Below are 115343 nucleotides of genomic sequence, written 5' to 3'. Positions count from 1 at the left end.
CCAGCAGTCCAACGCTGTATCCTTCAGCGGCCAGCGCTACCGCGAGATTGGCCGAGACGGTGCTTTTGCCTACTCCGCCTTTTCCGGAGGCCACGGCGATGATATTTTTTACATCGGGAAGCAGCTTGTCAGGCTCCGGACGTTTTTCCTGCAGGGCCTTAACCGAGATATTTCCTTTGATGTCGATCTCCGGGGAGATGTAGGTGAGAATCGATGTTTCGGCCGCTTTTACAACGGATTGAATAAACGGATCGTTCGGTTTCTCAAAGATGAGTGTAAACGATACCTTGGAGCCTTCGATGCGTATGTTGTCTTCGACCATTCCGGCTTCGACCAAGTTCTTGCCGGTGCCCGGGTAGCGCACTTTTTCGAGCGCTTCCAAAATTAATTTCGGATAGAGTGTCATATGTTATCTTGTTTGTGTACTTGTGAGCCTCCGCGCCGGCTTCTGTTGTAGCTGCGGTAGGCGTCGGGTTCAATGTCTACGTCAGGTTCGATCCACGTTTCGCGCGGTTGGCAGACAAAGCGGAGATATTTGATATTCAACCCCCGTTCAATCCACTGTTGTTCGTAATATGTCCGGATGGACAGGATATCGTCGGCAGCACCCGAATGATATAGATCGTCCGTGCATGCCTGGACAGGTAAGTCATTAGACTTTATCATCTCAGTCGTGTAGGTGAACATAAAATGACTGTCCGTTTTGAGATGAATGAGGCCGTCCGTACGAAGTATTTCACTGTACATACGCATGAAACGCGTGCTTGTAAGCCGTTTGTTCACTTTCTTCATCTGTGGGTCGGGGAAGGTGAGCCATAGCTCGGCGACTTCGCCGGGGGTGAAGAAATGACTGATCCGTTCGATCTCGGTGCGCAAAAAGGCAACATTCTTCATTTCGGCATCGAAAGCTTCCTTGGCACCAGCCCACATGCGTGCACCTTTGATATCGATTCCGATAAAGTTTTTATCGGGGAAAAGGTGTCCCAGTCCAACCGTGTACTCACCGCGTCCGCACCCAAGTTCGAGAACGATGGGGCATTCGTTTTTAAATACTTCCGCATGCCAACGGCCTTTCAGCGGACAGCCTCCCTGGGCCTGCAACACTGCATACGGGTATTGGAAGACGTTCGGTAACGCTTCCATCTCCGCAAACTTTTGTAATTTGTTTTTTCCCATGAGGCACAAAGATACGGAAAAATATCGGATGTGTTTGGGAGGGAGATAAGCCTTTCGATAGACAACCCTACCCAAACACGTCGGCTATACAGTTTTGAACGCAATCCGTTTCCAAGGACTTTGAGGTTTTTCGGAAAGTTCTTTTGCATATAGATGAATCAGTGAACTAGCTTCGTCTACCCCGCCCCAGAAGTATCGACCTACGACATAACTATCACCTAAAGCCTTCCACGATCCGAGTGTTGCATGAGCGAGTTGGTCGGCTGCTTGTAAGTAACTCCATGCCGTTTCCTCATCAATATATCCGGCATCGTAACAAGCACGGGTAATGAATGACAATCGAGCCACATCCCAACCTGCCACACCGATTCGTGCCAGATCCTCCATATCCGTGATGGTCCCTTCTTTTTTCATAGTTTCCAGGGCCTCTTGTAAATTATTCAAAAAAAGAATGGCACGTTCCATTTCTTCGGATGTCTTGAAATGAGCAAGAAGTATATCTTTTTTTGCTTGATCACCGGCTTGTTTCATTGCTTCGACTACGGGAGGGAAGAAATAACGATGCCCCACGTCCCGCAGGCGGTCGAGCGTTTCCAATGCGTCATCCGTATTTTGAATTCCCCACCATTCTTTGAGGATTATATTGCGTCGATTGCTTTCGATATGAAGTTTAAGGGTGTCGAGACGTGCATGCTGTTGTGACGAATAGACGGCTCCAAGTAATATTGAACGTTGTTTATCAATACTCAGAGGATTGTTGGAGGTCACATTGAATTTTCCTGTGGCGGCACGGAAAATAAACTCAAACATACGCCGTTTAGTCACGATAAAATAACCCACGAAAATAATTCCGATCAGAATTAAGACATACGTTGTGTAATCTGGAGATGTTTGCTGCTCTAAGGGGAGGGTCTCATCAGCTCTAAACTGAATAGCATTGCTCTGAGCAAGCGCATGAATAAAAAAGAAAAAAGTTTTCATTTGATAATGTTTTAAGATTGATTTTATGTTTCTTGATTATTAACTGTTTATGTTCCCGATTTTAACTGATGGATGTAATTTTTTGCTTCAAATTTAAGAAAAAGATTTCTTTTGGGGGATAAAAATGGAACTTGTATTTTGACTTGTTGTTAATTTTATATTGTATTTCATTGATTTTTTTGTTATTGGGTTTGTTAAGATTTGCTTTTTGTGGGACGTGCTGTCTGATAAACTTGTTTGTGTTCTCGATCAGCCCTTTTTTCTAAGAAGCACAAGGAGGGGATGGGGAAATAAATGTGTATGTAGTAGTTCCTTGGCTAAATTTTGATAATCCGCAAACTCGCTACTGTTATCTACAGTGATGGTGTGCACATGTTTTTTGTATGGCAATAGCATACTGTAAACGATTTTAGAGAGTTCTTTTGTGTTTTTTCCTTTGTGTGGAGCTACTAAACTCTGGATAGCTCTTTTATTGTTCTTTTCGAGGGGGCTATTTTCCTATCTTCAATGTCCCGAAAAGAATCAGCTCCTTCCTACATCCTTAGAATAGTTGCATTGGCTATTTGAATTTACGGATTGATAAATTTTGTCGATTATTCTAGTGTTGTGTAAATTTTGATATGACGTATATTATTTGTAAGTTTGTTTCAAAAAGTCATGATACGATACACCATTAAATTAAGCAAGCAAGAAGTGGAAGAATTGGAAGCGATAGTCAACAAAGGCTCTCACAAGTCCCAAACCTATCGTGCCGCCTATATCCTGCTCAATACCGATGAAGGCGATTATTCCCGGAAGGTGACAAACGAGCGTATATGTGAGGTTTTACACATGTTTGGTCATCGATAGCTGCATCGGGAGTGTTCTTTTGTACCGATTTGATACCGTTATCACAAGAGGTTTCACTTTCGTACATTTGACTACTGCCAATTACTAGTCCGTTCGTAGCTTTCGGATTAAACCGAAATTCACTGTTCTTTCGGGTTGAAATTACAAATTTTCCTATTGTCATTGTTTAAATAAACTTAACCCAATTATCCCGGAGAGAGATTCCCCATGGCATCTATATGCGTACAGAGCAGAAGCAGCAGCGGAAAATAGTCTTTCAACTCATGGCGCAAGGTTTTCAGGGCTTTGCTCATACGGGCTTCGATGGTCTTCGGGGAGAGTTCGAGCCGTGTGGCGATCTCGCGATACGTCAGTCCGTTGAAGCGGTTCATTTCAAATACTTCGCGGACATCGCTTGATAACTTTTCCAATGCTTGGCGGAGGAGAGTTTCGAGTTCGCTTAACGTATAGAAGTCTTCCGGTGACATGGAGACAGAGGGCAATTCAACTTGATCGGTGGTATATTTGGTTGTAATCGATTCTTTGCGCAGATAATCCGTGCAACTGTTACGAACGCTGGTAAGCAGGAAATTGCGAAAAGAGAGCCGGATATCGATTGTTTTCCTATTTTTCCAGACTTTCAGAAATGTCTCTTGTACGATGTCTTCCGAAGTCTCCGGATCATTTACGTAACGTTGTGCAAAGATGCACAGAGCAGGATAAAATTCAAAAAACAGTTCCTTGAAAGCCTCGCGACTGTCATGAACGGCTATTTTTCTGAATAGATTTTCAATGTATGCATCGTCTCTCATGTTATTTGTTTATTTCCTTGATATGTTACGGATGATTCACTGCAAATATATAACATATCGGGCATATGTACAAACCGCTTGTAATGCTTTTATGCGGATTTACCATGGCATGGAATATGATCGACCGAGCATCATTCCTTATTTCGAGGGGGAACGGAGACGCATTTCGATGCGGAACGTTGTGCCTTTGCCGATTTCGGATGACTTTACGTAGATTTCGCTGCCGGGCGTTGTTTCTACGATCCGGCGAACGAGCGACAAGCCTAATCCCCAACCTCGTTTTTTAGTCGTATAACCGGGGTTGAAGATGGTCTGAAAGCGCGATTTTGGGATACCTTTACCCGTGTCGGTCACATCGATCCAGACACGTTGCTTGCGGCTGCCTGTGCAGATAGTGATCGTTCCTTGTCCTTCCATGGCATCGACGGCGTTCTTCGTCAGGTTTTCAATCACCCATGAGAAGAGAGACTCGTTCATCATGACGAACAGCGACTGATCGGACAATAGGGTCTTGATGCGTATCTTCGATGAGATACGTGTGCCCATATAGTCGCAGGCCGAGCGGATGGCTTCGTTCACGTTGAGCAGTTTAAGCGCAGGGTCAGATCCGATTTTCGAGAAGCGGTCGGCAATTACTTCGAGCCGTTTCACATCTTTTTCCATTTCATGCAGGTAGGCGCCGTCCACCTCTTTGGTTTTGAGGTATTCGATCCATGCGATCAAGGATGAGATAGGAGTGCCGAGCTGGTGCGCCGTTTCTTTCGAGAGGCCGACCCACACTTTGTTTTGTTCAGCTTTTTTCGTGCTGGCTAATGCCAGAAAAGCGATCAGGATAAAGATAAAGACGACCGAGAGCTGAACATAAGGATACATTAAGAGCCGTTTGAGGAGGATGGAATCGTCGTAATAGAGGTACTGGTATGAGTTTGGACCGATCTCGACGGCGAGGGGAGGATTTTTTGACTGAAATTCGGTGACTTTTCGTTTAAGAAAAGCGTCTTCGTCGTTGCCACGCACATCGATATTACGGTGACTGAGGATATTTCCGGCATCGTCGCACAAGATGACGGGGATGGAGGTGTTGCTTTCGATGATACGCAAGACGACCATCAGGTTTTGATCCGTATTTTCCGTGGTCAGTACGCGGTACGCTTCCGTCCATATTTCCATCCGTACGCGTTCTTCGCGCGCCAGTTTTCGAATCAGCATATCGGACACCACGACCGACACGATGGCAATAAGTATGGCTCCGATGATGAAAGCATATTTCAAATCCCGGCGCGACTCATATAAATTATTCATAGCTTATCGTCTGTATCACTACGTTAGTAAACGATGAAGGATATGGATTATTATATGCGTCGTACCGGAAGAGTAAAATGTTTAATAATTTTATTCATTGTTTGAGTGCTGTTTATCCTGTGATTATTTATAATGCTTATTCCGGTCACACGAAAGATAAAGATGATAGCCTTCTTTGCCCTGCACAGCTTCCTCGATGAAGGCGCGTACATATTGTGTGCCGTCAGCCGTCCGGAATGTGTAACGATAGTGGTAACGGATGCTTTCGTCGCTCACCTTGCTCGATACGCGTCTGAGGCGTTCGTGCAACATGCGGAAGAGCTTGCGGACCGTGCTGCCCGATGCCCTCCCGAACGGATCGATTCTGACCTGACTGATCTTGCCGTCTTCATATTCTACCATTGCACCGCTCGTGTTTCCATTGCGAGGTGTAAACAGACTGAAGGTCACTCGGCTCACCTCACCTTCGATATATTCGATACACGCCTTGTTGAAAAAGACGCCGTAAAGTTCTACCTCGTTTCCTTCATAAAAGACACGATGTCCTTTCGTGACTGTTTGCTTCATGCCGTTCGCTGCCATAACCTGTTCCGCTTCATTGTCCGTCATACCCAAACGTACCCCTCCGAGCGACTCGAAGTCATCTTGCGCCATGGCTTGACTGCAAACGAACGCACACATTAACATAATCCACTTCTTCATGTCATTCTGCATTTTATTTTTTTTATTTGTTGACCACAGGGTACAAATATATGGAACTTTTGTCTTGTGAGCAATAGCGAATGATTCTCCCGGCTACCCGCAGGTCTTTCCCCTGAAATACTTCTATGGAGAGAACGCCAATGCGCTACATATCCAGATTGGGATCACGCTCATTGCCAACCTATTTTTGATGCTGATGCAGCGTAGGTTGACACGATAGTCAGTCGTATGTCATAATTATCCCAGCACGTCGTGCATCTCTTCAAGAAAGCTTTTGTAGTCGTTGAGGCAGTGCCGAATGACCTCGCAGGCTTCCTCACGTCCGTAGGTATGTGTAATCTCGACCCTTCTTTTCTCGCCCGGCATGTCTTTATACGTCAGGAAGTAGTGTTTGAGCCGTTCCGTAACGACGTCGGGCAGTTCGTTGATGTCATTGTAATTGCTGTACGTTGCGTCATTTTTAAGTACAGCGATGATTTTGTCATCGGCTTCCGATCCGTCCAACATCCTCAGTCCGCCGATGGGGCGTGCCGAGGCGATGATATCGCCGTGTGCAATATTTTTCTCGGTCAGGATGCAGATGTCGAGCGGGTCGCGGTCGCCGGAGATATTTTCGCGTTTAATCTGTTCCATGCAGTGTTGGGCGAACGACTCGCCGCAATAACTCTGCGGGATAAACCCATAGAGCGCCGGGACTACGCTCGAATAGCGCTGTGGACGGTCGATGCAGAGAAACCCATTCACTTTGTCTAATTCATACTTGACGGTGTCGGTTGGTACCATTTCAATAAAAGCCGTGACAATTTGCGGCGCTTCTTTTCCCACTTCGATGCCGTGCCACGGATGTGACCGATAGCGTAGCCCCATCAAGCGTGTGATGGTGTCGTTCAGTTTATTATACATAGCATTTGAATGTTTGTTAACGCAAAGATAACGTTTTTTTTTATCCCTGCGTGTTTTTTTGTTTTTTTGTGGGGAAACGGCATAGTTTTTCAATGGTAGCCGCCTCCCTCACATGCAATGATTCACTACGTACGTTAGCGATCCGATATATCGCTACAGCCAGGCTCGCTTCTGTTTATCTGTAGAAGCATATTATTTTACAACTATTTTTTGTGATATACTTTTTCCTTCTGATCGGACAGTTATGATATATACACCGGAGGGAATCGCAGGTAGCGCAAGGGTTGTGGTATAAGGCGCGACAGTTTGCCGGAAAACTTCCGTTCCATGCATGGAATATACCCTCACCGAACGATTTGTTCCTTCGTCCCCGATATGTAGCGTACGCCCATCGGGCAATACGAATACCTGCGTATCATTCCTGATCAGTTTGTTTCCGACTGTTTCCCAGATAAATACATTGTCGTATTTCGGTGATTGATAAATCAGCTTATCGTCTTGATAGAAGGCCAACAGTTCCTCGCTGGGAGAGCCGGGCAAATACACGTATAGACTGAAAAGCCCATTTGTACTGCCGATTCCTTCTATCCATACGTTTTCAAATGATCGATGATACGAGCCTAATGGAGTGATAAGAGTTGATTCGAGGGTTATTCGCCGATGATCCTTATGACTGATTTTAACCGTATCCACCTTTTTTACAATGTGGCGGATGGAGTCGTAGTTCCAATCCACTGTATTAGGAGTTTCCAGTGAATAGAATATTCTTCCCATCGTATAAAAAGTATCTTTTTCGGCTACATCGAAATTGTACAGCAACCCATCCCGATCTCCCCATGCCGGGCGGTACCATACTTTTTTTTGTCCGATATCTTCGTACAAATATCCTCGTTTATGCCAATTTTTCGCTTGTTTATCAACTGTATGATAAAGTTTTCGGTATTTCCGTCCGTCAATAAGCGTATCGCCTTCCAATTGGTATATGTATGTCCACTTTCCTTCTTCGTGTCGTTCTTTCAAGTTGTTCCACCGGTTTGTTTCGTTCAGCAGTGGGAAATAGAATCCCTCTATCTCCGTCGGATCTTCGGGGATACGTGGAGTCCCTAATTTGGTAATCAGCGGTACGATCTTTTTAAAACGGGATGTAATCATTCGGTCGAATGGCATAGAGTATTTGTTTTTTTTCTGATTGTCAGAGTATAATCCGTCGCTTTCCATATAGATGCTATCGCATTCAATTTGGTAGACATCCCTCAGCCAGTCTGTTACTGCATTGGGGAAGGCTTGCTCGAAGGCCGTCGGATAATAGCGATTGATTGCTGTGGCAAAGTCCGGATGTTTGTCTGACTTTAGGATGAAGACGAAACCCAAAGCCGTTGGTACCGTAACGCCAACCGGAACATTCTGTTTATTGGGAATATACATATAGTATTTCGCATTGTGGGCATCTGCTGATATTCCATTCAGCATCAAGGTTGCCCATATAAATAAAATATTCCATTTCTTTTTCATTATTTTTCAATTTAGATTGTGTTTATACTGTGTATCTTTTTCTTTTTTCATTTCTTCTCCGAATTAAATCGTATTCGGAGGATTCTGTGCTTTGAATCCATTCGGGAGTTATTCTTTCTTTTCTGTCTTTCTTCATCCGTTTATTTTTTGATGGGTAAATCTGCGTAATGATAGCGGGGAAGACGGGTGAGCAGGCGTTTGATCCATACAACGAGAAGCGCGAAGACCATGCGTGTCAGCATGACCCATAGAAACGGGGCGCCGATTGCTGCGAAAATCAAGGTGTCTTCAAGCTGAGAATGTGAAATGGCCAAGTGGTAGTTCAATAGATTACCATCGCGGCGCGAAATCTTATTCGCCTCCAGCTGCTCCATCATAATAGCACTGCCGTAGCTTAACCCCACGATGTTGCCTACGAGCCACAGAAACGAACAGTTTCGTGGAAGTCCGAAAAGTATCATTACAGGCGCCATCGCTGTCGACAGGCTTTTCAACAACCTGAACTCTTCGAGGATGTAATGCAGAATCATCAGGGCCGAGACGATCACGAAAAATAACAGGGTAATCGACAACGAACTTTTGATCCAGAGAACGAATACGTCAGTCAATGAGGTGCATACACCGGTATCGGCAGCTGAGCCAACGATCGTGTCATATCCTTCATACGGCATGATACGATGTACAGCGAATGCGATTACAAAGCTCATCCCCACACGCAGCACAAACATCCCCGTGAACGATGAGCCGGTCTTACTTTGTACGGCGCATTCGACCAAAAGATTGTGTGAAACAAGGCACATCAGTGCAATCAGGGTAACTTCACGGACGGTCAAAGGCATGGAAGCAATCAGGGTCATCGGTGCGTATAACGGAGTGAAAACACTTGTCAGGAAGATGATGGCCGTTTCGCCCGGCAGACCGATGAAGGAAAAGGCCGGTTCAAGGAAGACCGATACTTGTGCCAGTATACCCGAATATTGGAGCAGTCGCACAAGCAGAGACACGGGCAGAATGATTTTCAGCAGCCAGAAGCAGGTTCGGCACGCTTTGGGCATGGCCGACCTGATGCACCTCCCTATTCTTTGCCCGACCGTTTCCATACATTACTTCATAAACACCCGGCTCATCTCGCGTTTATCGTCGCGCTCCTTGATGGATTGGCGCTTGTCGTATTCCTTTTTTCCCTTAGCAAGGGCGATGACCACCTTGGCCAGCCCCCGGTCGTTGATAAAGAGCCGGGTAGGGATGATCGTAAAGCCGTTATCTTTTGCGGCTGCTTGGAGCTTGCGAATCTCTTTCTTGTTCAGCAGCAGCTTGCGATCGCGACGAGCCGCGTGGTTATTGTACGTGCCGTAGAAGTATTCTGAGATATTCATGTTCTTGACCCATACTTCGCCTCGTTCGACGTAGCAGTACGTGTCGACTAAACTCGCTTTTCCCAAACGGAGAGATTTGATCTCCGTGCCGGTCAGTACGATGCCGGCCGTAAATGTTTCGAGCAGTTCGTAATCGAACGTTGCCCGTTTGTTTTTGATCAGTATGTTGTTATTTAACTTTTCCTTGGCCATGATATGTCATGTTTAAAACCGGAGTCCCGGCATAAGCAGAAACAGCAGTCGATCAATTAGAAACGGTGTTCCAACAATGATGACTGAAGCCAGTATTGTAAATTTCATTTGTTCTTCTTCTTTCACTTTCATATAGGGGTGTGCTCCCATCCACACGATATAGAAAGTGTAGAGGATAAACATCCACAAAAAGATAAACTCCGGCAAGAGTGCCAGTAGAATAAGGAGGACAAACATCAGCGAAGATGAGTAACCGACAAACCGCTGAATAAGTTTTATGTCGCGCGGATACTTGAATACCTTGTACCACAGTTCATTCAGCAGATGAGTGCCGAGGAAAAAGCCTCCCATGGAAGCAACCAGTATTTTAATCGATGATTTCAGGGCGATCTGGAAATCGAATTCTTTGCGTGTAAACAAGACGCCGAGAAAGGCTGAAAGCGCAATCAATCCGAACAAAGGATACACGAAGCGCGAGAGAAAAGTTTCGGTGTTCTCCTCTTTCCGGCGTAGCGACTCCCATGTTTCCGAAGGTCTGAAGATAACGGCGATCAGCTGACTGAATATTTCTTTAAACATACGGTCTCTTTTCGAAAGGGCAAAGGTAGGAAAAAATGACTATTCTCTTCGCGCTCGCCCCGATAAAAATACAAAAGGTGGGGTGTCATAACGGGCGAACTGCTTCGTTGCTTGCGGAATGTGAGCTCGGTCACCTACGTTAGTATGCTCCCTCGCTCTCATCCTTAGCCCCCCCCAATTTCCCCCTTTCTTATACACCTAAGGAGGGTGTGCCCAAAACATTGCGTTTTGACACACCCTCCTTTCTCAAAGTTACAAAAACAATATTGATCAGCTTTTCTGTTTATCCAGAAGCGATTTCACGTCAAACGGCCCTACTTTTTCACCTTTCGCCCATGTCAACTTACTGTCTTTGACAGACGACACATAGTTGAAACGAAGATAAAAGCGAGTGTTTCCTTTGCTCTGTTCATCACGCGCAGCCGTCTCCAGATAGTCTTTAATCTGGTAAGCATTGGCTACCATCATATCGGTTTCCGATTTGGTGCCGGGCGTCTTGACTTTGGCACGCACGAAAACGTCGTAAATTCGTTCACCGCCTTCTTCCTTTACCATGTTATCCGCATTGTATGTCAGGAACCAGTAGTCCTTTTGATCGGTGGGTTGCTTAAGCGCATGTCCGATAAACAGATATCCTTTTACATAACCGAGTATCTGATAGTTCGGGTTTACGAGCGCCACTTCTTTTTCCAGCATCTTGGCAGTGTCCGGTGCTCCGGTATCTGTAAATTTCATGATCGTGTATTGGTCCAGCTCGGCCTTTTCTCTGACGGTTACGGTATAGTATCCGTTTGTTTTAACGACATTCGATGCATTTTCCGGCGCATCATAATTCAGATTGAAATATGCAACGATACATGCTCCTTCTTTCACATTTTTAAAAGACGGCGAATAAAACGGCCCGATAGGCGTAGAGTTATCTAACACATGTTTCATCGTTTTCGTATCGATTCGCACAACGCCTACGGTCGTGCCCGACTGACTGTTACTTCCTCCATCCAGACAGGATGTTAACATTACCGTCGCTGTCAAAGCTACAGCGCACCAATTAAATTGTTTCATCTTTTTTCTTTTTTTTTATCTGATTAATAAATGTCATATTTTTTATGTTTATTCCTCTTTTTCTCTTTAAAATCCTATCCGAACTCCGGCTTGCAAAGATACGTAAAAAGGTTTCTCCGAACGAATCGTCTCTATCGCACTTCCGTTATCGAAGTAATAATTCGCATTGCCTTCGACGTAGGCGCTCAAGTAGCGGAACAACGGATAACTTGCTCCCGTGCGGGCATTGACCGACCATTGCCATTCCTTTATCCGAACCGAGGCATGTTGTGTATTGACCATCTCGTTTCCGTAATAATAATCGGTATCAATACTGCCGGCCACATTCCATTCGACCATGGTGCCGGCACCCGCATAAAAGCGTACACGCTGCCACTCGGCAATCTTGTAATTTACGCCCAGCGGCACCCCGATAAAATGTAGCCTTTGTTTAGCCTTGCCTTGCCGAATGGCTTCTGTGCGCCAAGTCGATGTCATGTATGTGTAGGTCACACCGCTTTGCAGAGCCCACCGGTCGGAGAGCCGGTAGCTGACTCCTATCCCAAACGAGAGCGGCCGCTTATGCGATACATCGATTTTGTTCATCTTCTCGCTGCGATCAAAGGATTTTAGTTCCGAATAAGCGGGCAGATCACGATTCATGATACTGTTTGCGAAAAGGTTTGCTCCGTCAGCGGTGGAATAACTACCGGTCGAAAGACTTCCGCCTCCCATCCCGAATCCCCAACGGCGTTTTACCGTTGTGCGATGTGATGGCCGGGGAGAAGCATCTGCAATGAACGGCCGTTCATTGTCACTCTGTCGGCTCTCAGAGGCAGTCTTCTGTGCTGGTATGTCGTCTGGCCGACGATCTTGCACGGCAATCGGTCGCTCCTCCTGCGCGTATTTTTCTACCGGTGTTGTTTCGGGGGATTTATCAGTTTCTTCAGGTGTGGGATAGAGGCTTTTTGGGGGGGCTTTCGGTGCAGTAAATGTTGCTTGTGCGGTCAGGTCTTTGTCTTTACGCATAAGTGATAGCCGGTGGGTGGCCGTCGACACCGGATTTTCATCCGTCCTCTCTGTCGCGGCCTGCGCACCGGCCTTGTCTGCTTGTGGTTTTATCGGAGATACGGATATTTCCCGACCGGTACTTTTCTGCACGTCTGCGATCACGGTGTCTTGCTCCTCCTGAAACCATAGTCGGTAGCCGCCGCCAAGTAGCAGCAGCAACACGATAGCTGCGGCTGCCCAATAAGCCCATCGTTGCGATTTCATCCTGATGACCGGTGTTTTATCCGATAGACGGTGGGCAATCGCCTCCCAGTCGCTCGGGTCCGGTGTTGATTCAAAGTGTTCCAGTTTTGCCCGAATCGCTTCTTCCCATTTATCCCGCTTTTCCATATACCTGTTTCTTCTTTTTACTATTTTATTCTGTTCTGTAACCAACGTCGTGCGCGCATATATTGTGAGCGCGACGTGCTCTCTTCAATGTGTAACATTCCGGCTATTTCTTTATGCGAATATCCTTCGATTGCAAAAAGGTTGAATACCGCACGCAGACTGTTCGGGAGGCTTTGGATCAAGTGCATCAGGTCGTCGGCCGAAAGTTTTGAAACAGCCGTTTCTTCGTTGGTCGAATAATCTGCAATGCTGTCAATGTCGACCGTGTTGCGGTAAACATTTGTTTTGCGCCGCAGATGTTCCAGCGATTCGTTAACGAATATTCGGCGTATCCATGCCCCCAAAGGGCCTTCTCCCTTATATCCCCCGAAAGATGAAAAGACTTTTACAAAGCCGTCTTGCAATACATCGCGTGCAGTTTCCCTGTCGCCGATGTAGCGCAGACAGACCCCCAGCATTCGGGGGGAATATAATTCATACAACTCTTTCTGAGCCGTCCGATCTCCTTTTCTACAACCTGTAATCAGTTGTTCTTCGTTCATCATTCTGTTCTCGGTACAACGTTTGCAACCGTTATCCATCTCCCATGATGCAATTTCCGATAGAAACGTTGCACGGTCGTCTTCTTTTTTCCGGCAAAAATAATATAAATCGTGAAACTCAGCTAAGTGGATGATACGATCATTTATGACTCCTTATTTGACGATTTGTTGAAAAATGTGTTGTCTTTGTTTCGGAATGTGCCGGAGCGGAGAGTTGTCTGTCGGTCTATATTCTATAATTCTATTCTATACGATTCTATAATTCTATTCTATACGTTCGATGTTGAAATATTAGGTAAGAGAAATTCGTATTCTAAAAAAATGACTACTTTTGTCGCAATAAAATGCTCATAAAATTCAAACAGTTATGTACGGAAAATTTCAATCTTTCCTGCAACAGGAATTGGCTGATATCGAATCGGCGGGATTATACAAGAAGGAACGGATTATCAAGACGCCCCAGAAGGCGGATATTCGCGTGAATGAAGGAGAAGAAGTGCTGAACTTCTGTGCGAACAATTATCTTGGCCTCTCGGATCATTCGCGCCTTATCGAAGCGGCTAAAAAGGCGATGGATCATCGTGGGTACGGCATGTCGTCCGTTCGTTTTATCTGCGGTACGCAAGATTTGCACAAGCAGCTCGAAGCTGAGGTATCCGAGTATTTCAGAACGGAAGATACGATTCTTTACAGCTCTTGTTTCGACGCGAACGGCGGGCTTTTCGAACCGTTGCTCGGCGAAGACGATGCGATTATATCGGATGCGCTGAACCATGCCTCGATTATCGACGGTGTGCGTCTTTGCAAAGCCAAACGTTATCGTTATGCCAATGCCGATATGGACGACCTTGAGCGTTGTCTGAAGGAAGCACAGGCACAGCGGTTCCGCATCATCGCCACCGACGGGGTCTTCTCGATGGACGGCAACGTGGCGCCGATGGATAAGATTTGCGATCTGGCAGAGAAATATGACGCGCTGGTGATGGTCGACGAGTCTCACTCGGCAGGAGTGGTCGGGCCGACGGGGCGCGGAGTGGCCGAACAGTTCGGAGCTTACGGCCGGATCGATATCTTCACCGGCACGCTTGGTAAGGCTTTCGGAGGTGCCATGGGCGGCTTTACGACCGGTCGGAAAGAAATTATAGACCTGTTGCGTCAGCGTTCGCGTCCGTATCTGTTCTCCAATTCGCTGGCGCCGGCTATCGTCGGGGCAAGCATCGAGATGTTTAAGATGCTCAAAGAAAGTGACGCGTTGCATACGAAGTTGGCCGAAAACGTGACTTACTTCCGCGACAGCATGCTGCAGGCGGGCTTCGATATCAAACCGACGCAATCGGCGATCTGCGCCGTGATGCTATACGATGCGAAGCTGTCGCAGGTGTTCGCACAACGTATGCAGGAGGAAGGCATTTACGTGACGGGATTTTATTATCCGGTCGTGCCGAAAGAGCAGGCGCGCATCCGTGTTCAACTGTCGGCCGGTCATGAAAAAGAACATCTCGACAAGGCGATCCGTGCATTTATTAAGGTCGGCAAAGCGCTCAACGTCGTTAAATAACAATAAGCTGCTTCGATTCCGATCAGGTCAGGAAAATGAGTGTTCGAAAGGAGCCGGAATGAATAGGACGAAGGACTGGCCGTATTGATGAACCGTAAATATTTTGTATGGTATTTAAACCGATCTGTATTGAGGACAAAGAGCTTATAACGTCTTTCACCTATCCTTCTGCGTTTCAGAATTGCGATTTTGCCTTTTCGAACATGTGCAGCTGGAGGTTTCTGTACGAAAGCGAATATGCTGTTTTCGAAGGATGTCTTCTTATACGTTTTTATATCGAAGAGAAAGATCCGAAGCGTATGGCCTATATGTTCCCTGTCGGGAACGGGGACTTAAGACAGGCTGTGGAAGCACTCGAAAAAGATTCTTACGAGATGATGGGAGAAGGACATCCGCTGCTCATCCTCGGGGTGACTTCCGAAGCCCGGAAAAAGTTGGAAGAACTGTTTCCGAACGAATTCGCATACGTTACCGAGCGAGACTATTTCGACTATATCTATTTGCGTGAAGACCTTCAGACGCTGAAAGGCAAGAAATGGCAGGCTAAACGTAATCATATCAACAAATTCAAGAAGCAGTATGAATATACGTATATCCCTATCACGCCCGAAATCGTTCCGCAATGTATGGAGCTTGAACGGAGGTGGGTACGGGCGAACGAGAATGGGGAGAATACGGACGAACTGTCGAACGAGCATCGTTCCATGACGTTTGCCATGCACCATTTCAAAGAGTTGGAGCTGCTCGGAGGTGCGATCATGGTTGAAGGGGAAATCGTGGCGTTTACGTATGGCTCGCCGATTAATTATCAGACATTCGGAGTGCATGTCGAAAAGGCCGATACGAACTACGAAGGCATTTTCAGCCTCATCAATCAGGAATTTGCGTTACATATTCCCGAACAATACGTTTATATCAACCGGGAGGAAGATTTGGGCATTCCGGGGCTGCGTCAGTCAAAGCTGTCGTATAATCCGGTGATCCTGCTCGAAAAGAACGGGGCAATCAAAAGGCGATGAATTTAACTGACAGGCGAAGGCAGTTGGAGATCCTCTGGCAAACGGTCTTTCATGATTCGGACGAATATGTGCGGATGTTCTTTGATCGGGTTTATCAGCCGGAAAATACATTCGTCATTGAACAGGAGGGTCGGGGAGTCGTCGCCATGTTGCAGGCCGTCCCGTATGGGGTAAAGATCAACTCTGCCATCCTGCCTTGTGCATATGTGTGCGGGGTCTGTACGCATCCTTCGGAACGGGGCAAAGGGTACATGAAAGTCTTGCTACGGGAAGCGATGCACGCGATGCGAAAGCGAGGGTTTGCCCTTTCGATGCTTATCCCCGCCGAGCCTTGGCTGTTTGAGGTTTACAGACGCTACGGATATACTGTGCCGATTAACGTGGGTGTAGAGTACTATGTGGCCGACCGGATGGAGCAGACGGATACCTGTCGAATCATACCTTGTCCCGAAAAAACGTATGACGCATATTTCGATCTTACCCAGCGGCGCCGCCGATGTGCTGTTCTTCACGATGCTGCCGATTTCGAAACGATCCGCCTCGACTGCCTTGCCGATGGCGGTCATGTTTGGGTAGCTCTCGATGGGGAGCGCCCTGTTGGCATGGCGTTCGAAGCTCCCGAATCCTCTACGGATGTTTTGATCAAAGAGATATTGTACGACGATCCGGCTGTTAAGGATGCGTTGATAAGGTATATCTTGATTCGTCATCATGCACAGACGGCCTTCGTTCGCGTACCGTATTTGACCGGACGGAATGCGCAGCCTTATGGCCTTGCTTGTCCGCTTGATGAAACGGTTGAGCCGTCCGATTTGCAGCGTGTTTTTATGTCGCTAATGCTGGATTGATGATATTATCTGTGGGGTTATCTGAAAGCTTCCACCTGTTTCCATAGACAATTCAATACGAAGGGGGGGAGAATTTTCTCTCCTCCCCCCAAAAAAAAATGGATACAAAGGTTCAGGGTTTTTACTCGGTTTCTTCTTTGTCATACCAGACTGTCCGTGCATTGTTTGATGGCACGGACAGCATGGCTGTCGTGCTTTTCGGTCATGAGATTAATCTTGTCCGGGGTTTTGTACCAGTTTGGTGTTTCGGTTTATTTCGTCTCGTTTGATGGGGGCGAAATACATCTTGTTATCCCATTTGCGTTTCTCGCGAAACGAGAGATCGCGCACATAATAATGGTAATCCCACGTACTTTCGTTGTAGATATACGGGCGTTTAGCCGTTTTGCCGTTCTTCAGACGCGCGAACACGATCATACCGCACAGTGTTTTATTGCCGCACTCTTCGCCGATCATCCAGCGGCGGATGTCATAGTACCGCGAATCTTCCATGAAAAGCTCCGTGCGTCGTTCATGGCGGAGAAACTCGCGCATCGCCGCTTGATCGAAGGATTTTTTACGTATGTTAAGCGTCGCTTTGGTGTCGGGGCGACCTGTACGGGCGCGGAGCACGTCGAGGAAGGCTGCCGCTTCATCCAATTGATTCAGCTCGGTGCAGGCCTCGGCGGCAATGAGATACATCTCTGCCAGACGAATGTACGGATAAGGACAGAGCTGCGGATAGTTGGCGGCATCGATCGAGGTATCGATCATCTTCTTTTCGTAATACGATGTCCATGAGCCGTTCCAGTCTTCGATCGGTCCCTGACGTGTGTCACAGCCATAAATCCCTTTGAATTTCACTTTTTCTCCGTCGGGCAGGTTGACCGTAACGTCTGTGCCGTCGTTCAGTTCATATGTTCCGCATTGCAGATTTCCCAGAGGGGTGGGATCGAGGGCGTATCCATCGGCCGCACGCTTTCGCCCCCAGACGGCGCCATCGTACCCGATGCAGGCATAGAAGCGCGGTTCGCGTCCGTTGTACGGATTGCCTACCTGATGGTCGCCCACCTTCGTCAGGGTATTATTAAGCGATCCGTCTTCCATCTCGAAATGCATCACGAAGTCCTGCGTCGGTGTAGTTCCCGACCAGTTATGATAACCGTTAGGACCGTGTTGTTTATTCACCTGATTCGTTATTTTCGACGAAGCGAATTGTTTGGTAAAAATCAACTCATTGTTATTCGTCGTCGTTATTTTATGATATTTGTCTGCAATTTCGGCTACAGTCGGGGCGTTACAGTCGATCAGCTTGAACGCCTTACTGTCGATCACCTCCTTCGCTGCTTCCAGCGCTTTCCGGTAGAGCGCTTCCCGATCGCCATGATACTGGTTCACATCAAGTTTGTTGATGATGCGGTCGGCGTAGAGTGGGCTGGCGATATGGAGGCAGATACGTGCTTTGAGGCTTACTGCCGCCCATTTCGTGGCGCGTCCGAGCGGAGCCGTAGTCGGTAACGACGCAATCGCTTCGTCCAAGTCTTTGAGGATAAAGTCGAGGCAATCGCCGATGCTGCTGCGGGCTATCTGCATCTCTTCCGTCTTCGTATAATCGCTGACGGTTTTATCGACAATCGGCACTCCGCCGATACCACGCACGAGGTTCGTATACATGTATGCGCGCAGAAAACGTGTCTCGCCTTTCATTTGCTTCAGATCGAAACCCGCCTTTTCCGGAACCTTATCGATATTCTCCAACACGAGGTTCGCGTAATAAATGCCCTTGTACGTCTGTGACCAGTTAAACGGACAGTCGCCTCTGCCATACCATTGCAAATCGCTGGCGGAGCACGTCGCTTCGTTTACAGCGATCTGCCCCTTATTATGCGTAAAATAAGCATCGTCCGTCAAACCGTTAGTCGTATGCTCTCTGGCTGCGTCGATCACGTAGTCATAAATCGTATTGATCAGCGACTGTGTCGTTGCCGCATCTTCAAATACCTGCTCTTTCAGATACTCCGTCGTTGGTTTGAGGTCCATAAAATCGGAGCATGAGGGCAGTGCGAATAACGCAGATGCAGCTATGATCATGATGATATTCTTTCTTGTCTTCATAAATAATCATGTTTTAAAAAGTTGCAGAAATGCCGCAGTTGAAATATTTCCGCTGCGGGTAGTAATCAAAACTCGACGCCGTATTTTCCGGGTCTCCGGGCAGTCCGTCGATGGTAAAAAGATTTTGTCCGTTGGCAAAGATGCGTATTTTCGAGATCCCGTAACGCCTCATATCCGTGGGAATGGTATATCCGATTTCCATGTTCTTCAGACGCAGATAATCGCTCGAACGAAGGAAATAATCGTTCGCGTTTGAAATCCAGTACTGTCGTTCGCGTTCATAAGTACGCGGATGTTCGGATGTCGGGTTTTCGGGTGTCCATCGTTGATCATAATACTCTTTAAGGAAATTCCCAACCGTTCCCGACCATGTTTGTACATAGGTCTCGGCTCCGAAAGCAGCCTGGAAAAGCATCGCCAGGTCGAAATGATTCCAACTCAGTCCGACGTTGAAACCTGTCACTAGGCGCGGCGTCTGATTCTTATCGGAACGGACGCGGTCGTCGGCATTGATTTTACCGTCGTTATTGTAATCGACGAATTTAATATCTCCCAGTCGCGCTCCCGTCCAGTGCGGATAATTATCCAGTTCTTCTTGCGTGTTGAATACGCCGTCGGTCTTGTAATACAACCCGGCACGATTGATCAGGTTCGCTAATGTTCCGCTTGTGGGTACAGGTTTTCCGGTCGATTTCTGATATTCGGGGATACCCGGTGTCTCGTCCCAGAAAAGAATTTTATTGCGGGCATACGACATATTCAGTCCCAGCTCGTATTCTACCTTACCGATTTTATCGTTCCAACTGATCAAAGCGTCGAATCCTTTGTTCTCCATTTCACCGAGATTCTCAAGCGGCAAGGTGATGCCGGCCGTTTCGGGCAGCGACGCGTTACGGGGAATCAACATATCGGTACGTTTGTGGTAGAATAAATCTCCCTCGATATTCAAACGGTTGTTCAGGAACTTCATTTCAGCTCCGATATCCCATGTCGTGCCCCGCTCCCAGGTGATGTTTTTGTTCGGTGTGCGGACAGGATAGAGCTGCCGCTCTTCACTTCCGTCGAAAATAACACCGTTCGTCTGAAATCCGAACGAGTTAAGGTATTGGATGGATCGGTCCGTATTACCGTCATTATCCGTCAGGACATCATTCCCTGTCTGCGAAACCGAAGTGCGGAGTTTGAGGTAATCTATCCATGTTACCTGTTCTTTCCACCATGGCTCTTCAGAGATGCGCCATGCCACCATGGCACCGGGGAAGAATCCGTAGCGTTTGTTTTTAGGGAAACGATATGAACCGTCATACCGCCAAACGAACTCAAACAAGTAACGTTCCAGATAATTATACGACGCACGTCCGAAATAATTCAGACGGGTCTCTTTCCACGAATAGCCTTCCGTCTCTTGATCCTTTACACTACCGTCATTGATTTCATCGAGCGAAGTGGACAGGAAGTACCTTCGGTAAGCCCGTAACTGATCCATCTCCTTGCTTTGTCCTTCCATGCCGACGGTCAGACCGATCGTATGGTCACCGAACGTACGGTTGTAACTTAACACTGCGTTCGTCAGCCAGTCGGTGTAATCTCGGTGAATCTGGTTGAGCTGCGGGTCGCTGATCCATGCGTCGTAAGGTTTGAGGCCTTCGCTGCTTCTGGTCACACCGTCCCATGAGTAGAGGCGTACAGGCTTCCGGAAATTCTTTTCGCCGTAGAAATGTTTGTCGTAAGCCCCGGAAGCCGTCAGTTTCAGCCCTTCGACCCACGGAAACTGAATGGTCAGCGTGGCATTGTTCTGGATGTAGTAATTTTTCTGTCGGTTATATCCGGCTGCATCGGTCGACGTCGCGGCAGGATTGTCACCATACTCGATATCGGGGCCAATCTCTCCGCTCGGCCAATAGGCGTTCAGTGTCGGTTTGCTCCGGCGGATAGCCGAGAAGATGCTCCCGGCCGACTTGGCGGGATATTGTGTATATTCGTAACGTGAAGTGTTGCCATACGTTAAGGAGACGTATTGACTCAGTTTAAAGTCAAGGTTGGCACGGATGCCAAACTGATCGTAACGGTTGGCCGAATGTTTATAGATACCGTCTTCGCCATTGGCAGCAAAGTTGACATAATACTTCACCTTGTCCGTGCCTCCGCTGATGCCCACATCACTTCGGTAGATCGGCGAAACGGACTTGATCACCGTCTTGTACCAGTCGGTATTCGGGAATCCCCACGGGTCGCTTCCGTCCTGAAATTTGCGCAGTTCGTCGTCGGAATACGTGCCAGCCGTAATTTCGTTCAGCATCGTAGCATATTCGAATGCGTTACACATTTGGGGGAGTTGCGTAGGGGAGGAGTAGCCGTAGCTTCCGTTGAATGTCACGATCGGTTTTCCTTCTTTGCCTCGTTTGGTCGTGATCAGGATGACTCCGTTGGCCGACCGCGAACCGTAAATCGCTCCTGCGGCGTCTTTCAATACCGACATGCTTTCGATCTCATCCGGATTGATGCGGTTCAGTCCTCCCGAACGGTCTGGGATACCGTCGATTACGACGAGCGGTTCTTTGTTCCCGATGGAATTGGTACCGCGGATGCGGATCGTCGTTGCCCCGCCTCCGGGTTCATCGGATCGCTGAAAGCCGATCACTCCGGGCATGCGTCCGATCATACCGTTGGAAAGGTTGGTTGTCGGCGAAGTCCGGAGCTCTTCGCCCGTCACACTGGCTACGGCACCGGTAACCGTCACCTTTTTCTGTGTACCGTATCCGACAACAACAACTTCTTCGAGCTTTTGCGTATCTTCAACGAGTTTAACACGGATAACGGACTGATTCCCGATCGTAATTTCCTGAGATCGAAAGCCGATAAAAGAAAATACGACCACCGAATTTTTGCCGGGCGCTTCCATCGTATAGTTACCTTCCGAGTCCGTGATATTCCCAATCGTCGTACCTTTGATGGAGACGTTGACGCCGATCAGCGGATTGTCATTGATATCCGTCACAGTTCCCCTGATCGCAACTTGTGCAAACACAGCCGTAGACGAACATAACATAATGAGTAGCCCGATCGCCCCAAAAGCGGCGAAACGCTTCCTTCGATAAAATTTCGTTTGTCTCTTAAAAATCTGCTTCATGTTTTTCTTCCTTATAAGGTTATAATTATTGTTCTGTTACGTTCAACTTTCAGGAATTTAATCCATTTTTCATTTCTGACATAAGCTACACAAAACGGGAAAAGAATACATCGTATTATTCATTTTTTTATCATATTCAGATAAATAATCATTATGATCTGTCCCGAAACAGAAGAGCAAATGAAAAAAACAAATAGAAACCCAACCTGTCAGGGCACGGAAACTTTTTGGATTATTTAGATGCTCTTTACAATTTATGCTGCAAATGTACACATATACACGATAGATAACAAATTTAATCTACATTAACACGATGATATTTCCTTAGGCAGATGCAAAACAGGCTGTATCCGGAGTCGTTGCTTCTACCTTCAATTATCCCATGTCGGATCATAAGAAATCATGGTCGTAGAAGTCGGAGAAAGACCGATGTAGATCAGATCGTTCATGACAAACATACAGTGAATACCTCTTGCTTGGGGAGGCAGCTGCGATTTCTTCGTCCATGTCATCGTAGACGGATTATATTCGATGATGTAATACGCTTCATCCACCATGTAAATTCTATTATGATGTGCCACACCGGCCAAAATACCGTTAGTCGAGATGGTACAAGTTGTTTCTCGTATCCATAAAGCGGCATTCGTTGTTTTCCACAACCCTTTATTGAAGACACCGCTTCCATTTTTACCGAGTCCGACATAAGCCGTATTCCCGATCGTTACGGCAATACCTCCGTATTGTTGAACAGGGAAATCGGGCTGTCGTTTCCATGTATTGGCTGAGACCTCGTACATCCATACCTCGTTCTTTACTGTGTCTTTGCGACCTCCTACGTAACAGATACTGTCGTTCAAAGCAAAGCCAACCGAGAGATAGGAGGAATCCGGTCTTATGGCCGTCGATCTGTCATACCATGTGTTACTCCATGAGTTATATTGATAAAAATCGTTTCTTGCTTTACGATCGGCAGCCATTCCTCCGAAAATGAAGGCTGATCTGTCATGCACGACAGCCGTCTGCCATTTGACCGGACCTTCCGGATGTGGCAGCATCGCTCTCCATTCGTCCGTAGTGGCATTATAGTAATGGAGTTCAGCCGTATATTGAGGGCCGATATCCCCTCCGAGAATATATCCCCAGTCTCTGATGGAGAAGTATGCCGGAGAATTTTGGATGCGGGGAGCGCCTTGAAACGTTTTTAGATTCCCCTTGAAAACGAGAGGCATTGTTTTCACTTTGATCTCCCCGTATGAAGTTCCTTCATTATTCGTTGCATAAGCTCGGAAATAATACGTTACACCTCCTTGCAGACCGGCAATCTGACTGCTGAAAACGCCTTCGGCATTCGGTTCAATTTCTAATACTTCGGCATTCGTGAGGGTAGGATTCGCGACGGTTGCAGACCAGCAGATTCCACACGCTTTCACGGCACTTTGTCCCGCCTCTTCGATCTTTCCGCCCACTGTAACTGCTCCTTTCAAGATGTTTTTTAACTCTGTCGTAGTGACAGTCGGGATATTGCTTTTTGTGATGAACGAATCTTGTCCGCTGTATGAAATACCGAATTCTTTATTTCGAGCAAACGCTCGTACATAATATTTCTGTCGCGAAATCAGGTTTTCGCATTCTATTTTAAAAGTGCCGATCCCCACGCCGCATTTGTCATCATACGTCGCATTTTCGATGGTGGGATTTTTCTTCGTGCTCCAGCAGAAACCGCGTTGAATAACGGAAGCATCTCCTTCCTTCACCACGGTAGCAGAGAAGGTGGCTGTCGTATAGCCTCTTTTTAGAATGGTTACAGATGAAACTGTCGGCAAACCATCTCCTGTCAGGAATGTTCGAAGAGGTCCGGACACAACATAATAACCGAATCGATTTCTTACAAATGCCTGAACGTAATATTTCGTAGATGCTCTCAGACCGCTGATTCGGCAGATGAATGAATCGGTATCCATCGTACTTAGAACAGAATCTTTCGGAAGCATCAATGATGATGTTGAATAATACACCCCGCGAGCAAGAACAGCCCCTTCGCCGTGCAATTCTATTTTTCCTCCGGATAGCGCCGTTTTAGCACGTACACTGTCTATGATTACAAACGTACGAACCGATCCCAATCCCGTGTTAGTCGAGACCTTACTCTCTTCTCCATAGGCGATGCCTTTCAGGTTTTTGGCATATGGACGGATATAATATGTTGTATTATTAGATAAATTTTCGATCGTGCCGCTAAATTCACCCAATCCCTTACCGAAGGCTTGAGCACTGTCAGGGCGAACGGTGGGACTGCTTTTTTTTGACCAGCATAATCCGCGCTCTTCCACTGCCGCACCGTTGGCCTTCTCGACCGAGGCTGTCAATGTGATGGAGGTAGCCGTGCGTTCTATTTTTACGGTTGTTCCCAATTGGGGAATTTTTGCGTTTTGTATTCCCGGTTCTACCTTCGGATCGTCAATGCATCCATAAAAAAAACCGCAGAAAAGGACAATCAGAAATATATAGTGTTTCGTCTGTCTCATTGTTTGTTCATTTTTTTAGAAAACCAAGCCAACTCCCGCATTCGGATAGAAGTACTTGAAATTAAAAGCGCTGCATCCGCCCGAAACATAGAAGCGTTTGTTTTTTAAGAAACAGGTGACATCCAAGTCTATTTTAATTCCTTTTTTCGAGGTGTATCGATCTTTTGCCCATTCTGTTGACTGCATGATGCCTTCATCGTTTACAATTTTGTATTCGCGCAATACATCTCGTTGCCAATACCCTGCTCCCAAAGATGTGTATAGATTCTCTACGGTCTTTAACATAAGACCCACTGATCCCGTCATCACATTGGCTTTCGTTGTTCCTGTCGGACCGTAATATTGTTCCATGCCCTCAATGACGAAGGTATGTCCATCGATACGACATTCTTCATTATACCCTTGAAAAGAAAGATTCGAATGTAATTTTACATACCAACCGATCCTACTGTTTATTCCACCGAACCGAATACCGTATGGAGCTAATAAAGAGAAATCGTATCCGGCAAAGAAACGCATAGGCTCTTTGGGTTTCTTCGGAGGGGTAGGGGGAAGAGTGTTTGAACGGCGTATATCTTCGAGCTGTTTGCGCCAGTAGCCGGCTGTTGTCCGATTCTCAGAGGTCCCGATCCCTTGGGTGTAATAGAGGATCAATTTCCGAATGGCTGATGTGTCTCGTTCCGTTGCGTATTCATTCAGACAGTTCAAGCATTTGCTCATCACCGTACGCATCGAAACATGCATCGTTTCATCTTTCAGCCATATTTCAGTAAGTTGATGAATGCTGTACTGATCGCAGTATGAAACGCCTTCTTCATACCACATTTTTGCATCCCGATAATCGTTACGTTTCATCGCTTCGTCTCCTCTACGGTTATATTCGGTCTGTCGCTGTGCTCCGGCGTAGGAGGATAGTAATAAACATCCGAATATAATCCACATCCATATTTTCATGTATCCTTTTCTTTGTTATTAGTAGGTCGTAAGTCCTTTCCCGACCAATACTCCGTTTGAGTTATAAATATCGTACAGATGGTCTTCACGCTCAAAAGCTCGTCCGCTCTCCGACCGTCCCACACTCAGATAAGTGCATTTGATTCGTTCGATCCCTTTGGCATCAATTGCCCCATAACGTCCGTTTTGTTTTTTCCGGACAATTGTGTAGTTGCCAAAAGTCATTCCCGATTCATACAATGCGATCCGAGCGGCAATATTTTTTTCTTCTATTTTCTCCTCACAAGCTAACGATAAACGAACGACATCTTCGGTAATTTTTATTTCTTTGGCTTTTGTAAAATCTTCTTTCGCCTCAACATAATGACCTTGATCCATTTTCGTTTTTCCGGATGTCAACAATGCCGCATAATTTGCGTTCATCCGTTCGGTCTCTTCTTCTGTTTTTTTTGCGTTTGATGCTTCTTCAGAGCCTTTCTTATCCGATTCTCTGCTTGTCGTTGTTTTCTCCGATTTCTCTTCTTTCTTTACCGGAGCGACGGTCTCGTTTCGTTCCTTTTTCTCCGTTTGCTCCGCTTTATGGATTTCATTCGTCACTTCGGAAAGAGATTGTTCCGTTAATGGTCTTTCTCCCTGAGGCTGGAGACCGGTCGGAATGATCGGTTCGTGCTGTTGTGTTGAGGCGTCTGCCACTAACTTGTTGTTGGTGAATGTTGTGCTTCTATCGTTCCAACGAAACAGGTAGGACACAGCCCACCCCATACCGGCAAACGCAAAGATTAACAAGGGCAATAAAATCCGTCGTTTACTTTTTGTACGCCGTTGTTTGGATTGCTTCGTTTTCGAAGGTATAAAAATCGTTTCTTCACGGTCTGTCCATCCGGGAGGCTTATGAGAAACAGTTACCAATTGTGTGCTTTCATTCTCCTCTACAGATTGTTCCGCTTTGTATTCTTTTTTTTTCGAGAGACTTACGCTTTCTTTACTTTCGATAAACGGTGGAATGTCCAGAGCGTCCATCATTTCTTTTATTGACTGATAGCGATCTTTCGGATTCACTTGCATCGCTTTCAGTACGACGGCCTCAGTTTTCGGAGAGATCTGTTTATTCAATTCCGATGGATGAACTAAAGGCTTTGTCGCTCTTAAAATCGATTCGACCGGAATCACGCCGGTCAGCAGATTATACATGGTGGCACCTAAGGAATAAACATCGGGACAGGGGGAGAAATTTACCGTGCCCTCATCGTCGTACTGCTCGATCGATGCAAATCCTTTTGATAGCGTAAGCGTCGTTGTGCATGCCTCCTGTTCTTCGAGATCGTAGCGCTTACTGACGCCAAAATCGATCAATCGGGCGTTGTCGTTCTTATCGATTAAGATATTGTTGGGTTTGATATCAAGGTGCAGGATATTTTTCTGATGGACAAACTCCAGCGCCTTCCCGATCTGTGCGACATACTTGAGCACTTTCGACTCCGGCAGTACGGCCTGCACACTCAACATGGATTTCAATGAACAGCCTGCTATATGTTCCATCGCGATATAGGCTGTGTTGTTTTCTTCAAAGACTTCCAACACATTCACGATATACGGATGATGTACTTCGGAAAGAATTTTGGCTTCTTTGATTTGTCGCTCTTTGAACTTATCAAAAAGGATCTTGCCGGTTGCGGAGTGTACTTTGACCTCAAAAGAATCCTCATCTCTAAAGCAATAATCTTTAAAGAAATACTCTTTAATGCAAATAGGCACGGTCGTTTCCACTGCTCCGAGTTCACCTTTGACCTCAGTGCTCCACTCGCCCAAATAGGTGATTCCGAATCCTCCCTGGCCGATGACTCTCGTTAGACAATACTTGCCTTTCTGCAAACAATATCCGTTCGGCAAATTCATAATTACTTACAGTAATCAGATTTCGCAACAAAGATACATTTTTTAGATGAAAGAATGAAAAAGATCGAATAAATTACTTATCAACTGGATGAATTTTGCACCTTTAAGACAGGTAAAAGATAGAAAGAATAATTATCACGGGCTTTTTCATAACATGTTTCCACCAGGGTATCTTTTACTTTTTCAGGCATGCAAGGTCGGATAAAAAGAGAGGATAGATCATTGTCCGGCAGGCACTCGGTAACTCCATCCGTACACATGAGAAAACAATCGTCGGGTTGAATATCCGTCAGGAACGCGATGTCTGCTTCGGTCGGATTGGCAGAGCCTGTGATCGCTCGGGTGATGATGTTTTTTTGAGGGTGATGCAGAGCTTCTTCCTGAGTGATTTTGCCTGTCTTTATCCAAAAATTAACCAGCGAATGGTCTTCCGTCCGAAAGACCGGCTTTCCGTCTCGGAACTGATAGATTCGACTGTCACCGATATGTGCGGCCGTGACCCCCTTATTTCCAAAGTAGAGCATTGTAAGTGTGGTAGCCATGCCTTCTGCTTCCGGGTGTATTGAGAGGTATTCATCAAAACGTATTTCAGTATACTGGACAGCCTTTTGAATCAATTCGTCGGTAGCATCTTTTTCAATAAACGTGGAAAAGAAAGTCTGAAAAGATTCACATGCCAGCGAACTGGCAATCTCACCTTTTTCCGCACCGCCAACACCATCGCATACGATAAAGAGCCTCTGTTGTGAACGCGCTATCGTCTGAGAGGAAGGATAGATTGCATCTTCGTTGTTCGGTCTTCTTCCTTTTTCACAGATGGCATATGGCGTTCCGAGCGTTATATGCATGGTTTCAATAAGCGATGAGTTACTCCTTAAAACGAACGTGTGTATGTCCGATTTTGATTTCGTCGTTATCTTTCAGGACCACCACTTCGTCTTTATCTAAATAGCGGCCGTTATATTGCGTGTGATTCTTGCTCCGATAGTCGGAGAGCATATGGATGTAGCTTCCCCGGCTGTCTTTCTTTACTTCTATTCGGAGATGATTTCGGCTCATCTCTTTATCTTCGGTTTCGATACAGATCGTCGCTTCCGACACAGAAGCTTTACGTCCTATAATAAAGATTCCTTCACACAAAGGGAACAATTGTTCCGGGGTGTCCGGATTGGCGACCACAATTAACCAGCCGCATTCCTTCCGAACAGGCCGGATCAAAACGGTTTCGGAATCGGCCGATTGTTCGTGTTTTAAATAAGATACCGGAATGTCATGCCGACATTTTGGACATTTAAATGAAGCGATTCCTTCGGGAATTTTTGTTTCATCAACTTTTAAACCGACCTTACAATGCGGGCATTTTACCGGAATCATACAATGATTGAAACGTCAGCGTCATCCATTCCCGAAGTAATGTCGATAATATCTTCGTAAGAAGCGATTTCCACATCGTCGGAAAGCGTGATGAAATCGGTATCGTCAAGCACCTCGTCCACCATTACGAAATCACTCACGGTCGTTTCATTGACGTCGATCAGCAAGACTTCATTCACGTCATTGTCTATCGTTACGAATGTATGTTCATTGTCCATGTCCATCTTTTTCTGTTTTTTATTCGTTATTCTGTCACAAAGATAAGCATTAAAATCGTATGTGATTTAATTCTTAACCATTAACGTACGAAGCAGGGAGATTATTGTACAAAATCATTGTTTTATATGCATCATGCTGTTTTTTTTACCCATTTTGCGCGACATGAACCGACGGAGCATTGCTTTTTATTGGCCAGAGACTCCCAGGGGATTTCGCCGAGGAACGTTCCGCATTTTGGACAGACATAATCGATTTTGAACTGATTGGACAGGCGTTGCATCAAAGCCGGGATTTTGGCGGATTGCCTGGCTCCGAGGTAAATACCCAGGGTAGGTGCACATACGGCCAATGCCAAACTGCCAATAAAAACACCTTGGAGATGTTTTCCGAGAACTCCGATAACAAGTCCTGCCACTCCGACAAAAGCAAAAGGCAGTGATTGGAAGATACGTGTCTTGAACTGATTGGTAGACTGGATTCGTATCTTTTCTTTGATATATCGTTCATAGACAGGTTTTAAGGCCGCAAATTCTTCACTGTAGTCGTTATCCGATTTCAAAACGGCCTGTATTTCGAGGACATAATGATCTCCGAGCATAATGACATCAGAGGGCGTGACTCTTTTTTTGATTACACGGTCACCATTGACATAGGTGCCGTTTGCGGAGTCCGTATCTTCAATAAAAAGACGACCGTTTTCATCGCGGATCAACCGTGCATGATACCGGCTTACATGTACGTCGTTTACTACAAAGTCATTGTCATTTGCTTTACCGATCCGGATAATCATCGTGAGTCTTTGCTTTTTGCAGTGATTAGCGCATCTTGTTCCAAACTCTCCTTCAATGCTTTCAGTGGCTCTCTGGGTACAATTAATTCGCGAGGTTTCGAACCCGGCACGAGCAACAACAATTTTTGTTTCGGCAAGTTAATTTGCAAGATATAATTTTTGTTGATGATATAGCTTTTGCCTACTCGGACAAGTTGTGATCCGGAGTCTGAAGCTTGTGTATCCAACATTCTTTCGATTTTTCCGATATTGATTGCAAATGTAAACTGAATACCCTCTGTCAATAGCAGTTTAGTGTAATTCCGATCTGCTTCGAGATAAAGTATGTTGCTGATGCGCATGCGCAACAACTCATCTCTCGTTTTTATGATCAAATACCGATCCATCCTTTTTATTTAGCAGGTATAGTCATTATTGAGGAGCAAAAGTAGGCTTTTTCTACGATCTATCCAAAGAAAAAAGATAAAAAAGAGCATGTCAGCAATCACTGTTGGTCTGACATACTCCTTAATTTCTTTTTTTCTAAAAGATTCCTAAAAGAAGGACTGTCCGTATTATCCTTCAATCGCAGCTTGAGCGGCTGCAATGCGTGCAATCGATACGCGGAAAGGCGAACAGCTTACGTAATCCAATCCTACCTGATGACAGAATTTTACGGACGAAGGCTCTCCTCCATGTTCCCCACAGATGCCGCACTTCAAGTCCGGACGTACGGCTCGACCTTTTTCCGTGGCCATGCGAATCAACTGTCCGACTCCATTCTGATCGAGTACCTGGAACGGATCGACCTTCAGAATTTTCTTTTCCAGATAAATCGGGAGGAAAGAAGCAATGTCATCACGTGAATAGCCAAAGGTCATTTGAGTCAGGTCATTCGTTCCGAACGAGAAGAATTCGGCCTTCGAGGCGATCTTATTTGCTGTCAGAGCAGCACGCGGCACTTCGATCATCGTACCGATCTTAAAATCGATTTTATCTCCCTGTTCGGCAAAGAGCGCTTCCGCTTCGGCGCGAATCACTTCTTCCTGTTCTTTGAATTCGTATACGATGCCGGTGAGTGGCACCATGATTTCGGGATACGTTGAGATGCCTTCTTTTTTGAGTTCGAGCGCAGCCCCAAGGATCGCGCGTGTCTGCATCTGTGTGATCTCGGGATACGTATTTCCCAGACGGCATCCCCGATGTCCGAGCATCGGATTCTGTTCATGCAAGGCATCCACGCGCTGCCGGATGTATTCCACACTTACGCCCATTGCATCGGCCAGTTCCTGCTGACCTTTCGGATCGTGAGGTACAAACTCGTGCAACGGCGGATCGAGCAGTCGAACCGTAACGGGATATCCGGCCATGGCTTTGAAAATCCCTTTGAAATCGGCCTGTTGATAGGGCAGGATTTTTGCCAATGCTTTCTTTCGTTCCTCGGCATTCTCGGAGAGAATCATTTCACGCATGGCTTTGATTTTATCGCCTTCGAAGAACATATGTTCCGTGCGGCACAATCCGATACCTACGGCGCCGAATCTGCGTGCAACTTCTGCGTCGTGCGGTGTGTCGGCGTTTGTACGCACTTTAAGACGGGTATACTTATCCGCCAGTCTCATAAGCTCTGCAAAGTCGTCGAGCAGTTCGGCGGCTTGCGTATGCACCTCGTCTTTATACACTTCGCCCGTCGTACCGTTGATGGAGATATAATCGCCTTCCTTCAATACCGTTCCGTCTATTTCGACCGTACGATTCTTATAATCGATGTTCAATGCACCTGCTCCCGATACGCAGCATTTTCCCATGCCACGAGCTACGACAGCAGCGTGCGAGGTCATTCCTCCGCGAGCGGTCAGGATACCTTCGGCCACGGCCATACCCGCCAAATCTTCGGGGGATGTCTCGATACGTACAAGTACGATCTTATGTCCTTCATCGTACCATTTCGCCGCATCATCTGCGAAGAATACGATCTGTCCGGCAGCTGCTCCCGGCGAAGCGGGAAGTCCGCGTGTCAGCACTTTCGCCTTCTTTAACGCTTCTTTATCAAATACAGGATGAAGCAGCTCGTCTAATTTGTTCGCATCGATACGTTTCAATGCCGTTTTTTCATCAATCATGCCTTGACGCATCAGGTCCATGGCAATTTTCACCATCGCCGCACCGGTACGTTTTCCGTTACGGGTTTGCAGGAACCAGAGTTTGCCCTCCTGCACGGTAAATTCCATGTCCTGCATGTCGCGGTAGTGATTTTCTAATTTTGTCTGAATCGCATCTAATTCTTTGTATATATCGGGCATGGCTTCTTCCATCGAAGGATATTCGGCTGCTCTGAGCGCTTCAGGTATTCCGGCCAGTTCCGCCCAACGTTGCGAACCGATTTTGGTGATCTGTTGAGGTGTACGGATACCGGCTACCACATCTTCGCCTTGTGCATTGATGAGGTATTCGCCGTTAAACAAGTCTTCGCCGTTCGCTGCGTCACGTGAGAAACAAACACCGGTAGCAGAAGTTGCTCCCATGTTACCGAAAACCATGGCTTGTACATTGACGGCCGTTCCCCATTCAGCCGGGATGCCTTCCATCTTACGATATAAAATAGCGCGTTCGTTCATCCAGGAGTCAAAGACGGAGCAGATGGCTCCCCACAGCTGTTCATAAGCAGACGTCGGGAAGTCACAGCCGGTTTGTCTCTTTACGGCTGCTTTGAATTTCACTACCAGCTCTTTCAGTCCTTCTACATCAAGCTCATGATCAAGTGTGACCCCTTTGGCTTTCTTTACCTCTTCAATGATTTTCTCGAAGGGGTCGATATCTTCTTTGTTTTCGGGTTTCATTCCCAGTACCACATCGCCGTACATCTGTACGAAGCGGCGATACGAATCCCATGCAAAGCGCGGATTGTTCGTCTTACGCGCCAGCCCTTCGACCACTTCGTCATTGAGCCCCAGATTCAGAATCGTATCCATCATCCCGGGCATCGAAGCCCGGGCTCCGGAACGTACCGAGACGAGTAGAGGGTTCTCTACATCTCCCAACCTTGAGTGCATGAATGATTCGACATGAGCTACCGCATTTTTCACTTCGTCTTGCAATCGTTCCACCACTTTTTCTTTTCCGATTTTATAATACTCGTTGCAGACATCGGTTGTGATGGTAAATCCCGGAGGAACGGGCACTCCGATCAGGTTCATTTCTGCCAAGTTGGCTCCTTTTCCACCCAGCAGATTCCGCATATCTGCCCGCCCTTCGGCTTTTCCGTTGCCAAAGGTGTAAACTCTCTTTATTTCCATATATTTGTTGAATTATGATAAGTCATTGACATCTCCACAATGCAAATATAGCTGTTTTTATTGCTGATTTCCAAATAAAGCGCAATGATATTTTTATGTTTTAAAACTATTTTTGATTCTATCCGAAAGTTAGTTTTTATATTTGCGTGGCGAATTTTTAATTATTCACAGATTTGACACGAAAAAAGACCCCCCTCCCGATACTGGAAGAGGTAGAGATCACGGATGTTGCAGCCGAAGGCAAAGCAATTGCCAAAGTGAATGAAATGGTTGTTTTTGTGCCATGGGCGGCACCGGGGGATGTAGTAGATATCCGTCTGACCCGTAAACGAAGTCATTATGCAGAGGGAAATGCTATCGCATTCCATAAGTACAGCGAGAAACGGGTAGTTCCTTTTTGCGAACATTTCGGCGTATGCGGAGGCTGCAAATGGCAACATCTGCCTTATGAAGAGCAGCTGCGTTACAAACAAACACAAGTTACGAATAGTCTGACGCGAATCGGGAAAGTGCCGATAGGAGAGGTGCTGCCGATTCTCGGTTCGGAGCGTACGACGCATTACCGTAATAAACTGGAGTTTACATTTTCAAATAAGCGCTGGCTGACTGAACGGGAGGTGGCTTCCGGTATCGAATATACGGAAATGAACGCGCTGGGATTTCATATTCCGGGCATGTTCGATAAGGTGCTCGACATCCGGCGTTGCTGGTTGCAGGACGATGTGTCGAACCGGATTCGGCTATGTGTGAAAAATTTTTGTCTGACGCATGAAGGCTATCCATTCTTCGACTTGAAAAATCAGGAAGGCTTTGTGCGTACGTTAATGATACGTACCGCTTCGACCGGTGAGCTGATGGTCGTGCTGGCTTTCTTCAAAGAAGATCAAGCGCTCCGTGAAGCGTTGTTGGAGCATCTGCTGGAGCAAATACCGGAAATTACGTCACTGATGTACGTCATCAACAGGAAACGGAATGATACGCTGACCGACCTTGATATCGAATTATATCGTGGTAAAGATCATTTGATGGAGCGGATGGAGGATTTACAATTCAAGGTAGGGCCGAAGTCTTTCTATCAGACAAACAGTGAACAGGCTTACCGACTGTATGATGTGGTTCGGAAATTTACGGGACTGACCGGTACTGAAACGGTTTATGACCTTTATACCGGTACCGGAACAATTGCCAATTTCATTGCCCGTAAAGCCCGCAAGGTCATAGGTATCGAATATGTACCCGAAGCAATTGAGGATGCGAAGGTAAATGCGCAACTGAACGGCATTGACAATGTAACGTTCTTTGCCGGCGATATGAAAGATCTGCTCACGACAGCTTTTATCGAAGACCATGGACGGCCGGACGTAGTCATCACCGACCCTCCACGTATGGGTATGCACAACGACGTGATTGATACGATCTTGAAGGCGTCACCTGAAAAAATAGTCTACGTCAGTTGTAATCCGGCCACGCAAGCACGCGACATCGAACGGATCGGTTGGTATTACGACGTCGTGAAAATTCAGCCGGTCGATATGTTTCCGCATACGCATCATGTAGAGAATGTAGCCTTACTTCGTAAAAAAAATGCATAGAAATACCTCTTTTTTCCTGCTTCTCTTTTTGTTTCTCCTGCTGTGCGGATGCTACAGTGGAGGAAGCCGTTCTCAGAGTGACGCCACTTCGGATGACTGGCCGTCCATCCAAGCAAAGGGAGAGATTACCGCTGTGACACTCAACAGTTCCACGTCGTATTTCCAATATAAGATGCAGGCGATGGGGTACGAGTACGATCTCATTGCCGGCTTTGCCCGCCAGCACGGATTGCGTTTAAATATTAAGGTCGCCGAAAACATTACCCGTCTGATGGAGATGTTGCTGTCGGGCGAGGCCGATGTGGCGGCTTACCCGATTACCATCGATAATAAGTTGAAAGAACAGATGCTTTTTTGCGGCTATGAGCGGCAATCGAATTTGGTTATCGTTCAGCGCACCGGACATGGAGATACGGTTTTGAAGGATGTGACGCAATTAATCGGAAAAGAAGTCTGCATAAAACCGTATCGACGCTATCGTGAGCGACTTGAGAACCTTAACAGCGAGTTGGGGGGAGGGATTCGTATTGTCAATATCGATAAAGACACCGTATCGTCGGAAGACCTGATTGAAATGGTGGCCAAAGGCAAGATCGATTACACGGTGTGTGAAGACGATGTGGCCAGACTGAATCGCACATATTACCGTAATATTGATATCAGTCTGCAGATCAGTTTTAAGCAGCGCTCTTCGTGGGCTGTGCGCAGAAGCTGTTCGCAACTGGCTTCGGCCATTAATGCGTGGGCGTCGAACATGACCGGAAAAAGTTCATACCGGTCGGCGATCAAACGTTACTTTGAGCTTTCGAAAGTATCACTAAACAGGATCGATATGCCCAAGGTCGCGAACGGACAGATCTCTCCGTATGACGACCTGTTCAAGCGTTATGCCGGTCGACTGGGGTGGGATTGGCGTTTGCTGGCATCGATTGCGTATCAGGAGTCCCATTTTCAACCCCAGATTGTTGCCTGGAGTGGTGCCGAGGGATTGATGGGGATCTTGCCGGCTACTGCACGAGGGCTGGGATTCGACGCGGGAGACATGCAAGACCCGGAGAAAAACGTACAAGCTGCGATAGAATGCCTGCGCCGTTTTGGAAAAGGATTTGCTTCACTCGACTCGCTCGAACGGATTAAACTTACGCTTGCTTCTTACAATGCCGGAATCGGACATATCTATGATGCGCAAAGACTGGCGCAGAAGTACGGGCGTAATCCGAACGTATGGAGCGATCATGTGGCCGAGTTTATTCGCTTGAAAGCCGAAGCGCAGTATTATACCGATTCGGTGTGCAAATTCGGTTATCTGCGCGGTACGGAGACCTATAACTATGTCTCCGACGTGCTAAACCGCTATGAATACTACCGGAAAGAAACGGAAAGCCTTGAGAACCGTTGATCGTACCTCTTTCGATACGAATAGAAACAGTGCAGAGAAAACGTTGTCTTCTCTGCACTGTTTGATAAAGTATTATTCTTTTTTTAGTATCCCGGGTTCTGTTGCTGGTCTCTCAGATTATCGGGCAACAGAAAGAGTTGTTCTTCGTGAATGGGCAGGATGTTTTTGAAATAATCAAATTCGATAACTCCTTCCGATCGGTCTTTACGAAATTTATATTTATCTTTTTCATCAGCATTACGCCATCTCACGACCGGTTTTTGATTCCTCCACAAGTCCCATGCTCTGTGTCCTTCCGCGAAGAGTTCCAATCTTCTCTCATACAAAATATCATCGATGGTTAATGCAGCGGTATACTTTTCCGGTTCGGTTGTTGTCCGTTCTTTTCTCAACGAGTTAAGTAATATTGCGGCTTCACTGCCTCTTCCGAGTTTCAGCAGCGCTTCGGCAGCAATCAGATATATTTCGGACAGACGATAAACTTTGATATTGTTGACTGCATACATTTCTCTACCTGGATATTTAGGCGTCGGGAAGAATCCGGACCCTTTATTATCCTCATACCAAACAAATAGCTTGAATCGTTCATCTTCCTGATCTTGTGCTTTCAGCTCATCGAAATGAGGGCTTGACGATATATCTTTATATCCCTGTGTTCCGTCTGCTAATGCATAATAACCAATAGAAGCGATACCATTGTTATCTTCCTGTGTAACATCGAGTTCAAAAATTGCCTCGGAAGTATATGCTGTTTTCCAACTCTTTACATACTCCGTTCTTGGAATCAAGCTATATGCTTTGTTTTTGATGAGTTTATCAGCGTATTCGAATGCCTTTTCATAATTGCCCATGTATAAATAGGCGCGAGCAAGCACGGCCGTTGCTCCATCCTGTCCTAATCGACCGTTTATTTTTCCGGTTTCCAAATTGGGTAATGCATTTTCCAACTCTTTGATGATAAATTCATAGACTTTGGTTACCGGCTGGCGTAGCATGGATTCTGGCTCTTTAATCGGCTTAGGGCCATCCATGATGGGAATACATAGGGCATCGGCCTTGATCTTCCCTTTTCCCAAATTGACCGGAAGAGGACCGTACAGTTTGGACAGATCAAAATGTACCATTGCGCGCAGTGCTTTTATCTCGGCTATCAGTTTTGTTTTTGCCGGAGATTCTTGAAGATTTTTACTCCTTTCTAGAACATCATTCATGTGAGCAATCAGTTTATAGATATGCTTATAGAGATTCGTCGGACAAGCGATCTTTGTCCATGAGTAATCCGAGTAGGTATTTAACCAACCGCTTCCCGAATAAGGTGACAGCGCATCATCACCTAACATATCGCCTGCAGTCAGATACTGTCCGTCATAGTAGGTGTTGATCGTCATTCGGTTATATGCGCCTAAAACTGCCGCATTCAGATCGTCAACGGTTGTGATGGCCGATCTGCTGTCCAACGAATCGGATGGGTTTATATTTAATTCCGAATCTTTGCATGCGGAGAAAGACAGGAGAAATGAAATGAAACAAATTATTTTTTTCATAGCTGATTAAGTTTATAAGTTAATATTAATTCCGAATCTGAAAGAACGCAAAGGTGGAAATTCGTCCGTATAGTCGAATCCGTAACCGCTTTGGGGGACTTCAGGGTCAATATAATTCTTTTTGAAGAGTGTAAAGATGTCTGTGGCATTAAAATACAGCCGCACATTCGAAAGAGAGGCCTTAGAAAGCCATTTCTTGGGTAAGTTATATCCGAAGGTGATATTTTTGAGCTTGATAAAGCTGCCGTCGATCAAACGTCTGTTACTGTTGTTCCATCCCTGATCTGGGGCCCCATAGATCAGGCGTGCATATTCGGCATTATCTCCGGGCTTTTGCCAATGCTTGCCGTAAGAGTCTTTGCGTATGTTATACTCTCCGATGGTTCTTCCGTCGGTATGGTTGAATGATTTTGGATCATACAGTTTACCCCCTTTTTTGAAGATGAAGAGGAATGAAAGATCAAATCCTTTATATTCGAATCGATTGGTCAAACCTCCCATGAAGTCGGGGATTCCTGTTCCCACTTTTACTTTTTCCGCTTCGGAAGCTTTGCTGGTAAGGGATCGGTCAATTCCTGTTACATTGCCGTTGGCATCTTTGATTTCCTTGTTCTTGTACCATTGCGGCTGTCCTGTTTGTGCGTTCACACCGGCCCATTCCCTGAGTTTGAACGTATACATATCGTCTCCTTCTCCGTAGAAGTAAGGAAAGTTATCGATGGGTTTATCTAATTTTTTGATTTTCGAGGTATAATGAGTTAAATTAAACTGTGTGCTCCATTTGAAGTCGTTCGTTTCGATGTTGACGGAATTAAATTCCAACTCGATCCCCTTGTTTTCAAGCTCTCCCCGGTTTTCGGTATACGTTTCAAATCCGGTACTCCACCAGAGAGGAGAGTTATTGATCAATCCTTTGGTATTTTTTTGATAGAACTCAAGCGTCCCGGAGAAACGCTCGAAGATTCTGAAATCGAATCCTCCGTTCCAGGTGTAAGATTTTTCCCATTCTAAGATGTTGTTTTCAATCTGATACAACTGAAAAGCAGGTTTGCCCAGATACTTTTCAGAGATCGAATAGAGACCTAGCGTGCTGTAATATTTTGTGGGCAGATTTCCAGTCGTACCGTACGAAAGTTTCAGCTTCAGCATGTCTAACCACTGAATGGGTTTCATGAAGTGCTCTTCCGAAAGAACCCAGGCGGCCGAAGTAGAAAAGAAATCTCCCCATCGGGTATCCGGTGAAAGCCTCGAACTGCCGTCACGGCGCCACGAAAGAGAACCGAAATATTTTTGATCATAATTGTAGTCGATTTTTGACAGATAGGAAATCAGTCTATCGTCGCCGATCGTTTCAGAGATGTCGTCTTTGACGGCTCCGTTCGAGAGATACATCAACTTGTATGTGCCGAATGTTTTGGTACTGGCTCCAATTCTGTTTGACGTATAATTTTTATATTCCATGCCTGCAAGGATATTGGCATGATGTTTTCCGAATCCTTTGTCGAACACGAGCAGGTTGGAGGTTGTCAGGTCCCAGAGGTCACGTTTGTATCGCGACAGATGTCCCTGCTCTTTCAACCCGTCGTTGCTTCTGGGGTCAATGACACGGCGGTCGTCGGAAAAAATAAAATCAATCCCATTTGTCGATGTGAATTTCAACCAATCAGTAAAGGTTATTTCCAGCCCGATATGGGTCAAAGAACGCATCGTTTTATTGATTCTTTCGTTCATCTGTTGATTGAGAATTGGGTTGGGGAATTTGTTGCTGAATCCGGCGAGGTTATTATACGATCCATCGGATAAGGTTACCGGAGCCGACGGATTTACTCCGTAATATGCAAACATGGGGTTGGCGTAATAACTACCGTTTGACAAGGCTCCGTCTTGTCTTGCACGACTTAGTTTTTCGCTCAGTTTCAAGAGTACGCGGTCGTGGAGTTTGAGATTCAACGAGAGGGCTCCGGAGAAACGTTCAAAAACACTACCCTGCACTAGCCCATCGTTTTTGAGGTATCCGAACGAGACATAATACGTGGTCTTGTCTCCTCCTCCATTCAGCGATAAGTCATATTTCTGCACGGCTCCCGTCTTGAAAATGGCATCTTTCCAATTGACGATGCGTGGGTTGGTGATAAACATTTTCTGCTGTTCGGGCGTCATGTTTTTATAATTGAATGTTCCGTCAAACGGGTCGTCCGGATGATACAGTCCGCTTGCGGCAGCAAGATTCCGGTAGGCATAACGTTCGGCTTCGGGCAGCAAACTTTCGTAAGTATCCGCTTTTGCCTGTTCCGGCATGGCTTTTCTGTCATAGAGGTATTTGTTTTTCAGCGATTCCCATGTATACTGTGCGTATTGTCCGGCATCCATATAGTCCAATGCATGCGGAGTGGCAAAATCGCTTGTTCCGTATTCTGCCGTAAATGCGATATGTGTTTTTCCTCTCCGCCCTGATTTTGTTGTAATCAGCACCACACCGTTGGCTCCACGCGAACCGTAGAGGGCCGTTGCGGCAGCATCTTTGAGAATCGTTTGCGACTCAATGTCTTCGGGGTTAATCAGGTTCAGTACAGAAGCTGAAGTCTGGGTTGATGTCACGTCACCGGCCAATACCGGGATACCGTCTATGACATACAATGGACTACGATTTCCGGTAATGGAGCCTACTCCCCGTATACGTATCGTTGGCATTGAGCCGGGTTGTCCGTAACTTTCCGAGATGGTTACCCCGGCAGCTTTCCCTTGCAGCGCACTGATAGGAGATATTGCCGCCGATTCACGTAAAGAGGCTGCATCTACTTTAGATGCCGAGCCCGTAAAAGCGGATTTTTTGGCCGTACCGTAAGCGACAACAATGACTTCGTCTAAGGTTTCGGTATCGCCCATCAGGGTAATCTTCATGTCCGGCTGTGCCACAGCCTCCTGCGTCTTAAAACCTACGAACGAAAAGACTAATGTCGATCCATTGGGTACCCAAAGGGTAAACTTACCATCGATGTCGGAAATCGTTCCTTTCGAACGGTCGGTTTTGAGCACGATGGATGCTCCCGTTACCGGTTCTCCCTGCTCGTCGACCACGGTGCCCTGCACCTGTGTCTGAGCCATCACAGACCCTGCTCCTATAAGGAGGGAGGCCATTAGTAAAAAGATTTTTTGTCTCATACCTTAAAATGTTTAACAGTTAATTTTTTATGTCTCATTCTTCATTCGTTCAATCCTTAGTATATGGTTGTTTGGCTTTCGGCATCTGGATGTTTTTTGCCAGATCATCTCTGCCATCACATTCATGTTTTTACCTCTCTGAAAAAAAAAAGTTGTAAATATTTGTAATACAGTGGGTTTATAAAGTAAAGAGACGTGTCCTTCCACAAGGTTCATTGGAGCAACAGAACATTCGTTCTCACCCACGACGCCTCCATATAATCGTACGCGTGGCTCGTTGCGTTCAACAGAACTTCGGGACGATACAACGCGTGTTTGGGAGATGTTTGAACAAGATTCGTTCTTTCTAATGCAAGTTTCGTTGGGTTCAACGGAACTTCGGTTGGATGGAACGGAAGACCAGCGGAAGGCAACGCAACGTCGGCTCGCAAGGCCTGAAATCGCCCGCGTTTCACCCGATGTTTTCTGGCATTCGGCCAATACCGGACTGTTTTCTACTGACTTTGTGTCAGGGCGTACGAATCTCCAGTACGTCGTAACGCAATGGTTCCCTGCTCCAATGCTCTGCCACACGAAAAGGCAGCTACGCCTATAGATGCTTTTGTTAAATAATATTAACGGGGGGGGGGTGGATAATTGATGGCAAGCTCTCTTTCTTTCCTTCAGAATAGTGCACACGAAGAGAATGAACATTTTTTATAATATTGTTCATCAAGATATTAAAGTTTGTCTTCTTCTCTTTCATGTCTCGTTTTTATGAGATTGACGCCCTTGGTCGTTTCATATATTTGATGACAAAGATATAAAAAATATCATATACAAAGTTTTTTTTCTGATGAAGCGTTTTTTTGTTGTGGTTAGATGGATAATGGTTGGGTTGCTATTCCAACTTCAAGACAGCAAGGAATGCTTTCTGTGGCACCTCAACCGTGCCGATCTGTTTCATGCGTTTTTTTCCTTCTTTTTGTTTTTCAAGCAACTTGCGTTTACGCGAAACGTCACCGCCGTAACATTTGGCTGTTACGTCCTTGCGAACGGCTTTGATTGTTTCACGGGCAATGATTTTTGCTCCGATGGCCGCCTGTATGGCGATGTCGAATTGCTGTCGCGGAATGAGTTCCTTAAGTTTTTCGCACATGCGCCGGCCGAAGGTAACGCTGTTGTCGAAGTGCGTGAGAGTAGAAAGGGCATCGACCGGCTCACCGTTAAGCAAAATATCGAGTTTGACGAGTTTGCCCGGCCGGTAATCGTGCAGATGGTAGTCGAACGACGCATATCCTTTCGAAACGCTCTTCAATTTGTCGTAAAAGTCGATCACGATCTCGCCCAGCGGGAGGTCGTAGAAAAGCTCGATTCGGTTACCGGTAATGTAATCCTGTTTGATGAGAATACCGCGCTTACCAAGGCAGAGTGTCATAATCGGTCCGATATACGTCGTTTGTGTGATGATGGAAGCCCGGATAAACGGTTCCTCGATATGGTCGATCTGGGTGGGATCGGGCAAGCCGCCGGGGTTGTGTACTTCGGTACAGAGTCCTTTTTTATCGTACACTTTGTACGATACGTTCGGAACGGTCGTAATTACATCCATGTCGAACTCGCGATCTAAACGCTCCTGAATGATTTCCATGTGCAGCAGTCCGAGGAATCCGCATCGGAATCCGAAACCCAGCGCCACCGAACTTTCAGGTTGAAATGTCAGAGAAGCATCGTTTAACTGTAATTTTTCGAGTGAGGTGCGCAGGTTCTCAAAATCTTCGGGAGCAATCGGATACACACCAGCAAAGACCATCGGTTTCACCTCCTCGAATCCAGCGATGGCTTCGGCGGCAGGCCGTTTGACATGCGTAATCGTATCTCCAACCTTTACCTCTTTCGACGTTTTGATACCGGAGATAATGTATCCCACATCGCCTGTGCGTACTTCTTTGCGGGGGCTCATTTCGAGCTTCAGTACACCTACTTCGTCAGCATCATATTCTTTGCCGGTAGCAATAAACTTCACAAGGTCACCCTGACGGAGCGTACCGTTCACTACTTTGAAATAGGCGATGATTCCGCGAAACGAGTTGAACACCGAGTCAAAAATCAGACACTGGAGCGGAGCTTCCGGATCACCCGAAGGAGGAGGCACACGCTCCACAATGGCGTTAAGGATATCATATACACCCTCCCCTGTTTTGCCGCTGGCGCGAAGAATCGAATCCCTCGGACAGCCGATCAGTTCGACGATCTGATCTTCGATTTCTTCAGGCATCGCACTCGGGAGGTCTATTTTATTGATCACGGGAATAATTTCGAGATCGTTCTCAATAGCCATATACAAGTTTGAGATCGTTTGCGCTTGAATCCCCTGGGCCGCATCGACGATGAGCAGAGCGCCTTCGCAAGCTGCGATCGAACGGGATACTTCGTACGAGAAATCAACGTGTCCCGGGGTATCGATCAGGTTCAATACAAATTTCTCTCCCTTATATTCGTATTCCATCTGTATCGCGTGGCTTTTGATCGTAATGCCTCGCTCGCGCTCTAAATCCATATTGTCGAGCACTTGCGACTGCATGTCTTTTGCAGCTACGGTCTTCGTGTATTCGAGCAGGCGGTCGGCCAGAGTGCTTTTCCCATGGTCGATATGGGCGATGATGCAAAAATTGCGGATATGATTCATTATGTCAAATTTCTGTTTTGCCGGCAAAGATACGAATTTCAGAAAAATTTCATACCTTTGGCATGGCTTTTGTTCTTTCGGATAACAGATGACAATTCAAGAAATACAGACTGCTTGTACACGTACGACGGAGGCGCTCGACCGGGGGGCGCTTAAAACAGCCTTTGATACGCTTCAAGGGTTGATTGCCGGTTCACAAACCTATACGTATCAAAACAAACTCGACAAATTACAGGAGACGTATCAATATATGCTTCGTTATTATATAGAAGGTTCGGGAGACCCTATGCAGGAACAGATTTATGCAGGGATTCGGACGCAAACATACGAGCTGACAGATCGACTGCGACATGAACTTTTGGCAGATATTTCTCCTGAAACGTGTTATGCCGCCCGTCGTACTCTGACATTTGATCCGGTTGAGACCGGCACTCTGCTTAAACAAATTCCACTCTATGCCGAGGCCGAAGAAACGGAACCCTACGAAGCGTCCGTAAATCGGTTGTTCGGATATCTCTGGACAACCACTTTTCTCTCGCAGGAGACGGTTGTTGCTGTTCGGGAAGCATTGGCCGATCCTCACTACCCGTCGGCAGCCAGAAGTCAGATCGTTTCGGCGCTCCTGCTTGGTCTGCAACAGACATTCGACAAGGAGAAGTTACTGTTGCTTTTCGATGCGGCTTCCCCCGTGTCTGATGAAACGATTCGTATTCGTGCACTGATTGCCATTATCCTGACGTTGTACACGTATCGCCGGCGCACGGCGTTTTATCCGGAGATTGAACGTCAACTCGGATTGTTGGCCGAATCACCTGATTTCAAACGACTCTTGTTGACCATCATTCTTCGCTTCATCCTTGCCCGTGAAACGGAGAAGATATCACATAAACTGCAAGAAGAAATCATTCCGGAGATGATGAGACTGCGCCCCCAAATCAATCTGGGAGTTTCATGGTCTGATCTCATTGCTGAGCTTTCCAACGATGAGATGAATCCGGAATGGAAAAGCGACAAGCTCACGAAGTGGCTCGAAGAATATAACGAAATGCAGGAAGAAGGAGCTGACGTAATGCATTCAACATTCATTCACCTCAAGCATTTTTCATTCTTTCGGGAAGTCGGAAACTGGTTCCTGCCTTTTTCAATCGATCACTCTACACTTAAATCCAAAGCCGATATCGGTATTACAACGATTGATACTTTACTACAGGCATCGTTTATGTGCGATTCCGATAAGTATTCGCTTTACTTCAGTCTGGAGCAGATTCCCGAAACACATCGGAAAATGATTCTCCATCAACTTGATGTCCAGATTAATCAGATAAACGCACAGCAGGCGCAGGAACTGAAAAATCGACAGACGAAAGCCGAAAATGTCATCGGTTTGTATATCCAGAGTCTTTACCGTTTCTATAAGTTGTATCCTCGGCATGCCGACTTTGATGATATCTTTAACGAAAAACTTGACTTTCATCACTTAACTATGCTGAAACCGTATATTTCGGATACGGAAACGTTATTGCAGATTGCCGAGTTTTATCTCAGAAAAGGGTATTTTGAAGATGCTCTGACGATTTACCGTCGCCTGATCGAAGAAGGTACGGGAGATGAAGTGTTGTATCAGAAATCCGGATATTGCCGACAAATGGCCGGTGATATGGAAGGTGCCTTGCGCGATTATCTGCGCTCGGAAATGCTGAACCCCGAAAGTCCATGGTTGCTCCGGCGTATTGCAGGGTGTTATCGAACGTTGAAACAACCTGAAGAAGCTTTGAAGTTCTTTTTGCGTTACGATACGATCAGTCCCGATAACCTCTCTGTCCTGATGAATATCGGGCATTGTTACTCAGAGCAGAAAGATTATAAGGAGGCACTCAGATATTATTTTAAAGTAGATTATCTTAGTCCGGATAACAGGAAAGCGCAGCGAGCGATCGCATGGTGCTCATTCTTGAGCGGGAAATATGATCAGGCGCGTAATTACTACCGAAAAGTGTTGGAAGATGAACCTCAGGCACAGGATTTCCTCAATGCCGGCCATACGGAATGGGCAGTGCAGAACATGAAAGGCGCTCTCGAACTGTATAAACAGTCTGTGTATGCCGCCGGCAATTTCAAGGCGTTTCAGGAATTATTAAAGGAAGACATTCCCGACCTGATACGCGCCGGTATCAAACCGTCGGAAATGCCTTTACTGATGGATCAGTTGCGTTATTCGCTCGGATGACTTTCCAAACGTAATACGGCACCTTTTATCCCTTTGGCCGATGCTTCGAAAGTAATCGTTCCCGCTTTCTCTCCCGACTGCACGATGGCTGTTAACATGCCTTTGAAAAGGGGCATTTCCGGCAGATGAAACGGTTGCAAGCAGGTTACATCGCCATTTGCTGCCGCACGGTAGGTGCCTGCACCTTTCACCTTAAAACGAATTATTTTGTCTGCTTCGGGGCACACGTTACCATCTTTATCTACGATCTTGACCGTAATGAATGAGAGGTCTTTGCCGTCGGCTTTCAACGAAGTACGGTCGGCCGAGAGTTCGATCCGATATGGAGCGCCGGCCGTGTGCATTTCTTTTTCGGCAACGGCCTTGCCATTGCTGTCATAAGCTACTACTTTCACAGTACCCGGCTCGTATTTCGTATCCATCCACATCAGCCGATAGCGCTTCTGGCGAGTGAACGAAGCCGCATCTTCCGGAGTATTGCTGTTCTCCTGCGTTACGGTCATGTCTTTCGATCGTTTACCCTGACTGATTCCGTTGATAAACAACTCGGCCGACGGATAGTTCGTGTAAATAAAAACCGGAGTTGTTTCCCCTTCACGTCCCGGCCATGTCCAGTGCGGAAGGATATGCAACGTTTCCTCTTTCTTGTTCCAGTGACTGCGATAGAGGTAGTAACGGTCTTTGGGAATACCGGCCAAATCGATGATCCCGAACAGGGAACTGTGGTTAGGCCAGTCGCTGTAGTAAGGGGTCGGTTCGCCGAGGTAATCGAATCCGGTCCATACAAATTCGCCGATGCAGTAGGGACGATCTTCATGCTGTATAAAGTCATCTTCCGGGAGGCTCGACCAGTTGCAATGCTCCACATCGTAACTGCTGCTCTGATGATCTTCGTAACGTGCCATCGCTTTGCGCTCGACCGGAAATTTATAGACGCCGCGCGAGCTGACGGTCGACGCCGTCTCACTGCCCAGAATGATTTGCTGCGGAAGTTTTTCGTAGGCTTCATCGTAAGCCTTCAAGCGATAATTCATACCTGCGACATCGAACGTAGCGGCAAAATTATTATTGATGATGGCCGATCCCTGATCCATCCCCGCTGTTACCGTGCGGGTAGGGTCTTCACGATGACAGATGTCTTGCATCATGCGGGCAAGATAAACGCCTCCGGGCGCTACCTGATCAGGTACCTCGTTGCCGACACACCACATAACGACGCTCGGATGGTTACGGTAACGGCGCACAAGATTTACCAAATCTTTTTCCATCCATCCGTCGTAGAAAAGGTTGTATCCGTTACGGCACTTGGGTGTCTTCCATTCGTCGAAACTTTCAGCCATAACCATCATCCCCATCTCGTCGCAGGCTTCGATCAGTTCGGGTGCCGGCATATTGTGCGATGTACGAATGGCATTACAGCCCATGTCTTTGAGGATACGTATCTGTCGGCGGATCGCTGCGTCGTTGACTGCTGCTCCCAATGGTCCCAAATCGTGATGGTTGCATACGCCTCGAAAGTATGTTTTCACTCCGTTCAGGTAAAAGCCGTCGTTCGGACGGATCTCAAGAGAACGGATGCCGAATCGGTCGGTCTGTTCGTCTTTCAATGCATTATCCAGGTAGAGCCTTGTCACTGCCGTGTAGAGCGATGGTGTTTCGGGTGTCCAGAGCAACGGATCATGGATCCACAGCGAGGTCTCTGTATAGCCCTCTGCCAGCAGAGACGTGTCGATTTTTGACGAAATGGTCCCGAGTTCCCGTCCGTCGGGCGTACGGATTTCCGTTTCTATTCGTAGTTCTCCACGTATCGTGGCAGGATAAGCTATCTGTGTACGGAATACGATTTTCGCATTTTGTTTGCGTACGACAGGGGTCATGATCTGTGTGCTCCATAGCGGAAGATGTACGTCGTCCATAGTGATCAGGTATACACGGCGATAAAGGCCTGCTCCCGGATACCAGCGTGAGGACTCCGGTTTGTTTTCAAGCCGTACGGCCAGCGTATTGTCGCCCTCACGATTGATATTGTCTGTTACATCGAAATAAAATGAGTTATATCCGTAAGGCCAGTATCCGACTTCATAACCGTTTACATAAATGTGTGCGTTGCTCATCGCACCGTCGAAGAGAAGAATGACACGCTGTTCCTTTGCGGATGCCGGCAGTTGAAACGTTGTACGATACCAGCCGACCCCGACGAAAGGCAATCCTCCCGTCCGTCCGGCATGTTCCATCGCTTCTTTCTGACCATCCTGCGTAATAGCTACTTCCTGCTTATCGTGATGGACGCTGAACGGGCCGTAAATTGCCCAGTCGTGCGGTACCGTCACTCGCTGCCATCGGCTGTCGTCAAAACCCGGTTCGGCCGATCGGGCATCGTCCGTTCGTGTAAATCGCCAGTTTTTCTCTAAGACTGTCTTTGTTCGCACTTGTGCTGTCGCGATACTCAGTACCATACATGCGGTCAAAAGACCTGTTGTCCATTTTCTTTTCATCTTATATTTAGTTGTTTATGGTTTATCGTTCCATCGGTAGGAGACTATTGAACGGCCCGGTAGATGACACTGGATCAAACGCTCGCTTTCGCCCATGAAGAATGTACAGGGGGTTGAAGATTTATTCATGACAACGAAGGCATAGCTACCGTTTGGATTCAGAAAAGCACTGCCTGTAACCCCTTCCGGTAATTTGCCCTCGATTCCGACACGTACGGCTCCGGGCTTCACGACCGATGCCAAATGTGCAATCACGAAATAATGTGAATTGCGAGTGATTGTTTTATAATCCGTTGTATCGATATCAACAGTTCCATAACAGTTTTGGCAACCTCCCTCACGGTTAGGCCCCTGTCTGCTGTCGAGCATCAGATTCCATACGATGACTCCCTTACAGTGGTTATTCACCGTTCCCAGCCCGATTTCGCACATATCTTCGAGCAGACGCATCCGGAAATTGCGCCCGTCGTTCCAAGCACCAATGGAGGCCTCGGTAAACATCAGTTCCTTATTGGGGTAAGCCGCATGGATGCGGTTCAGTTCACTTTTGTCGCCCGAATAATGATGATAGGCTGCTCCGGCAATGTATGTCGACGCCTCGGTATCGGCGTAGAGATGCAGCGGATAATCCTGCTGATCTTCCATTCGATCGTAATCGAAATTATGATCGAAAGCATAGATTTTCGTTTTCAGTCCGGCCGTTTTGAACTTCGGGCCGAGCGCCGTTTTTATGAATGCCAGCTGTTCACGCCATCCCATATACAGAGAAGCCGAGTTTCCTCGATTCAGCGGTTCATTCTGAGGGGTAATGGCATAGATCGGAATACCTTCTTTCTGAAATGCCTGTATCCATTTTACGAAATACGTGGCATAATCCCCGTAATAAAGCGGACTGAGGTGTCCGCCGGTCCATGAACGGAAAGAGAGCTTTGTTTTCAGGTCGGAGATTTTCATCCAAGTCGGACAAGTCCACGGCGACCCCATCACCTTTAATGACGGATTGATTCGCAGAATTTCTTTCAGGACAGGGATGACGTATATTGTTTCTTCGGCCGTCAGTGAAAAGTGTTCAATGCCTTTCTTATCGCAACACGTATATTCACTCAGCGAAAAATCAGAGCAGCCGATCGAAATGCGTACATAGCTGAACCCCATCCTGTCGGGAGAGAACGTTTCGTATAGAAAAGCCGAACGGTTTTCCGGTGTCATCCGCATCAGGTTATAGGCTGTCGAACCTGTAATGGCTGCTCCGAAACCGTCCATCGTCTGATAACGCACCGCCGTATCGAGCGTAATGAGGAGATCGGTATCTTTCAAGCCTTCTTCATGAAACGAAATGATTTCATAAGCAAATTCTTTCGTACGGTCGGACGTTGTCGTAAACAGATCGACTGTTTCTACAGACTGAAATTCGCAACCGCCCATTCCTATCCCTGCAAGGAATACCCCGTATATCCATTGATACATTTTTTTCATACCATCTATTCAAATATGGCGTAAATATAGGTACAAAAAACGAATACGGTATTTTTTCGAAATGAAAAAAAGCCTCTGAAAATAGCGTATTGTTCAAAATTGAGTAATTTACTCATTGACCAGATTTATTTTTCTTCCGACCTTTGTCCCGCGTGATAAATGTTTGTGTCGGAATGATTGTTGAAATGATTTATTATTGAGCTGATTATCGATAAAGACATGATAAATAAAAAGGGGCGAACAGATAGACTGTTATATATAAAGGTAGGAATGCTGACAATACTGCTTTGGGGTGTCATCAGTCCATCGGTCGCACAAAAACGCTACCGCACGGGTGACGTACTCAACGTACAGCTGCGCCATGGGAAGCCCGAAACAGGGGCTGGACTTGAAAATGAATTGACCGACGCTGTATGTAAAGAGATTCAGATTCATCATATGATTCCACTCTTTCGTAAGCAGGCTTTTGGAGAAAGATTGCTCGCGGGCGTGAAGGAAGTGCGACGCGTTATGAGTAACCGACCGAAGAACAATGCCCTCTCTACCATGAAGGAGAAAAACACGGACGAGGGAATCAAGGGTATTCTTGTGATATTGGCCATTGTCGTATCGGCCATCTTGTTTTTCGCTATCTCGTACGACGAATTTAAGTTTGCCCGTAGCGGCAGGATAGGACGAAGTGTCGTTTCCCGCAAGACATCGTTCTATGTGATAGGGATTATCGCGATCTGTTGCTTCCCGGGGCTTATTTTACTGCCTTTATTTGTGTTGTTCAAACTGCTGTTTCGCCGTCGTTTGACCTGTAGTGTGCCGTGTCCGTCGTGTCGTGCGGTGGGAGCATTCAAGAATATCCGGAAAGAGTTTCATGTAGAGTTTGAAACGGTCGGAAACAAAAAGTTGAGAACACAACATTGGAGCTTCGTCTGTAAAAAATGTGGCTTCCGGATGAAAGAAAAGGTATATGATGATGTAAGTGAATTTGCTATGTTGACACAGAATGTGATTCAAACGATGAGGAGCAAAGGAAGAAATAGCGATAATGACGAGGAGGGCTCGTGGGGAGGAGGGGGTAGTGGCGGTGGTGGTGCGTCGACACGCTTCTGACCAAGAGAAAAAATATTTATGAATAACTGATAAAATAAATCGATGATGAGAAAAAAGATGTATATCCTTGTGGCATGCCTGATGGCATGGGTTGCAATGCCGCAGCTAATCGACGCACAGGTATTGCGTGGTAATAACAATCAACAGATCGGAAGCATCGGTTCCGATGGGACGATCCGCAATCGAAGCCATGCGGAAGTAGGGAGAATCAAATCCGACGGTACGATTTGTGACCGAAGTAACAGGCAAATCGGTATAATCTCTTCCGACGGCATCGTACGCGATCGCAGTCATGCGGAAATCGGACGAATCAATTCCGATGGCACTGTGCGTGACCGCAGTAACAAGTATCTTGGTAAGATCGATACTGACGGTACGGTACGTAACAGCAACAATGCCAGCATCGGCAAAGCATCGGGAGTGAAAAAAGAGTGGGCGGCCGTTGCCTTCTTCTTTTTCGACTTCTGAATTTGCTCCAGTGGAGTCCGCTGAAACCGAAAAAAATAATCAAACAATATGATACACGATTATGTATTGCGATAGAGGTATAACTAAAATAACTATAAAGAAATGAAACGAAATGTATTAAACCAGTTTAATGGATGGATGCTTGCGGTAGCAAGCGTGGTGTTGCTCTCATTAGGAGCATGTGATAAAAATGAGCAGGGAGGGGAGAAACCGAAGAATCTGCCCGATATCGATGTGAAGATAGAGGGTACGATCGATCATCAGAAGTTGGTTGAAGGGCAAAAAGGTTCGGTTACGTTTAACCGCTTTCCGGCTACGGTCCAAGAGTTCAAGGAAGTGCGTGAGAAAATCGGTAAGGAACCCCATGGAGCCGTGGCCTTGCAGATCATGGCCTATGAAATGTTTCGCCGTAATCAAAGGATAGGGATGGAATGTATTAATCTGAACAGTACGAATACGAATTCAGGTGAAAAAAGCAGCGCGGTCAGACAGCTGAAACTCTTGTTCAACAATGATAATTCTTCACGTCCTTACCAGATGGCGGCTTATCTGAAAGGGGCTACCTTCGAAAATGGTTACAGCCCGACCAAACCCTATACGGTAGAAGTGATCGTAGACGAAGGACGGGGATATGGCTATTCAAACGATTATCAGGCTCCTATCGTCAAACTTTTAGTGCTGACAAAAGGAAAAGAAAGACCCGATCCGGTCGCTTTGGTAAAGACCAAAGACCCGAAAGAATCGAGCGAAGGCAAATATTTTATCGTAAGCGAGTGTTCCAGTATCTATGTGCGTGTACGAGCGATAGCATTTGATCATCCGTTTAAAGGATTAGATTAATTTTATCTCCGAAAACATACATCATAACCGAAAAAAGATGATAAGAAAAATTTTATGTGCAGTCGTTGCCGCGATATTCTTCTTGCATTTGTCGGCACAAGACCAAACTTATAGGGGAGCATGGTTTGAAGTGAAGTATCCGTCTGACTTCACCGCCCAAGGATCGATGGGATCCAGAAGTGCCGAGGATGATCAGTTCGACAGCGCGTTCTTCACCTCTCCCGACGGAGAAGTCGAATTTTATATCTTCTCGCCTCAATGGGGAGGCGAACCAACCGATATTGCCCTTTGGCCGAATGAAAAAGAAGGAGATAGACAGGTTAAAAAGGCCGATAACCAGACCGTTACCTATTGGACAATCGGCGCTAAAGACGGTAGCTACATACGCAGCTATCAGGAGACTCGCAACGAAATCGAAAATACGGTGTGGGTTGTCGGGATCAAGTATAAGAATCGGAAAGCGTACGATCGCTACAAAAAGAAATATGTCGCTTTTAAAAGTTCCTTACAACAATTCGCAGACTAATAATAAGAGAATAAAAACAGAAATACATACAGAAGAGACAATGAAAACAACATGTATACAAACCGTCTTTTTAACGATCTTATGCTTCTTGACGGCATGCAACCCGGCTAAAAGTAATCAGGCCGAAACATCGGAAAACTTGCGAGTTATAAAAAAACATCAGTATGATAGCTTTGCGAATGCTCATATCGTGGCATATCAGAAAGACGGTCAAGTCTATTTTTACAACGTTGAAGCGGATGACCGGGTGCCTTTCACCGAAGAAACCGAAGAGATTTTTAATCTCAAATTCGATCCCGACGGGCATTCCATGTATTATACCGTAGTGCGAGATGGTGTGTTGTGGCTTCGCAAAGTCGTATTCTCCGATGCCGGAGTACAACTCGAAGACCTTTTGAACCTGAATATCCCGAAAGAGAAATGTATAACTGAAACGTACGGAGATAATAGTCTGATGGAATATCAGGATGGAAAACTACTTATCCGCAGTGATTTCAGTTGGGATGGATATAACTTTGGGACGTATAACATTTATACGATCGCAGACAATACTCTGACAACGACGAGTGATTCTGAGAAGGCTAGCAAGCGCTTCGGCGCGCTCTATCAGGAATCGGACGACCGTTTCGAAACGGAAAACGAACACATGATTTACCTGCACAACGGTAACCGTATCTGCCTGACCGATCAATTGAACCTGAAAGCGATGGGAGACGATTATGGCTCAACTGAAGTCGATTATTTCAAACAGACCGTTTCACCTGACGGATCAAAAGTCGCTTTTGTGGCGATTAATTCGTTTGGCGATTTGGCACATGGTCCGCTGTGCATCGCTGACGCAGACGGTAAACACCAGCAAAGGCTGAGTGAAGACGGCGCAGCACAATACTTCCCTCTGCAATGGGCCGGTAACCAACTGGTCTTTGTTAACGACGAAGAGAGCGAACACGAAAATGTCGGAGTCAAGGTACTTTATATCACAGATCCCGAAGAAAACAAGCCGATTGATCTTATCGTCGGCGTAAAGAGTTTCGATGTTAAACAGCCTGTAAAATAAGGAGAAAAAGACAATGAAAACAATGATTTATTTATTGGCAGGAGCGTTTCTATGGACTTCCTGCAAGAACATGATCTCGTCTGGACAATCGGGAGAAAATACCGAAAGCATCGTCACTCAAGAGACGATGCTTATAGATAGTCTCGAAAAAAAACTGATTGCTTCGGATAATGAGTTGGAACGTATCGGTCTACACCGACAGATTACCGACCTGAAATTCAAACATGCCACGGATGATGAAAAAACAGGCCTTTTCAATGATTTCACTACGTTTTTATATGTGGAACTGGAAAATCTTAACGAAAAGGAATTCGGTTATCTGGAACATTATTATGAATATCGGATGAATGAAAATGGAGATCACATCGAACCGCACGATTCCATTAAACAAAAGGAAAGGTCTTATAGGGAGGTCGGTTTGGAATTTAAGGAAATGGGCGAAGGAATCGTTTCGATTGCACCGAGTGCGGCTCTTTTCGAAAACTATCTCAAACAATTGCCGGCATCCTATCAGGAATATTGGCAATTACTGAGAGACGCTGAAAATGTGGTTGCCGATGCGGGGTTAATCGTTACCTGGCGAGAATTGGGAGACCTGATCGCCCGATGCGAAGCATACGCGAATAAATATCCCGATCATATCGGCTTTTTCAAAGTGCTTGCGGAAGATTATCAATTTCTCCAAAACGTTTACATAACGGGGACGGATAATACGTCTATCGCTGACGAAACAGGGAAACTCGATCCCGATCTGAAAGCCGAATGGATGCGTTTCGGTAAAGCTTTTCCCAACAGTCCGACAACGAGTTTGATCAAAATAGCGCTGGCCGAGAAGAATTACAAAGATCGATACGCTATTTACGAAAAGATATACGACGCACAACTTAAGTCGAACGATCCGTTGATGCGTGAATACAATAAATAACGAATCTATCATGATCTACTGTTCATGCAAACGCATTATAATAAGAAAATAAAAAACCTTTTTAAAAAACAATCAAGATGAAGAAAAACATGAATTATTTTGCAGTGGTGCTTTTGTTGGGAATAGCTGTACCGACTCAAGCACGGGTTTTGGACCGTGAGGGAAGAAACGGAGATGCCGGCAGAACTGCCGACAGAGTAGGAGAGAATGGCATAACGGTACAAGCTGCCGTCTCGTCAGGTAAAACCTACTATGTAAGTCCCAACGGCAGTGTACGTGCCGACGGACTCAGTAAAGATACGCCTTTGAAAGATCTGCAAAAAGCCATCGACCTCGCCGAAGAAGGGGCTACCATTCTGGTCGCCGAAGGCAATTATCTGGGCAATATGGACAGAGGCTATATTGAATGCGGCCGGTTCGGGAACGGTGCCGATAACGGGAAGTTCCTGAAATTTTACGGAGGCTATTCGTTGGATTTTTCAGAACGTGACCCGGTCAAATACATTACTAAAATTCAGCCCAACGAAAAATCGCCGCGCAGCATCGGTTCGGCCCTGTTCCATATCACAGCCCGTCGGGCTTACGGTGATAAACGTCCGGCCGGCGAAGTTGTAGTCGACGGATTCACGTTTGATGGCGGGGAGTTTATCCAATACTACAAACCCGATGTGAATGACCCCAGAACCGGCACTCCCAACAAAGAAGTACTTACCGGCATGTTGATTCACCCCGATGCGCAAGCCGGAAATTCCGTGGGAATATCGAAAGTCGATTGGCGTGCGTTGCATCTGACCGTCGAAGGGAAAGTAAAAATAACGAACTGTGTGTTTGTGAACTGCCGTAACTTTGGGCTGCAAGGAGGCATGGGAGCCGGGCATATCGAAGTCTGCAATAACGTGTTTGTGGCCAACCGTTATGCCGCCTGCGAAATATGGGGAACGCTGGCATCCGGCAGAGAAAACGAAATATCGCTCGATTTCCATCATAACACCGTACTGTTTTCGTGGCCGATCACCAAAGAGTTTGAAACGATGGGACAGGGTTTCCGTTTTATGAACGGTATCCGTACCATCAACGTGTATAACAACATCTTTGCGTTCAATGCGCGGTGCGGAGTGGAACGTTGCCGATACGAAAACAAAAAAGAATACGAGAAATTGAAGCAAAGCAATTTGTATAACAATTATTTTCTGGGGAACAAGTACGACCTTGAAATCTGCGACAGTTCCGCACCAATCAATGTGCCGGCATCCCGTATCGAAGAAGCCGAAGAAATCGGACCGAAATACGAAGGGAATAAAGAAATGCCGTTTGACCAGTCGTTCATTTCGGCCATAGATGCTCCCTACCTGAAAGGTTTCACCGAATTGAAAATATCGACCTCCGAGAACTACGACGCCAACTCGTCGGCCAACCAGTTGAACCGTTTTCTCGGACTTAACCAGCAAGGTACGAGTACGACGCGCGTCAGCATGTTTGCCAATAAATACCCGTGGGAGAAAGCGCGTAATTTATTTGGCGCCGTGAAAGATTACGGAGCGCAAACACCGGAGAAGAAATAATCGGATAAATCGGGGCCGGGGGGAGGATAGCGAATAAAAGCTCAGTATCATAAAAAACATTCGCTACCTCCCCGACTCTTATCTTTCAATATGAAAAGAAAAATGAAACAGCGAATGTTTAATTGGGGCATGGTGGTATGGGCCGTCTTGCTGATAAGTTGTAAAAACACGGGGGCAACGACATCGGATGGTGCGACCGACAGTACGCAGGTAACATCGGTCGAACAAATCCTGAAACTGCCTGCACTCAAACCCGGAGAGGAAATTGTATTTGAAGACGACAAGGTTCGCATTGTCGAAGGGGGAATCGTCAATACGGACGGAGGTATGTATAACACCCTCAACATGCAGCCTAAAAACGCGTCATACAAACAGTTTAAGATCGAAGGTACGGTTCTTGCTTTCGAGAACGTCGTTGGCAATGCAATACTGGCCAGCGAAGGCACGGGAACCATACGCATGCTGTGGGTATACGATCTGACTACAGGCGAAAAGTTGCTCGGAGTAGAATCGTTTGCAGACTATGGAATCGTAATCGAAAACGATCATCAATTCTCTTTCTATCGATACGACGACGCTTTGCCTCAAGTCTCTTGGAACGAAGAAAAGGCCGTGTGGGAGAATCGTAATCACGTGCCTTCCGAGTTGCAAAACGCCGATTTGGAGGAAGCCAAGAAGAAAAGTCGGGAATATTTGTTTAACGGACTTACGCTGATGGCGCATCAAAAAGGACTTTGTTGCAACGGTTGACGTCTGATTATCAAAAGATATGGGTGTATATAAAAAACAACCTAAAAAAATCAGCCGTTTAATAATCAGCGATATAGAAAAATTGATGTTTTATTACAGGCAAAAATATATCACTGTTTTCTATGGATTTATCCGTTGCAACAAAGTCATCAAAAAGTACAAGTCGATATTCAAGTACGAAAAGCGACTCCGCAGAACGAATACAAATGGGAATATATCGAATAAATAGGTATCGGAGAGGAGAGGTAACGTAACGACAATTCTCCCCGTATCCATTCATGCTTTAAACATTAAAAACAGATGAAACAAATACTGTGTATCTTGTTATGTTTCTTATCCGTGGTCGGCATGGCAGCGCAGAACAACAAACCGACCAACAGGAAAACAAACATCAAAGATATTTTTCTGATGCTGCCCGACAACGCGTTCGGACATCCGGATTTTACGCTTGAAAAGCGAAAGGAAATGCTTAAAACCATCGGTCAACAGCCAAACATAAACGTCGAAAATTATGACGGTACTTACGCCTATATTGAGCTGTGCGACGAACGAAACGGTTATCTCTCAGTATTTTATTATTTTCTGGAAGGATATAAATACGAAATCTGTTACTGGAATCTCAAAGACGGACGAAAACTCGTTGCGGTAAACAAAGATGAAGGACACGGAGATGTCAATTTCTATCTATACGAAAACGGTAATCTGAGCGAAGACTTGTATTATTGTCCGGATATTTACAACGTGCAACTCGATGACTTCTTCGAAACGTCGCATCTCGACGAAAAGGAAAAGGGCATCCTTCAGGATTTATTCGAAAACCGGATCGTTTTTCAACATCTGCTTCCGCGTAAAGGCACATCGATCGAAATGCGTATCGGCAGCATTCCTTTCGATATGAGTTACGAATCCATGTTCGAAGAGGCCGGCCTGAAAGATGAGAAAATCATATTTAAACATCTTATCTTTAAATGGCTAAACGAAAAATGGGTCAAGGAAGTTCGAAAAGGTATTGGAACTGCTGAGTAAATAGCCGTATGCGAAAACAATTTGCAGGAGATAAATCACAACTGTGATTTATCAGAAACAATTTGCGGGAGACAAATCTTCACACAGATTTGATGAGAAACAACGGTACCCCTCCAGCCATGAAAATAGAAAAGCAGGGAAGGCGAATACCTTGAACGGTCTGCCTTCCCTGCCTGTTTCCTGATGAAACAGTATCGGCGTTTAGCCTTCTCGTAAAGCCTCGACGGCGGCAACGCTGCGGTCGATTTTTTTACCCAACAACTTCGATCCGTAAGGCGTAATAAGATAATCTTCTTCGTTACGGATGCCGCCGAAATCTTTGTATGTAACAACCTTGTCGTAGTTGATAAATTCCTCGAACATCTTTTCGCTTTTCCAGCGGTCAATCAGTTCGGGAATAAAGTATATGCCCGGCTCGATGGTCAATACGAAACCGGCCTCCAGTTCGCGGGCCAGTCGCAACGATTTACGTCCGAACTGCTTGCTTTTCGGCTTCTCATTGTATCCGACATAGACTTCGCCGAGGTTCTCCATATCGTGCACATCGAGTCCCATCATGTGCCCCAGTCCGTGCGGAAAGAAGAGCGCATGCGCTCCGGCCTGCACGGCTTCGGCGGCATCTCCTTTCATCAGTCCGATATTTTTCAGCCCGTCGACAATCGTTGCTGCCGACAAATCATAAACTTCTTCAAAACGAATACCGGGCCGCAGGGCGGCTACGGCTGCTTCGTGGCCGGCTACCTGAATTTCGTAGACTTCACGCTGGCGGGTCGTGTATTTCTTGTCGGCCGGCACGGTCGAGGAGAAATCGCCGGCATATCCCATTTCCGTCTCCGCACCGGCGTCGACGAGGAATAAATCGCCGCTTTTCACCATGTTTCCGTGATCATGGTTGTGAAGTGTCTGACCGTTGACCGTTGCAATGATCGGGAACGACAACCCGTAATTGTGCGAAGCCGCTACTTCCTGAATGGCGGCCGCCACCTCGCACTCGCGTATTCCCGGCCGAACCAGCCGCATTGCTCTCAGGTGCATATCGGCCGTTACGTTACACGCTTTTTCGATTTCTGCGATTTCTTCGTCCGTCTTGTAGTTACGCAGGTTAACAACGCCGCGGATAAACGCAACAGAAGGTTTTTCGGTGCCGGGCTCTATACCGAGCAGACTCCAGCGTTTGATTTTATGTTCGGCGCGATAACTGGGCAGATAGTGAATCGTTTGACCTTTTTTGAGGGCGCTTTTCAGGTATGTCGCCACTTGTCCCGAAGGTTGCACGTTCGTAATCCCTGCCGCTTCGCTTTTCTCGTGCAATGTCGGTTGCGTTCCCATCCAAACGATGGCGTCCATGGTTAGTTCATCGCCGAAGATGATCTCTTTGTTCTCGTCGACGTCAATGATGGCAGTTAACCCGGCATACGGTAACCCGAAAAAGTACAGAAATGTCGAATCCTGCCGGAAAGGATACGTGTTATCTTCGTAGTTACAACCCGCTTCATCGTTTCCGAGAAACAGCAACAACCCTGACCCCACGGCTTTTTTCAGGGCTTCCCGTCGTTGAATATAAGTCTCTTTCTTAAACATAACAATGATTTTTTTTGAATTCAGTTAAACAAAGGTACGGTATTTTTTTGTTACCTTTGTCAAGTCATCCTGAAAATTTGGAATAAAATGATGTTTGAAAAAGAACAGTTGCCTCTCCATATACCTTTTGTCACTGCTTCCGAAAGCAATGGACAGCCAGTGTCAGCTTCTTTTCTCCAACGCCCTTATTATGCGGCTTTTCTTCAGCAGCTGGGGTTGCGTGAAATCAAAGACCAAGTGCAATATCTCCTGACACAGCGTGATGCAAAAAACTGGAAGCCGACCCTCGAAGAGGTCGCATCCGCCATGCAGCAATTATGCAGCGAAGGCAATCTGACCTGGGCACAGGCGCTGTCTGTCTTGGAATTTGTTATTGTGAAGTTGGACCGGAACCAAACCGTTTCTCCTTATGTGGGGGCATACATGTGTCACGATGGCATACGACGCACCGTGCTGCATGTGTTCAACGAAGCCATTGGCAGTCGGTACACCGATCTGACCGAGTTGTCTTGCCGTATCGTCGACCATCCCGACGAAGCCAACGAAACCTTCAACACCATCCGCATCTGCGATCCGGCCATGGGGTCGGGCTTTTTCCTGATACAGTCGCTCAACGAAATGATTGCCGTCAAATCGCAGCTCGGCATTCTGTCCGACAGAGATGGTAACCCGCTTTTTCCGTACCGAATACTCGTACACGACGGAAAACTCGTCGTACGCGATAAGCGACGCTCCGAAACCATCGAGCTGACAGCGGACACTCCCGAATGCCGACGCATCCAGGACACGTTGATGAAAGAAAAACAGACCTTGATCGAACATTGTCTCTTTGGCGTCGATATTGACCCGATTGCCGTGACCATTGCACGCATCCGTCTTTGGGCCGACGTACTCAAACATGTATGTAGGGATACCGGTCAGCCTCATTCTCTACCTCTTATTGAGCCTAATCTGCGCTGTGGGGATGCCCTTGTCAGCCGGATTTCCATATACGATGATCTCAAGCCCGTCTTCCAACGTATCGGGTGCTCGGTAAGCGAATATAAAATGCTGGCTGACGATTATAAAAAAGCCCGCACTCCGGAAGAGAAAAATACGGCAGGGCAGATGCTGGCAGCGATTAAGCGAAAGTTGCTGATGGAGATCACGTGGGATGATAAGAACAACGAAGAATTGCTCCGTTGGCAACGCGAATTGGCAACGCTCAAAGCGCCAAGTCTTTTCGAAATGAACGAAGAAGAAGTCAAAGCCGTCAAAGCTCGCCTGCTCGATGCGCAGTCGATGGTGGATAAATACAAGCAAAAAATCGAAGGCACCAAGAACAATCCGATTTTTAAACATGCCATCGAATGGCATTGTGATTTCCCGCAACTACTGGATGAATCAGCTGATTTCATCGGCTTCCATCTGATCATCGGGAATCCGCCGGATACGCTCGTGCAGATCGGGGGCGAACCGATCGATATCTACAAACAACTCAACTACCGGGCTTATAAACGCACGGGCGAAGTTTCCAGCCTCTTTTATGAACTCGGCAATAAACTGCTTAAACCCGAATATTACCTTTCTTACATCGCGTCAAACGGATGGATGAAATCTGTTCAAGCCAGCAAGATGCGTCAATATCTCATGGAAGAGATGAACCCGCTGCTCACCATCGAATTTAGTGACAGCTGTAAGATCGATAAAACATTGGCTGATCATGGCATTGTTATCCTTCAGAAAGCCTTCAACCGGCATCGAACATTGAATTGCTGCCTCAAAAGTGATTTTGATCCGCAAACCTCCAATTGGGAACGATATCTGAATGATCATGGAACGTATGCCTCGACCGAGGCGGCTACGGATGAGACGCAATCCGCGTCTACGACGAGTTTCGTCATCCTCACGGAAACGGAGAAACATATCCGGGGAAAAATAGAACAGGCCGGAACCCCTCTCGAGGCATGGGACATCCAATTGTATTCGGGGATCAGAACAGGACTCGATGAAGCTTTTATCATCGACGGAGCCACGAAAGACGAATTTATTCTGGCCGATTACAAAAATGTCGATATCCTCAAACCTTTGCTAAAAGGAGAAGATATCCGGCGTTACATCCCCGAAAAATCCGACCAGTGGCTCATTTATGTTCCCTGGCATTTTCCCCTGCTTTATGACCGGACCATCACAATGGCTTCCGAACGCGCCGAACAGCGATTCCGGCAGCAATATCCGGTCATTTACGAACATTTGGCCGCATACAGAAGCAAACTTGCCGCACGGGATGCGGCAGAGGTCGGAGTCTCTTTCGAGTGGTATGCTTTGCAAAACTACGCAACCAGCAATGAATGGGACGACTTTACGCAGCAGAAAATTGTTTGGAAACGCGAAACGTCTGCTTCAGCCTTTTGCCTTGACTACAGGGGATGCGCTACATTGGATACGACTTGTTTCGCGACAGGGCAACATCTCAAATACCTGCTTGGAGTACTCAATTCCAAGCTCGGAAGATACATGTTGCAAGATGCACCGCATCTCCCCAACGGTGATATGCAGATCAGTGTCCTCACTCTCGAAGCCTTGAAAATACCGATCCCCAATATCAAGGTCGAGTCGGAGGTCATATCGCTTGTTAACAAACGTACATCCGATGTGCATAAGTTGGAGAATGAGGAATTGGATGGCAAGATAGATCGGCTCGTTTACGAGATGTATGATCTGAATGAGGAAGAACGACGTTTTATTGATTCAAATATTTCACATACATAATATGCAAACGTCTTGTGAAGAGATTCTTCATCCAATATGCGATTCGGACAGGATGATATTTTGTCCGGGATTAAGTCGTGCAATATACAATTATTCGTACTTTTGCAGTTTCAAAATCCGGCATGAGACAAAAGACGAAAAGGAACACGCTTACGTATGATTGAACGAACATATATTCTGGACAATGTAGATCCGGTTGCATTTTACGGCGTGAACAATGTCAATATGCAATTACTTAAGACACTGTATCCCAAACTTCGGATTGTGGCTCGAGGAAACATCATGAAAATTATTGGCGACGAAGGCGAACTGGATACGTTTCTTCGCAAAATCAAAGAAATCGAAAAGTATTGTGAAGAATACAATACGCTTTCGGAAGAAATATTAACCGATATCATCAAAGGGAATGAGGTGGCTTCGGCCAAACAGGAACATTTGATTATTCACGGTGTCAATGGCAGAGCGATTGTCGCACGTTCGGCCAATCAGCAATTGCTGGCCAAAAGTTTTGAAGAAAACGATCTGACGTTTGCGATCGGGCCCGCAGGATCCGGAAAAACATTTGTCGCCATTGCCTTGGCTGTAAAAGCGCTGAAGAGCAAACAAGTGAGAAGGATCATCCTGAGTCGTCCGGCAGTTGAAGCCGGTGAGAAATTAGGTTTTTTGCCCGGCGAAATGAAAGATAAACTCGACCCGTACCTCCAGCCGCTCTACGACGCGTTGCAGGAAATGATCCCTCCGACGAAGCTCCGGGAGTACATGGATCACAACGTCATTCAGATAGCGCCGCTGGCTTTTATGCGAGGACGTACACTGAATGATGCGGTCATTCTCCTCGATGAGGCGCAAAATACGACAAGACATCAGATTAAAATGTTTCTCACCCGTCTCGGTCTGAATGCCAAGATGATCGTTACGGGCGATGTCACCCAGATCGATCTTCCTCCACAAACCGCTTCGGGACTTGTACATGCCATGCAGGTGCTTCATAAAGTGCACGGGGTTGGGAGGGTAGAGTTCGAGAAAGGAGATATTGTACGCCATAAACTCGTGCAACGTATTGTCGAGGCGTACGAGAAAAACGACAAACCACCCGAAACGCAAGAATCAGCAATCCAACTAAATAAATAACTTCTTTATATACAGATCATATGAAAGCATTAGTCAAAACAGAATTTCAATTTTCCGGACAAAAAAGCGTGTATCACGGTAAAGTTCGCGATGTATATAACATTCATGACGAAACACTCGTCATGGTCGTAACCGATCGCATCTCGGCATTTGATGTCATACTGCCCGAAGGCGTTCCTTACAAAGGTCAGATTCTGAATCAGATTGCTTCTAAATTTCTGGATGAAACGAAAGATATCTGCCCGAATTGGAAATTGGCTACACCTGATCCGATGGTTACTGTCGGCATACAATGTAAAGGTTTCCCGGTCGAAATGATTGTACGCGGTTATCTTTGTGGCAGCGCATGGCGCGCTTATAAGAACGGGGTGCGTGAGATTTGCGGCGTGAAAATTCCCGACGGAATGCGGGAAAACCAAAAGTTTCCCCAACCGATTATCACCCCGACGACAAAGGCCGAGATGGGAATGCATGACGAAGATATTTCGGAAGAAGATATTATCAAGAAAGGACTAATGTCACGCTCCGACTATGCCACGCTTCAGAAATATACGCTCGCACTTTTTGAACGCGGTACGCAAATGGCTGCCGAACGCGGATTGATCCTTGTCGATACGAAATACGAATTTGGGACTTATGAAGGCGATATCTATTTGATTGATGAAATCCATACGCCCGATTCGTCGCGTTATTTCTACTCCGAAGGGTATGAAGAGCATTTTTCCAAGGGAGAGCCGCAACGCCAGCTATCGAAAGAGTTTGTACGCGAATGGCTGATGGAAAACGGATTCCAAGGTAAAGAAGGACAGCCGGTGCCCGAGATGACGTCGGATATCGTCGAAAGCATATCGAATCGTTACATCGAGCTGTACGAACAAATCACCGGCGAAACGTTTGTGAAGGCTTTGACGGATGATCTCCCCGGACGGATTGAAAAGAATGTAACAGACTTTCTGAAAAAGAAATAAACTCCTATGTCTGTCGAGGTAGAACGGGTGTTGCCGTATGCAGGCGACGAAGACAAAGGAACACAAGTTCGGCGAATGTTTGACTCCATTGCCGGACGGTACGATATGCTCAATCGCATGCTCTCGCTTGGGATGGACCGGTTGTGGCGCAGAAAGACGGTCGATTCGCTTCGTCCATCCTCGCCGCAACGTATTCTGGACGTCGCATCAGGCACGGGCGATCTGGCTCTGCTGATGTGTCGACGGTTGCAGCCGCAGCAAATCGTTGCGGCTGACCTCTCGGAAGAGATGATGGCCGTCGGACGACGGAAAGCGGCTGAAGCAGGCTATGCCTCCCTCGTCTCTTTCGAACATCAGGACTGCATGACGTTGACTTATTCGGACCATTCGTTCGATGCCATAACCGTCGCTTTTGGGGTGCGTAACTTTGCCGATCTCGAACGCGGCCTGTCGGAGATGGAGCGAGTGCTCCGCCCCGACGGACAACTAAGGATATTAGAGCTATCTACTCCGAAACATTTCCCGATGAAACAACTCTACGCACTCTATTCGAGAACAATTATTCCTCTGGTGGGAAGCTGGTTCAGTCTCGAGAAATCAGCTTATCGTTACTTGCCGGCCTCGATCCGAAAGATGCCGCAGGGACGTGAGATGGTACGACTGCTCGAACGACAGGGGTTTGATGTGCAGGTAAGGACATTCACCGGAGGAACTTGTTCTCTTTATTCGGCGACGAAGCACGGACATTCAAATACGATCGGCAAATGAAGAAATACGGCTTAATCGGATATCCGCTGGGACATTCTTTCTCACGGAACTTCTTTAACCAGAAGTTTCAATCGGAAAATATCGATGCGGAATACGTCAATTTTGAGATCAAAGACATCCGGGAGTTGAAAGACGTCGTACATGATCATCCCAACTTGTGTGGGTTGAATGTAACATTACCTTATAAAATGGCAGTCATTCCGCTGCTCGATGACCTCACCGTAAATGCCCGCAATATCGGTGCTGTCAATGTCATCAAATTCAGACGCGGGAATTTTGGGAAACTTAAACTGATCGGGCACAATTCCGATATCACAGGGTTCAAACAATCGATCGACCCGTTGTTGCACGAGTCGCACACGAAAGCGCTTATCCTCGGAACAGGCGGGGCATCGAAAGCCGTCTTTCATGGCTTGAAACAATTGGGCATAGGAGCAACATACGTTTCCCGTAGCAAGCAGAATAGCTGTTTTACGTATGATGAACTTACTCCCCGAATCATGGAACAATATACGGTGATCGTCAATACCACTCCCTTGGGGATGTATCCCAAGGTCGACGAGTGTCCGAATATTCCGTATGATTGGGTGAATTCCGATCACCTGCTTTACGATCTGCTCTATAATCCTGATGAAACGCTGTTTATGCGCAAGGGGAAAGAACGCGGAGCCGTTGTCAAAAACGGTCTTGAGATGCTTCTTTTGCAAGCGTTCGCGGCATGGGATATTTGGAACGGATAAACAGATAAAAAACAGAAGAAATAACACCATAACGAAAAAAATGAAACAAAATATTTGTAGTATTGCGGCAAGCTTGCTGCTGCTTGGCAGTATTCCTCAAGCAGGGGCAGAATCGCTCGACCCTGCAGAATACGTGAACCCGTTGATGGGATCGCAGTCGGTGCACGAATTGTCTACGGGCAATACGTATCCGGCCATCGCCCGCCCGTGGGGCATGAACTTCTGGACTCCACAGACGGGAAAGATGGGAGACGGATGGACGTATGTCTATACGGCTCACAAGATACGGGGATTCAAACAGACCCATCAGCCCAGCCCGTGGATCAACGATTACGGACAATTTTCGATCATGCCTGTGACAGGAGCGCCTGAATTTGATGAAAACAAACGTGCCAGCTGGTTCTCTCATAAGGCGGAAGTAGCAAAACCGTACTATTATAAAGTGTATCTGGCCGAACATGATGTGGTGGCGGAAATAACGACCACTGAACGAGCAGCCATGTTTCGTTTTACGTTTCCGGAGAACGAACATTCTTATATCGTCGTCGATGCTTTTGATAAAGGATCGTCTGTGCGGGTGATTCCGGAAGAGAACAAGATCGTTGGTTATACGACGAAGAACAGCGGAGGCGTACCGGAGAATTTTAGAAATTATTTTGTGATTGTCTTCGATAAACCGTTTACATACCGTGCTACGTTTACCGATCAAACGCTACATACGGACAAACTGGAGCAGACGGCCGGACATACGGGCGCCGTGATTGGCTTCCGGACGGAAAAAGGTGAGATTGTCCATGCACGTGTCGCTTCGTCGTTTATCAGTCCGGAACAGGCAGAACAAAATCTAAAAGAACTGGATGTAGATCGTTTCGATGCGATAGTTGCACAGGGAAAAACCGAATGGAACAAGGTGCTTGGTCGTATCCGTGTAGAAGGAGGAAGTCTTGACCAGTATCGTACGTTCTATTCATGCCTGTATCGTTCGCTGCTTTTCCCACGAAAATTTTACGAAGTGGATGCCGAGGGAAAGATCGTGCACTACAGCCCGTATAACGGGAAAGTACTGCCCGGATTTATGTACACCGACACGGGTTTTTGGGATACTTTCCGCTGCCTGTTCCCATTCCTGAACCTGATGTTTCCGGAGCAGAACAAAGAAATGCAGGAAGGACTGATTAATACCTATAAGGAGAGCGGCTTTTTCCCCGAATGGGCAAGCCCGGGACATCGCGACTGTATGATCGGAAACAACTCGGCATCGGTACTCGTAGATGCGTATATGAAAGGAATAAAGGTCGAGGATGTGGAGACACTGTATCAGGGATTAATTCATGGAACGGAACATGTGCATCCGAAAGTATTTTCGACAGGCCGTCTCGGACACGAATACTACAACCGGCTGGGCTATGTTCCGTACGATGTAAAGATCAGGGAGAATACGGCTCGTACACTCGAATATGCGTATAACGACTGGTGCATCTACACACTGGCGAAAGCGTTGAAACGTCCGAAGAAAGAAATCGCACAGTATGCCCGACGGGCGATGAACTACCGGAATGTGTTCGACAGGGAAACGAACTTGATGCGTGGACGTAATGAAAACGGTACGTTTATGTCGCCTTTTTTACCGCTCAAATGGGGCGATGCTTTTACGGAAGGGAACAGTTGGCATTATACGTGGTCGGTCTTCCACGATCCGCAAGGGCTAATCGATTTGATGGGTGGACGTCAGGCGTTCGTGACGATGCTCGACTCGGTATTTACCGTTCCGCCACTGTTCGACGAAAGCTACTATGGCGCGGTGATCCACGAAATACGCGAAATGCAGATCATGAATATGGGAAATTACGCGCATGGTAATCAGCCCATCCAACACATGATTTATCTCTACAACTACGCCGGTGAGCCTTGGAAAGCCCAATATTGGCTGCGCCGCGTGATGGAGCAGCTTTATTTGCCGACTCCCGACGGATATTGCGGCGACGAAGATAACGGGCAAACATCGGCATGGTATGTCTTTTCAGCATTAGGCTTCTATCCCGTGTGCCCGGGAACAGACGAATATGTGTTGGGAGCTCCGCTGTTCAAAAAAGCCACACTGACATTCGAGGACGGCAAGCAGATGGTTATCAACGCACCGGAGAATAACGCCCACAATGTTTACGTGGAATCGTTACATCTGAACGGACAACCGTACATCAAAAACTATGTGAAGCATAAGGATTTGCTGTCCGGCGGTACGCTCGACTTCCGTATGTCCGATCACCCGAACCTTAACCGAGGAACAAAGCCTTCGGACTTTCCATACTCGTTTTCGGTATCGGAAAAGAAGTGGGAGTGAGGCGGGGCAGAATGGCCCGACATGTGTCAACCACAGAATGTCGGAGGGGGAGTTTTCCTTCATTGGCATGAAGATGGTGTGTACCTCTCTGCCGACGACGGACGCACGTGGCACGGCTTCCGTGAGCTTTATCTTGACCCGCGACGCGATGCGGCCGATTTCGGTACGGCTTTCGGTATCGATAAGAGCGTTCACCAGAGCCAGTTCGTCGAAACGGAGCCCGGTCGCGTGCTGGTCTCGCTCGGACAGTCGGCGCATCACCGTGTGATGCTGATCTTCGATGTCGACTGGCTCATGGCGCGAAGCCGCTTCTGTAACTTCTCCGACAGCCTTCGTCAATGGTCGGTCTTCAGTTATTATAAGGGAAATCGTCGAGCATTGCGGATACAACCGTACGCCAGGGTGCGCACTCGTCGACGGGCGGTTGCAGGTGCGTTGCCTTTTCAACGATTCGCTGCTTACTTCCCTCCGTGGTGCAGTCTGGAATTTCCCCGCCTTTCGTAAGGGACGATTTACCGTTTCCCTCCGTTTCAACGACCTTGCCACAAAAGGACATCTTTTGCTCAACGACCGGTGGTTCAACCCCACGGACAGCGTAGCTCGTTATTATGCGCCGTTTGATGTTCCGTTAAGCCATAAAATGCTTAATATCAGCGACAACAAGCCGTACCTTATCCGTATCGACTGGAACCTCGATACGAAGCATCCTGCGGCCGAGGTCTATGTCGATAACCGAAAGCGTTTGACTGTACCGCTCCGAAACGAGTCGCAGCACGGACTGTCATACGTCCATTTTCTGAGCGATACCCGCATTGACGATCAAGGTTATGAAATCGAGTGGGTAAAAGCGGAAGTCGGACGGTAATCTTTTGGTAAGGAAGATTATTTTTTCGTAAAAACAGACGAAATATTCGATTCTTTCGTTTTCTTTGTAGGGAAATAATCATGTTATGGAGAATAATTATTGCGTAATTATGGGAGGCGGTATCGGAAGCCGCTTTTGGCCTTTCAGCCGGGAGAATAAACCAAAACAGTTTCTGGATTTTTTTGGTGTCGGACGATCGTTGCTGCAAATGACCGTTGACCGTTTTGCCAAAATCGTTCCGATGAAGAATATCTATGTTGTCACGAATGAGCGATATGCCGACTTGGTCAAAGAACAGTTGCCCCAGCTGCTTGACGAGCAGATATTGCTTGAGCCTGTACGGCGCAATACGGCACCCTGCATTGCGTATGCCGCCTATCATATCAAGGCTTGTAATCCCAAAGCCAATATTGTTGTTGCTCCGTCCGATCATTTAATCCTCAAGGAAGAAGAATTTCTTGCAGCCATCCAAAAAGGGTTCGACTTCGTAAGCCGGCACAGTGCCTTGGTCACGTTAGGTATCAGACCGAGTCGTCCGGAAACAGGCTACGGCTACATCCAAAGCAGTGAAACGATGATCGGAGACTTTACGAAGGTCAAGACATTTACTGAAAAGCCGAATCTGGAACTGGCCAAAGTCTTTATGGAAAGTGGCGAATTTTTTTGGAACTCAGGGCTGTTTCTTTGGAATGTCGACACGATCTTAAACGCCATACGCAGCCATCTTCCTGATATATCCGCACGTTTTGACATGGGAATGGGAATCTTCAACACTCCTTCCGAAGACGCATTTATCAAAGAACATTTTGCATACTGTCCGAGCATATCGATTGATTACGGGATCATGGAGAAGGCCGATAACGTTTATATGCTTTGTGTCGATTTCGGATGGGCGGATCTGGGTACGTGGGGATCGATCTTTGATATTGCTCCGCGTGACGAAGCCGATAACGCTGTGCTGAAAACAAGAGCCTTGCTTTACGAATCCGAAGGCAATATCATTGCATTGGAAAATACGGATCGGTTAGCCGTCATTCAAGGACTGCAGGAGTATATTGTGGCCGAGTCGGGTAATGTATTGCTGATTTGCAAGAAAGAAGAAGAGCAACGAATCAAGCAATACATGGCCGATGCACAAATTAAATACGGCCAAGAATTTAGTTGAATAACTACGCATGGAAGCAAGAGGGGGCAAAATCGATACGATCTATAATCTTCCGTCTACGATCTCGCGCGGCAAAACGCTTTTGACGTCATAGACGACGGCATTCGTTTTTAGCAGTCCGGAAATATCGGGCGCACCGAAAACTTTATGTGCAACGGCAAGGATCACGGCGTCGTACTTCCCTGCCGGCTGCTCGGTGATGACGTCGACGCCGTACACTTCCCGAACGTCGGATGGGTCTACCCACGGATCGTATATCGTGATACGGCTCGTATATTCCTGTAGCGTATGATAGATATCCATGACCTTTGTGTTACGTGTATCCGGACAATTTTCTTTGAAAGCGAACCCCATGATTAAAATTTTAGCATCCTTCACAAGAATCCCTTTTTTATTCATATACATAACAGTTTGGTTTGCAATGTAGGCACCCATACCGTCATTGAGCCGTCGTGCGGTGGTCATGATACGGGGCAGCACACCGTAGACCTGCGCTTTTTGGATAAGATAATAAGGATCGACGCTGATGCAGTGCCCTCCGACGAGTCCGGGATGCATTCGTATGAAGTTCCATTTTGTCGAGGCTGCCTCGATCACATCGTTCGTATCGATACCCATCGCATTAAATATCTTGGCCAGCTCATTCATGAATGCGATGTTGACATCGCGCTGGGCGTTTTCGATGATCTTGGAAGCTTCGGCCACGCGGATCGAAGGTGCTTTATGCGTTCCTTCCGTCAATACGGAGCGATATACGGTGTCGATTTGCTCGGCTGCCTCCGGCGTAGATCCGGAAGTCACCTTTTGAATAGTTTCTACCGTATGTCCTTTATCTCCCGGGTTGATTCGCTCGGGCGAATATCCGGCAAAGAAATCAATGTTGAGCTTCATTCCCGAAACCTGTTCTACGACAGGAAGACATTCTTCTTCTGTCACACCGGGATAGACGGTCGACTCATATACGACGATATCTCCTTTTCCGATGACTTTTCCTACCGTCGTGCTGGCGTCAATCAACGCTTTCAGGTTCGGACGGTTGTATACATCGATCGGAGTAGGGACGGCGACGATATAAAAGTTATAGTCGCGGAGGTCTTCGGGGTTCGTCGTACATCGGAAACCGTTCTTCAAGGCTGCCTGCAACAATTCGTCGGACACTTCGAGCGTATCGTCGTGTCCCGACATGATTTTTTCGACCCGCACGGGGTTTACATCGAAACCGATGGTCGGATATTGGGTAGAGAAAAGGCGTGCCAAAGGCAACCCGACATATCCCATTCCGATGACGCAGATTTTTGTTGATTTCATGGAACAAAGGTAATCACATCTTTCCGAATCTTCAAAATCGAAGTTTTTTGTTGCAATAGTACTTTTTTTCTTTCCCCACCGAAATAGCGGGCGGATACGTTGTTTTCCGTCCAAGACATTTGGTTACATCCTTCCAAACATTTACCTTTGGGCATTGTTTTTTGATGTTTTTAGCGAAAATGAAATACATAGATCGAACGATGATTGTGGTTTGGGGGGTGATTCTTGCCTGTCATCTGTCTGCGCAAAAGAATGGCCGGACGGAGGTTTTCTCGAACCGGGTGAAAAGCCTTCAAGTGAAGGTAGCCGGAGAACAGATTTCAGAACCTTATATCGAACTCAATAGCGACCACCGGCTTGAGATCAGTTTCGATGTGTTGAACCATACGCAGGGACAATATGCTTATTCGATCATCTATTGCGATGCAGACTGGAACCCTTCGATGCTGACCCCGATCGAATATATGGACGGCTTTCAGGGCATGACCATCAACGATTATTCTCCATCGTTCAATACGACCGTATCTTACATGAACTATCGCCTTTACCTGCCCAATGACAACATCCGTTTTAAGGTATCGGGCAATTATCTGTTGTACGTTTATGAAGAAGAAAGACCGGACCGAATCGTTTGTTCGGTACGATTCGGTGTTTATGAACCGCTCATCGGCATCGACGCCACGGCTAGCGGTAACACCGATATATCCTTTAACAAAGAGCATCAGCAGATCAACTTTCAGATCGATCGAAAGGGGGTAACGGTGAACTTTCCGGAGAAAGAGCTGAAAATCTATGTTTATCAGAATAATCGGGACGATAATGTGGCAAGGAATGTGCAGCCGCAGATAATTACAGGCAACCGGCTGACGTATGAACATCTTCGTGAGCTGATTTTTGAAGGTGGCAACGAATACCGTCGTTTCGAATTCTTGACACATCGTTACAACGGACTGAATATCGACGGTATCGGGTTTTACAATCCCTATTATCATGCCGACCTGATGATTGACCGAAGCCGAATGCACACTGGTTACCGTTATGATCAGGATCAGGACGGGCGCTTCTTCGTCCGTTGCAGTGGCTGTAACGACCCGGATACGGAAGCTGATTATTATATCGTTCATTTTACGTATGCTTCCGAACCATTGCTCGAAGGCGATGTTTATCTGCTGGGGGACTTTGTGCAAAATCAGTTCAATGAGACGAGCCGGATGGAATATAACCCCCAGACACGGCAGTATGAAAAAGCGCTGATGTTGAAGCAGGGATATTATAATTATCAGTATGTATTGCTCCCTCATGGGGAAACAAAGGCACAGACATTGCCGACAGAGGGCGATTATTACCAGACCGAAAACGAATATACGATTCTCGTCTATCATCGTCCGATGGGGATGCGTTATGACCGGCTGATCGGTAAACTGACCCTTCGCAACACGCATTTTGTTTTATAAATTAACATCATGGAAGAAAACAAACAAACAACGAAAAAGAAAAATCCTGTAAAATGGATGATCCTGTCCGTTCTTTTACTGCTGATGGGTTATGGGATGTACCGTTTGGTCATGTTTTATTATGCCCCGCATCGTTCAACTCAGCAAATTTACCTCGTACCCAGAGATGCCGTATTTATCCTTCATTCGAGCAATCCGGTCAATGACTGGAAGCGATTCAGCACGAGTGAGCCGTGGCAATGCCTCAGGCGCAGTCCTTCGTTTGCCGATGTCGCACGCGATGCGAGTAAGCTCGATTCCGCTCTGCAAGCTAACCAGCGACTTCTCGCTTTGGTAGGGAAAAGAGACCTGATGATTTCGGTGCATCGGATGCGCCATGGGAAGCTCGGCTTTCTGTACGTCCTCGACTTGCAAAAGATTTCGGAAGTACAGGCCTTGAAAGAACAGATCGATAAACTCTACGCATGGATGAACTACGGGGTGACATATCGGAAATACAAGGACACGGAAATTGTCGAGCTGCGTGATCCCAAGACACGCGACATGCTTTATACCGCTTTTGTGGACAATCATTACATCGCATCGGCGACGGCCGGACTTATCGAAGCCTCCATCTCGGAACGTAACGATCCTGTCATCGGATTAGACCCGCTTTTTATCGAAGCCGACCAATCGACCGATAATGACGGTGTGTGCCGCATTTTCGTGCAGCATGCTGTTCTGCCTCGCTTGCTCGACCTGTATATGGGTAAGCGAAAGGGCTATCTGCCGGCTATCGGCGCTTCGATGGCCTATACCGGACTAAGCCTGCAAGCCGATAAGGAAAAATTTGCATTGAAAGGATATACTTTTCTGAAAGATACGGTCAGCCCTTATATAGCGACTCTCCTGCATTCGGAAGGCCGGGAAATGACCGCTCATAAGATACTGTCGGATCGTACGGCTTTTTACACCAGCATCTGCGTTGACAATCCGGTATCGTTCGTCGAAGAGATGGAGGGGATGCTGGCCAACAATGAGCCGTCGCTTTATGCGACTTATAAAGAATCATACGAGCGCATTGAAAACATGCTTGATCTATCGTTGCGCGATGATTTCCTGAGCTGGATGGCCGGCGAGTTTGCGGTCATTGAACTTGAACCGGGACTGTTGGGGCATGACACGGAGATGCTACTTGCTGTTCGTGCCGAAGAGCTTGGACGGGCACAGGAAAAGATGGAATATATCGAGAAGCAGGTGAAGAAGAACACGCCAGTTCATATCCGAAAGGCCAATTATAAAGGATATGAGATCAATTATGTCGAACTGAAAGGTTTCTTTGCTCTCTTTTTCGGAAAAATGTTTGAGAAGTTCGAAAAACCTTATTATACATATGTGAACGATTTTGTGGTCTTTAGCAACAAACCGGCGACATTGCTCTCCTTCATCGAAGACTATGAGCAGGAACGTACGTTGCGTAACGACAACGGTTTCAAGCAGGTGCTTGCGCAAATCGATAGCCGCTCTACGTACTTCGTTTATACGAACAGCATCAAATTTTTCCCGCTTATGGAGCCCCTCTTGAACCAGAAGACGTGGGAAGGCTGGTCGGCTAATCGTGAGATTGTCTACTCGTTTCCTTACTCTGCTTTGCAGATCGTTGGTGATCGACAGAAGGTCGCTTTGCGGATGGTTATGAATTATCATCCTTATCATCCGCCGGTCATGCCGGAAGAAGCGTTGTACGAAGAGAATGATACCGAGATATCGGAAAAGGCTGTCATTGACGAGTTGAATCGTTTCTATGCCGAGAAATTTCAAGGAAATATTTATCGCGAGTTTTATTCCGGAGGTGCGCTGAAGAGCGAGTGTGAGATACGCAACGGTCGGCGTAACGGCAAATATCACGAATATTTTGAGAATGGCAGCTTGAAAATACGCGGCCGGTACGATAAGGATCATCCGACGGGTACATGGAAATATTATACGGAAGACGGTGCGCTGGAGAAGAAAGTTCGACTGTAAGGAATGCCTTCCTCTTCATTCCTTCGTATGCGCTACCGAACAGCCCTCTTGAAATGTGCTGATATGATGGTTGGGGACAGTTAGAGAAGGAATTCTTCAGGAACGTTTTTGGGTCGTTTTTCCAGAAAAGAAACTGCGCCGGTCGATATCTATTTTTCCACTTGTCAAGATAATCAAGTATTCATCGACGGCCGATAGCAGGGCGGTTGTAAACGCCGTTTTCAGGATGATTTCGTTCACTTTGCTTTCGCATACGATGAACAGCATGGTGGCGAAGACAAGCACTACGGTCAGTTTGTTCCCGAGTGTATGAATGGAAAGGAACCGTCCGAAGCGGTATCGGGCGGTGCAGAGCGAGAGGATTCTGACAGTTAGGATAGCTGCCAGCTCCCAGATGTGATCGGATACGACCGACCGGTATTTCATGTAAAAGACGATCCCTGCCGTGCTGAAGAATATCCAGTCGCCGAGCGAATCGAGCCGTGCACCGGAAGCACTTCGGCAATGATAGCGCCGGGCAATGAATCCGTCGGCCATGTCAGTCAGTCCGATAAGCAGGATCAAGGCAGCCAGAGCAGGTGGCCGGTCAGCCATAGCGAGCATGATCGGCGAAAGGATGATGCGCGATATCGATAAGATGTTCGGAATCTTTTTCAGTCCTTTATTCATCATTTGTCTATCTAAGGTGGGCGTTTGGCTCTGCCCGCATTCGCATGCAAATTTAGATAAAATCTCCGAGATTTTATCTAAATTTGCCGCTTCTAAAAAAGCGATTGAATATGCGATCAGTTTGTGTGTATTGTGCGTCCAGTTCGCGGATCGACACGGGATATACCGAGGCTGCCGAAGCTTTGGGAACATTGCTTGGCGAAGGCCGCTGGCGGGTGATTAACGGAGCCGGAAGCTTCGGGCTGATGCGGGTCATTTCTGATGCGACGTTGAAGGCGGGAGGAACGGTCGTCGGGGTCATTCCGCACTTTATGGTAGAGAACGGCTGGTGTCATTCGGGGCTGACAGAGTTGATTCGTGTTGAAACGATGCACGAGCGCAAGCAGCGGATGGCCGATATGTCTGATGCGGTGATTGCTTTGCCGGGAGGTTGCGGTACACTGGAAGAGTTGATGGAAATCATCACATGGAGACAGTTGGGACTGTATCATCATCCGGTGGTGATTCTTAACACGAACCATTATTACGATCCTTTGTTGGAGATGCTGAACCGTGCCGAAGACGAACAATTTATGCGTTTGCAGAGACGCATGCTATGGCAAGTGGCTGAAACGCCGGAAGAAGCTATGCGGATGATTGAAACCTGAGAGAAGGATTTTAGTTTCTTAATCCGTATGAGGTGCTTCGACCGCCGTCGCCGTGTTTGTGAAGAATTTTTTTATCGATCAGGTCTTGAATGTCTCTAAGGGCAGTATCGGGGGAACAAAGATTGATATTCGCCCAGATGGACGAGGTGAGTTTGTCGTCCATCCCTTCCCACAAAAGGTTGATCATCTTTACCTGACGATCATTTAAACGTACTAATCGATATTTCTCCCAGAATTTTGATTTCTCCAAGATACGTGTAATTGATCTTTCGGCTTCGTTCAGTGCTGCATCCAGACAATGAAGAAACCACATGAGCCATTCGGTAATATCCAGATTTTGGTGGCAAACGGTATGTAATATCTGCCGGTATGTTTCTTTCTGCTTGCAAAACTGATCCGACAGGCAGAAGAAACGTTGCGGAAAGTTATCGGCTCGTGTGAGAAAGAGATGCGATATGGTCCGTGCGATTTGCCCGTTGGTTGTTGCAAATGGATGAAGAAGCCAGAAGTAAACATGTGCTAATGCCGCTTTGATGACCGGATCGGTCGGGTGCTTTGTATTCACCCATTTGACAAATCGTTTCATCTCATTTGAAATCGGCGACGTATCCTGCATGGGGAAATAATGACGCGACCCGGAAGAAGTTGCCGCTGTAACAGTGTCCGTATGACATGGCGTTTCGCGAGGGAAAGCGCTTAAGGCATCCCTCCAGCGGAGAATACGTTCTTCTGTGACAGGCTCGAGATAGTTCAGTACGGCATCGGTCGATACGCTGACTATTCGGTCGACAGTAAGATCGATCTCGGGCTGCGGCTTTTTTTCCAGCTTAAGCTGATGAATCACAGATAAACGCACCTTGTTGGCATCAAGTGTTTGGCCGTCAAGTTCAGCCGAGCAGACGATTTCGTTGGAGATTGCATTCAACAGTGCATTTTTTTTCAGATCGATTCCCAGCAAACTCGTCTTGCCGACAAGTCGTCCCTGCCGATTACGTACCTCCCCCAATATGGACATTACTTCTTGGTAGTTCCATGTCAGGTAGGGCCATCCTTTTTCTTGCCATATAGCTGTTTTATGCATATTCTCCGTAAGATTTGCGGCAAAAATAAGGAACTTTTCCGAGATTAACGCATGAATATCGGACTAAAAACGTAAAATTTTGTTAACTGTTTCTCGTTTCATTGTACGCAAATGATTTACATCATTGAAAAAAAGAGTGTGAAAGTGGTTTCATCTGTCTGAAATTTAGAAAAATAGACAGAGTATCATCCTGTGTTGATAATGGCATCGGAGTTTTCGCCGAATCCCTGTCGTGTTAGGACGTTCTTTCCCCCTTGCGACCGATTTTTTATTTTGGCAAAAAATCTTACCTTTGCGGCAATTTTTTAAAAACATGCATAATATAAGATGAGTAATCGATTTGCCGAATACAACACGTTCGATTTGTCAGACATTAACAAAAAAATACTGCAAAGATGGCAGGAAAGGAATATCTTCCACCAAAGTCTGAATATCCGCAAGGATGCCCCTTCTTTCGTTTTTTACGAAGGACCTCCTTCGGCTAACGGTATGCCTGGCATTCATCACGTCATAGCCCGTTCGATCAAAGATATTTTTTGCCGTTACAAAACGATGAAAGGATATCGTGTCGACCGTAAAGCCGGATGGGATACGCATGGCCTGCCCGTAGAACTTGGTGTAGAAAAAGAACTCGGTGTTACGAAAGAAGATATCGGTAAAAAAATATCGGTGTCCGATTACAATATGGCTTGTCGCAAAAACGTGATGAAGTTCACGAAAGAATGGGAGGATTTGACACAGAAGATGGGCTATTGGGTCGATATGGACCATCCGTATATCACCTACGACAACCGATATATCGAAACGCTCTGGTTTCTTCTCAAAGAATTGCACCGGAAAGGACTTTTGTATAAAGGATACACGATTCAACCTTATTCACCTGCCGCAGGGACGGGGCTTAGCTCGCACGAGTTGAACCAGCCCGGTTGCTACCGCGATGTGAAGGATACGACGGTGACGGCACAGTTTCGAGCTAAAATGCCTGCCGAAACGGAAAATGATTTTTGGAAACAGGTATGTAAGGGAGCAACGGACGAGGTCTGCTTCCTTGCGTGGACGACAACTCCCTGGACTTTGTCGTCGAATACGGCGTTGTGTGTCGGTGAAGACATCGATTACGCCGCTGTTCGCTCTTTTAACCCGTATTCCGGGACGCCGAGCATCTATATTCTGGCAAAAGCTTGTATGGATGCTTACTTTAATCCGAAAGCGGCCGAATTGTCACTCGGCGAATACAAACCGGGTGACAAGCTGATTCCGTTCGAGGTACTTGCTACATGCAAAGGTAAAGATCTGATCGGTATCGGATACGAACAGCTGATGCCGTGGTTCAATCCCGGAGAAGGCGCGTTCCGTGTCATCTCCGGCGACTATGTGACAACCGACGACGGTACGGGTATCGTGCATATCGCACCGACTTTCGGTGCCGATGACGCCCGGGTAGCCAAAAATTTCGGTGTCCCGCCGTTACAGCTTGTTGATAAAGCGGGTAACTTGCGTCCGGCTGTCGATCTGAAAGGCCGTTTCTACTGTCTCGAAGACCTCGACAACGATTATGTGAAGAAGAACGTCAACGTTTCACTATATAAAGAATATGCCGGTCGTTATGTAAAGAACGATTACGACCCGCAACTTAATGGAAACGACGAGACACTCGATATCGACTTGTGCGTCATGCTTAAACAGCAGGGACTGGCGTTCAAGATCGAAAAGCATATGCACAATTATCCGCATTGCTGGCGTACCGATAAACCGGTACTTTATTATCCGTTAGACAGCTGGTTTATCCGTACTACGGCTTGCCGCGACCGGATGATCGAACTCAACGAAACCATCAACTGGAAGCCGCAAAGCACCGGAACGGGACGCTTCGGGAAATGGCTCGAAAACCTTCAGGACTGGAACCTGAGCCGAAGTCGTTATTGGGGTACACCGCTCCCGATCTGGCGTACCGACGATGGGGCGGAAGAACTCTGTATCGGATCGGTCGAAGAGCTGTATCACGAAATCGAAAAATCCGTTGCCGCTGGTTTTATGAAGAGCAATCCGTATAAGGATAACGGCTTTAAACCGGTCGAATATACATCGGAAAATTACGACCGAATTGACTTGCATCGTCCGTATGTCGATGAAATCACGCTGGTTTCTCCCCAGGGAAAACCGATGAAACGCGAGATCGACCTGATCGATGTATGGTTCGACTCCGGTGCGATGCCCTACGCGCAGATTCATTATCCGTTCGAACATAAAGACGCATTTGACCGACGCGATGTTTATCCTGCCGATTTCATTGCCGAAGGGGTAGACCAGACGCGCGGATGGTTCTTTACGCTCCATGCCATCGCCACGATGATCTTCGACAGTGTGGCATTTAAGAATGTGGTATCTAACGGATTAGTTCTCGACAAGAACGGAAATAAAATGTCCAAACGCCTCGGTAATGCCGTTGATCCGTTTGAGACGATCGAAAAATACGGTTCCGACCCGTTGCGTTGGTACATGATTACGAATGCGTCACCATGGGATAATCTCAAATTCGATGTTGAAGGCATTGAGGAAGTGCGTCGCAAATTTTTCGGTACATTATATAATACATACTCGTTCTTCGCATTGTATGCCAATGTAGACGGTTTTACCTACAGCGAACCGGACGTTCCCATGACCGAACGTCCTGAGATAGACCGCTGGATATTGTCATTGCTCAATTCGCTCGTCAAAGAGGTGGATGAGTTTTATGAAACATACGAACCGACCCGTGCCGGACGCGCGATCTCGGATTTTGTAAATGATCACTTAAGCAATTGGTATGTTCGTTTGAACCGTCGCCGTTTCTGGGGCGGGGGGATGACACAGGATAAGCTCTCGGCTTATCAGACGCTCTATATCTGCCTCGAAACGGTCAGCAAACTCATGGCGCCGATCTCTCCGTTCTATGCCGATCGACTGTTTACCGATCTGATTACTGTAACCGGACGCGACAAGGCGGAGTCCGTGCATCTGAGCGACTTCCCCAAATGCAACGAGGCGATGATCGACAAAACGCTCGAAGAACAGATGCAGATCGCGCAGAACATCTCGTCGATGGTGCTCGCGCTGCGTCGCAAAGTGAATATCAAGGTGCGTCAACCGTTGCAAACCATCATGGTGCCGGTGACCGACATCCGGCAGAAGGAACATATCGAGGCGGTAAAAAACTTAATCTTAAGCGAAGTCAACGTAAAAGAACTCAACTTTGCGGATAATTCGGCCGGCATATTAGTGAAAAAGATTAAGCCCGACTTTAAGAAATTGGGACCGCGTTACGGAAAGGTTATGAAACAATTGGCCGCTGCCATTCAGGCCATGACGCAAGAAGATATTGCTTCGCTCGAACAAAACGGTTCGTTTGCTTTCAATCTTGACGGCTTGGAAGGGGGTATTGTATCGGACGATGTGGAGATTATCTCGGAGGATATTCCCGGCTGGCTTGTGGCCAACGAAGGACGCCTGACAATCGCGCTCGATATCACCGTCACGGATGAGCTACGCAAGGAAGGATTGGCACGCGAATTGGTGAACCGTATTCAAAACCTGCGTAAAAGCAGCGGACTGGAGATCACGGACAAGATACGTATCGCCATGGTACCGGCGCCGGAGATGAACGGAACGATCTATGATTATGCCGATTATATTCAAAAGCAAGTGCTTGCCGAATCGATCGAAATGAAGGAAAATCTGCCGGATGCGACTGAGCTCGATCTGGATGACTTTAAATTATATGTAAACATCGAAAAAGTTTGAACGGACAAGAGTGTCATATAAAAAGAATATCGTATTTTTGAAAACAAAATAAAAGGAGGACTGAATTATGGCTGAGAAGACAAGATACTCGGATGCGGAGCTGGAAGAATTTCGCGCCATTATCATGGAGAAGCTCGATAAGGCAAAGAAAGATTACGACTTGTTGAGATCGGGGATTACGAATGCCGACGGCAACGACGTTTCCGACACTTCACCGACATTCAAAGTAATGGAAGAAGGGGCGGCTACGTTGTCGAAAGAAGAGGCCGGCCGTCTGGCACAACGCCAGATGAAATTTATTCAGAGCTTGCAGGCGGCGCTTATTCGTATCGAGAACAAGACCTACGGGGTATGCCGTGAAACAGGTAAATTAATCGCAAAAGAACGTTTGCGTGCGGTACCTCATGCCACACTGAGCATCGAGGCCAAACAGAGCAGAGTAAAATAAACGGCGCGTCTTGATGAAAGGAAAAAAAGCGTGGGGAGCAGCAACCGTTATCTTGCTACTTCTCTTTCTTGATCAGGCTTCGAAAATATGGGTGAAAACCCATATGCAACTGCACGAAAGCCTTGAGATTTTCTCATGGTTTCAGCTATACTTCACTGAAAACCCCGGCATGGCCTTCGGAATGGAGTTTTTAAACAAGCTTGTGTTATCCGTCTTTCGTATCGCGGCGGTGGTTGCCATCGCTTACTATTTGATCCGCCTCGTACGACGTAACTATTCGTTCGGCTTCATCGCATGCGTTGCATTAGTCTTTGCCGGAGCACTCGGAAACATCATCGACAGCGTATTCTATGGTGTCATCTTCGACCACAGCTACGGACAGATAGCTACGTTTATGCCCGCCGGCGGAGGATATGCCTCCCTGTTGCACGGTAAAGTAGTGGACATGCTATATTTTCCGCTTATCCGAACGACTCTTCCGGACTGGTTGCCGATATGGGGCGGAGAAGAGTTTATATTCTTTCGTCCTATCTTTAATCTGGCCGACTCGTCTATTTGTGTCGGAGGAGCGCTGTTATTGCTGTTCTATCACCGCACCCTTTCCAAAAGCCTTTCGAGGAAGTAGGTTCGATACATGCCGGATAGGAAGATTCAGCGATTTTTTATCGGGTGGTCGGCTCTCATCTTGTGGTCGGCATGCAGCCACACGCCCAAAGGAATCATTCCGGAGAAGAAGATGTGTGATTTGTTGGTCGATATGCAGATGGCAGAAACGATCATGAATGACGATCCGTACACTTACGGATCGGTCCGTCAAAAAAACGCCTTGTTCCGGTCGGTCTTTAAGAAGCACAATCTGACGCAGGCAGAATATGACAGTTCATTGATATGGTACGGTAAGAACATTGATATCTATATGCGTGTTCATGATATGGCCATGGCTGAAACAGACAGGCGTATAAAAGCGCTCGGTGAGGTGGAGGCCGAAACATTTGATGTCCTGCCGTCCGATTCGGTCGATCTGTGGGTGGGTAAACGATGTTATATATTTTTTCCCAAGGCGATGACTAACATGGTTGTGTTTGATCTGAAACCCACTGAAGCCTATCCGGCCGATGGCCGTTTCGTATGGGAAATGCAAGTCTGGGGATTGACCCCCGAAAAGCATGTGGTGGAATTGAATCTGCGTGCCGACGTGTCCGATTCGACCCTTGTTGTAAAAGATTCGATCGTCGGGAACGGTTTTTACCAATATACTTTGCAGGGTACGCCATACGATCCGGTACAGCGTGTTTACGGGTATATCCGTTTGAAGAAGTCACCGGCTATTCCGTATCCCAAAATCTACATCGACCGAATCCGGCTGATGAGATACAGGGTCGGAGAGTAGGTGTTTTTGTGCATGTTCCCTTAGTCTGTTGATATATTCGTTCAGGCGGCGGCGTTCGTGTTCTTCCTTCGAAACAGATGGAGGAGCAACATGGAATTGTTTATAAGCCTGTGCATTCCATGCATTGCGTTTTTTGGCGCGGCGACTCGGCCAGAAGACAGTTCGGGCAAGATCTTCGGCATCGAACGATATGGAAGGATTCACATTTAAGTCTTTCATCACTGCTTCTACACTCTTTTTTAGGTATTTTTTCATCTCCTCGATTTGTCTTTCCGATAACATCATACCTCTTTCCGTTTTTATACCTTTGTGCGGATCGGTTGCCGAATGGTTCTCCGGGCCATACAAATTGAAAACGTAAGGCGGGAGCAGATGAAGCTCACGATGGCTTTCAGGTTGGATGATGCTGTCGAACGATTTGACGATGGGTAATTCCAGCGGGCTGTGTTTCATCTGATCGGGTGTGAGAGCGGGTTTGATCAGCGTACCGGATCGGATGGCTCGCAGGGTTTCTTCGTTCAGTTTTAGCTTTTCCTGACCCGACAACACGCGCTGCAACCACAGCGAGTCTTTTGCCGACCAGTTTTTCTGTGCCAATGCGGTGATACACACCTGCAATCCCAAGACTAAAAATAACACGTAACGTCTTTCCATAGCCTGATTATGCATATTCCGAGCAAAAATAAAGCGCCGTCTCTGAAAAGTTCGTGCGCTTGTATGTAAAAAAACATAGAAGATGTTTATTTCAAAAAAAATAAATGATTTTCCATCGATGTTTTGCCAAAAAAGATGGATTCGATGTGTATATCCTCTGACAATGCACCATCCACCATTAAATGATATCAGGCTCTCAGCCCTTGTGCCTTCTTTGGATGTTTAATTGTTGAGTTGTTTAATTGTTTAGTTGTTGGCTGAATACTGAATGCTGACGGCTGACCGCACTGCATTCCCCCTTTGAAGGGATAACATCCCCCCTTTGCTTCGCTCTTTCCCCCCTTTTTGAAGGGGGGCTGGGGGGATGTTCCTCTGCGTTCGGATACCGTGTACCATGCATAACAATTAACAATTAATTTGTCATTCAGAGCGAAGCGAAGAATCTCTTTTCTTCCCCCCGCGGGATTCCTCACGGTGTTCGGAATGACAAAGGGGGTTATTTGCGTCCATTTGCGTCATCTGCGTTCGGATACCGTGTACCACGCATAACAATTGACAATTGACCATTAACAATTAATTTGTCATGCCCATGGTTCGGTGCGTTTCAAACGAATCAAACACCCGCAGGGCTTTAAATCTCCTGTTCTATTTTGTATTTGTTACGGTTCGGAGCATTACGCGAGATCAGTTCGCCGATAAATCCGGCGAGAAAGAGCTGCGTACCGATCACCATAGCCGTAAGTGAGATGTAAAAGTAGGGCGAAGTCGTAACGAGGGGACGCAAGTCACCGTCGTAGATGGAAATCAATTTCATGATCAGCACGGCGACGAGCGCTGCGAATCCGATCAGGAACATCACGCTTCCCCATAGCCCGAAGAAGTGCATGGGTTTTTTTCCGAACTTCGAGGTGAACCAGAGTGAAATCAGGTCTAAATATCCATTGACGAAGCGGTCGAGACCGAACTTCGTTTCGCCGTACTTGCGCGCCTGATGATGGACGACCTTTTCACCGATCTTATTGAATCCGGCAATTTTGGCTAAATAGGGGATATAGCGATGCATGTCGTTATATACCTCGATATTCTTCACCACTTCGCGTCGATACGATTTCAGTCCGCAGTTAAAATCGTGCAGATTGATGCCCGAGAACTTCCGTGCCGTAGCGTTGAAGAGTTTCGACGGGAGGTTCTTTGTCAGCTTGTTGTCGTAGCGTTTCTTCTTCCATCCCGACACGATATCGTAGCCGTCTTCCTTAATCATCCGGTAGAGCTCGGGGATTTCGTCGGGACTGTCCTGCAAGTCGGCATCCATTGTAATGATCACGTCGCCTTCGGCGCGTTGGAATCCGCAGTGCAGTGCCGGCGATTTGCCGTAATTGCGGCGGAACTTGATGCCTTTCACATGTGCCGACTGTCGTGCCAGATGTTCGATCACCTGCCATGAATGATCGGTACTTCCGTCGTTGACAAAAATGATTTCGTAGCTGAAATGATGCTCATTCATTACCCGTTCGATCCACGCGTGCAATTCAGGAAGCGATTCGGCTTCGTTATACAGAGGTACGACTACTGATATATCCATTGATCTTATTTACATTGTTTCGGTTGGCAAAGGTAAAATAAAAATTTGTTTAAGGGAAATTCCGTCTCTTGTATAAAACGTGCGCCGGACACAAACGAAACGATGTATCCGGCGCAACCATGAAAACAAAAATTTCTATAATCTCTCCCTCTTTTCGAGCCTCTTGTCGGATTCGAACCAACGACCCCGAGATTACAAATCACGTGCTCTGGCCGGCTGAGCTAAAGAGGCGGGTGGGAAAGCTGCCTACATCGCACCGCTACAACCAAGTACCCTTGCTGCGATCAAGCCCTGGGGGATTCCGAGGGAGCTGGTCGTGTAGGACTTTCCCGGCACAAAGATATGTTCTTTTTTCCGACGGATCAAATTTTTTTTTGTGATTCTGAAAATTCTCGTACTTTTGTGCAAACAAAAAAGTACATGAACACGACCGATCGTTTTCTTCGTTACGTCTCGTTCGATACCCGGTCGGACGAAAAAGCACAGACAACGCCCAGCACCCCCGGACAAATGCATTTGGCCAAATATTTGGCGCGGGAACTGAAGGATATCGGGATGGACGATGTTTCGCTCGATGCCAACGGTTATCTCATGGCTACCTTACCTTCCACCACGCTACGTGAAGGCATCCCCACCATCGGATTTATTGCACACATGGATACCAGCCCCGATATGACGGGTAAGGACGTGAAGCCGCGGATCGTGACGTACGACGGCGGAACGATCGTGCTGAACGAGGCGGAGCAGATCGTGCTCTCGCCCGATACGTTTCCGGAACTGGCGAACTACGTGGGGCAGGAGCTGATCGTTACCGACGGAACTACATTGCTGGGTGCCGACGATAAGGCCGGCATAGCAGCTATCGTATCGGCCATGGAATACCTGCTTGCGCATCCGAAGATCGCTCACGGCAAGGTGCGCGTCGGCTTTACACCCGACGAAGAGATTGGGCGGGGAGCAGACCGGTTCGACGTCGACCGCTTCGGTTGCGATTGGGCGTACACGATCGACGGCGGGGAAATTGGTGAGTTAGAGTACGAAAATTTCAACGCCGCGCAGGCTGTGATCACGATCAAAGGACGGAATGTACATCCGGGGTATGCCCAAAACAAGATGATTAACGCAGCCTTGTTGGCTGCGGAGCTGAGTGTCTCGTTGCCGAACGAGCAGCGGCCGGAGAAGACGAGCGGGTACGAAGGCTTTTTCCATCTCACACGCTTGGAAGCCACGGTCGAGGAGGCTACCTTACATTATATTATTCGCGATCATGACCGGGCTCTTTTCGAGCAGAAGAAAGACATGCTCCGTACACTCGCGAACAGGATGGAGACGAAGTATCCCGGTTGCGTAACCGTCGAGGTGCGTGACCAGTATTACAATATGCGCGAAATCATCGAGCCGGGAATGGAGGTGATCGAGTACGCGTGCGAGGCGATGCGTGCGGCGGGCGTTACGCCGCGGATCCGTCCGGTGAGGGGCGGTACGGACGGGGCGCGTCTGTCGTTTATGGGGCTGCCCTGCCCGAACTTGTTTGCCGGAGGACTGAATTTTCACGGACGGTACGAATATCTGCCGGTTCGTTCGCTCGAAAAAAGCAAGGAAACGATTATTCAACTATGTCATATAATTACAGATCAAACGAAATAAAAATGAAGACAACACCATTTACCGATTTACACATCGCACTGGGTGCGAAAATGCATGAGTTTGCCGGATATAACATGCCGATCGAATATGCCGGAATTATCGAAGAACATCAGACCGTATGCCAAGGTGTGGGCGTTTTCGACGTCTCGCACATGGGCGAAATCTGGGTCAAAGGGCCGAAAGCGCTCGAACTGCTTCAGAAAGTGACGTCGAACGATGTCGCTTCGCTGCCGGTGGGGAAGGCGCAGTACAGCTATTTCCCCAACGAACAGGGCGGAATCGTCGACGATATCATCGTGTATCATTACGAAGACGAGAAATACCTGCTCGTGGTCAATGCCTCGAACGTGCAGAAAGATTTCGACTGGTGCGTGAAGCACAACACGATGGGCGCCGGGCTTGAAAACGCGTCGGACAATATGGCGCAGCTGGCCGTGCAGGGCCCGAAAGCCGCCGAGGTGATGCAGCGCCTTACGCCGGTCGACCTTTCGTCGATTCCTTACTACGGCTTCGTCACGGGCGAATTTGCCGGATGCCCGGATGTGATCATCTCCAACACCGGCTATACCGGCGCGGGAGGGTTTGAACTGTATTTCTATCCGAACGAAGGACGCAAGATATGGGACGCCCTCTTCGAGGCCGGTAAGCCCGAAGGCATCCGCCCCATCGGACTGGGAGCGCGCGATACGCTGCGTCTGGAGATGGGATTCTGCCTCTACGGAAACGATATCGACGACACGACGTCGCCCATCGCAGCCGGTTTGGGGTGGATCACGAAATTCGTCGACGGCAAAGACTTCGTCAACCGCGCCGCGCTGGAGAAGCAGAAGAAAGAAGGCGTGGCTCGCAAACTTTGTGCTTTTGAACTGTTAGAAAAGGGCGTGCCGCGCAACGGCTACGAAATCGTTTGTCCGCAGGGCGAAGTGATCGGCCGCGTAACGTCAGGTACGATGTCGCCGATGATGAAAATCGGTATCGGGCTCGGCTACGTAGAAGCCGCTCATGCCAAGGTGGGCGAAAACGTTTGCATCCGTGTGCGTAACCGCGACCTGAAGGCGCGGATCGTCAAACCGCCGTTCCGTAAATGAAGAAGAACAGAATCCGTTTCGGCGTAGTCGGTACGAATTTTATTACCGACTGGGTGATAGCCGGTGGGCGCGAAGACGAACGGTTCGAACTCTCGGCCGTCTGTTCGCGCTCGCACGAAACGGCGCGGGCTTTTGCCGATAAACACCGTATCCCGCATACGTTCACCTCGCTCGAAGCGATGGCGGCCAGCCCTCTGATCGATGCCGTTTACATTGCCTCGCCCAACGCCCTTCACGCGCAGCAGGCCATCCTGTGCATACGCCACGGCAAACACGTGCTGTGCGAAAAAGCGCTGGCCTCGAACGCCGCCGAAGCGCGCGAAATGATCGCCACGGCACTCCGTCAAGGCGTCGTGCTGATGGAGGCGATGAAACCGACGCTCACGCCCGGCTTCCGCGCCATCCGCGAGCAACTGCCAAGGGTCGGGACCCTCCGGCGCTATTTTTCCTGCTACTGTCAATACTCATCGCGCTACGACAAACTCAAGGAGGGCGTTGTGCTCAACGCCTTTCAGCCCGCACTGAGTAACGGCGCCACGATGGACATCGGCGTCTATACCATCTATCCCATGGTCGTACTCTTCGGCCGACCGAAGACTGTCCATGCCTCGGGCGTCAGACTCTTCAGCGGTGTCGACGGACAGGCTGCCGTTCAATTTTCGTACGACGGTGGTCTTGACGCGACCGTCCTCTACGGTAAAATCGCCGACTCGACGCTGCCCACCGAAATTCAGGGTGAAAACGGAACGATTACGGTCGACCGCATCAACATCATCGGCCGCGTGAGCTTCACCCCCCGCAAAGGCGAAACGATCGACCTGCTCGCGCCTCCCACCCATAACGAATACTACTACGAAATAGCCGAATTTATCGACCTGATCCAATCCGGCACCATGGAATCGGCTGTCAATTCGCACGCTCACTCGTTGATCACGATGGAGATACTCGACGAAATTCGACGTCAGCTCGGCGTGCGCTTCCCTGCCGACGAACGCTGACCGACAATCGCCTTCGCAGGCTCCGGTCACTTCGTCGCAAAGGGTGGAAACCGAATATCCGGCATCCAAACGAACTCTTCAGATTTGAATAAGGTATCCGTTCCTCTTTCGATGCTATATTCCGTATCGGATAAAATATCGAAATCATCGATTTTATCATAACACGACGATAACATCATACATACGACGGCCCCCACCGTCATACCGATTTTCCATGTTCTTTTCATTGCTTTTATCCTTTCCATTTAGTTTGTTAAATAAAGTTTTGTAAATATAAAGGACGGCCGTTCTGTGGTTATGGGCAATCCCTAATACTTGGTGTTTTTTGTCTTGGTATCCCCATTTTTGGCTGTTTGATTTTCTCCTTTTGTCTAAACTTATCGGCTCTTCTCTAAACTTCTGTTGGTGTGATCGGAGGATATTTAGTTGTTTAGATGTTTTTTGTTTAGCATTCAGCCATCAGTATTCAGTTCGTAATTCTTATTAGCGGTCAGTTTTCAGTCAACAATTCAACAACTCAACAATTCAACACCCAAAGAAGGCACAAGGGCTGAAAGCCTGACATAATTTTTCCGTCACTTTTTCTCCGTCACTTTTGGCTTGACCCAAAAGTAACCAAAAAGTCAAGGCTTCGTGCGCTTCACACGCCTTCGCTACGCTTGCAGGTCGGAAAATCAGGTAACTTGCTTCGCTTCGGACAGCCTGATTTTCTTTCGCCCCGCTCGCTGCTCCGTCGGCTCACCGCCCGAGGCCCATGGGTGAACGCCGAAATTGATGGTAAATTGTTAATTGTCAATGATTATGCAGGGTTATCTGAATGCAAATTTCACGAATGGGCGCAAATTAAAATTTGTGTTCCTTGTCATATAACTTGTGAAACTTGTGGTATCTGAACGCTGAATACTGAAAACTGACGGCTGAATGGATCAATGACTGTATTGTATCCGTGAAAAATAATTAAGGTATTTGATTAACATCACGATGCCCATCACAAACGATGTGCCCATAATAAGCATTCCCACGACGAACATCCGGATGGCTTCCCATGAGGCTGTTTCAAACTCGTAATATTCCGAGAGCAACGCGAGAGTCATGTATAAACTTCCCATTACGAAGAGTACCGAGAGGATCGATCCCAGAATAACAGCCGGAAGGGTTTGTTTGCGAATCAGAAACAATACCCCCAACACTACCGCCAATCCGATCGTGATCGGATGGAAGGTTCCGATCAGAAGAAGCGCGAAAAATGCTTCGGGAATCCATTTTGTCCATAATTTTGTTTTGTTCATCATTTTCTGTATTTGATTACATCTGATAATAAAACGGACATTGTCTTTTATTATTGTAATGCGTTCGTTTTTTTCTGTTTCGCAGGCCGACGCTTTTCTGCGCCGTAAAAAGAAAACGGCCGCAAGGAGTCATTTCCTTGCAGCCGTCGTCCAAAATAGTACTTAGTTTATTGCTCCCTTAACGGTTCGGGCTCCCCCAGAAAGCAAAATTGTTTTTACTTTTCTTCAATCTCGGGCAGAAGAAAATCCGTAAAGCATAATGCGGCCAGCGCCGTACCATAACGGCGTTCGATGGTCATTCCTTCGGTCACGAAATTCAGATCGCCCAGATAAAACTTGCTGTATGTACGCTGATGCAGATCGTTGATGACACGGATCAGACGTGCTTCCAGCTCTTCGATACGGTAACGTCCGCTCACTTCGCAGACCAACCCGCCGGCTTTCTCGTCGAAATTCTCGTCTTTATACATCCAAGCGTATACGAGTCCGGCCGAGATAAACTCATCCTGATAACCGTGCGAGACGGCCATAATCGTTTTCAACTCCGACCCGAACGGAGGCAGATCGACCTCGTCCATCGTCACCAAATGGGCCGTAGCCGGAATGACGGATGAATACGTCATGATGTTAAAATCGGCAATTCCTGCATCGAACAATGCCATGTGATACGAACCCGCATGCTTTTCCAGATCGGAATCACCACTACCTTTTGCCATAAAAAAGGTATTCGGAATCAGATTTCCTACTTTCTTTATCATCTTTCAAATCTGTTTTTAATTCAATTAATATTCTATTGTATGATTCATCCGTCTGCCGTCAATCATCTTTCACAGACATCCAACCCAAACGGGCGACAAAAATACAAACATCTTTTGTATTTTAAGGTGATAGATACAAAATATATTTGGGCGATTTTTCGGAAAAATGCGTACGTATTTTTATTAAAAAACATACACCACGCCAAATCCGGCTGATCCGCGTCCTAATTGAGGCGCCAAGGCAAACTGCCGTCCGTCTGTGTTTATCCCCAGCAGTCGATGCCAAACGGGCAGCATCAGGTAAGCTGCTTCGGCGCTTAATATCCCGACACCCGCACCGGTGATCACGTCGCTTATCCAATGCGCGTTATTGACGACCCGCAATGCACCTACGGCTGCGGCTGCGGCATAACCGCCTATGCCGATCCATGGCGAATGATCACGATATTCCCTGTACAGAATATGCGCTCCCGTGAAAGCTATCGCCGTATGCCCTGACGGGAAAGAGTTGTATTCGCCCCATTGACGGGGACGCTCTACGCTCGTCAGGTCTTTTGTCGTGTAAACTAATGCAAACATAATGGTGTACGACGTAGCCAGAATCATGGTGCGGTCGCGGAAATTGTGTCGAGCCTTGACTCCCGGCACGAAATCAAGTCCCCATGCGACGGCGGCCGGCATGATTAGAAGAGAGTTGTCGATGCCATAATGACGGTCGATATGTTTGTTGACCTGTCCGGCAATGTGTTTGTCGAAACGTCGGACAGGGCCTTCGTTGAACCGTGCAGCCGTGCCGTATGCAAGGCATAACGTCGGGACAATAAATCGGGTGATGGTGGGCCGACGTTTTTTCCCTTCGGATTCACCCAGCGAAACGGTAGAAAATCTATCCGACGAGAAAGTTGGAGATACATTCGAATCCATTATCGTGGTGTGCGAATCTTTCTCTAGAAAGCGACGATCCTGCGAGAAAGGAACGATACCGAGCGTGTCGCCTTCCGCATGCGTTGCGTGCAGCGAGCTGGCAATGCCGAGCAATAAAAGGAAGTACTTTTTTATCATCCTTCGGTGGGTGTATGGGAGATGAAATAGCGTTGGGTTGCCCATCGGTAAAGGAAAAAGACAAGTACTCCGAGCAGACTCCCCGTAATCATTCCCGCCCATACGTCCGACACGAAATGAGCGCCTAAGTAGATGCGTGAATATCCCATCGCCAATGCCCAGACGAAAATACCGATCGTGTACGGCCGCTTACCGATCAGCAATGACGAGAGCATGGCAAAGCCGAAGGCATTCGTCGTATGACCGGAGATGAATCCGTACAGTCCGTTGGCCGTGTATTCTTTCAACAGCCTGACCTGTTCGAGGTAAAGCGGATGCATTGTCGGGCGGAAGCGCGAAAACAAAGGCTTGAAAACAAGGTCGGAGACAATGCTGCAAAGCAGAATAATCAGTCCAATCGAAAGGGAAGCCGGTAACCGGTCAGGTCTCTTACGAAGGTAGAACCAGAACGGTACCAGCACTACCGGACACCAGATGAGCGTACCCGAAAACGGCCACAACAACGCGTCCGTCAGAGGAGTGTGCGTGCTGTTGATCCAAGTAAACAGATCATGCTCGTAGGCCAGCAGTTCTTCCATTTCAACCGGTTTTTTGATTCATGACGACCCCTCTTTTTGTTTCAGTTTTTCGAGCATGTCGCGAGTCATCGTATCCAAATCATATTGCGGCGCCCAATTCCACTCTTCGCGTGCACAGGTGTCGTCCATCATGTTCGGCCACGATTCGGCGATAGCCTGACGCAACGGATCGATGCGGTATTCCATTTCGAAGTCAGGCAGATATTTTCGGATCTGTGCGCAAATAATTTCCGGATCGAAGCTCATCGAAGCGATGTTGAACGCATTCCGGTGTTTGAGTCGCGACGGATCGGCCTCCATGAGTTGAATGGCCGCATGGAGTGCGTCGGGCATATACATCATATCCATAAAGGTGCCGGCTGCGATGGGGCAGAAGAACTTTTCCTGTTTTACGGCCGAATAGAAGATGTCTACGGCATAGTCCGTCGTACCGCCTCCCGGAGGAGCCACATACGAGATCAGTCCCGGAAAACGTACGGCACGCGTATCTACCCCGAAACGACGGAAATAATAGTCACTTACCAGCTCGCCGGTCACTTTCGTCACTCCGTACATCGTATGGGGGCTGCGTACCGTGTCCTGAGGCGTCTTATCTTTCGGTGCGTCCGGCCCGAATGCTCCGATCGAACTGGGGGTAAATACGGCGCATTGCTTCTCGCGCGCTACCTCAAGCACGTTCAACAGTCCGTCCACACCAATCTTCCACGCCAGCTGCGGTTTAGCTTCCGCCACAGCCGAGAGTAACGCTGCCAGATTGTAAATCGTGTCGATCTGATACCGACTCACCGTGTCAGCAATCTGTTGTCTGTTCGTAATGTCTACCAAAGCCGAAGGTCCTGACTCAGCCAGGATTCCTTTAGGCTCCGCACCGGAAATATAACCGGCTACTACATTCCCGGGGTAACGCTTTCTTAATTCCATGGTCAGCTCCGAACCGATCTGCCCGGTCGAGCCTATCACCAATATGTTCTTCATCTTTTTTGTTAATTTAATTAACGAATTACTTCGAATTTTCGAGGCACAAATGTACACGATAAATTTTAATTTATGTACAGCGACATGAAAAGTTTTTGCGTCGTCATGTAATTGGCTCGTTTTGCGTTTACTTCTTTTCTCCTCAAACGATCCGATACAGGCGAAAAAATAAACGACGACCTTGTTTTACGAACCAATAGATAATTCGTAAGTTTGCATCCGTTCGGGAAAGTGTATGTTTCCGGATGATAGCAAAAGACATTATACCATGATATGGACGACAAATCAATAAATAAGCCGGATATCCGGGAGTTTGAATCACTGTTTCGCAGGATGCAGCCGCAACTGTTTGCTTTCTGCCGTAAGTATGTCGATGACGAAGAATGTGCCAGAGATATTGTACAGGAATGTTTTATCGGCTTGTGGGAGCATTATGATGACTCGATACATTCATACGAATCGTATCTGTTTCGATCCGTACATAATCGCTGTTTGTCGTTTATCCGCTCGCGAAAAGTCGGAGCCGCATATTATGAAGATGTTGTCAGATGGCGTATTCGCGAAATCGAATTGCATCCTGAGGAGCCCGACCCCTTAGCCGATCTTTATGTTAAGGAACTGCACGGGATGGTGCACCGTATCGTGGAGAAACTACCCGTAAAATGCCGGAAGATATTTGAAATGAGTCGTTACAGAGGAATGAAAAATCAGGAAATAGCAACGGTGTTAGGGCTTAGCGTCAGGACCGTAGAAGTGCAGATATATAACGCACTGAAAATTTTTAAAACAGCATTTAACGACTATTTATTGATTCTGTTGATTATTTTTTTCGCTTTTCGCTAAGTACTCTCTGCTTTCTGTGCGTCATACTCTAAAAAGAATGATCCCAAAAACATGAAGCAGAACGATACGCTGATCATAAAATATCTGACGGGCAGTGCTTCTTTCGAGGAGCAGGCGGTGTTACTGAAATGGTTGGAAGAAAGCGAAACGAACAAGAGGCATTTCCGTTCGATGAAAGATGCCTATGATTCGGGACGTTTGAAATACGAGCAAAAAAACAGTTGTGTTCAGTCGCAATGGGACATGTTTCGGAAAAACATTTCCGTCAGTCGGAACGCAGACAAACGACTTCTCAACCGTTTCTCTTGGATGCGTTATGTTGCTGTTTTTATCTTGGGGATGCTTTTGGTTTATTGGATTCGTTACATTGTGGAAGAAAAATCGGAGTGCCCCGTGGCTCAAACCCGTATAGAGACAGGGGTCGGCGATAAATCGAAAACGACACTGCCAGATGGGACCGTTGTGTGGCTAAATGCGTGCAGTTCGCTATTGTATGGCGACTTCTTCGGCAAGAGTGAACGAAACGTGTATCTGAAAGGGGAAGCGTATTTTGAGGTAAAAACGGATAAACAACGCCCTTTCTCCGTCTGTACCGAAAGACTGACTTACCGTGTGACAGGGACTTCATTTAATGTATACGCATTCGAAGAAGAAGAGACAAATTCGGTGGCCCTGCTTGAAGGAGGAGTTACGGTCGAAAGTGGAAAATGGGTGTATGCACTCAGCCCGGGAGAAGTATTTACGTATGATAAGAACACCGGTATTTTTACAGTCGAGAAGAAAGATGTGGAACATTTATCTTCATGGCGTCGGGGCGAATTTGTTTTCGATAAGATGACGTTCGGCGAGTTGATCCATCGCCTCGAACGACTGTATCATGTGAAATTCGTCTGTGACAACCTCGAAGTACAACAGACCGCTTTCGGGGGTACACTCAAAGATTATGACTCACTCGAAACCGTCATGAACGTACTGAAGACAAGTCTCCATCTCAGTTATACCATAGAAGAAAATACAGTGTTTATCCGATGATGTTCAAACAGATTAACAAATATATAAACCTTTAAAGATAGGAGGGAGGCGTATGATATAGAGAAGAAAATAAGAACCAAATCAGGGGTGTCTCTGCTTGTTCGGAAATAACCCGACTGACTGTTCGACAGGGACAGTCTGCGTTTTTTTAAATCAAATAATAACAATTGTTCAATTAAAATCGCAATACAACAAATAAAATATGGAAAATGCATTGAACTATAGGAAAGGTCATTTTCTTCGGACCTTACGAAAATTATGCTTGAAAATCGGTCTGACAGCCATTGTCATGTTATCTGTCTCGCCCGTTTTACAGGCTGATGTAACGCATTCGCAGAATGCAAAAATCAATCTTGCTCTTGAGAACGTAACGCTCCCCGATGTCTTTCGTGAGATCGAGAAACAGTCGGAGTATCGTTTCTTCTACAATCGTGCAATCGTAGATACGGAATCCAGACTGAATATCCGGATAGGAGAGAAGGAACTGCCGGAGATACTTGATCAGCTGTTCGGAAATACCGATATGAATTACAAGCTGGTGGACAAGTATATTGTGATCACTCACAAAGAGAAAGCCGGAACAGGCCATTCCGGTTTACGGCAAGCTGCTGACAGGAGGTCGGTTTCCGGAAGGATTACGGACGCGCAAGGTGAACCGGTGATTGGCGCCAACGTCGTAGAGGCGGGAACGACCAACGGTACGGTAACGGATATCGACGGACGTTTTACACTCGAAATTTCCGGCGGAGCAACCTTACATGTTTCGTACATTGGGTATATTGAGCAGACGGTCTCTACTGCAGGAAAAGATGTGATCGATGTGATTCTTCGCGAAGATACAAAGGCACTCGAAGAAGTGGTAGTGGTAGGTTACGGCGTGCAGAAGAAAGCGAACCTGACCGGATCCGTTTCCACTGTCAAATACAATCAGGAGTTAGAGAACCGGCCGATTACGGATCCTTCGCAGGCTCTTTCCGGAAAAATATCCGGCGTATGGGCCAGCCAAAACTCCGGTGCGCCGGGTGCCGACGGTGCAACAATTCGTGTTCGTGGCTACGGCACGCTGAACAATACCGATCCGATGATACTCATTGACGGAGTGGAAGGACGTATGTCGGACGTGAATCCGAGTGACATTGCCTCGATCACGGTTCTTAAAGATGCGGCATCGGCTGCGATCTACGGCTCCCGTGCAGCCAATGGCGTCGTCTTGATCGAGACGAAGAAAGGCGAAGGGGAACAGGTGCACATCAACTATAACGGTTATTTTGGTATGCAACAGTTGGGACGAAAGTATGATCTGATCACCGACAGCCCGCATTATATGCAGCTGTGGAATAAAGCTGTCACAAATGAAGGCGGTGATCCGTTGTTCCCGCAGGATGTCATCGATGCTTTTGCTTCCGGCAATGATCCATATAAATATCCGAGTACGAATTATTTCGATGAAGTATTCCGTAATGCTTTTACGACACAGCATAACGTGTCCGCAACATTTGGCGGAAAAAAATCGAACAGCTACCTTTCGATGGGTTACCTGAAAAATAATGGAACGATTAAAAACACTGATTCAGAGCGTTATAATCTCTCAATTAACAGCGAAGCCAAAGTGGGTGAGTGGTTAACCTTCGGTGGGAGAGGACGTGTGATGCGTACCGTATCGAATCAGCCGTTTGTCGATTATGATGGAGATTACACCTCAGGAATCGAACGTGTCTTCTACATGATGTCTAATGGGCATCCGTTCTCTACCCCCTATTTGCAGGACGGTAAGACATACGGAGGCACGCAGGCGCTCTACCTTTCGGGACCGAAAGCCGGACTGCCGATCGTCGATACCCGTAACCCGTTCCCCGATTTGTATAATGGAAAGAACGAAACGACAACGAACTTCCTCAAAGGAAATGTGTATGCTACATTACATCTGTTTGAGGGGCTGACACTGAGCGCGCATTACAGCGGGCAGTATTGGCATCGGAATATCGATAATTACAATCAACTGGCAACCTGCTATACGGACCTGAACCGGTCGAACCCCACGAAGCCGCTCGATTATCCGTCTACGTTGGAGATATCGCGTATTATGGTCGATGAATATTATTCGACATTCTTTACGAATTTGAATTATAACCGTGTATTGAACAAAATCCATGATGTGAGTTTATTGCTTGGATATCAGCAGGAGGCTACGACTCGTCGTTATACGAAAACGAAAAAAACGGATCCGTCCAAACCCGAACTGCATCAGGTCGCTTCGGGAACGAAGAATCCTTTTGCTGACGGAAATAAATACATGTGGCGAATGATGTCGTGGTTCGGCCGTATTAACTATGCGTTGAACGGAAAATACCTGGCTGAGGTCAACCTGCGCGCCGATGCGTCTTCGCGTTTTGCCAAAGGACATCGTTGGGGCGTTTTTCCGTCTTTCTCGGCCGGCTGGCGTCTGGGGGAAGAACGGTTTATCAAGAACCTCGATCTGTTCAGTAATTTGAAGTTGCGCGCTTCGTGGGGAAAACTCGGAAATCAGAACATCGGAAACACAGCCAATCCGAGCAATGCCAATTATTTCCCTTACCTGACCGTTATTACACAGGATTATCCGAACAGTTATAATTTCAATAATACCCTGGTGCCCGGTGCAGCGATCACGGCTCTTGTCGATCCGAATATTACCTGGGAAACGACAACCTCAACCGATTTTGGGTTCGATATGGGATTCCTGAATAATCGCCTGAATCTCGAAGCTGATTACTTTCAGCGTCTGACAACCGATATTATCGTGCAGCTTCCTATCCCGTCGGTTTTGGGAAATATGGGAGCACCGTTCGAGAATGTCGGTAAAATGAAGAACACCGGAATGGAATTGGGGATAAATTGGCAAGACCAGGACAAAGCCTCGGGCTTGTCATACAGCATCGGAGCAAATCTGACGTATGTAGACAACAAAGTGACAAAATTTCGCGGAGGCAAATCTCCGGACCAACTTTTCCTTATCCGCGAAGGTTATTCGTATAAGACATTGTACGGCTTTATTCAGGAGGGTATCTATCAGACCGATGAAGAAGGTGCAACACACATGAAAAACAATAGCTTTAAGCCTAAAGCCGGCTATATTCGCTACAAGGACGTGAACGGAGACGGCAAACTGGATTACCGCGACAAAGAGGAAATCGGTAATACCATCCCGAAATTTACGTATGGCATCAACGGAAGTCTGTCGTGGAAAGGTTTTGACCTCAATGTACAGTTCTCGGGAATAGCCGGAGTAAAGGGCTATTTTAGAAATGACTGGACTGTTCCATTGGGCGTATCCGGAGGAACGATCACGAAGAAGTGGGAAGGTGCATGGACACCGGAAAATAAGAACAATGAAATACCGCTGATTACGCTCGATGCCGACTGGCATCGTCAAGAATCATCGTTCTGGTCGGCCAACATGTCGTTTTTTAAGTTGAAAAATATTCAGTTAGGATACAACGTGCCGAGAGATATTACTCGTAGCCTGTTTTTGCAAAAGCTATACATTTATCTGAATGCAACGGATGTCTTCACGATCGTGAGCAGCAAATACGAAGGTTTTGATCCCGAAAGGGATTCGTTCGACAGAGGAGGCTATCACTATCCGATTCCTCGTGTTTTCTCTTTAGGACTGAATGTAAGTTTTTGATGTTTAACAATTCAAAATGAAAGAATGATGAAAAAAATAATCTATATGATGCTCACCGTCACATTGACGGGACTCAGCTCATGCGAAAGTTATCTGGATGTATTACCGGATGATAAGATTACGAACGAGATATTTTGGACTTCGCCCGACGATGCCCAACTGGCCTTGAACGGGGTGTACAGTGTGTTGAGAAATAATTTTGTGTACGGCTACGGAGGCGGCTATGACGCCTGTACGCCGAATGCCTATCAGTGGGCGCATTGGGAAGGCAAACAGAAACAGGTCGGTAACGGAACGATTACGTCCGGTATCGGAGGAATTGTTTCCAATCGCTGGAAATATTGTTACGGGGGAATTTACCGTGCAAATTACTTCCTGGAAAACGTAGATAAGATTCCGAATATGGATGCGGCAGCAAAAGAAGTGATGTTGGGCGAAGTATATTTCTTACGCGCTTTGTTCTACGATCTGCTGGTACGTTCGTATGGAGGTGTTCCGCTAATTCTCAAAACAATCACGCCGGAGGAAGGACGTAAGGTAAGTCGCGCTTCCGCCGAAGATATCTGGAAACAGGTACGTCAAGACTTCGACGAAGCCATCAAGCGTCTGCCCAAAAACTCTCCGGATAACGGACGGGCGACATTGGGCGCAGCCTTAGGGATGAAGATGAAAACGTATATGTACACCTCCGAATGGGACAAAGTGCTGGAATATTGCGATAAAATTGACGCGTTGAATAAATATAAGCTTTTTCCCACGTATTACGGGCTGTTCCAGTATGAAAACGAAGGCAATGCCGAAACACTCTTTGCCCTGAGCTTTATGGACGGGGTGTTTCAGCAGGGAAGTATTTTCGACCGTTACTGGCAGCCCCAGAATCTGAAATACGGAATCGACGGCTCCAACTCGGTTGCGCCGACTCAATTACTGGTCGATGAGTATGAGACGCTCGACGGTAGTTCGGTCGACAAGAACGATCCTTACAAAAACAGAGATCCTCGTCTCGATTTTACCATCCTGCGTCCGGGCGCTTATTTTCAGGGGCAGTTGTATCCGACCGAGATCAAGAACCATACGGGGCAGAAGGTCGGTTTCGGTATCCGTAAATATACGATCGAGACTATGCCGGTCGTAGGGCGTCAATCTCCTCTCGACTTTATGATTCTGCGTTATGGCGACGTGCTGTTGTGTCGCGCCGAAGCGATGATCGAGCTGAATAAGGATATCGACGGAGCGATTGATCTGATTAACCGTATCCGTACCGAACGCAAAGACGTGAAGATGCCGCCGGTAAAGAAGGGAGTAGGGCAGGCCGAAGCCCGGAAAGCGTTGCGTCATGAACGGCGCATCGAACTCGCGCTCGAAGGGCAATTCTGGGATGATATCAAGCGTTGGAACGCCGGACCGGAATACTATCCGTGTGACGTGTTCGGAGCCTTGGGCGAAAAGCTGGAGACAAAGTTTCCGAACGGATATAATGTAAAGAAAGACAATGTGCTTCCGATTCCCGACAGTGAGATTTCACTCAACAACAATTTGAAACAGAATGAAGGGTATTGATAGGAAAGGAGGATCAGTTATGAAATTATCGCGTCGTTCTTTTTTAGCGCAAAGCGCGGCCGGCATTGCGGCCGGATTGGGAGTACCGACGTTTGCAGCAAACGCTCTCCCGGAAATTTCCGGGAGAGCGTCCGGCAAGCAACAGATGCAGGGACGCCTCAAACTTGCGGTATCAACGTATTCGTATTGGGGCTTCCGTGAACGTAAAGATTCCATCGAATCGTGTATTCTCAAAGCAGCCGATATGGGTATCGAAGGGGTCGATGTATTGCATCGTCAGATGGATAGCGAAGACAATAGTTATTTGCAGAAGCTGAAACGATTGGCCTACGAGAACGGAGTCGCTCTGGTGTGCCTCTGCATTCATCAGGGATGGGTGAACCCCGATAAGGAATATCGTCAGCGGATGGTAGATCATACAATCCGTTGCATCCGGTTGGCTTATAAGATGGGAATTCCTGCGTTGCGTCTGAATTCGGGTACATGGGGAACCAGCGGCTCGTTCGATAACCTGATGAAAGCACGTGGAATTGAAAAGCCTGTTGAAGGATATACGGATAATGACGCGTTCGGGTGGGTAGAAGATGCGATCTACAAATGCCTGCCCGTAGCCGAAGAGTGTGGCGTGACGCTCGCTCTGGAGAATCACTGGGGTATCGCCGGTACACCCGAAGGGATGCTTCGCATCAAAAACGATGTCCGTTCCAACTGGTTGAAATTACTGGTAGATACGGGTAATTTCCTCGAAGAGCCTTATGACAAACTGGCTCAGGTGCTTCCCGAAGCGATTTTTATCTCGGCCAAGACGTATAACGGAGGAGGAACCTGGTACACGCTCGATCTGGACTATGATCGTATCATCAAACAGATCTACGATGTGGGATTCAGAGGATACCTTACACTCGAGTTCGAAGGCAAGGAAAATCCCGATACGGCCGTACCTGCTTCGATAAAGATGCTGAAAGGCTATATCGACAAGTATTACACGGACTATATCGCCCGGTAGTTACGCTTTCTTTTCATAAGAAGAGCCTGCCCCACACACTGTTGGGGTGGGCTCTTTTTTTTGAGAAACCGATACTGTCTTAAAAAAGTGCGTAAAGTTCAAATTTTATCGTGATCGTAATCCTTTTCTTTGTAAAACATAAAAAAGATGTATCTTTGCGCCCTCCAAAACCACATATTTAGTTCAATGGGATAAACTTTTAACAGATAAATAAAATGAGAATAACTTCTTACAAATTATTACTTTTTATAATGACGCTTTTTTGCGGTTTTATCGGCCGTACGGAAGCCCGGTCAGTCACAAAAATCGAGCTTGGAGGGAACTCAATGCTTCAGGTAGGGACAAATGCAACCATTACAGCCACTGTTTCTCCTTCGGATGCTGCGAATAAGGCTCTCAAGTGGGAGAGTTCAAATGTTGGCGTCGTAGAAATAGTCGGAAGCAATAATAACAATGCTTTTATAAAAGCATATAGTACCGGTTCGGCCTGGATCACCGCTACCGCACAGGACGGCAGCGGCGTGGCAGGCAGTATCCGCATCACTGTCGTACGCCTGATCAATAAAATTATCCTTGGTATACCGGGATCATTTTTAGATATCGGTGTAACGACGGAATTGCCCGTAAGGGTCGAACCGTCTGATGCCACCGGCAAAGATGATTTGAATTGGGACACCAGCAACCCCGATGTCATTTCCGTTACATCTACAGGGCAAATCACAACTCACAAGACGGGAACGGCTGTCATAACAGCTACTGCAAAAGACGGTTCCGGCGTGAGTGGCCAGCTCGCGATCAAAGTCCACAGACCGGTAAGAAAAGTAATTATCGACGGAGGAGATATTACGCTCAAAGAAACCGAAAGAAAGCAACTTACGGCGACGATACAGCCCGCTGATGCATCGGTACAATCCATCAGCTGGCGAACAGACGATAAATCAGTCGCAACAGTAACTTCTTCGGGCTATCTGATAGCAAAGGGAGTAGGGAAAACGACTGTCACGGCATGGTCGGACGATCGGGATGGCGGTTTTCCCAAAGGATCTGTCGAAGTAACTGTAGAGCCATACGAAAACAAACACACACCCGTAGAGAGCGTTGCCATTCGGGAAGGAAATCAAGACTTGAAAGTGAACGATGTAAAACGTCTGACAGCCGTAATAACACCTGATAATGCGACGAATAAGAATATGACGTGGGTGAGCAGTAAAGCGGATATTGCGTCGGTCAGCGCCAATGGACTTGTAAAAGCTCACAAAGCCGGCGAAGCAACCGTTACGGTCACGACTGTCGACGGAGCAAAGACGGCATCCGTACAAATAAAAGTCACGGCTGCTGCCGTTCCTCTTCCTCCTGTTACTTCGGTGACGGGAGTCAGCCTGAACAAGTCGAGTCTTACGCTTCCGGTGGGCGGCAAAGAAGTACTGACGGCAACCGTTACCCCCCATAATGCTACGAACCGGAACGTAACATGGTCGAGCAGCAATGAAGCCGTCGCATCGGTAGACGATAAGGGAGAAGTGACTGCGTACAAAGCCGGTGAAGCAACCGTTACGGTCACGACTGTCGACGGAGCAAAGACGGCATCCGTACAAATAAAAGTCACGGCTGCTGCCGTTCCTCCTCCTCCTGTCACTTCGGTGACGGGAGTCAGCCTGAACAAGTCGAGTCTTACGCTCCCGGTGGGCGGCAAAGAAGTACTGACGACAACCGTTACCCCCCATAATGCTACGAACCGGAACGTAACATGGTCGAGCAGCAATGAAGCCGTCGCATCGGTAGACGATAAGGGGGAAGTGACTGCGTACAAAGCCGGTGAAGCAACCGTTACGGTCACGACTGTCGACGGTAGTAAGACCGCAACATGTAAGGTCATCGTACAACACATTACTAACGCCAATGTCGAGGTCGGTGAAGTCTTCGCCGTGTGGAGTGAAAACGGGCGGTTGCATATTGATTCGCCGGCCGCCGAAACGGTTGATATTTATAGCATAAATGGCGGGTTGCTTGGCCGTATCATTAAAATTCCCGGAAAGGTTGTGCACGACCTCCATCTTTCCTCACAGAGCATGCTTATCGTAAGAGGTTCGTCGGGCTGGACACGTAAAATTAAACTGTGAGACAGAATTATTTCCGTATAAAAGCAAGTGTCTCTTTTATCGGATAGCCGTTATTTTTAACATAATGGGATGCAGCGTTCGACCGCTTGGTTTCATCATATACTCGTTATGCGTATAATTTATTTGGATATGTTAATAACCGGTTGAACTTATCCGAATCTATTCGTTTAATACGATGGGTGATTCTTTTGTATATGTTTGATAAATAGATTTATGGATTGTTATGACTGTTTAATCTCCGCATAAAAATCGGAGAATATGGAAGTGGAAATGTTAGTAACAAGGCGAAAAATAGTAGTCGGTATGCAAGATAAAAAGAAAGACACAGACGTTAAAGCGGAATGATTATTGCTGTTTGATTCAAATATTGACAATAAACAAGGAGAGTCGAGCTATTGGGGGGCGCTTTGCGTCATGATAAATTCGGGGGTCGCGATGTAGCCGATCGAACAGAGGGTGGCGTGCGGTGTGAGGGTTTCGCGGATCGACAGCCGTCTGAGTTGCGGATCGAACGAGACGATTTGCAGGTCGTTCCGCCAGTCGACCGCTCTTTTTCTCATCATTTTAAACGCCGTTTCTTTCGCGCTCCAGCAAATTAACAACGTTTCGGTATCGGGATATTGGCCGATCAGGCGTTGCTCCGCCTTGCCGAGAAAGCGATCGTACAGCTTGCGGATACGTTCGGAGCGGTATTCGATATCGATGCCGATGCGGGGTTGCGTATCGAGCAGTACGGCGGCATAGCCTTTCGTGTGCGAGATGCTGATGTGCAGGTCTGCATCGGGCAGGTAAGGAATGCCGTCGGGGTGATAGGCGACGGGTGTTTCACGGCCGAGCATGGTTTTCAACAATGTGCGCACGGCCAGCCATTCCGTTTGGCGGGTGTCGGACTTGCAACCGGTCAGAAACGGCACGTAATCGTCTTTGCGCGTCAGCAAAGCCAGTAATTCATCGCGGCTTTCTTCGATTTTCCAGATTCCTCGCAGCGGAGTCGTATATTCGGGCAGAACGGGCATGGCTATTTCCAGTCGAACGATTGAATCAGTTCCATCACATCGTGGTGAAGGTATTCGGTCACGGGTGCCACCGAATCGGCATCGACACGATGTTGGTAGTAGATCGCCCCGCGGAAGAAGTGCGAAACACTGTCGGTGAGCATAAACTGGACAGGTGAGGGCGAGTCGCCATCGATCCGGAAGAGCGTGCCGTACACACGGCGCTCGGGAGCTTCGTAAGCCTGTTCGGTAATGGCCTGAGCATCGCGGGCGCTGCGTGCGACGAGTTCACGACACTCCGCTTCGCAGCGAGGAAGCGTCTCACGGGTGATACTTCGGTAGCTGCAATACATTTTGACGTTGAGCGACGGGTAGGTGACGTTCAGCCAGTCTTCCGTCACATCGGCAGGAGGCATTTCGATGGTCACGAGCTGCGATACCCGAAAAGCATAAGCCTGTTCTCCGGCCGTGAACAACGTGTATTTCGCCTGCGGCAGATCGATGCGCAATACGCCGCGCGGCTTTGGCGTGGGTGTCGAGCAGGCTGCACAGCCTGCCAGTAAGAGAATCCATGACAAGATACGCATCGTTATTTCTCTTTTCCGGGAGCCGGAGGGATACGGTCGAATTTCACTTTCAGTACACGTCGTTCATCTGCTTCGAGCACGCGAAAACGATAATTGTGATATTCGATAATCTCACGACGACGGGGTAAAGTGCCTTTGATTTTGAGCAGCAATCCCGTAAGTGTTTCGATATCTTCCGTCAGATCGCCGAACTCCTCCTCGTCGATGTCTGTTTCGCGGAAAAAATCATTCAATTGGATTTTGCCTTCAAAGATATAACTCCCATCCGGAAGTTGGAAATACTGTTTCGCGTCCGTGTCGTATTCGTCCGAAATATCTCCTACGATTTCTTCGATAATATCTTCCATCGTTACTAATCCCGAGGTGCATCCGAACTCATCTACCACGATGGCGATATGCACCCGGTTGGTTCGAAACTCTTCCAGCAGTCCTTCGATCTTTTTTGTCTCAGGTACAAAATATGCCGGACGGATCAGCTTCTGCCATTCAAAATCGCTCGTGTTCTGAATGTAGGGGAGTAAGTCCTTAGCATACAGGACACCCGTCACGTTATCTTCCGTCTCTTCGTAGATGGGGATACGTGAAAAACCGCTTCGGATGATGATGTCGAGCGCTTCTTTGAAAGTGCATTTCGCATTGATGGCTTTCATGTCGAGCCGTGGCACCATGATCTCATCGGCAGTCTTATTATAAAAATGTACGATCTCTTCAAGCATCTCTTTCTCGTCGGCCGATTCTTTCGAAATAATGGTAGATTCGGAGGGTTGCGATTCGTGCTTGTGTTGATTGGCCGGAGGAGCGCACATCCATCGGCTGACCGGCCGGCAGAGCCAGTCGATCGTTTTGAGGAAAGGAGCCGTCCGACGTGCCACGTCAAGCTGTCTGCCCTGTGTCAAAAACTTAGGAAACCATCCTTTGAAGATGAACAGCAGCAGTACAAGGACGAAAATCCCGGCCACGCATCCGCCGACCGATTGAATAGTCGAACATACGGACTGAAGGCCGTACATTCCGGCTATCGTCATTGTAATGATCAGTATTGTCTGTATCATCGCAATAGCAGTACGCGTCTGTTGCGGACGGTCTGACAGTTGTCTGATGAATTTGTCGCTCGTGCTTTTCTCTTCCCGTACTTGATTCGTCTCGTCGGCCGACAGAGAGAACAAGGCACGTTCTGCTGCGGCTAACCATCCGGAAAGAACCAGCAGCAAAAGTATTACGACCAAAATAATCACAGCATTCCAAACAGGCTCGTGATACACGGCCTGTAATAACATACTCGGGTAATAATCGTCTGAATCCAAGGTGTAATTTGTGAGGTGTTAAGATAAGGTTAGAACGGCAGATCGTCGATCTCGTCCGTTCCCGAAGGCATCGTCGGGTCGGGTGGTATTTGTGTTGAGGCGGCAATCTGTGTCTGTACCGGGAGGTCACCTTCCTGCGGCCTGCGGCCTGAAGAGAAAAACTCGATGCGGTCGGCATGGATTTCCGTTACATACCGTTTGATACCATTCTGGTCGTCGTAGTTCCGTGTCCGGATCTTCCCTTCGATATAAACCATCGAACCTTTTTTGACATACCGCTCTACAAATTGCGCACGCTCACGATTGGCTACGATATTGTGCCATTCTGTCCGCTCGGGGATTTCCGTTCCGTTCGCAAGTTTATATCCGCGCTCGTTGGTGGCCAGTGAAAAGTTTGCTACCGCATTTCCACTGTCGAAATAACGTACATCGGGGTCTTTCCCGACGTTTCCAATCAAAATGACTTTGTTTAATGACATAGGACTTGTTCTTTATAAAGGTTTGAGGAACAAATATAGGTGTCTTTTATGAACTGTACAAATTTACAGGTAAAAAAATAACGTTGTCCGAATTATTTTTCTTCTATCTTTGATAAAAGATTGACAATCAGTTTTGGAAAAGGATATGCGTCAATCGCTTCCCGCGACGTTCGGACCATCTTTTTTAGAGCTGCATTTTCTTGCTGAACTTCTACCATATAGCATGTTACATGTAATGTCTGATGTGAGAGGACATGCCGGATTTCATCGGCGACCAAGGTAAATTCCGGTCGTCCTGTTTTTTGGAAAAGTTTCCCGAAGGCAGATGTCTCCTGCAAAACGTTCAAATCGGCCGGCATCTCGGTTTCTATCATGGGCAACTCAAACAGTCCTTTCCAAATGTCGCTTCCGTTGCGTTGATGCAGGTAGGTGTTCGTGTTATGTTTGATAAAAAAGTAATGAAAGAAACGATCGCGCGTTTTTGTTTTATGCTGTTTGACAGGAAAACGATGCGGATCGCCGGAGGCATGTCCGGCACATTGTTCAACCATCGGGCAACTTGTGCAATCGGGGTTTCGGGGGATGCAATGCAATGCTCCGAATTCCATCAGTGCCTGATTATGCTCGCCGGCATGTCGGGGAGGCATCACAAGCGTTGCCAGCCGACGGTATTCACGAATCCCTTTTCCACTGTCTGCGGGTGTCTGTACCGCAAAGAGCCGTCCCAATACCCGGATCACATTCCCGTCGATGGCCGGATAAGGCAGATTCCATGTGAAAGAAGCAATGGCTGCCGCCGTATATTCTCCAATACCTTTGAGCGTGCGGATCGCCTCGTACGACGAAGGGAAAACTCCGTCGTATCGTTGCCGGATATCTTGTGCGGCCTCGTGCAGATTGCGTGCGCGGGAGTAATACCCCAACCCCTGCCAGTATTTCAGTACCTCTTCCTGCGAAGCATCGGCAAGGCTTCGGACATCGGGAAATCGCTCGATAAAACGGTAATAGTAATCCAGCCCCTGGGCTACACGTGTCTGTTGGAGAATAACTTCAGAAATCCATATACGATACGGATCGGAAGTGTTTCGCCACGGTAAATCCCGCTTGTTTATTCTGTACCATGCCCGAATTCGTTCGCTCTCTGGATATCGTTCGTTTTTTTGCTTCATGTTGTTGCTTCTTGGCGGACAAAAATACGTATTTCCGAGCATTCTCAAAGCCGTCGAATGGCCTGTCTTCCTCATGAAATAGCGGATAAAAACAGGATTTTATTCTTTTGATCTGTTTTAAAATCAGTAAGTTGGAAAATAATCAATCTTTTTTTTCAAAAAAGTGTATTATTTCAAATAAAACCTATATCTTTGCAGTCCAAAAAATTAGAATTTATTCATTTAATATTTATTGACATGACAAAAGCAGATATTGTTAGCGAGATCGCAAAGAGCACAGGCATTGACAAAAACGCAGTTTTGGCAAGTGTGGAGTCGTTTATGAGCGTAGTAAAGAAATCCTTGTCCGAAGGAGAGAATGTGTATCTCCGCGGCTTTGGAAGTTTTGTGGTAAAAAGACGGGCACAAAAAACGGCGCGTAACATTTCGAAGAATACCACGATGATTATTCCGGAGCATGACATTCCGTCTTTCAAGCCCGCCCGGATATTCATGAATCAAGTGGCAAACAAATAATGATTAATCACTAATCAACAGGAATTATGCCAAGCGGAAAAAAAAGAAAAAGACATAAAATGTCGACGCACAAGCGTAAGAAAAGACTTAAAAAGAACCGACACAAGAAGAAATAAGTCTTTCAAAAGGGTTTTAAAGAACAAACTTAATCAGATTTTTTAAGTTTGTTCTTTTTCATAATGAATAAGAACAACGAGAAATAGCATCATTGTGGTAAGCGAATTAGTAGTAGATGTCGAATCGGATGAAATTTCCATCGCCGTATTGGAAGACAAGAGTTTGGTAGAGCTCCAGAAGGAGCCCCGGAGTGATTCTTTTGCGGTGGGCAACATTTATCTGGCACGGATAAAAAAATTGTTGCCGGGTTTGAATGCCGCATTCGTCGACGTGGGGTGCAAAAAAGATGCGTTTCTTCATTATCAAGATTTGGGTCCAAACTTCAACACGCAACAGAAGTTTCTTAAACAATGGCGGGGCGACCCCAAAAAACGGCAACCTGTGTCGAAGACTTCGATTCTTCCCGAGATCGAGAAAGACGGAAGTATCGGCAATATATTGACGGTAGGTGATGAGATTTTGGTACAGATTGCTAAAGAACCGATTTCAACCAAAGGACCTCGACTGACGGCCGAGTTGTCCTTTGCAGGACGTTTTTTGGTACTGATACCGTTCTCCGACAAAATTTCCGTTTCAACGAAAATTAAATCGAATGAAGAACGGGCGCGTCTTCGTCAGTTGATGCAAAGTGTCAAACCCAAGAATTTCAGTGTGATTGTGCGTACTTCGGCCGAAGGAAAACGAGTGGCCGAGCTGGATGGAGAGTTGAAAAATTTGCTAAAACGGTGGGAGGATCATATTCCTAAAGTTCCCCAATCAAAGGCTCCAACTCTTATATATGAAGAAACAGCTCGAACGGTAGCGCTTCTGCGCGATATCTTCAACGCGTCATTCGAGCATATTTACGTAAATAACAAACAGGTATACGAAAACGTATATGATTATGTGAGCCTGATTGCTCCCGAACAGAAGAACATCGTCAAGCTATATACGGACGATATGCCTATTTTTGATAAATTTGGTGTTACCAGACAGATTAAGTCGCTGTTTGGACGAACCGTAACATATAAGAGTGGGGCCTACCTGATTATCGAGCATACGGAAGCAATGCACGTGATCGACGTCAATAGTGGCAACCGGATGAAAGGCAGCACAGAGCAGGAAAAGACGGCGTTCGATGTCAATATCGCAGCGGCCAATGAGATAGCCCGACAGTTGCGATTGCGCGATATGGGCGGGATCATTGTGATTGATTTTATCGATTTGGCAGAGGCGTCGAACCGGCAACAATTGTACGAGCATATGACAAAGGCCATGGCCAATGACCGGGCTAAACATAATATTCTCCCACTCAGTAAATTTTGTCTGATGCAGATCACTCGTCAGCGGGTTCGACCGATTCTGGATGTGAAGACAACCGAGAAGTGTCCCTCTTGCTTCGGAACGGGAACCATTAAATCTTCCATCTTGTTTACCGACAATCTGGAAGGGAAGATAGACTGCCTTGTTAACAAACATAACGTTAAAAAAATCACGCTGCATGTGCATCCTTATGTAGCAGCCTATATTAATAAGGGATTTCTGTCGCTGGCCATGAAATGGAAGATGAAATATTCTTTTCAACTGAAGGTCGTGCCTGATGAAAGCATGGCTTTTCTGGAATACCGATTCTACGATCAGGAGAAAAACGAGTTGGATATGCAGGAAGAAAAGGAAGCAATAAAATAGAGCAAAAGATTCTTTATCTTTTGCTTTTTTTTTACTTTTGCTGCCGTTAACAAAACAGATCAGAAACAAAGATTGAGGAATGAATAAGTTGATATTACCGTACGTCTGTCTGCTTTTCATGGAGGTTATCGTAACGGCACAGGAAAAGGTCATTCGACTTTTTCCGGAAGGGGCTCCCGGAGAAACTGTTCCGATGGTCGAAAAGATCAGTAAGGACGGGAATAGAGTGGCCGGAGAAATTGTATGCCGGATTACGAATGTCAGCGATCCGACGATTGCTATTTATCAGCCCTCGGAAGAATTGGCCGGCGGATCAGCCATGATTGTCTGTCCGGGTGGAGGATACGATATTCTGGCGTATGATCTGGAGGGCGATGAGGTATGCCTTTGGTTAAACGAATTGGGAATTACTGCCGTATTATTGAAATACCGTGTGCCTCGCCGTGAAGGACGACCGAAACATGAGGCGCCGTTGCAGGATTTGCAACGTGCCATTAGTTATGTGCGTGCGAATGCTTCAGAATTGAATATCGATGCGAGCCGAATCGGAGTGATGGGTTTTTCGGCTGGAGCGCATCTCGCTGTAATGGGGTCTACCTCATTTAATAAAAGAACATATTCAACAAACAACGCGATAGATAAGGTGAGTTGCCGCCCTAACTTCTGTCTGCTGATTTATCCGGCTTATCTGGCGGGCGAAGATTTCGGACTGGCTCCGGAGATTCAGATTGTTCCGAAAACACCGCCGACCATGTTGATTCAGACCGAAGATGATCATTCGTTTATCAACAGCAGCCTCTTTTATTACTATGCGCTGAAAGAAGCAAATATCCCGGTATGGATGCACCTTTACAGAAAAGGAGGACATGGCTATGGTTTGCGCGATACGGGTGTGATGGTCAACAGCTGGGTGGATCGCGCCGAAGACTGGTTTCGCGAAATCGGTGTGATAGAAACGGAGTAAGAGTGTGCTTCCGATCGTCTGTCTTCTCCGGTCTGTTTTGATTTTTATTTCTCGGCATGGATGAAATCCCTGTTTTTTTGTAGATTTGTCGGTGTAATTTCAAAAACATCTTGATATGGAAAATGTGATTTACATCGTTATCGCCATTATTGCGGTGGGGGTAGGCGGATATATGCTGTATTTGAATTTTCAGACGAAGAAGGCTCGAAAAATACAACTGGCCGAGTTTAATACGCGCTATTCGGGTAAACTGTTGGGTGAAAATTATCAACGAGCCATGGGGTATGGGGCTATTTTGGCATGTTACCGCGGCGAACAGATTTTGTCGCTGATACCCAAAGAGCCTACGGATGTCTACCGTCAGGGAATGAACAAGCAATGGGAAATTGTTGACGAACAGTCGGCTGTAAACGCCATTAACGGATTATTGAGCCTGCAACGGAGTCAGAAATATGACGAGTTTATTCGCACTCACTCAACGAACAAAGATCTGAATAAGATTTATGCCCGGATAGCTCAAGAGTTGAACTTACCGGAAGAGGACGTAAGAGCTATTCAATCGACCTATGCCTGGGACATCGGACGTGCTGTAAGTGTGGCAAAATGGTGCTTCTGGATCGGATATCTTACCGAAGAACAGTTCTACCGTTGTCTCGATCAATGTATAAACATCGTATTGCAACGTGGAAGAGATTGGACGGAATACACGTGCTCATTCCTTTTGGGACGATGTATTCACGGGTTTCAATTAGACGATGTGATTTTGGCTGCGCAGAACTTACTTTCGCCTTCCGAAAGTATGAAGAAGAAAGACTCTAATATTACAATATATCAAAATATTACGTTTAAATAGAAGCATAGGGGAGGGCCTGTTTTTGGCTTTTCTTTTTTTTTCGCAGCAATTAATCTATTATCAGTAGTTCAGTATATGACGGTATGGTTTTCAGAAGGTGATAAGAATTTGTGTCATAGTCAATGTGGCAACAGTAATGCTCCATACCGTTGCTGACAATTAAATATTGTACCCTCAGCACCAGGTTATAACGTGTTATCTGCTCGAAGACGTCTTGGGAAATCCGCACGGAGGGAGCCTTGTATTCAATAATAGCCAATGGCTTCAAGTAAGTGTCGTAAATGACGGTATCACATCGGCGGGAAAGAGCGTTGAGCGTAATAGCCACTTCATTGGCCATTAATTCCTTCGGTACATTTTTCGCTGTGAGTAGATAATTTACGAAATGTTGCCGTACCCATTCCTCCGGAGTCAGCACCACATTTTTGCGGCGCAAAAGATCGAAGACGTAATACTTTCCGTTTTTTTCTGTTATTTTTAGCGGACATTTGGGCAGATTTAACGAGTACATTGCTTATATTTGCTTGCGAATTTACCAACAAAGATAGAAAAGGATTTATGAAAACGAAACAGGAAATTGTTGAAAATTGGCTTCCGCGATATACCGACCGCAAACTGGAAGATTTTTCGGAGTATATATTGTTGACGAATTTCACCAAATACGTCGAATTGTTTGCCGATCATTTCAAGGTGCCGATTTTGGGACTTCGAAATTCCATGCCAAACGCCTCCGGAGGAGGAATTACGATTATCAACTTTGGAATGGGAAGTTCAAATGCTGCGACGATCATGGATCTATTGTCGGCTGTGATGCCTAAGGCCGTACTCTTCCTGGGTAAATGTGGCGGGCTGAAGAGGGCCAACTCACTTGGTGATTATGTTCTTCCGATAGCGGCCATACGCGGGGAGGGCACCTCGAACGATTACCTTCCGCCCGAAGTGCCTTCGCTACCGGCATTTTCGATGCTCCGCGCGATCTCGTCGTCCATACGCGACAAGGGGCATGACTATTGGACCGGTACGATTTACACGACGAATCGCCGCGTGTGGGAATATGATACGGCATTTAAGGAGTATCTGAAGAAGACGCATGCCACAGGCATTGATATGGAAACGGCGACGTTGCTGACGGCCGGTTTTGCCAACCAGATACCTACCGGCGCCCTGCTGATGATCTCCGACAAGCCGCTTGAGGAGCATGGGGTAAAGACCCAGGAGAGCGACAAGAGTGTAACACAAAAGTTTGCTCCCGAACATGTTGAGCTGGGTATCAGTGCGCTGGAGATGATGATCGAAGGGAAGAAAACCGTGCAGCACATCAAATTCAGCTGGTAAACACCTACAACATGGCCGGAAAAGAAGCGACGTACGAAGAAATCTGCCGAGACATCAAGGCTAAAAAGTTCAGCCCCATCTATGTGTTGATGGGGGAAGAACCTTATTTTATCGATCGGATTTCGGAATTACTTCTGCAATGTGTACTCAATGAATCGGAGCGCGATTTTAACCAGATCATTCTGTACGGAGCCGATACGAAAGCGGTCGATATCATCAATGCCGCCCGACGCTTCCCGATGATGTCCGAGTATCAATTAGTCGTGGTCCGGGAGGCACAATTGGTTACCAATATCGATTTGCTGACCAACTATGCCAAAAATCCGCTTGCATCAACCATCCTTGTGATCGAGTATAAATATAAAAAGCTGGATGGGCGTAAAAGCCTCAGTGCGGCAGTGGCAAAAACAGGCATTCTGTTCGACTCGAAAAAGATTCCGGACTATAAAATCGAAGATTATATCTCGTCAGTGCTTCGTGAACGTGCTTTCGAGGCAGATCGCAAGGCGGCGGCCATGTTATCCGAATATCTGGGAAACGATTTGGCTTTGCTTCACCAAACCTTGGATAAACTGCGGATTCTTCTGACAGATTCTCCTGAAAAAAAAATCACTCCTGAGCTGATCGAAAAAAACGTAGGCATCAGTAAGGAATACAATAATTTTGAATTGCAACGAGCGATTGCCGATAAAGATGTGATGAAAGCAAACCGTATAGCGCATTATTTCGAACAAAATCCGAACAGTCACCCCATTCAGGCAACGCTTCCTGTGCTGTTTAACTATTTCTCCAACCTGTTGATCGGTTATTATGCCAAAGATCGTTCGGAAAGAGGACTGATGAATGCCCTGAACCTGCGTTTCCCCATTCAGGTAAAGGACTATCAGAGCGGTATAAGGAATTATAGCGCAATGAAAGTTTTTCAGGCGATTCATGAAATTCGGATGGCAGACGCCCGATCGAAAGGAATTGACGTGACCTCGTCTATGACACAGGGCGAAATCATGAAGGAGTTATTGTATAAGATTATGCATTGACACCTCACGGAATATCAGAATATTTTTCTTCTTTTTTTCCTCTATCACGACCTTTAATCTTCTTTCCCTAATTTGTATAGGAAGCAAATACAAAGTAAAATGTCCTGTCGGCATCGTATAGTTTCAGTATGCCGGTTTCCTAATATGTCTATTCTTTCGACTGTCGAGAGATAGTAAAACTCGTTATCAAAACGCCTTGTATCTAAAAAGGTACAAGGTTATTCTTGAGGAAAAAAATCACAACAATATACAATTGTATTTTTTATACAGCCGGTTATGGGGAATATACAAGCATAAACCCATCAGAATAATTATAAATGTATATTTTGAATGGTTTATATATGTTTTTGATTGGATGTAAATTCTTTTTCGATATACAATTGTTCCCCGTAAACAATCGTATACCTACGGCTAAATACATAATTTTATGATTCGTTAATATCAATACATCCAGTATTTTAATCTGATTGAAAGGAGTAATACTTTAAATTTAAACCTACTGATTGTACGGTAAGAGTT

At 46.9% G+C, this 115343-nt stretch carries 97 protein-coding genes and 1 tRNA gene (1 of these 98 running past the window's edge); 48 read left to right on the top strand and 50 right to left on the bottom strand.

The genetic code is table 11. The features are described 5' to 3' along the window. The 3 genes from Tanf_RS13030 to Tanf_RS13020 all read right to left on the bottom strand — a co-directional run. Positions 1–406, bottom strand: the beginning of a protein-coding gene (locus tag Tanf_RS13030) for an Mrp/NBP35 family ATP-binding protein (protein WP_046826148.1). 701 nt of this gene lie to the left of the window's left edge; the window shows 406 of its 1107 coding nt (coding positions 1–406); it begins with the start codon at positions 404–406; the stop codon falls past the left edge of the window. Then, complete coding sequence (gene trmB / locus Tanf_RS13025) at positions 403–1176, bottom strand: tRNA (guanosine(46)-N7)-methyltransferase TrmB (RefSeq protein WP_046826147.1); 774 nt, start codon at positions 1174–1176, stop codon at positions 403–405. The genes Tanf_RS13030 and trmB overlap by 4 nt, the downstream gene beginning before the upstream one ends. 84 nt (positions 1177–1260) lie before the next feature. Then, on the bottom strand, positions 1261–2157 hold the full coding sequence (locus tag Tanf_RS13020) for a DUF1266 domain-containing protein (RefSeq protein WP_052449121.1): 897 nt from the start codon (positions 2155–2157) through the stop codon (positions 1261–1263). A 657-nt stretch (positions 2158–2814) separates the two neighbouring features. On the opposite strand from Tanf_RS13020, the gene Tanf_RS15335 reads away from it, so the two are divergent. Beyond that, positions 2815–3006: a hypothetical protein gene (locus tag Tanf_RS15335; protein WP_046826162.1), complete on the top strand. Its 192-nt coding sequence runs from the start codon at positions 2815–2817 to the stop codon at positions 3004–3006. Here the strand turns inward: Tanf_RS15335 and Tanf_RS14520 are convergent. The 12 genes from Tanf_RS14520 to Tanf_RS12960 all read right to left on the bottom strand — a co-directional run bounded on the left by Tanf_RS14520 (position 2924) and on the right by Tanf_RS12960 (position 13347). Next, positions 2924–3169 carry a YegP family protein gene (locus Tanf_RS14520; protein ID WP_080948650.1) on the bottom strand — a complete coding sequence of 82 codons (246 nt, stop codon included), beginning with the start codon at positions 3167–3169 and terminating at the stop codon, positions 2924–2926. The two genes, Tanf_RS15335 and Tanf_RS14520, sit on opposite strands and share 83 nt — an antisense overlap. 22 nt (positions 3170–3191) lie before the next feature. Then, positions 3192–3797: an RNA polymerase sigma-70 factor gene (locus Tanf_RS13010; protein WP_046826146.1), complete on the bottom strand. Its 606-nt coding sequence runs from the start codon at positions 3795–3797 to the stop codon at positions 3192–3194. Between the two features lie 138 nt (positions 3798–3935). Continuing rightward, positions 3936–5099: a sensor histidine kinase gene (locus Tanf_RS13005; RefSeq protein ID WP_046826145.1), complete on the bottom strand. Its 1164-nt coding sequence runs from the start codon at positions 5097–5099 to the stop codon at positions 3936–3938. A gap of 123 nt (positions 5100–5222) precedes the next feature. Then, positions 5223–5801 carry a hypothetical protein gene (locus Tanf_RS13000; RefSeq protein ID WP_140230643.1) on the bottom strand — a complete coding sequence of 193 codons (579 nt, stop codon included), beginning with the start codon at positions 5799–5801 and terminating at the stop codon, positions 5223–5225. Positions 5802–6038: 237 nt separating this feature from the next. Beyond that, complete coding sequence (locus Tanf_RS12995) at positions 6039–6704, bottom strand: inorganic pyrophosphatase (protein WP_014226109.1); 666 nt, start codon at positions 6702–6704, stop codon at positions 6039–6041. Between the two features lie 192 nt (positions 6705–6896). Next, the gene (locus Tanf_RS12990) at positions 6897–8216 is read right to left on the bottom strand and encodes a T9SS type A sorting domain-containing protein (protein WP_046826144.1); all 1320 of its coding nucleotides are present in this window, start codon (positions 8214–8216) and stop codon (positions 6897–6899) included. A gap of 140 nt (positions 8217–8356) precedes the next feature. Then, entirely contained in the window at positions 8357–9316 is a 960-nt protein-coding gene (locus tag Tanf_RS12985) for a nucleoside recognition domain-containing protein (protein WP_046826143.1), read from the bottom strand. A gap of 3 nt (positions 9317–9319) precedes the next feature. Continuing rightward, on the bottom strand, positions 9320–9784 hold the full coding sequence (gene smpB / locus Tanf_RS12980) for an SsrA-binding protein SmpB (RefSeq protein WP_014226105.1): 465 nt from the start codon (positions 9782–9784) through the stop codon (positions 9320–9322). Between the two features lie 12 nt (positions 9785–9796). Further along, positions 9797–10363, bottom strand: coding sequence for a YIP1 family protein (locus tag Tanf_RS12975; protein ID WP_014226104.1), 567 nt, complete (start codon positions 10361–10363; stop codon positions 9797–9799). Between the two features lie 270 nt (positions 10364–10633). Then, positions 10634–11425: a BFO_2992 family lipoprotein gene (locus tag Tanf_RS12970; protein ID WP_041590934.1), complete on the bottom strand. Its 792-nt coding sequence runs from the start codon at positions 11423–11425 to the stop codon at positions 10634–10636. A gap of 66 nt (positions 11426–11491) precedes the next feature. After that, positions 11492–12805 (bottom strand): outer membrane beta-barrel protein, encoded by a 1314-nt coding sequence (locus Tanf_RS12965; protein ID WP_046826142.1) that lies wholly within the window; start codon positions 12803–12805, stop codon positions 11492–11494. Positions 12806–12825: 20 nt separating this feature from the next. Next, positions 12826–13347: an RNA polymerase sigma factor gene (locus Tanf_RS12960; RefSeq protein WP_014226100.1), complete on the bottom strand. Its 522-nt coding sequence runs from the start codon at positions 13345–13347 to the stop codon at positions 12826–12828. Between the two features lie 367 nt (positions 13348–13714). Here Tanf_RS12960 and kbl point away from each other — a divergent pair, with 367 nt between their 5' ends. From kbl to Tanf_RS12945, 3 genes are all read left to right on the top strand, one after another. Then, the gene (gene kbl / locus Tanf_RS12955) at positions 13715–14905 is read left to right on the top strand and encodes a glycine C-acetyltransferase (RefSeq protein WP_046826141.1); all 1191 of its coding nucleotides are present in this window, start codon (positions 13715–13717) and stop codon (positions 14903–14905) included. Positions 14906–15012: 107 nt separating this feature from the next. Continuing rightward, complete coding sequence (locus Tanf_RS12950) at positions 15013–15924, top strand: DUF2156 domain-containing protein (RefSeq protein ID WP_046826140.1); 912 nt, start codon at positions 15013–15015, stop codon at positions 15922–15924. Continuing rightward, positions 15921–16772 carry a GNAT family N-acetyltransferase gene (locus tag Tanf_RS12945; RefSeq protein ID WP_080948649.1) on the top strand — a complete coding sequence of 284 codons (852 nt, stop codon included), beginning with the start codon at positions 15921–15923 and terminating at the stop codon, positions 16770–16772. Before Tanf_RS12950 ends, Tanf_RS12945 begins: the two co-directional genes overlap by 4 nt. Positions 16773–16982: 210 nt before the next feature. On the opposite strand, the gene Tanf_RS12940 is transcribed toward Tanf_RS12945, so the two are convergent. The 11 genes from Tanf_RS12940 to ppdK all read right to left on the bottom strand — a co-directional run bounded on the left by Tanf_RS12940 (position 16983) and on the right by ppdK (position 33029). Beyond that, a complete protein-coding gene (locus Tanf_RS12940; protein WP_014226096.1) occupies positions 16983–18866 on the bottom strand; it encodes a RagB/SusD family nutrient uptake outer membrane protein in 1884 nt (627 codons plus the stop codon). 13 nt (positions 18867–18879) lie between these two features. Next, entirely contained in the window at positions 18880–21996 is a 3117-nt protein-coding gene (locus tag Tanf_RS12935; RefSeq protein ID WP_080948648.1) for a SusC/RagA family TonB-linked outer membrane protein, read from the bottom strand. A gap of 371 nt (positions 21997–22367) precedes the next feature. Further along, entirely contained in the window at positions 22368–24521 is a 2154-nt protein-coding gene (locus Tanf_RS12930) for a Kelch repeat-containing protein (RefSeq protein ID WP_046826137.1), read from the bottom strand. 15 nt (positions 24522–24536) lie between these two features. Further along, positions 24537–25475, bottom strand: coding sequence for a hypothetical protein (locus Tanf_RS12925; protein WP_046826136.1), 939 nt, complete (start codon positions 25473–25475; stop codon positions 24537–24539). A gap of 18 nt (positions 25476–25493) precedes the next feature. Continuing rightward, on the bottom strand, positions 25494–27371 hold the full coding sequence (locus Tanf_RS12920) for a serine/threonine protein kinase (protein WP_046826135.1): 1878 nt from the start codon (positions 27369–27371) through the stop codon (positions 25494–25496). 80 nt (positions 27372–27451) lie between these two features. Then, entirely contained in the window at positions 27452–28219 is a 768-nt protein-coding gene (locus tag Tanf_RS12915) for a PP2C family protein-serine/threonine phosphatase (RefSeq protein ID WP_046472599.1), read from the bottom strand. A 19-nt stretch (positions 28220–28238) separates the two neighbouring features. Beyond that, positions 28239–28589, bottom strand: a complete 351-nt coding sequence (locus Tanf_RS12910) for an FHA domain-containing protein (protein ID WP_231964149.1) — start codon at positions 28587–28589, stop codon at positions 28239–28241. A 152-nt stretch (positions 28590–28741) separates the two neighbouring features. Beyond that, positions 28742–28969 (bottom strand): hypothetical protein, encoded by a 228-nt coding sequence (locus tag Tanf_RS12905; RefSeq protein ID WP_014226089.1) that lies wholly within the window; start codon positions 28967–28969, stop codon positions 28742–28744. A 125-nt stretch (positions 28970–29094) separates the two neighbouring features. Next, positions 29095–29754, bottom strand: a complete 660-nt coding sequence (locus tag Tanf_RS12900) for an FHA domain-containing protein (protein ID WP_014226088.1) — start codon at positions 29752–29754, stop codon at positions 29095–29097. Beyond that, positions 29751–30140: a LytTR family DNA-binding domain-containing protein gene (locus Tanf_RS12895; protein ID WP_046472598.1), complete on the bottom strand. Its 390-nt coding sequence runs from the start codon at positions 30138–30140 to the stop codon at positions 29751–29753. Before Tanf_RS12895 ends, Tanf_RS12900 begins: the two co-directional genes overlap by 4 nt. 168 nt (positions 30141–30308) lie before the next feature. Next, on the bottom strand, positions 30309–33029 hold the full coding sequence (gene ppdK, locus Tanf_RS12890) for a pyruvate, phosphate dikinase (RefSeq protein WP_046826134.1): 2721 nt from the start codon (positions 33027–33029) through the stop codon (positions 30309–30311). A gap of 173 nt (positions 33030–33202) precedes the next feature. On the opposite strand from ppdK, the gene rlmD reads away from it, so the two are divergent. Further along, positions 33203–34621: a 23S rRNA (uracil(1939)-C(5))-methyltransferase RlmD gene (rlmD, locus tag Tanf_RS12885; protein ID WP_014226085.1), complete on the top strand. Its 1419-nt coding sequence runs from the start codon at positions 33203–33205 to the stop codon at positions 34619–34621. Further along, a complete protein-coding gene (locus Tanf_RS12880) occupies positions 34614–36020 on the top strand; it encodes an MltF family protein (RefSeq protein WP_046826133.1) in 1407 nt (468 codons plus the stop codon). Before rlmD ends, Tanf_RS12880 begins: the two co-directional genes overlap by 8 nt. An 83-nt stretch (positions 36021–36103) precedes the next feature. Here the strand turns inward: Tanf_RS12880 and Tanf_RS12875 are convergent, their stop codons facing one another. Both Tanf_RS12875 and Tanf_RS12870 read right to left on the bottom strand, forming a co-directional pair. Continuing rightward, on the bottom strand, positions 36104–37564 hold the full coding sequence (locus Tanf_RS12875) for a RagB/SusD family nutrient uptake outer membrane protein (protein ID WP_052299298.1): 1461 nt from the start codon (positions 37562–37564) through the stop codon (positions 36104–36106). 12 nt (positions 37565–37576) lie between these two features. Then, positions 37577–40726 (bottom strand): SusC/RagA family TonB-linked outer membrane protein, encoded by a 3150-nt coding sequence (locus tag Tanf_RS12870; protein WP_080948647.1) that lies wholly within the window; start codon positions 40724–40726, stop codon positions 37577–37579. Positions 40727–41048: 322 nt separating this feature from the next. On the opposite strand from Tanf_RS12870, the gene Tanf_RS14960 reads away from it, so the two are divergent. Continuing rightward, on the top strand, positions 41049–41321 hold the full coding sequence (locus tag Tanf_RS14960; protein WP_140230642.1) for a hypothetical protein: 273 nt from the start codon (positions 41049–41051) through the stop codon (positions 41319–41321). A 285-nt stretch (positions 41322–41606) separates the two neighbouring features. On the opposite strand, the gene lepA is transcribed toward Tanf_RS14960, so the two are convergent. After that, positions 41607–43394, bottom strand: coding sequence for a translation elongation factor 4 (gene lepA, locus Tanf_RS12865; protein ID WP_046826131.1), 1788 nt, complete (start codon positions 43392–43394; stop codon positions 41607–41609). An 88-nt stretch (positions 43395–43482) separates the two neighbouring features. Between lepA and Tanf_RS12860 the strand changes: the two genes are divergently transcribed. Then, positions 43483–45621: a tetratricopeptide repeat protein gene (locus Tanf_RS12860; RefSeq protein ID WP_046826130.1), complete on the top strand. Its 2139-nt coding sequence runs from the start codon at positions 43483–43485 to the stop codon at positions 45619–45621. Here the strand turns inward: Tanf_RS12860 and galB are convergent. Both galB and Tanf_RS12850 read right to left on the bottom strand, forming a co-directional pair. After that, positions 45606–48116, bottom strand: a complete 2511-nt coding sequence (gene galB, locus Tanf_RS12855; protein ID WP_046826129.1) for a beta-galactosidase GalB — start codon at positions 48114–48116, stop codon at positions 45606–45608. The two genes, Tanf_RS12860 and galB, sit on opposite strands and share 16 nt — an antisense overlap. A gap of 15 nt (positions 48117–48131) precedes the next feature. After that, entirely contained in the window at positions 48132–49541 is a 1410-nt protein-coding gene (locus Tanf_RS12850) for an endo-1,6-beta-glucanase (RefSeq protein WP_046472699.1), read from the bottom strand. 321 nt (positions 49542–49862) lie between these two features. Between Tanf_RS12850 and Tanf_RS12845 the strand changes: the two genes are divergently transcribed. The 9 genes from Tanf_RS12845 to Tanf_RS12800 all read left to right on the top strand — a co-directional run bounded on the left by Tanf_RS12845 (position 49863) and on the right by Tanf_RS12800 (position 57850). Continuing rightward, positions 49863–50696, top strand: coding sequence for a TPM domain-containing protein (locus tag Tanf_RS12845; protein WP_046826128.1), 834 nt, complete (start codon positions 49863–49865; stop codon positions 50694–50696). 42 nt (positions 50697–50738) lie between these two features. After that, positions 50739–51164 carry a 5-fold beta-flower protein gene (locus tag Tanf_RS12840; protein WP_231964471.1) on the top strand — a complete coding sequence of 142 codons (426 nt, stop codon included), beginning with the start codon at positions 50739–50741 and terminating at the stop codon, positions 51162–51164. A gap of 102 nt (positions 51165–51266) precedes the next feature. Continuing rightward, complete coding sequence (locus tag Tanf_RS12835; protein ID WP_046826127.1) at positions 51267–52004, top strand: DUF6935 domain-containing protein; 738 nt, start codon at positions 51267–51269, stop codon at positions 52002–52004. 37 nt (positions 52005–52041) lie between these two features. Beyond that, entirely contained in the window at positions 52042–52530 is a 489-nt protein-coding gene (locus Tanf_RS12830) for a hypothetical protein (RefSeq protein ID WP_046826126.1), read from the top strand. A 40-nt stretch (positions 52531–52570) separates the two neighbouring features. After that, positions 52571–53587: a TolB family protein gene (locus tag Tanf_RS12825; RefSeq protein WP_140230641.1), complete on the top strand. Its 1017-nt coding sequence runs from the start codon at positions 52571–52573 to the stop codon at positions 53585–53587. Between the two features lie 13 nt (positions 53588–53600). After that, positions 53601–54512 (top strand): hypothetical protein, encoded by a 912-nt coding sequence (locus Tanf_RS12820; RefSeq protein ID WP_014226071.1) that lies wholly within the window; start codon positions 53601–53603, stop codon positions 54510–54512. Between the two features lie 77 nt (positions 54513–54589). Further along, positions 54590–56074: a hypothetical protein gene (locus Tanf_RS12815; protein ID WP_046826124.1), complete on the top strand. Its 1485-nt coding sequence runs from the start codon at positions 54590–54592 to the stop codon at positions 56072–56074. A gap of 102 nt (positions 56075–56176) precedes the next feature. Continuing rightward, a complete protein-coding gene (locus Tanf_RS12810) occupies positions 56177–56824 on the top strand; it encodes a hypothetical protein (RefSeq protein WP_140230640.1) in 648 nt (215 codons plus the stop codon). Between the two features lie 300 nt (positions 56825–57124). Beyond that, entirely contained in the window at positions 57125–57850 is a 726-nt protein-coding gene (locus tag Tanf_RS12800; protein ID WP_140230639.1) for a hypothetical protein, read from the top strand. 201 nt (positions 57851–58051) lie between these two features. Here Tanf_RS12800 and Tanf_RS12795 read toward each other — a convergent pair whose 3' ends face one another. After that, positions 58052–59431 carry an aminopeptidase P family protein gene (locus Tanf_RS12795; protein ID WP_046826120.1) on the bottom strand — a complete coding sequence of 460 codons (1380 nt, stop codon included), beginning with the start codon at positions 59429–59431 and terminating at the stop codon, positions 58052–58054. Positions 59432–59518: 87 nt separating this feature from the next. On the opposite strand from Tanf_RS12795, the gene Tanf_RS12790 reads away from it, so the two are divergent. The 9 genes from Tanf_RS12790 (at position 59519) to Tanf_RS12755 (ending at position 70160) form a co-directional block, all read left to right on the top strand. Further along, positions 59519–62182 carry an Eco57I restriction-modification methylase domain-containing protein gene (locus Tanf_RS12790; protein WP_046826119.1) on the top strand — a complete coding sequence of 888 codons (2664 nt, stop codon included), beginning with the start codon at positions 59519–59521 and terminating at the stop codon, positions 62180–62182. A 156-nt stretch (positions 62183–62338) separates the two neighbouring features. Further along, on the top strand, positions 62339–63313 hold the full coding sequence (locus tag Tanf_RS12785) for a PhoH family protein (RefSeq protein ID WP_014226062.1): 975 nt from the start codon (positions 62339–62341) through the stop codon (positions 63311–63313). A gap of 20 nt (positions 63314–63333) precedes the next feature. Further along, complete coding sequence (locus Tanf_RS12780; RefSeq protein WP_046826118.1) at positions 63334–64281, top strand: phosphoribosylaminoimidazolesuccinocarboxamide synthase; 948 nt, start codon at positions 63334–63336, stop codon at positions 64279–64281. Positions 64282–64287: 6 nt separating this feature from the next. Continuing rightward, entirely contained in the window at positions 64288–65049 is a 762-nt protein-coding gene (ubiE, locus tag Tanf_RS12775) for a bifunctional demethylmenaquinone methyltransferase/2-methoxy-6-polyprenyl-1,4-benzoquinol methylase UbiE (protein ID WP_046826117.1), read from the top strand. Continuing rightward, positions 65046–65789, top strand: coding sequence for a shikimate dehydrogenase family protein (locus Tanf_RS12770; protein WP_046826116.1), 744 nt, complete (start codon positions 65046–65048; stop codon positions 65787–65789). The genes ubiE and Tanf_RS12770 overlap by 4 nt, the downstream gene beginning before the upstream one ends. Before the next feature lie 40 nt (positions 65790–65829). Then, positions 65830–68130 (top strand): GH92 family glycosyl hydrolase, encoded by a 2301-nt coding sequence (locus Tanf_RS12765; protein ID WP_046826115.1) that lies wholly within the window; start codon positions 65830–65832, stop codon positions 68128–68130. 21 nt (positions 68131–68151) lie between these two features. Further along, positions 68152–68634 carry a hypothetical protein gene (locus Tanf_RS13950; protein WP_140230638.1) on the top strand — a complete coding sequence of 161 codons (483 nt, stop codon included), beginning with the start codon at positions 68152–68154 and terminating at the stop codon, positions 68632–68634. After that, positions 68561–68995, top strand: coding sequence for a hypothetical protein (locus Tanf_RS13945; RefSeq protein ID WP_140230637.1), 435 nt, complete (start codon positions 68561–68563; stop codon positions 68993–68995). The genes Tanf_RS13950 and Tanf_RS13945 overlap by 74 nt, the downstream gene beginning before the upstream one ends. An 85-nt stretch (positions 68996–69080) precedes the next feature. Continuing rightward, positions 69081–70160 carry a mannose-1-phosphate guanylyltransferase gene (locus Tanf_RS12755; RefSeq protein WP_046826114.1) on the top strand — a complete coding sequence of 360 codons (1080 nt, stop codon included), beginning with the start codon at positions 69081–69083 and terminating at the stop codon, positions 70158–70160. A 42-nt stretch (positions 70161–70202) separates the two neighbouring features. Here Tanf_RS12755 and Tanf_RS12750 read toward each other — a convergent pair whose 3' ends face one another. After that, positions 70203–71468: a nucleotide sugar dehydrogenase gene (locus Tanf_RS12750; RefSeq protein WP_014226056.1), complete on the bottom strand. Its 1266-nt coding sequence runs from the start codon at positions 71466–71468 to the stop codon at positions 70203–70205. Positions 71469–71647: 179 nt separating this feature from the next. Between Tanf_RS12750 and Tanf_RS12745 the strand changes: the two genes are divergently transcribed. Together Tanf_RS12745 and Tanf_RS12740 are read left to right on the top strand one after the other, a co-directional pair. Next, positions 71648–72922 (top strand): type IX secretion system plug protein, encoded by a 1275-nt coding sequence (locus tag Tanf_RS12745; RefSeq protein WP_046826160.1) that lies wholly within the window; start codon positions 71648–71650, stop codon positions 72920–72922. Between the two features lie 9 nt (positions 72923–72931). Then, positions 72932–74926 carry a DUF3352 domain-containing protein gene (locus Tanf_RS12740; protein ID WP_046826113.1) on the top strand — a complete coding sequence of 665 codons (1995 nt, stop codon included), beginning with the start codon at positions 72932–72934 and terminating at the stop codon, positions 74924–74926. 96 nt (positions 74927–75022) lie between these two features. On the opposite strand, the gene Tanf_RS12735 is transcribed toward Tanf_RS12740, so the two are convergent. Then, positions 75023–75598, bottom strand: a complete 576-nt coding sequence (locus Tanf_RS12735; protein WP_041590928.1) for a CDP-alcohol phosphatidyltransferase family protein — start codon at positions 75596–75598, stop codon at positions 75023–75025. 107 nt (positions 75599–75705) lie between these two features. Between Tanf_RS12735 and Tanf_RS12730 the strand changes: the two genes are divergently transcribed. Further along, positions 75706–76242, top strand: coding sequence for an LOG family protein (locus Tanf_RS12730; RefSeq protein WP_014226051.1), 537 nt, complete (start codon positions 75706–75708; stop codon positions 76240–76242). A 10-nt stretch (positions 76243–76252) separates the two neighbouring features. On the opposite strand, the gene Tanf_RS12725 is transcribed toward Tanf_RS12730, so the two are convergent. Next, on the bottom strand, positions 76253–77323 hold the full coding sequence (locus Tanf_RS12725; RefSeq protein ID WP_014226050.1) for a Fic family protein: 1071 nt from the start codon (positions 77321–77323) through the stop codon (positions 76253–76255). 327 nt (positions 77324–77650) lie between these two features. On the opposite strand from Tanf_RS12725, the gene ileS reads away from it, so the two are divergent. From ileS to Tanf_RS12705, 4 genes are all read left to right on the top strand, one after another. Then, positions 77651–81103 (top strand): isoleucine--tRNA ligase, encoded by a 3453-nt coding sequence (gene ileS / locus Tanf_RS12720; RefSeq protein ID WP_046826112.1) that lies wholly within the window; start codon positions 77651–77653, stop codon positions 81101–81103. Positions 81104–81170: 67 nt separating this feature from the next. Beyond that, entirely contained in the window at positions 81171–81551 is a 381-nt protein-coding gene (locus Tanf_RS12715; protein ID WP_014226048.1) for a TraR/DksA family transcriptional regulator, read from the top strand. A 13-nt stretch (positions 81552–81564) separates the two neighbouring features. Continuing rightward, positions 81565–82176 carry a lipoprotein signal peptidase gene (locus tag Tanf_RS12710; RefSeq protein WP_014226047.1) on the top strand — a complete coding sequence of 204 codons (612 nt, stop codon included), beginning with the start codon at positions 81565–81567 and terminating at the stop codon, positions 82174–82176. A 9-nt stretch (positions 82177–82185) separates the two neighbouring features. After that, a complete protein-coding gene (locus tag Tanf_RS12705) occupies positions 82186–82941 on the top strand; it encodes a DUF4296 domain-containing protein (protein ID WP_046826111.1) in 756 nt (251 codons plus the stop codon). Here the strand turns inward: Tanf_RS12705 and Tanf_RS13940 are convergent. From Tanf_RS13940 to Tanf_RS12685, 3 genes are all read right to left on the bottom strand, one after another. Beyond that, the gene (locus Tanf_RS13940; RefSeq protein WP_052449120.1) at positions 82870–83595 is read right to left on the bottom strand and encodes a DUF4858 domain-containing protein; all 726 of its coding nucleotides are present in this window, start codon (positions 83593–83595) and stop codon (positions 82870–82872) included. The two genes, Tanf_RS12705 and Tanf_RS13940, sit on opposite strands and share 72 nt — an antisense overlap. A 631-nt stretch (positions 83596–84226) precedes the next feature. Then, positions 84227–85177 (bottom strand): glycosyltransferase family 2 protein, encoded by a 951-nt coding sequence (locus Tanf_RS12690; RefSeq protein ID WP_041590926.1) that lies wholly within the window; start codon positions 85175–85177, stop codon positions 84227–84229. A 157-nt stretch (positions 85178–85334) separates the two neighbouring features. Continuing rightward, positions 85335–85408, bottom strand: a tRNA-Thr gene (locus tag Tanf_RS12685). Between the two features lie 189 nt (positions 85409–85597). On the opposite strand from Tanf_RS12685, the gene pepT reads away from it, so the two are divergent. Genes pepT through Tanf_RS12670 form a run of 3 tightly spaced genes read left to right on the top strand, consistent with a single transcriptional unit; the run spans position 85598 to position 88910 of the window. Beyond that, complete coding sequence (pepT, locus tag Tanf_RS12680; RefSeq protein ID WP_046826109.1) at positions 85598–86824, top strand: peptidase T; 1227 nt, start codon at positions 85598–85600, stop codon at positions 86822–86824. 2 nt (positions 86825–86826) lie between these two features. Further along, a complete protein-coding gene (gene gcvT / locus Tanf_RS12675; RefSeq protein ID WP_046826108.1) occupies positions 86827–87912 on the top strand; it encodes a glycine cleavage system aminomethyltransferase GcvT in 1086 nt (361 codons plus the stop codon). After that, the gene (locus Tanf_RS12670) at positions 87909–88910 is read left to right on the top strand and encodes a Gfo/Idh/MocA family protein (RefSeq protein ID WP_046826107.1); all 1002 of its coding nucleotides are present in this window, start codon (positions 87909–87911) and stop codon (positions 88908–88910) included. The genes gcvT and Tanf_RS12670 overlap by 4 nt, the downstream gene beginning before the upstream one ends. A gap of 26 nt (positions 88911–88936) precedes the next feature. Here Tanf_RS12670 and Tanf_RS12665 read toward each other — a convergent pair whose 3' ends face one another. From Tanf_RS12665 to Tanf_RS12640, 6 genes are all read right to left on the bottom strand, one after another. Continuing rightward, positions 88937–89137 (bottom strand): hypothetical protein, encoded by a 201-nt coding sequence (locus tag Tanf_RS12665; protein ID WP_140230635.1) that lies wholly within the window; start codon positions 89135–89137, stop codon positions 88937–88939. Between the two features lie 699 nt (positions 89138–89836). Continuing rightward, positions 89837–90202: a hypothetical protein gene (locus Tanf_RS12660; protein WP_046826106.1), complete on the bottom strand. Its 366-nt coding sequence runs from the start codon at positions 90200–90202 to the stop codon at positions 89837–89839. Between the two features lie 212 nt (positions 90203–90414). After that, positions 90415–90957: a pyruvoyl-dependent arginine decarboxylase gene (locus Tanf_RS12655; protein ID WP_014226038.1), complete on the bottom strand. Its 543-nt coding sequence runs from the start codon at positions 90955–90957 to the stop codon at positions 90415–90417. A 183-nt stretch (positions 90958–91140) separates the two neighbouring features. Continuing rightward, positions 91141–92019, bottom strand: a complete 879-nt coding sequence (locus Tanf_RS12650; RefSeq protein WP_052449119.1) for a phosphatase PAP2 family protein — start codon at positions 92017–92019, stop codon at positions 91141–91143. Continuing rightward, the gene (locus tag Tanf_RS12645; protein WP_052449118.1) at positions 92016–92597 is read right to left on the bottom strand and encodes a phosphatase PAP2 family protein; all 582 of its coding nucleotides are present in this window, start codon (positions 92595–92597) and stop codon (positions 92016–92018) included. Before Tanf_RS12645 ends, Tanf_RS12650 begins: the two co-directional genes overlap by 4 nt. A gap of 18 nt (positions 92598–92615) precedes the next feature. Continuing rightward, positions 92616–93572 (bottom strand): NAD-dependent epimerase/dehydratase family protein, encoded by a 957-nt coding sequence (locus Tanf_RS12640; RefSeq protein ID WP_046826105.1) that lies wholly within the window; start codon positions 93570–93572, stop codon positions 92616–92618. Between the two features lie 273 nt (positions 93573–93845). Between Tanf_RS12640 and Tanf_RS12635 the strand changes: the two genes are divergently transcribed. The 6 genes from Tanf_RS12635 (at position 93846) to Tanf_RS13930 (ending at position 103800) form a co-directional block, all read left to right on the top strand. After that, a complete protein-coding gene (locus tag Tanf_RS12635; RefSeq protein ID WP_014226032.1) occupies positions 93846–94415 on the top strand; it encodes an RNA polymerase sigma-70 factor in 570 nt (189 codons plus the stop codon). A gap of 51 nt (positions 94416–94466) precedes the next feature. Further along, on the top strand, positions 94467–95447 hold the full coding sequence (locus tag Tanf_RS13935) for a FecR family protein (protein WP_014226031.1): 981 nt from the start codon (positions 94467–94469) through the stop codon (positions 95445–95447). Between the two features lie 202 nt (positions 95448–95649). After that, on the top strand, positions 95650–99114 hold the full coding sequence (locus Tanf_RS12625) for a TonB-dependent receptor (protein WP_052449117.1): 3465 nt from the start codon (positions 95650–95652) through the stop codon (positions 99112–99114). Positions 99115–99138: 24 nt separating this feature from the next. Then, a complete protein-coding gene (locus tag Tanf_RS12620) occupies positions 99139–100674 on the top strand; it encodes a RagB/SusD family nutrient uptake outer membrane protein (RefSeq protein ID WP_052449116.1) in 1536 nt (511 codons plus the stop codon). A gap of 19 nt (positions 100675–100693) precedes the next feature. Continuing rightward, on the top strand, positions 100694–101680 hold the full coding sequence (locus Tanf_RS12615; protein ID WP_052449115.1) for a sugar phosphate isomerase/epimerase family protein: 987 nt from the start codon (positions 100694–100696) through the stop codon (positions 101678–101680). A 215-nt stretch (positions 101681–101895) separates the two neighbouring features. Next, entirely contained in the window at positions 101896–103800 is a 1905-nt protein-coding gene (locus Tanf_RS13930) for an Ig-like domain-containing protein (RefSeq protein ID WP_080948644.1), read from the top strand. Between the two features lie 392 nt (positions 103801–104192). Here the strand turns inward: Tanf_RS13930 and Tanf_RS12600 are convergent, their stop codons facing one another. The 5 genes from Tanf_RS12600 to mutY form a co-directional block, all read right to left on the bottom strand. After that, on the bottom strand, positions 104193–104816 hold the full coding sequence (locus Tanf_RS12600) for a 4'-phosphopantetheinyl transferase family protein (protein WP_046826103.1): 624 nt from the start codon (positions 104814–104816) through the stop codon (positions 104193–104195). 2 nt (positions 104817–104818) lie between these two features. Further along, complete coding sequence (gldD, locus tag Tanf_RS12595; protein ID WP_046826102.1) at positions 104819–105382, bottom strand: gliding motility lipoprotein GldD; 564 nt, start codon at positions 105380–105382, stop codon at positions 104819–104821. A 2-nt stretch (positions 105383–105384) separates the two neighbouring features. Further along, complete coding sequence (locus tag Tanf_RS12590; protein WP_169746462.1) at positions 105385–106686, bottom strand: CNNM domain-containing protein; 1302 nt, start codon at positions 106684–106686, stop codon at positions 105385–105387. Between the two features lie 29 nt (positions 106687–106715). After that, the gene (locus tag Tanf_RS12585) at positions 106716–107165 is read right to left on the bottom strand and encodes a single-stranded DNA-binding protein (RefSeq protein ID WP_014226022.1); all 450 of its coding nucleotides are present in this window, start codon (positions 107163–107165) and stop codon (positions 106716–106718) included. A 92-nt stretch (positions 107166–107257) separates the two neighbouring features. Continuing rightward, positions 107258–108334 (bottom strand): A/G-specific adenine glycosylase, encoded by a 1077-nt coding sequence (gene mutY, locus Tanf_RS12580; protein WP_046826100.1) that lies wholly within the window; start codon positions 108332–108334, stop codon positions 107258–107260. A 237-nt stretch (positions 108335–108571) separates the two neighbouring features. On the opposite strand from mutY, the gene Tanf_RS12575 reads away from it, so the two are divergent. The 4 genes from Tanf_RS12575 to Tanf_RS12560 all read left to right on the top strand — a co-directional run bounded on the left by Tanf_RS12575 (position 108572) and on the right by Tanf_RS12560 (position 112452). Continuing rightward, positions 108572–108850, top strand: a complete 279-nt coding sequence (locus Tanf_RS12575; RefSeq protein ID WP_041590922.1) for an HU family DNA-binding protein — start codon at positions 108572–108574, stop codon at positions 108848–108850. A 210-nt stretch (positions 108851–109060) separates the two neighbouring features. Further along, complete coding sequence (locus Tanf_RS12570) at positions 109061–110635, top strand: Rne/Rng family ribonuclease (protein WP_014226018.1); 1575 nt, start codon at positions 109061–109063, stop codon at positions 110633–110635. Positions 110636–110714: 79 nt separating this feature from the next. Continuing rightward, the gene (locus tag Tanf_RS12565; RefSeq protein ID WP_046826099.1) at positions 110715–111599 is read left to right on the top strand and encodes an alpha/beta hydrolase; all 885 of its coding nucleotides are present in this window, start codon (positions 110715–110717) and stop codon (positions 111597–111599) included. 115 nt (positions 111600–111714) lie between these two features. Beyond that, on the top strand, positions 111715–112452 hold the full coding sequence (locus Tanf_RS12560) for a DUF1266 domain-containing protein (protein ID WP_014226016.1): 738 nt from the start codon (positions 111715–111717) through the stop codon (positions 112450–112452). Positions 112453–112501: 49 nt separating this feature from the next. Here Tanf_RS12560 and Tanf_RS12555 read toward each other — a convergent pair whose 3' ends face one another. Further along, positions 112502–112963, bottom strand: coding sequence for a type I restriction enzyme HsdR N-terminal domain-containing protein (locus Tanf_RS12555; RefSeq protein ID WP_014226015.1), 462 nt, complete (start codon positions 112961–112963; stop codon positions 112502–112504). A gap of 47 nt (positions 112964–113010) precedes the next feature. Here Tanf_RS12555 and Tanf_RS12550 point away from each other — a divergent pair, with 47 nt between their 5' ends. Next, entirely contained in the window at positions 113011–113787 is a 777-nt protein-coding gene (locus Tanf_RS12550) for an AMP nucleosidase (protein ID WP_041591356.1), read from the top strand. A gap of 11 nt (positions 113788–113798) precedes the next feature. Continuing rightward, positions 113799–114824 carry a DNA polymerase III subunit delta gene (holA, locus tag Tanf_RS12545; RefSeq protein WP_046826098.1) on the top strand — a complete coding sequence of 342 codons (1026 nt, stop codon included), beginning with the start codon at positions 113799–113801 and terminating at the stop codon, positions 114822–114824. Positions 114825–115343: the final 519 nt, after the last annotated feature.

This window comes from Tannerella forsythia (assembly GCF_001006485.1).
Classification (GTDB): domain Bacteria; phylum Bacteroidota; class Bacteroidia; order Bacteroidales; family Tannerellaceae; genus Tannerella; species Tannerella forsythia.
Note: the sequence above shows the minus strand (reverse complement) of the source record. Positions and strands in the feature narration are given on the sequence as shown.

Excerpts from the sequence above, each read along its gene's own strand:
- trmB (WP_046826147.1), bottom strand. The coding sequence starts at position 1,176 with ATGGGAAAAAACAAATTACAAAAGTTTGCGGAGATGGAAGCGTTACCG.
- Tanf_RS13020 (WP_052449121.1), bottom strand. The coding sequence starts at position 2,157 with ATGAAAACTTTTTTCTTTTTTATTCATGCGCTTGCTCAGAGCAATGCT.
- Tanf_RS15335 (WP_046826162.1), top strand. The coding sequence starts at position 2,815 with ATGATACGATACACCATTAAATTAAGCAAGCAAGAAGTGGAAGAATTG.
- Tanf_RS14520 (WP_080948650.1), bottom strand. The coding sequence starts at position 3,169 with ATGACAATAGGAAAATTTGTAATTTCAACCCGAAAGAACAGTGAATTT.
- Tanf_RS13010 (WP_046826146.1), bottom strand. The coding sequence starts at position 3,797 with ATGAGAGACGATGCATACATTGAAAATCTATTCAGAAAAATAGCCGTT.
- Tanf_RS13005 (WP_046826145.1), bottom strand. The coding sequence starts at position 5,099 with ATGAATAATTTATATGAGTCGCGCCGGGATTTGAAATATGCTTTCATC.
- Tanf_RS13000 (WP_140230643.1), bottom strand. The coding sequence starts at position 5,801 with ATGAAGAAGTGGATTATGTTAATGTGTGCGTTCGTTTGCAGTCAAGCC.
- Tanf_RS12995 (WP_014226109.1), bottom strand. The coding sequence starts at position 6,704 with ATGTATAATAAACTGAACGACACCATCACACGCTTGATGGGGCTACGC.
- Tanf_RS12990 (WP_046826144.1), bottom strand. The coding sequence starts at position 8,216 with ATGAAAAAGAAATGGAATATTTTATTTATATGGGCAACCTTGATGCTG.
- Tanf_RS12985 (WP_046826143.1), bottom strand. The coding sequence starts at position 9,316 with ATGGAAACGGTCGGGCAAAGAATAGGGAGGTGCATCAGGTCGGCCATG.
- smpB (WP_014226105.1), bottom strand. The coding sequence starts at position 9,784 with ATGGCCAAGGAAAAGTTAAATAACAACATACTGATCAAAAACAAACGG.
- Tanf_RS12975 (WP_014226104.1), bottom strand. The coding sequence starts at position 10,363 with ATGTTTAAAGAAATATTCAGTCAGCTGATCGCCGTTATCTTCAGACCT.
- Tanf_RS12970 (WP_041590934.1), bottom strand. The coding sequence starts at position 11,425 with ATGAAACAATTTAATTGGTGCGCTGTAGCTTTGACAGCGACGGTAATG.
- Tanf_RS12965 (WP_046826142.1), bottom strand. The coding sequence starts at position 12,805 with ATGGAAAAGCGGGATAAATGGGAAGAAGCGATTCGGGCAAAACTGGAA.
- Tanf_RS12960 (WP_014226100.1), bottom strand. The coding sequence starts at position 13,347 with ATGAACGAAGAACAACTGATTACAGGTTGTAGAAAAGGAGATCGGACG.
- kbl (WP_046826141.1), top strand. The coding sequence starts at position 13,715 with ATGTACGGAAAATTTCAATCTTTCCTGCAACAGGAATTGGCTGATATC.
- Tanf_RS12950 (WP_046826140.1), top strand. The coding sequence starts at position 15,013 with ATGGTATTTAAACCGATCTGTATTGAGGACAAAGAGCTTATAACGTCT.
- Tanf_RS12945 (WP_080948649.1), top strand. The coding sequence starts at position 15,921 with ATGAATTTAACTGACAGGCGAAGGCAGTTGGAGATCCTCTGGCAAACG.
- Tanf_RS12940 (WP_014226096.1), bottom strand. The coding sequence starts at position 18,866 with ATGAAGACAAGAAAGAATATCATCATGATCATAGCTGCATCTGCGTTA.
- Tanf_RS12935 (WP_080948648.1), bottom strand. The coding sequence starts at position 21,996 with ATGAAGCAGATTTTTAAGAGACAAACGAAATTTTATCGAAGGAAGCGT.
- Tanf_RS12930 (WP_046826137.1), bottom strand. The coding sequence starts at position 24,521 with ATGAGACAGACGAAACACTATATATTTCTGATTGTCCTTTTCTGCGGT.
- Tanf_RS12925 (WP_046826136.1), bottom strand. The coding sequence starts at position 25,475 with ATGAAAATATGGATGTGGATTATATTCGGATGTTTATTACTATCCTCC.
- Tanf_RS12920 (WP_046826135.1), bottom strand. The coding sequence starts at position 27,371 with ATGAATTTGCCGAACGGATATTGTTTGCAGAAAGGCAAGTATTGTCTA.
- Tanf_RS12915 (WP_046472599.1), bottom strand. The coding sequence starts at position 28,219 with ATGCATATAACGCTCGGAACGCCATATGCCATCTGTGAAAAAGGAAGA.
- Tanf_RS12905 (WP_014226089.1), bottom strand. The coding sequence starts at position 28,969 with ATGGACATGGACAATGAACATACATTCGTAACGATAGACAATGACGTG.
- Tanf_RS12900 (WP_014226088.1), bottom strand. The coding sequence starts at position 29,754 with ATGATTATCCGGATCGGTAAAGCAAATGACAATGACTTTGTAGTAAAC.
- Tanf_RS12895 (WP_046472598.1), bottom strand. The coding sequence starts at position 30,140 with ATGGATCGGTATTTGATCATAAAAACGAGAGATGAGTTGTTGCGCATG.
- ppdK (WP_046826134.1), bottom strand. The coding sequence starts at position 33,029 with ATGGAAATAAAGAGAGTTTACACCTTTGGCAACGGAAAAGCCGAAGGG.
- Tanf_RS12880 (WP_046826133.1), top strand. The coding sequence starts at position 34,614 with ATGCATAGAAATACCTCTTTTTTCCTGCTTCTCTTTTTGTTTCTCCTG.
- Tanf_RS12875 (WP_052299298.1), bottom strand. The coding sequence starts at position 37,564 with ATGAAAAAAATAATTTGTTTCATTTCATTTCTCCTGTCTTTCTCCGCA.
- Tanf_RS12870 (WP_080948647.1), bottom strand. The coding sequence starts at position 40,726 with ATGAGACAAAAAATCTTTTTACTAATGGCCTCCCTCCTTATAGGAGCA.
- Tanf_RS14960 (WP_140230642.1), top strand. The coding sequence starts at position 41,049 with ATGTTTGAACAAGATTCGTTCTTTCTAATGCAAGTTTCGTTGGGTTCA.
- lepA (WP_046826131.1), bottom strand. The coding sequence starts at position 43,394 with ATGAATCATATCCGCAATTTTTGCATCATCGCCCATATCGACCATGGG.
- Tanf_RS12860 (WP_046826130.1), top strand. The coding sequence starts at position 43,483 with ATGACAATTCAAGAAATACAGACTGCTTGTACACGTACGACGGAGGCG.
- galB (WP_046826129.1), bottom strand. The coding sequence starts at position 48,116 with ATGAAAAGAAAATGGACAACAGGTCTTTTGACCGCATGTATGGTACTG.
- Tanf_RS12850 (WP_046472699.1), bottom strand. The coding sequence starts at position 49,541 with ATGGGCGGTTGCGAATTTCAGTCTGTAGAAACAGTCGATCTGTTTACG.
- Tanf_RS12845 (WP_046826128.1), top strand. The coding sequence starts at position 49,863 with ATGCTGACAATACTGCTTTGGGGTGTCATCAGTCCATCGGTCGCACAA.
- Tanf_RS12840 (WP_231964471.1), top strand. The coding sequence starts at position 50,739 with ATGATGAGAAAAAAGATGTATATCCTTGTGGCATGCCTGATGGCATGG.
- Tanf_RS12835 (WP_046826127.1), top strand. The coding sequence starts at position 51,267 with ATGAAACGAAATGTATTAAACCAGTTTAATGGATGGATGCTTGCGGTA.
- Tanf_RS12830 (WP_046826126.1), top strand. The coding sequence starts at position 52,042 with ATGATAAGAAAAATTTTATGTGCAGTCGTTGCCGCGATATTCTTCTTG.
- Tanf_RS12825 (WP_140230641.1), top strand. The coding sequence starts at position 52,571 with ATGAAAACAACATGTATACAAACCGTCTTTTTAACGATCTTATGCTTC.
- Tanf_RS12820 (WP_014226071.1), top strand. The coding sequence starts at position 53,601 with ATGAAAACAATGATTTATTTATTGGCAGGAGCGTTTCTATGGACTTCC.
- Tanf_RS12815 (WP_046826124.1), top strand. The coding sequence starts at position 54,590 with ATGAAGAAAAACATGAATTATTTTGCAGTGGTGCTTTTGTTGGGAATA.
- Tanf_RS12810 (WP_140230640.1), top strand. The coding sequence starts at position 56,177 with ATGAAACAGCGAATGTTTAATTGGGGCATGGTGGTATGGGCCGTCTTG.
- Tanf_RS12800 (WP_140230639.1), top strand. The coding sequence starts at position 57,125 with ATGAAACAAATACTGTGTATCTTGTTATGTTTCTTATCCGTGGTCGGC.
- Tanf_RS12795 (WP_046826120.1), bottom strand. The coding sequence starts at position 59,431 with ATGTTTAAGAAAGAGACTTATATTCAACGACGGGAAGCCCTGAAAAAA.
- Tanf_RS12790 (WP_046826119.1), top strand. The coding sequence starts at position 59,519 with ATGATGTTTGAAAAAGAACAGTTGCCTCTCCATATACCTTTTGTCACT.
- Tanf_RS12785 (WP_014226062.1), top strand. The coding sequence starts at position 62,339 with ATGATTGAACGAACATATATTCTGGACAATGTAGATCCGGTTGCATTT.
- Tanf_RS12780 (WP_046826118.1), top strand. The coding sequence starts at position 63,334 with ATGAAAGCATTAGTCAAAACAGAATTTCAATTTTCCGGACAAAAAAGC.
- ubiE (WP_046826117.1), top strand. The coding sequence starts at position 64,288 with ATGTCTGTCGAGGTAGAACGGGTGTTGCCGTATGCAGGCGACGAAGAC.
- Tanf_RS12770 (WP_046826116.1), top strand. The coding sequence starts at position 65,046 with ATGAAGAAATACGGCTTAATCGGATATCCGCTGGGACATTCTTTCTCA.
- Tanf_RS12765 (WP_046826115.1), top strand. The coding sequence starts at position 65,830 with ATGAAACAAAATATTTGTAGTATTGCGGCAAGCTTGCTGCTGCTTGGC.
- Tanf_RS13950 (WP_140230638.1), top strand. The coding sequence starts at position 68,152 with ATGTGTCAACCACAGAATGTCGGAGGGGGAGTTTTCCTTCATTGGCAT.
- Tanf_RS12755 (WP_046826114.1), top strand. The coding sequence starts at position 69,081 with ATGGAGAATAATTATTGCGTAATTATGGGAGGCGGTATCGGAAGCCGC.
- Tanf_RS12750 (WP_014226056.1), bottom strand. The coding sequence starts at position 71,468 with ATGAAATCAACAAAAATCTGCGTCATCGGAATGGGATATGTCGGGTTG.
- Tanf_RS12745 (WP_046826160.1), top strand. The coding sequence starts at position 71,648 with ATGAAATACATAGATCGAACGATGATTGTGGTTTGGGGGGTGATTCTT.
- Tanf_RS12740 (WP_046826113.1), top strand. The coding sequence starts at position 72,932 with ATGGAAGAAAACAAACAAACAACGAAAAAGAAAAATCCTGTAAAATGG.
- Tanf_RS12735 (WP_041590928.1), bottom strand. The coding sequence starts at position 75,598 with ATGATGAATAAAGGACTGAAAAAGATTCCGAACATCTTATCGATATCG.
- Tanf_RS12730 (WP_014226051.1), top strand. The coding sequence starts at position 75,706 with ATGCGATCAGTTTGTGTGTATTGTGCGTCCAGTTCGCGGATCGACACG.
- Tanf_RS12725 (WP_014226050.1), bottom strand. The coding sequence starts at position 77,323 with ATGCATAAAACAGCTATATGGCAAGAAAAAGGATGGCCCTACCTGACA.
- ileS (WP_046826112.1), top strand. The coding sequence starts at position 77,651 with ATGAGTAATCGATTTGCCGAATACAACACGTTCGATTTGTCAGACATT.
- Tanf_RS12715 (WP_014226048.1), top strand. The coding sequence starts at position 81,171 with ATGGCTGAGAAGACAAGATACTCGGATGCGGAGCTGGAAGAATTTCGC.
- Tanf_RS12710 (WP_014226047.1), top strand. The coding sequence starts at position 81,565 with ATGAAAGGAAAAAAAGCGTGGGGAGCAGCAACCGTTATCTTGCTACTT.
- Tanf_RS12705 (WP_046826111.1), top strand. The coding sequence starts at position 82,186 with ATGCCGGATAGGAAGATTCAGCGATTTTTTATCGGGTGGTCGGCTCTC.
- Tanf_RS13940 (WP_052449120.1), bottom strand. The coding sequence starts at position 83,595 with ATGGAAAGACGTTACGTGTTATTTTTAGTCTTGGGATTGCAGGTGTGT.
- Tanf_RS12690 (WP_041590926.1), bottom strand. The coding sequence starts at position 85,177 with ATGGATATATCAGTAGTCGTACCTCTGTATAACGAAGCCGAATCGCTT.
- pepT (WP_046826109.1), top strand. The coding sequence starts at position 85,598 with ATGAACACGACCGATCGTTTTCTTCGTTACGTCTCGTTCGATACCCGG.
- gcvT (WP_046826108.1), top strand. The coding sequence starts at position 86,827 with ATGAAGACAACACCATTTACCGATTTACACATCGCACTGGGTGCGAAA.
- Tanf_RS12670 (WP_046826107.1), top strand. The coding sequence starts at position 87,909 with ATGAAGAAGAACAGAATCCGTTTCGGCGTAGTCGGTACGAATTTTATT.
- Tanf_RS12665 (WP_140230635.1), bottom strand. The coding sequence starts at position 89,137 with ATGAAAAGAACATGGAAAATCGGTATGACGGTGGGGGCCGTCGTATGT.
- Tanf_RS12660 (WP_046826106.1), bottom strand. The coding sequence starts at position 90,202 with ATGATGAACAAAACAAAATTATGGACAAAATGGATTCCCGAAGCATTT.
- Tanf_RS12655 (WP_014226038.1), bottom strand. The coding sequence starts at position 90,957 with ATGATAAAGAAAGTAGGAAATCTGATTCCGAATACCTTTTTTATGGCA.
- Tanf_RS12650 (WP_052449119.1), bottom strand. The coding sequence starts at position 92,019 with ATGATAAAAAAGTACTTCCTTTTATTGCTCGGCATTGCCAGCTCGCTG.
- Tanf_RS12645 (WP_052449118.1), bottom strand. The coding sequence starts at position 92,597 with ATGGAAGAACTGCTGGCCTACGAGCATGATCTGTTTACTTGGATCAAC.
- Tanf_RS12640 (WP_046826105.1), bottom strand. The coding sequence starts at position 93,572 with ATGAAGAACATATTGGTGATAGGCTCGACCGGGCAGATCGGTTCGGAG.
- Tanf_RS12635 (WP_014226032.1), top strand. The coding sequence starts at position 93,846 with ATGGACGACAAATCAATAAATAAGCCGGATATCCGGGAGTTTGAATCA.
- Tanf_RS13935 (WP_014226031.1), top strand. The coding sequence starts at position 94,467 with ATGAAGCAGAACGATACGCTGATCATAAAATATCTGACGGGCAGTGCT.
- Tanf_RS12625 (WP_052449117.1), top strand. The coding sequence starts at position 95,650 with ATGGAAAATGCATTGAACTATAGGAAAGGTCATTTTCTTCGGACCTTA.
- Tanf_RS12620 (WP_052449116.1), top strand. The coding sequence starts at position 99,139 with ATGATGAAAAAAATAATCTATATGATGCTCACCGTCACATTGACGGGA.
- Tanf_RS12615 (WP_052449115.1), top strand. The coding sequence starts at position 100,694 with ATGAAATTATCGCGTCGTTCTTTTTTAGCGCAAAGCGCGGCCGGCATT.
- Tanf_RS13930 (WP_080948644.1), top strand. The coding sequence starts at position 101,896 with ATGAGAATAACTTCTTACAAATTATTACTTTTTATAATGACGCTTTTT.
- Tanf_RS12600 (WP_046826103.1), bottom strand. The coding sequence starts at position 104,816 with ATGCCCGTTCTGCCCGAATATACGACTCCGCTGCGAGGAATCTGGAAA.
- gldD (WP_046826102.1), bottom strand. The coding sequence starts at position 105,382 with ATGCGTATCTTGTCATGGATTCTCTTACTGGCAGGCTGTGCAGCCTGC.
- Tanf_RS12585 (WP_014226022.1), bottom strand. The coding sequence starts at position 107,165 with ATGTCATTAAACAAAGTCATTTTGATTGGAAACGTCGGGAAAGACCCC.
- mutY (WP_046826100.1), bottom strand. The coding sequence starts at position 108,334 with ATGAAGCAAAAAAACGAACGATATCCAGAGAGCGAACGAATTCGGGCA.
- Tanf_RS12575 (WP_041590922.1), top strand. The coding sequence starts at position 108,572 with ATGACAAAAGCAGATATTGTTAGCGAGATCGCAAAGAGCACAGGCATT.
- Tanf_RS12565 (WP_046826099.1), top strand. The coding sequence starts at position 110,715 with ATGAATAAGTTGATATTACCGTACGTCTGTCTGCTTTTCATGGAGGTT.
- Tanf_RS12560 (WP_014226016.1), top strand. The coding sequence starts at position 111,715 with ATGGAAAATGTGATTTACATCGTTATCGCCATTATTGCGGTGGGGGTA.
- Tanf_RS12555 (WP_014226015.1), bottom strand. The coding sequence starts at position 112,963 with ATGTACTCGTTAAATCTGCCCAAATGTCCGCTAAAAATAACAGAAAAA.
- Tanf_RS12550 (WP_041591356.1), top strand. The coding sequence starts at position 113,011 with ATGAAAACGAAACAGGAAATTGTTGAAAATTGGCTTCCGCGATATACC.
- holA (WP_046826098.1), top strand. The coding sequence starts at position 113,799 with ATGGCCGGAAAAGAAGCGACGTACGAAGAAATCTGCCGAGACATCAAG.